This window comes from Sphingomonas sp. 3P27F8, from assembly GCF_005502745.1.
Lineage (GTDB): Bacteria > Pseudomonadota > Alphaproteobacteria > Sphingomonadales > Sphingomonadaceae > Sphingomonas.
In genome coordinates this window covers 1-112,407 of record NZ_SCNL01000012.1, presented here as the reverse complement: position 1 = coordinate 112,407, position 112,407 = coordinate 1, and the positions used below count along the sequence as shown (strand labels likewise).

Annotated in this window: 114 protein-coding genes and 1 pseudogene (1 of these 115 only partly in view); 67 read left to right on the top strand and 48 right to left on the bottom strand. The window is 63.5% G+C overall.

Annotated elements, in window-relative coordinates:
• Positions 1-77 carry the 3' portion of an NAD(P)H-hydrate dehydratase gene (locus FFS35_RS14480; RefSeq protein ID WP_249341669.1) on the top strand. Its footprint begins 775 nt before the window's first position, so the window shows 77 of its 852 coding nt (coding positions 776-852); its start codon lies off the left edge, out of view; its stop codon occupies positions 75-77.
• A gap of 31 nt (positions 78-108) precedes the next feature.
• Here the strand turns inward: FFS35_RS14480 and FFS35_RS14475 are convergent, their stop codons facing one another.
• Positions 109-591, bottom strand: a complete 483-nt coding sequence (locus tag FFS35_RS14475) for a DUF4142 domain-containing protein (protein WP_249341668.1) — start codon at positions 589-591, stop codon at positions 109-111.
• Between the two features lie 255 nt (positions 592-846).
• Between FFS35_RS14475 and FFS35_RS14470 the strand changes: the two genes are divergently transcribed.
• The 4 genes and pseudogenes from FFS35_RS14470 (at position 847) to FFS35_RS14455 (ending at position 4,225) form a co-directional block, all read left to right on the top strand.
• Positions 847-1,386, top strand: coding sequence for an SRPBCC family protein (locus FFS35_RS14470; RefSeq protein ID WP_137787799.1), 540 nt, complete (start codon positions 847-849; stop codon positions 1,384-1,386).
• Positions 1,383-2,570: a zinc-dependent alcohol dehydrogenase gene (locus FFS35_RS14465; protein ID WP_137787798.1), complete on the top strand. Its 1,188-nt coding sequence runs from the start codon at positions 1,383-1,385 to the stop codon at positions 2,568-2,570. The genes FFS35_RS14470 and FFS35_RS14465 overlap by 4 nt, the downstream gene beginning before the upstream one ends.
• 11 nt (positions 2,571-2,581) lie before the next feature.
• Positions 2,582-3,376: pseudogene (locus FFS35_RS14460) on the top strand (SDR family NAD(P)-dependent oxidoreductase).
• A 66-nt stretch (positions 3,377-3,442) separates the two neighbouring features.
• On the top strand, positions 3,443-4,225 hold the full coding sequence (locus tag FFS35_RS14455) for an SDR family NAD(P)-dependent oxidoreductase (protein WP_137787797.1): 783 nt from the start codon (positions 3,443-3,445) through the stop codon (positions 4,223-4,225).
• Between the two features lie 517 nt (positions 4,226-4,742).
• Here the strand turns inward: FFS35_RS14455 and FFS35_RS14450 are convergent.
• Positions 4,743-4,919 (bottom strand): DUF3606 domain-containing protein, encoded by a 177-nt coding sequence (locus tag FFS35_RS14450; protein ID WP_137787796.1) that lies wholly within the window; start codon positions 4,917-4,919, stop codon positions 4,743-4,745.
• 161 nt (positions 4,920-5,080) lie between these two features.
• On the opposite strand from FFS35_RS14450, the gene ligD reads away from it, so the two are divergent.
• Together ligD and xth are read left to right on the top strand one after the other, a co-directional pair.
• Positions 5,081-6,937, top strand: a complete 1,857-nt coding sequence (gene ligD, locus FFS35_RS14445) for a DNA ligase D (protein WP_137787795.1) — start codon at positions 5,081-5,083, stop codon at positions 6,935-6,937.
• Positions 6,934-7,737 (top strand): exodeoxyribonuclease III, encoded by an 804-nt coding sequence (xth, locus tag FFS35_RS14440; protein WP_137787794.1) that lies wholly within the window; start codon positions 6,934-6,936, stop codon positions 7,735-7,737. The genes ligD and xth overlap by 4 nt, the downstream gene beginning before the upstream one ends.
• Here the strand turns inward: xth and FFS35_RS14435 are convergent.
• The 3 genes from FFS35_RS14435 to FFS35_RS14425 all read right to left on the bottom strand — a co-directional run bounded on the left by FFS35_RS14435 (position 7,734) and on the right by FFS35_RS14425 (position 8,796).
• On the bottom strand, positions 7,734-8,057 hold the full coding sequence (locus FFS35_RS14435) for a hypothetical protein (protein ID WP_137787793.1): 324 nt from the start codon (positions 8,055-8,057) through the stop codon (positions 7,734-7,736). The two genes, xth and FFS35_RS14435, sit on opposite strands and share 4 nt — an antisense overlap.
• 1 nt (position 8,058) lies before the next feature.
• The gene (locus tag FFS35_RS14430; protein ID WP_137787838.1) at positions 8,059-8,322 is read right to left on the bottom strand and encodes a DksA/TraR family C4-type zinc finger protein; all 264 of its coding nucleotides are present in this window, start codon (positions 8,320-8,322) and stop codon (positions 8,059-8,061) included.
• Between the two features lie 96 nt (positions 8,323-8,418).
• Entirely contained in the window at positions 8,419-8,796 is a 378-nt protein-coding gene (locus FFS35_RS14425) for a hypothetical protein (protein WP_249341667.1), read from the bottom strand.
• A 132-nt stretch (positions 8,797-8,928) separates the two neighbouring features.
• On the opposite strand from FFS35_RS14425, the gene FFS35_RS14420 reads away from it, so the two are divergent.
• Positions 8,929-9,942 (top strand): ATP-dependent DNA ligase, encoded by a 1,014-nt coding sequence (locus FFS35_RS14420; RefSeq protein WP_212742218.1) that lies wholly within the window; start codon positions 8,929-8,931, stop codon positions 9,940-9,942.
• 15 nt (positions 9,943-9,957) lie between these two features.
• On the opposite strand, the gene FFS35_RS14415 is transcribed toward FFS35_RS14420, so the two are convergent.
• The gene (locus FFS35_RS14415; protein ID WP_137787791.1) at positions 9,958-10,560 is read right to left on the bottom strand and encodes an SOS response-associated peptidase; all 603 of its coding nucleotides are present in this window, start codon (positions 10,558-10,560) and stop codon (positions 9,958-9,960) included.
• 123 nt (positions 10,561-10,683) lie between these two features.
• Between FFS35_RS14415 and FFS35_RS14410 the strand changes: the two genes are divergently transcribed.
• Genes FFS35_RS14410 through FFS35_RS14400 form a run of 3 tightly spaced genes read left to right on the top strand, consistent with a single transcriptional unit; the run spans position 10,684 to position 12,184 of the window.
• Positions 10,684-11,196, top strand: a complete 513-nt coding sequence (locus tag FFS35_RS14410) for an SOS response-associated peptidase family protein (RefSeq protein ID WP_212742217.1) — start codon at positions 10,684-10,686, stop codon at positions 11,194-11,196.
• 14 nt (positions 11,197-11,210) lie between these two features.
• Positions 11,211-11,618 carry a hypothetical protein gene (locus FFS35_RS14405; protein WP_137787790.1) on the top strand — a complete coding sequence of 136 codons (408 nt, stop codon included), beginning with the start codon at positions 11,211-11,213 and terminating at the stop codon, positions 11,616-11,618.
• A gap of 5 nt (positions 11,619-11,623) precedes the next feature.
• Entirely contained in the window at positions 11,624-12,184 is a 561-nt protein-coding gene (locus FFS35_RS14400; protein WP_137787789.1) for an alpha-ketoglutarate-dependent dioxygenase AlkB, read from the top strand.
• Positions 12,185-12,189: 5 nt separating this feature from the next.
• Here the strand turns inward: FFS35_RS14400 and FFS35_RS14395 are convergent, their stop codons facing one another.
• Positions 12,190-12,501 carry a hypothetical protein gene (locus tag FFS35_RS14395; protein ID WP_249341666.1) on the bottom strand — a complete coding sequence of 104 codons (312 nt, stop codon included), beginning with the start codon at positions 12,499-12,501 and terminating at the stop codon, positions 12,190-12,192.
• Positions 12,502-12,666: 165 nt separating this feature from the next.
• Between FFS35_RS14395 and FFS35_RS14390 the strand changes: the two genes are divergently transcribed.
• The 4 genes from FFS35_RS14390 (at position 12,667) to FFS35_RS14375 (ending at position 18,635) form a co-directional block, all read left to right on the top strand.
• A complete protein-coding gene (locus FFS35_RS14390; RefSeq protein ID WP_249341665.1) occupies positions 12,667-13,419 on the top strand; it encodes a protein ImuA in 753 nt (250 codons plus the stop codon).
• On the top strand, positions 13,340-15,094 hold the full coding sequence (locus FFS35_RS14385; protein ID WP_137787788.1) for a DNA polymerase Y family protein: 1,755 nt from the start codon (positions 13,340-13,342) through the stop codon (positions 15,092-15,094). The genes FFS35_RS14390 and FFS35_RS14385 overlap by 80 nt, the downstream gene beginning before the upstream one ends.
• The gene (locus FFS35_RS14380; RefSeq protein ID WP_137787787.1) at positions 15,091-18,348 is read left to right on the top strand and encodes an error-prone DNA polymerase; all 3,258 of its coding nucleotides are present in this window, start codon (positions 15,091-15,093) and stop codon (positions 18,346-18,348) included. Before FFS35_RS14385 ends, FFS35_RS14380 begins: the two co-directional genes overlap by 4 nt.
• A 68-nt stretch (positions 18,349-18,416) precedes the next feature.
• Positions 18,417-18,635 (top strand): hypothetical protein, encoded by a 219-nt coding sequence (locus tag FFS35_RS14375; protein ID WP_249341664.1) that lies wholly within the window; start codon positions 18,417-18,419, stop codon positions 18,633-18,635.
• 17 nt (positions 18,636-18,652) lie between these two features.
• On the opposite strand, the gene FFS35_RS14370 is transcribed toward FFS35_RS14375, so the two are convergent.
• Complete coding sequence (locus FFS35_RS14370; RefSeq protein ID WP_137787785.1) at positions 18,653-19,099, bottom strand: GFA family protein; 447 nt, start codon at positions 19,097-19,099, stop codon at positions 18,653-18,655.
• Positions 19,096-19,368, bottom strand: coding sequence for a UvrB/UvrC motif-containing protein (locus tag FFS35_RS14365; RefSeq protein WP_349290330.1), 273 nt, complete (start codon positions 19,366-19,368; stop codon positions 19,096-19,098). The genes FFS35_RS14370 and FFS35_RS14365 overlap by 4 nt, the downstream gene beginning before the upstream one ends.
• A 190-nt stretch (positions 19,369-19,558) precedes the next feature.
• Here FFS35_RS14365 and FFS35_RS14360 point away from each other — a divergent pair, with 190 nt between their 5' ends.
• The gene (locus FFS35_RS14360; RefSeq protein WP_137787784.1) at positions 19,559-19,798 is read left to right on the top strand and encodes a hypothetical protein; all 240 of its coding nucleotides are present in this window, start codon (positions 19,559-19,561) and stop codon (positions 19,796-19,798) included.
• 433 nt (positions 19,799-20,231) lie between these two features.
• On the opposite strand, the gene FFS35_RS14355 is transcribed toward FFS35_RS14360, so the two are convergent.
• The gene (locus tag FFS35_RS14355; protein WP_137787783.1) at positions 20,232-20,432 is read right to left on the bottom strand and encodes a hypothetical protein; all 201 of its coding nucleotides are present in this window, start codon (positions 20,430-20,432) and stop codon (positions 20,232-20,234) included.
• 204 nt (positions 20,433-20,636) lie between these two features.
• On the opposite strand from FFS35_RS14355, the gene FFS35_RS14350 reads away from it, so the two are divergent.
• Positions 20,637-21,362 carry a Crp/Fnr family transcriptional regulator gene (locus FFS35_RS14350; RefSeq protein ID WP_137787782.1) on the top strand — a complete coding sequence of 242 codons (726 nt, stop codon included), beginning with the start codon at positions 20,637-20,639 and terminating at the stop codon, positions 21,360-21,362.
• A 78-nt stretch (positions 21,363-21,440) separates the two neighbouring features.
• Here the strand turns inward: FFS35_RS14350 and FFS35_RS14345 are convergent, their stop codons facing one another.
• On the bottom strand, positions 21,441-21,740 hold the full coding sequence (locus tag FFS35_RS14345; RefSeq protein ID WP_137787781.1) for a hypothetical protein: 300 nt from the start codon (positions 21,738-21,740) through the stop codon (positions 21,441-21,443).
• Positions 21,741-21,832: 92 nt separating this feature from the next.
• Here FFS35_RS14345 and FFS35_RS14340 point away from each other — a divergent pair, with 92 nt between their 5' ends.
• From FFS35_RS14340 to FFS35_RS14330, 3 genes are all read left to right on the top strand, one after another.
• A complete protein-coding gene (locus FFS35_RS14340; RefSeq protein WP_137787780.1) occupies positions 21,833-22,048 on the top strand; it encodes a hypothetical protein in 216 nt (71 codons plus the stop codon).
• A 144-nt stretch (positions 22,049-22,192) separates the two neighbouring features.
• Positions 22,193-22,603, top strand: a complete 411-nt coding sequence (locus tag FFS35_RS14335; protein WP_137787779.1) for a low affinity iron permease family protein — start codon at positions 22,193-22,195, stop codon at positions 22,601-22,603.
• 136 nt (positions 22,604-22,739) lie between these two features.
• Entirely contained in the window at positions 22,740-23,135 is a 396-nt protein-coding gene (locus FFS35_RS14330; protein ID WP_137787778.1) for a BLUF domain-containing protein, read from the top strand.
• A gap of 211 nt (positions 23,136-23,346) precedes the next feature.
• Here FFS35_RS14330 and FFS35_RS14325 read toward each other — a convergent pair whose 3' ends face one another.
• Complete coding sequence (locus FFS35_RS14325) at positions 23,347-24,639, bottom strand: NAD(P)/FAD-dependent oxidoreductase (protein ID WP_249341662.1); 1,293 nt, start codon at positions 24,637-24,639, stop codon at positions 23,347-23,349.
• Between the two features lie 614 nt (positions 24,640-25,253).
• Between FFS35_RS14325 and FFS35_RS14315 the strand changes: the two genes are divergently transcribed.
• Both FFS35_RS14315 and FFS35_RS14305 read left to right on the top strand, forming a co-directional pair.
• Positions 25,254-25,730, top strand: coding sequence for an Hsp20 family protein (locus tag FFS35_RS14315; RefSeq protein ID WP_137787777.1), 477 nt, complete (start codon positions 25,254-25,256; stop codon positions 25,728-25,730).
• A gap of 473 nt (positions 25,731-26,203) precedes the next feature.
• Positions 26,204-26,425, top strand: a complete 222-nt coding sequence (locus tag FFS35_RS14305) for a hypothetical protein (protein ID WP_137787776.1) — start codon at positions 26,204-26,206, stop codon at positions 26,423-26,425.
• Between the two features lie 88 nt (positions 26,426-26,513).
• On the opposite strand, the gene FFS35_RS14300 is transcribed toward FFS35_RS14305, so the two are convergent.
• The 4 genes from FFS35_RS14300 to FFS35_RS14285 all read right to left on the bottom strand — a co-directional run bounded on the left by FFS35_RS14300 (position 26,514) and on the right by FFS35_RS14285 (position 29,683).
• Positions 26,514-26,699 carry a hypothetical protein gene (locus tag FFS35_RS14300; protein ID WP_137787775.1) on the bottom strand — a complete coding sequence of 62 codons (186 nt, stop codon included), beginning with the start codon at positions 26,697-26,699 and terminating at the stop codon, positions 26,514-26,516.
• 58 nt (positions 26,700-26,757) lie between these two features.
• Positions 26,758-27,387 carry a DUF4142 domain-containing protein gene (locus FFS35_RS14295; protein WP_137787774.1) on the bottom strand — a complete coding sequence of 210 codons (630 nt, stop codon included), beginning with the start codon at positions 27,385-27,387 and terminating at the stop codon, positions 26,758-26,760.
• A gap of 467 nt (positions 27,388-27,854) precedes the next feature.
• Complete coding sequence (locus FFS35_RS14290) at positions 27,855-28,652, bottom strand: alpha/beta hydrolase (RefSeq protein WP_137787773.1); 798 nt, start codon at positions 28,650-28,652, stop codon at positions 27,855-27,857.
• A 311-nt stretch (positions 28,653-28,963) separates the two neighbouring features.
• The gene (locus FFS35_RS14285) at positions 28,964-29,683 is read right to left on the bottom strand and encodes a DUF72 domain-containing protein (protein ID WP_137787772.1); all 720 of its coding nucleotides are present in this window, start codon (positions 29,681-29,683) and stop codon (positions 28,964-28,966) included.
• Between the two features lie 182 nt (positions 29,684-29,865).
• Here FFS35_RS14285 and FFS35_RS14280 point away from each other — a divergent pair, with 182 nt between their 5' ends.
• Together FFS35_RS14280 and FFS35_RS14275 are read left to right on the top strand one after the other, a co-directional pair.
• The gene (locus FFS35_RS14280; RefSeq protein ID WP_137787771.1) at positions 29,866-30,753 is read left to right on the top strand and encodes an SDR family oxidoreductase; all 888 of its coding nucleotides are present in this window, start codon (positions 29,866-29,868) and stop codon (positions 30,751-30,753) included.
• A gap of 8 nt (positions 30,754-30,761) precedes the next feature.
• Complete coding sequence (locus FFS35_RS14275) at positions 30,762-31,295, top strand: hypothetical protein (protein ID WP_137787770.1); 534 nt, start codon at positions 30,762-30,764, stop codon at positions 31,293-31,295.
• Between the two features lie 498 nt (positions 31,296-31,793).
• Here FFS35_RS14275 and FFS35_RS14270 read toward each other — a convergent pair whose 3' ends face one another.
• From FFS35_RS14270 to FFS35_RS14260, 3 genes are read right to left on the bottom strand one after another with little or no spacing between them, the layout of a single operon-like run.
• Positions 31,794-32,243 carry a hypothetical protein gene (locus tag FFS35_RS14270; RefSeq protein WP_137787769.1) on the bottom strand — a complete coding sequence of 150 codons (450 nt, stop codon included), beginning with the start codon at positions 32,241-32,243 and terminating at the stop codon, positions 31,794-31,796.
• The gene (locus tag FFS35_RS14265; protein ID WP_137787768.1) at positions 32,240-32,992 is read right to left on the bottom strand and encodes a hypothetical protein; all 753 of its coding nucleotides are present in this window, start codon (positions 32,990-32,992) and stop codon (positions 32,240-32,242) included. Before FFS35_RS14265 ends, FFS35_RS14270 begins: the two co-directional genes overlap by 4 nt.
• 55 nt (positions 32,993-33,047) lie before the next feature.
• The gene (locus tag FFS35_RS14260; protein WP_137787767.1) at positions 33,048-33,470 is read right to left on the bottom strand and encodes a hypothetical protein; all 423 of its coding nucleotides are present in this window, start codon (positions 33,468-33,470) and stop codon (positions 33,048-33,050) included.
• Positions 33,471-34,404: 934 nt separating this feature from the next.
• On the opposite strand from FFS35_RS14260, the gene FFS35_RS14255 reads away from it, so the two are divergent.
• From FFS35_RS14255 to FFS35_RS14205, 11 genes are all read left to right on the top strand, one after another.
• A complete protein-coding gene (locus FFS35_RS14255; RefSeq protein WP_137787766.1) occupies positions 34,405-35,043 on the top strand; it encodes a hypothetical protein in 639 nt (212 codons plus the stop codon).
• Between the two features lie 66 nt (positions 35,044-35,109).
• The gene (locus FFS35_RS14250; protein WP_137787765.1) at positions 35,110-35,583 is read left to right on the top strand and encodes a hypothetical protein; all 474 of its coding nucleotides are present in this window, start codon (positions 35,110-35,112) and stop codon (positions 35,581-35,583) included.
• A 381-nt stretch (positions 35,584-35,964) separates the two neighbouring features.
• Positions 35,965-36,267 (top strand): hypothetical protein, encoded by a 303-nt coding sequence (locus FFS35_RS14245; protein ID WP_137787764.1) that lies wholly within the window; start codon positions 35,965-35,967, stop codon positions 36,265-36,267.
• A gap of 47 nt (positions 36,268-36,314) precedes the next feature.
• Positions 36,315-39,596, top strand: a complete 3,282-nt coding sequence (locus FFS35_RS14240) for an LPD7 domain-containing protein (protein WP_137787763.1) — start codon at positions 36,315-36,317, stop codon at positions 39,594-39,596.
• A gap of 208 nt (positions 39,597-39,804) precedes the next feature.
• Positions 39,805-40,437, top strand: a complete 633-nt coding sequence (locus FFS35_RS14235) for a tyrosine-type recombinase/integrase (RefSeq protein ID WP_137787762.1) — start codon at positions 39,805-39,807, stop codon at positions 40,435-40,437.
• Positions 40,438-40,615: 178 nt separating this feature from the next.
• On the top strand, positions 40,616-41,908 hold the full coding sequence (locus FFS35_RS14230; RefSeq protein WP_171007642.1) for a LysR substrate-binding domain-containing protein: 1,293 nt from the start codon (positions 40,616-40,618) through the stop codon (positions 41,906-41,908).
• A gap of 253 nt (positions 41,909-42,161) precedes the next feature.
• On the top strand, positions 42,162-43,259 hold the full coding sequence (locus tag FFS35_RS14225) for a peptidyl-alpha-hydroxyglycine alpha-amidating lyase family protein (RefSeq protein WP_137787760.1): 1,098 nt from the start codon (positions 42,162-42,164) through the stop codon (positions 43,257-43,259).
• A 55-nt stretch (positions 43,260-43,314) separates the two neighbouring features.
• Positions 43,315-44,955, top strand: a complete 1,641-nt coding sequence (locus tag FFS35_RS14220; RefSeq protein ID WP_249341661.1) for an MFS transporter — start codon at positions 43,315-43,317, stop codon at positions 44,953-44,955.
• A 19-nt stretch (positions 44,956-44,974) separates the two neighbouring features.
• A complete protein-coding gene (locus FFS35_RS14215) occupies positions 44,975-45,568 on the top strand; it encodes a cytochrome b (protein WP_137787759.1) in 594 nt (197 codons plus the stop codon).
• The gene (locus tag FFS35_RS14210) at positions 45,565-46,503 is read left to right on the top strand and encodes a hypothetical protein (RefSeq protein WP_137787758.1); all 939 of its coding nucleotides are present in this window, start codon (positions 45,565-45,567) and stop codon (positions 46,501-46,503) included. Before FFS35_RS14215 ends, FFS35_RS14210 begins: the two co-directional genes overlap by 4 nt.
• 18 nt (positions 46,504-46,521) lie before the next feature.
• Complete coding sequence (locus FFS35_RS14205) at positions 46,522-47,064, top strand: hypothetical protein (RefSeq protein ID WP_137787757.1); 543 nt, start codon at positions 46,522-46,524, stop codon at positions 47,062-47,064.
• A 29-nt stretch (positions 47,065-47,093) separates the two neighbouring features.
• On the opposite strand, the gene FFS35_RS14200 is transcribed toward FFS35_RS14205, so the two are convergent.
• From FFS35_RS14200 to FFS35_RS14175, 6 genes are all read right to left on the bottom strand, one after another.
• On the bottom strand, positions 47,094-48,392 hold the full coding sequence (locus FFS35_RS14200; RefSeq protein WP_137787756.1) for a cation:dicarboxylase symporter family transporter: 1,299 nt from the start codon (positions 48,390-48,392) through the stop codon (positions 47,094-47,096).
• Positions 48,393-48,464: 72 nt separating this feature from the next.
• Positions 48,465-49,442 carry an ABC transporter substrate-binding protein gene (locus tag FFS35_RS14195; RefSeq protein WP_137787755.1) on the bottom strand — a complete coding sequence of 326 codons (978 nt, stop codon included), beginning with the start codon at positions 49,440-49,442 and terminating at the stop codon, positions 48,465-48,467.
• A gap of 27 nt (positions 49,443-49,469) precedes the next feature.
• The gene (locus FFS35_RS14190; RefSeq protein WP_137787754.1) at positions 49,470-50,351 is read right to left on the bottom strand and encodes a phosphate ABC transporter substrate-binding protein; all 882 of its coding nucleotides are present in this window, start codon (positions 50,349-50,351) and stop codon (positions 49,470-49,472) included.
• A gap of 4 nt (positions 50,352-50,355) precedes the next feature.
• Positions 50,356-51,210, bottom strand: a complete 855-nt coding sequence (locus FFS35_RS14185; protein WP_137787753.1) for an amidohydrolase family protein — start codon at positions 51,208-51,210, stop codon at positions 50,356-50,358.
• A 32-nt stretch (positions 51,211-51,242) separates the two neighbouring features.
• The gene (locus tag FFS35_RS14180; protein WP_137787752.1) at positions 51,243-51,713 is read right to left on the bottom strand and encodes a cupin domain-containing protein; all 471 of its coding nucleotides are present in this window, start codon (positions 51,711-51,713) and stop codon (positions 51,243-51,245) included.
• 57 nt (positions 51,714-51,770) lie between these two features.
• Positions 51,771-54,626, bottom strand: a complete 2,856-nt coding sequence (locus tag FFS35_RS14175) for a TonB-dependent receptor (RefSeq protein WP_137787751.1) — start codon at positions 54,624-54,626, stop codon at positions 51,771-51,773.
• 227 nt (positions 54,627-54,853) lie between these two features.
• Here FFS35_RS14175 and FFS35_RS14170 point away from each other — a divergent pair, with 227 nt between their 5' ends.
• The gene (locus FFS35_RS14170) at positions 54,854-55,876 is read left to right on the top strand and encodes an amidohydrolase family protein (RefSeq protein ID WP_137787750.1); all 1,023 of its coding nucleotides are present in this window, start codon (positions 54,854-54,856) and stop codon (positions 55,874-55,876) included.
• A gap of 2 nt (positions 55,877-55,878) precedes the next feature.
• The gene (locus FFS35_RS14165; RefSeq protein WP_137787749.1) at positions 55,879-56,739 is read left to right on the top strand and encodes an aldolase/citrate lyase family protein; all 861 of its coding nucleotides are present in this window, start codon (positions 55,879-55,881) and stop codon (positions 56,737-56,739) included.
• Positions 56,740-56,847: 108 nt separating this feature from the next.
• Here FFS35_RS14165 and FFS35_RS20035 read toward each other — a convergent pair whose 3' ends face one another.
• Positions 56,848-57,003, bottom strand: coding sequence for a hypothetical protein (locus tag FFS35_RS20035; RefSeq protein WP_171007641.1), 156 nt, complete (start codon positions 57,001-57,003; stop codon positions 56,848-56,850).
• A gap of 176 nt (positions 57,004-57,179) precedes the next feature.
• Positions 57,180-58,031, bottom strand: a complete 852-nt coding sequence (locus FFS35_RS14160; RefSeq protein ID WP_249341660.1) for an SAM-dependent methyltransferase — start codon at positions 58,029-58,031, stop codon at positions 57,180-57,182.
• A gap of 708 nt (positions 58,032-58,739) precedes the next feature.
• On the opposite strand from FFS35_RS14160, the gene FFS35_RS14155 reads away from it, so the two are divergent.
• The 5 genes from FFS35_RS14155 to FFS35_RS14135 all read left to right on the top strand — a co-directional run bounded on the left by FFS35_RS14155 (position 58,740) and on the right by FFS35_RS14135 (position 62,419).
• Positions 58,740-59,501 (top strand): hypothetical protein, encoded by a 762-nt coding sequence (locus tag FFS35_RS14155; protein WP_137787747.1) that lies wholly within the window; start codon positions 58,740-58,742, stop codon positions 59,499-59,501.
• A gap of 71 nt (positions 59,502-59,572) precedes the next feature.
• Positions 59,573-60,451: a 3'-5' exonuclease gene (locus FFS35_RS14150; RefSeq protein ID WP_137787746.1), complete on the top strand. Its 879-nt coding sequence runs from the start codon at positions 59,573-59,575 to the stop codon at positions 60,449-60,451.
• Between the two features lie 97 nt (positions 60,452-60,548).
• On the top strand, positions 60,549-61,175 hold the full coding sequence (locus FFS35_RS14145) for a MobA/MobL family protein (protein ID WP_137787745.1): 627 nt from the start codon (positions 60,549-60,551) through the stop codon (positions 61,173-61,175).
• A gap of 159 nt (positions 61,176-61,334) precedes the next feature.
• Complete coding sequence (locus tag FFS35_RS14140; protein ID WP_137787744.1) at positions 61,335-61,970, top strand: hypothetical protein; 636 nt, start codon at positions 61,335-61,337, stop codon at positions 61,968-61,970.
• 149 nt (positions 61,971-62,119) lie between these two features.
• Complete coding sequence (locus FFS35_RS14135) at positions 62,120-62,419, top strand: hypothetical protein (protein WP_137787743.1); 300 nt, start codon at positions 62,120-62,122, stop codon at positions 62,417-62,419.
• A 27-nt stretch (positions 62,420-62,446) separates the two neighbouring features.
• Here the strand turns inward: FFS35_RS14135 and FFS35_RS14130 are convergent, their stop codons facing one another.
• The 7 genes from FFS35_RS14130 to FFS35_RS20025 form a co-directional block, all read right to left on the bottom strand.
• Complete coding sequence (locus FFS35_RS14130) at positions 62,447-63,124, bottom strand: hypothetical protein (RefSeq protein ID WP_137787742.1); 678 nt, start codon at positions 63,122-63,124, stop codon at positions 62,447-62,449.
• The gene (locus FFS35_RS14125; RefSeq protein ID WP_171007640.1) at positions 63,121-64,938 is read right to left on the bottom strand and encodes a topoisomerase DNA-binding C4 zinc finger domain-containing protein; all 1,818 of its coding nucleotides are present in this window, start codon (positions 64,936-64,938) and stop codon (positions 63,121-63,123) included. Before FFS35_RS14125 ends, FFS35_RS14130 begins: the two co-directional genes overlap by 4 nt.
• 251 nt (positions 64,939-65,189) lie before the next feature.
• On the bottom strand, positions 65,190-65,945 hold the full coding sequence (locus FFS35_RS14120; RefSeq protein ID WP_137787740.1) for a PP2C family serine/threonine-protein phosphatase: 756 nt from the start codon (positions 65,943-65,945) through the stop codon (positions 65,190-65,192).
• Positions 65,946-65,947: 2 nt separating this feature from the next.
• Positions 65,948-66,658 (bottom strand): VWA domain-containing protein, encoded by a 711-nt coding sequence (locus FFS35_RS14115; RefSeq protein ID WP_137787830.1) that lies wholly within the window; start codon positions 66,656-66,658, stop codon positions 65,948-65,950.
• 531 nt (positions 66,659-67,189) lie between these two features.
• Positions 67,190-68,905 carry a recombinase family protein gene (locus tag FFS35_RS14110; protein ID WP_137787739.1) on the bottom strand — a complete coding sequence of 572 codons (1,716 nt, stop codon included), beginning with the start codon at positions 68,903-68,905 and terminating at the stop codon, positions 67,190-67,192.
• Positions 68,902-69,276 (bottom strand): recombinase family protein, encoded by a 375-nt coding sequence (locus FFS35_RS20030; protein WP_171007639.1) that lies wholly within the window; start codon positions 69,274-69,276, stop codon positions 68,902-68,904. Before FFS35_RS20030 ends, FFS35_RS14110 begins: the two co-directional genes overlap by 4 nt.
• A 278-nt stretch (positions 69,277-69,554) precedes the next feature.
• On the bottom strand, positions 69,555-70,061 hold the full coding sequence (locus tag FFS35_RS20025) for a hypothetical protein (RefSeq protein WP_171007638.1): 507 nt from the start codon (positions 70,059-70,061) through the stop codon (positions 69,555-69,557).
• Positions 70,062-70,223: 162 nt separating this feature from the next.
• On the opposite strand from FFS35_RS20025, the gene FFS35_RS14100 reads away from it, so the two are divergent.
• Positions 70,224-70,778 carry a helix-turn-helix transcriptional regulator gene (locus tag FFS35_RS14100; protein WP_137787737.1) on the top strand — a complete coding sequence of 185 codons (555 nt, stop codon included), beginning with the start codon at positions 70,224-70,226 and terminating at the stop codon, positions 70,776-70,778.
• A 46-nt stretch (positions 70,779-70,824) separates the two neighbouring features.
• Here the strand turns inward: FFS35_RS14100 and FFS35_RS14095 are convergent, their stop codons facing one another.
• Positions 70,825-71,442, bottom strand: a complete 618-nt coding sequence (locus FFS35_RS14095; protein ID WP_137787736.1) for a hypothetical protein — start codon at positions 71,440-71,442, stop codon at positions 70,825-70,827.
• A 51-nt stretch (positions 71,443-71,493) separates the two neighbouring features.
• On the bottom strand, positions 71,494-73,281 hold the full coding sequence (locus FFS35_RS14090) for a hypothetical protein (RefSeq protein ID WP_137787735.1): 1,788 nt from the start codon (positions 73,279-73,281) through the stop codon (positions 71,494-71,496).
• A gap of 147 nt (positions 73,282-73,428) precedes the next feature.
• Here FFS35_RS14090 and FFS35_RS14085 point away from each other — a divergent pair, with 147 nt between their 5' ends.
• From FFS35_RS14085 to FFS35_RS14060, 6 genes are all read left to right on the top strand, one after another.
• Positions 73,429-73,986 carry a sensor histidine kinase gene (locus tag FFS35_RS14085; protein WP_212742215.1) on the top strand — a complete coding sequence of 186 codons (558 nt, stop codon included), beginning with the start codon at positions 73,429-73,431 and terminating at the stop codon, positions 73,984-73,986.
• 2 nt (positions 73,987-73,988) lie between these two features.
• Positions 73,989-74,888 carry a 3'-5' exonuclease gene (locus FFS35_RS14080; RefSeq protein ID WP_137787733.1) on the top strand — a complete coding sequence of 300 codons (900 nt, stop codon included), beginning with the start codon at positions 73,989-73,991 and terminating at the stop codon, positions 74,886-74,888.
• Positions 74,881-75,237 carry a hypothetical protein gene (locus FFS35_RS14075; RefSeq protein WP_137787732.1) on the top strand — a complete coding sequence of 119 codons (357 nt, stop codon included), beginning with the start codon at positions 74,881-74,883 and terminating at the stop codon, positions 75,235-75,237. The genes FFS35_RS14080 and FFS35_RS14075 overlap by 8 nt, the downstream gene beginning before the upstream one ends.
• A complete protein-coding gene (locus FFS35_RS14070; protein WP_137787731.1) occupies positions 75,237-76,061 on the top strand; it encodes a hypothetical protein in 825 nt (274 codons plus the stop codon). Before FFS35_RS14075 ends, FFS35_RS14070 begins: the two co-directional genes overlap by 1 nt.
• A gap of 5 nt (positions 76,062-76,066) precedes the next feature.
• Entirely contained in the window at positions 76,067-76,426 is a 360-nt protein-coding gene (locus FFS35_RS14065) for a hypothetical protein (RefSeq protein WP_137787730.1), read from the top strand.
• A 94-nt stretch (positions 76,427-76,520) separates the two neighbouring features.
• On the top strand, positions 76,521-78,320 hold the full coding sequence (locus FFS35_RS14060; protein ID WP_137787729.1) for a hypothetical protein: 1,800 nt from the start codon (positions 76,521-76,523) through the stop codon (positions 78,318-78,320).
• Here FFS35_RS14060 and FFS35_RS14055 read toward each other — a convergent pair.
• On the bottom strand, positions 78,304-78,669 hold the full coding sequence (locus FFS35_RS14055; protein WP_137787728.1) for a hypothetical protein: 366 nt from the start codon (positions 78,667-78,669) through the stop codon (positions 78,304-78,306). The genes FFS35_RS14060 and FFS35_RS14055 overlap by 17 nt on opposite strands.
• A 32-nt stretch (positions 78,670-78,701) precedes the next feature.
• On the opposite strand from FFS35_RS14055, the gene FFS35_RS14050 reads away from it, so the two are divergent.
• Together FFS35_RS14050 and FFS35_RS14045 are read left to right on the top strand one after the other, a co-directional pair.
• Positions 78,702-79,352 carry a hypothetical protein gene (locus FFS35_RS14050; RefSeq protein WP_137787727.1) on the top strand — a complete coding sequence of 217 codons (651 nt, stop codon included), beginning with the start codon at positions 78,702-78,704 and terminating at the stop codon, positions 79,350-79,352.
• Positions 79,249-79,785 carry a hypothetical protein gene (locus FFS35_RS14045; RefSeq protein WP_137787726.1) on the top strand — a complete coding sequence of 179 codons (537 nt, stop codon included), beginning with the start codon at positions 79,249-79,251 and terminating at the stop codon, positions 79,783-79,785. Before FFS35_RS14050 ends, FFS35_RS14045 begins: the two co-directional genes overlap by 104 nt.
• Here FFS35_RS14045 and FFS35_RS14040 read toward each other — a convergent pair.
• The 7 genes from FFS35_RS14040 to FFS35_RS14015 form a co-directional block, all read right to left on the bottom strand.
• The gene (locus FFS35_RS14040; RefSeq protein WP_137787725.1) at positions 79,782-80,132 is read right to left on the bottom strand and encodes a hypothetical protein; all 351 of its coding nucleotides are present in this window, start codon (positions 80,130-80,132) and stop codon (positions 79,782-79,784) included. The two genes, FFS35_RS14045 and FFS35_RS14040, sit on opposite strands and share 4 nt — an antisense overlap.
• Before the next feature lie 603 nt (positions 80,133-80,735).
• Positions 80,736-81,785: a hypothetical protein gene (locus tag FFS35_RS14035; RefSeq protein WP_137787724.1), complete on the bottom strand. Its 1,050-nt coding sequence runs from the start codon at positions 81,783-81,785 to the stop codon at positions 80,736-80,738.
• 95 nt (positions 81,786-81,880) lie between these two features.
• The gene (locus FFS35_RS20020) at positions 81,881-82,057 is read right to left on the bottom strand and encodes a hypothetical protein (RefSeq protein ID WP_171007637.1); all 177 of its coding nucleotides are present in this window, start codon (positions 82,055-82,057) and stop codon (positions 81,881-81,883) included.
• Positions 82,058-82,225: 168 nt separating this feature from the next.
• Positions 82,226-83,281, bottom strand: a complete 1,056-nt coding sequence (locus FFS35_RS14030; protein ID WP_137787723.1) for a hypothetical protein — start codon at positions 83,279-83,281, stop codon at positions 82,226-82,228.
• Positions 83,282-83,359: 78 nt separating this feature from the next.
• Complete coding sequence (locus FFS35_RS14025) at positions 83,360-86,368, bottom strand: hypothetical protein (protein WP_137787722.1); 3,009 nt, start codon at positions 86,366-86,368, stop codon at positions 83,360-83,362.
• A gap of 89 nt (positions 86,369-86,457) precedes the next feature.
• Positions 86,458-86,706 (bottom strand): helix-turn-helix domain-containing protein, encoded by a 249-nt coding sequence (locus tag FFS35_RS14020; protein ID WP_137787721.1) that lies wholly within the window; start codon positions 86,704-86,706, stop codon positions 86,458-86,460.
• A gap of 299 nt (positions 86,707-87,005) precedes the next feature.
• Positions 87,006-87,929 carry a hypothetical protein gene (locus FFS35_RS14015; RefSeq protein WP_137787720.1) on the bottom strand — a complete coding sequence of 308 codons (924 nt, stop codon included), beginning with the start codon at positions 87,927-87,929 and terminating at the stop codon, positions 87,006-87,008.
• 142 nt (positions 87,930-88,071) lie between these two features.
• Here FFS35_RS14015 and FFS35_RS14010 point away from each other — a divergent pair, with 142 nt between their 5' ends.
• Both FFS35_RS14010 and FFS35_RS14005 read left to right on the top strand, forming a co-directional pair.
• On the top strand, positions 88,072-88,434 hold the full coding sequence (locus FFS35_RS14010; RefSeq protein ID WP_137787719.1) for a helix-turn-helix transcriptional regulator: 363 nt from the start codon (positions 88,072-88,074) through the stop codon (positions 88,432-88,434).
• Between the two features lie 473 nt (positions 88,435-88,907).
• The gene (locus FFS35_RS14005; protein WP_137787718.1) at positions 88,908-89,630 is read left to right on the top strand and encodes a hypothetical protein; all 723 of its coding nucleotides are present in this window, start codon (positions 88,908-88,910) and stop codon (positions 89,628-89,630) included.
• 103 nt (positions 89,631-89,733) lie between these two features.
• Here FFS35_RS14005 and FFS35_RS14000 read toward each other — a convergent pair whose 3' ends face one another.
• A complete protein-coding gene (locus tag FFS35_RS14000; RefSeq protein WP_171007636.1) occupies positions 89,734-91,200 on the bottom strand; it encodes an APC family permease in 1,467 nt (488 codons plus the stop codon).
• Between the two features lie 622 nt (positions 91,201-91,822).
• Between FFS35_RS14000 and FFS35_RS13995 the strand changes: the two genes are divergently transcribed.
• The 10 genes from FFS35_RS13995 to FFS35_RS13950 all read left to right on the top strand — a co-directional run bounded on the left by FFS35_RS13995 (position 91,823) and on the right by FFS35_RS13950 (position 102,915).
• A complete protein-coding gene (locus FFS35_RS13995) occupies positions 91,823-94,186 on the top strand; it encodes a TonB-dependent receptor (RefSeq protein ID WP_137787716.1) in 2,364 nt (787 codons plus the stop codon).
• A 654-nt stretch (positions 94,187-94,840) separates the two neighbouring features.
• A complete protein-coding gene (ndpH, locus tag FFS35_RS13990; RefSeq protein WP_137787829.1) occupies positions 94,841-95,569 on the top strand; it encodes a maleate isomerase in 729 nt (242 codons plus the stop codon).
• Positions 95,556-96,335 (top strand): alpha/beta hydrolase, encoded by a 780-nt coding sequence (locus tag FFS35_RS13985; RefSeq protein WP_137787715.1) that lies wholly within the window; start codon positions 95,556-95,558, stop codon positions 96,333-96,335. The genes ndpH and FFS35_RS13985 overlap by 14 nt, the downstream gene beginning before the upstream one ends.
• Positions 96,336-96,354: 19 nt before the next feature.
• Positions 96,355-97,431: a 2,5-dihydroxypyridine 5,6-dioxygenase gene (ndpE, locus tag FFS35_RS13980; RefSeq protein WP_137787714.1), complete on the top strand. Its 1,077-nt coding sequence runs from the start codon at positions 96,355-96,357 to the stop codon at positions 97,429-97,431.
• On the top strand, positions 97,418-98,086 hold the full coding sequence (locus tag FFS35_RS13975) for an isochorismatase family protein (RefSeq protein ID WP_137787713.1): 669 nt from the start codon (positions 97,418-97,420) through the stop codon (positions 98,084-98,086). The genes ndpE and FFS35_RS13975 overlap by 14 nt, the downstream gene beginning before the upstream one ends.
• Entirely contained in the window at positions 98,083-99,246 is a 1,164-nt protein-coding gene (locus FFS35_RS13970; RefSeq protein ID WP_137787712.1) for an NAD(P)/FAD-dependent oxidoreductase, read from the top strand. The genes FFS35_RS13975 and FFS35_RS13970 overlap by 4 nt, the downstream gene beginning before the upstream one ends.
• 7 nt (positions 99,247-99,253) lie before the next feature.
• Positions 99,254-100,174 (top strand): alpha/beta fold hydrolase, encoded by a 921-nt coding sequence (locus FFS35_RS13965; protein ID WP_137787711.1) that lies wholly within the window; start codon positions 99,254-99,256, stop codon positions 100,172-100,174.
• A gap of 69 nt (positions 100,175-100,243) precedes the next feature.
• On the top strand, positions 100,244-100,957 hold the full coding sequence (locus tag FFS35_RS13960; RefSeq protein WP_137787710.1) for a TetR family transcriptional regulator: 714 nt from the start codon (positions 100,244-100,246) through the stop codon (positions 100,955-100,957).
• Positions 100,958-101,584: 627 nt separating this feature from the next.
• A complete protein-coding gene (locus FFS35_RS13955; protein ID WP_137787709.1) occupies positions 101,585-102,448 on the top strand; it encodes an NAD(P)H-binding protein in 864 nt (287 codons plus the stop codon).
• 5 nt (positions 102,449-102,453) lie between these two features.
• Positions 102,454-102,915, top strand: coding sequence for a nuclear transport factor 2 family protein (locus tag FFS35_RS13950; RefSeq protein ID WP_137787708.1), 462 nt, complete (start codon positions 102,454-102,456; stop codon positions 102,913-102,915).
• A gap of 153 nt (positions 102,916-103,068) precedes the next feature.
• On the opposite strand, the gene FFS35_RS13945 is transcribed toward FFS35_RS13950, so the two are convergent.
• Genes FFS35_RS13945 through FFS35_RS13935 form a run of 3 tightly spaced genes read right to left on the bottom strand, consistent with a single transcriptional unit; the run spans position 103,069 to position 106,467 of the window.
• Complete coding sequence (locus FFS35_RS13945) at positions 103,069-103,563, bottom strand: c-type cytochrome (RefSeq protein WP_171007634.1); 495 nt, start codon at positions 103,561-103,563, stop codon at positions 103,069-103,071.
• On the bottom strand, positions 103,556-105,031 hold the full coding sequence (locus tag FFS35_RS13940) for an NAD(P)/FAD-dependent oxidoreductase (protein WP_249341659.1): 1,476 nt from the start codon (positions 105,029-105,031) through the stop codon (positions 103,556-103,558). Before FFS35_RS13940 ends, FFS35_RS13945 begins: the two co-directional genes overlap by 8 nt.
• A gap of 35 nt (positions 105,032-105,066) precedes the next feature.
• Positions 105,067-106,467 (bottom strand): aldehyde dehydrogenase family protein, encoded by a 1,401-nt coding sequence (locus tag FFS35_RS13935; RefSeq protein ID WP_137787706.1) that lies wholly within the window; start codon positions 106,465-106,467, stop codon positions 105,067-105,069.
• A gap of 828 nt (positions 106,468-107,295) precedes the next feature.
• On the opposite strand from FFS35_RS13935, the gene FFS35_RS13930 reads away from it, so the two are divergent.
• The 4 genes from FFS35_RS13930 to FFS35_RS13915 all read left to right on the top strand — a co-directional run.
• Positions 107,296-108,435, top strand: a complete 1,140-nt coding sequence (locus FFS35_RS13930; protein ID WP_137787705.1) for a tyramine oxidase subunit B — start codon at positions 107,296-107,298, stop codon at positions 108,433-108,435.
• Between the two features lie 76 nt (positions 108,436-108,511).
• Entirely contained in the window at positions 108,512-108,916 is a 405-nt protein-coding gene (locus FFS35_RS13925) for a RidA family protein (RefSeq protein WP_249341658.1), read from the top strand.
• A gap of 66 nt (positions 108,917-108,982) precedes the next feature.
• Positions 108,983-110,278 (top strand): FAD-binding oxidoreductase, encoded by a 1,296-nt coding sequence (locus FFS35_RS13920; RefSeq protein ID WP_137787703.1) that lies wholly within the window; start codon positions 108,983-108,985, stop codon positions 110,276-110,278.
• A 73-nt stretch (positions 110,279-110,351) separates the two neighbouring features.
• Positions 110,352-112,407 (top strand): FAD-dependent oxidoreductase (locus FFS35_RS13915; protein ID WP_137787702.1); only part of this gene is annotated, 2,056 nt, incomplete at its 3' end.

Here is a 112,407-nt window from a genome sequence, read left to right as displayed (position 1 = left end):
CCGTGTCGCGGCGGAGCGGACCGCTCGGCTTCCTCGCTCGTGAACTGCTCGCGGAAATTCCTGCGCTGCAAGGGTGACCGGGCGGCGGAGACCGCCGCCCTGCCGACCTTACATTTTCGATAGCATGTCGATGTGCATCTTGACGACGGGCGCGATCTTGGAGGCCGCCATGCGCAACGGCTTCGCCGCGCCGTCCCGGCCATAAGCTTCCATCAGCGCCAGAGCATCGCGGTGTGCCGCCTTTTGCTGGTCGATATAGAGTTGGTCGCGCGCGGGGCCGCTTGCCGCCCGCAATGCGGCGAGGTTGCGCGCCTGGTCGGCGTCGAGTTTCGGCGGCGCCACCGCAACGCGCGCGGCCCGCGCCGCGGCCTTGATGTCTGCCGTACTCTTGGTGTGGTCGCGCACCATCTCCGCGGCGAACTTCTTCACCGCCGGATTGCTTGACGTTATCATCAGACGGCCTTCCTGCCGTTCGAACAAGTCGCTCGCGCCGGCCTTCTTAACGAATTCCTTCGTCGGCGGTGCGGCCATTTGCGCCATCAGCGCGGCCGGTGTCGCAAAAAGCAGCGCAACTCCCAGGATTGTCTTCATGTCATCCTCCCGTTGAGCCATCCGACATGGATGGTGGATCACGGAACAAGTCCTGCGTCCGGCATTGGTTCCGGCTGCTCCGTCGGGCAGCAGACCTGTCATCCGTGGCGCGTCCTGCGATTCCTTCTTGCGGGCGCGAGCAGGAGCCAACCGCCGGAAATAAATCGCATTAACCTCTATCAGCATGCGGGGGCATGGCGGATCGGTCTGGGCGCGAAAGGCGTTCGCGTCGTACAACCAGAAAGAGAGACAGGAATGGCGACCGACCTCGACGACGCCCCCGCGGTGACGCGCAAGGACACCAAGCCCGACCGCGAGCTGACCGCGGCGGCCGTGACCATCAATCGCTCGGCCGACGAGCTGTTTGCCTTCTACCGCGCCTTCACCAACCTGCCGAACTTCATGGAGAATGTCGTGCGCATCGACGCGCTCGGCGGCGACCGGACGCACTGGGTCGTCAAGGCGCCCGGCGGCAAGACCGTCGAATGGGACGCGCGCGTGACCAATGAAGTGCCGGGAAAAGTGATTACTTGGCAATCGGAGGACGGGGCCGACGTCCCTAATTCCGGCCGCGTGACCTTCGCCGAGGCTGGCGCGCGGGGCACCGTCGTGACCGCGACGATCGCCTACGACCCGCCAGCGGGCGCAATCGGCAAGCTGATCGCGAAGATGTTCCAGCGCGAACCCGCGATCCAGGCACGCCGCGACCTACGACGCTTCAAGCAATTGATGGAAACCGGTGAGATCGCGACCCCCGCGATGAATGCCAAGCAATTCGAGGAGATGGGGTTGTGAGAGCACTGGCTTGGCACGGCAAGCACGACGTCCGCGTCGATACGGTCGACGATCCCGGCATCGTCAATCCGCGCGACGCGATCATCAAGGTCACCTCGACCGCGATCTGCGGGTCGGACCTGCATCTTTATGACGGGTACATCCCGACGATGCAGTCGGGCGATATTCTCGGCCACGAATTCATGGGCGAGGTGGTCGAAGTCGGGGCGAAATCGACGCTCAAGAAAGGCCAACGCGTCGTCGTGCCTTTCACGATCGCGTGTGGATCCTGCTACCATTGCGGCAAGCATCAATATTCGGCGTGCGACAATGGCTTGCCCGCGGACAACCAGGACATCGCGCAGGAACTCTACGGCCAACCGATGTCGGGCCTGTTCGGGTATAGCCACATGACCGGCGGCTATGCCGGTGGTCAGGCCGAATATGTCCGCGTGCCGTTCAGCGACGTTGGTCCGATCGTCATTCCTGATGGGATCGAGGACGACAAGGTACTGTTCCTGTCGGACATCCTGCCGACCGGCTGGATGGCGGCGGAGAATGCGCAGATCGAGCCCGGCGACACGGTGGCGGTGTGGGGCTGCGGCCCGGTCGGGCTGTTCGCGGTGCAATCGGCATTCCTGATGGGCGCCGAGCGCGTCATCGCGATCGATCATTTTCCGCACCGGCTCGAGCTCGCCAAGAAGTTCGGCGCGGAGACCATCAATTTCGAGGAAAGCGCGACATACGACGCCCTCATGCTGATGACCGGCGGAATCGGTCCCGATGCGGTGATCGACGCGGTCGGGCTGGAGGCGCACGGCTTCTTCGTCGACAATGTCATCGATCAGATCAAGGCATCGACCTTCCTCGGCACCGATCGCACGCATTCGATCCGCCAGGCGATCATCGCATGTCGCAAGGGCGGGCGGGTTTCGATGCCCGCCGTTTATGGCGGGTTCGTCGACAAGTTCCCGCTCGGCGCGTTCATGGAGAAAGGGCTGACGCTCAAGACCGGCCAGACGCACGTTCAGCATTACCTGCCGGGGCTGCTCCAGGTGATCCTCGACGGGAAGATCGATACCACCTTCCTGATCAGCCACCGCTTGCCGCTCGAGCAGGCCCCCGATGGCTACAAGATGTTCCACGACAACCAGAACGAAGTGACCAAGGTCGTTCTGAAACCCGGCATGACCGTGGCCGCGTGAGGAGACAGACAATGGCCGACAAATTAGCGATTGTAACCGGTGCCTCGACCGGAATCGGGTTCGAACTGGCGACCATCGCCGCCCGGGACGGCTATGATCTGATCGTCGTCGCCGACGAGCCGCTGATCGACGCGGCAGCGCGCGATTTCGAGCAGTTCGGCACTGACGTGCAATCCGTCGAAGCCGATCTCTCGACGATTGACGGCGTCGACACCTTGTTAGCCGCCGTGAATGGACGCCGGATCGACGTATTGTGCGCCAATGCCGGGATCGGCACCGGCGGCGCGTTCCTCAATCAGGACGTGGCGAGTTGGCGCCATTCGGTGGACACCAATATCACCGGCACCGTCTATTTGCTGCAGCGCGTGCTCGGCGACATGGTCGCGCGCGACGACGGCAAGATCCTCGTGACCGGTTCGATCGCCGGCTAAATTCCGGGCGCGTTCAACGCGGTCTACAACGCCACCAAGGCGTTCGTCGACAATTTCACCGAGGCGCTGCGCAACGAGATCAAGGAATCGAAAGACGTGACGCTGACCACGCTGATGCCCGGCGCGACCGACACCGAATTCTTCAACCGGGCGGGCATGGACGATACGTCGGTCGGCCAGGACGACAAGAAAGCCGATCCGGCGAAGGTCGCGAAGGACGGCTGGGATGCGATGATGGCGGGCAAGGGTCACATCACCTCGGGGCTGAAAAACAAGCTGCAGGTTGCCGCGGCCGGGGTCGTGCCGCAAGCCGTGCTCGCCGAGATGCACCGCGGCATGGCGGAACCCGGCTCGGGCAAAACCGATAAGTCGTAAACCCCGACGGCGCTGATCTCTCGCAGTAGCATCACAAGCCCCAGTCTTTTTTGACAGGAATCCAGCATGAGCGATTTAGCCGAGCCTCCCGCACGCGACGTGAGCGATGCGCATACCGACATGCCCTCACTTTCGGGCCGCAAGGCCATCATCAGCGGCGGCACGACCGGGATCGGCCGGGCGATCGCCGTCCTGCTCGCGTCCGACGGCGTGGACGTGTTCGTCTGCGGCCGCGACCAGCAGCATCTCGAGGACGGGCTGGAGCGCATCCGCGAGGTCGGCAAGGGCGGTGGCATGGCGGTCGATCTTGCCGACCCGGACGGCGTCGATCGGTTTGTCGCGGGTGCTAGGGAGTATCTCGGCGAGTTCGATATCGCGATCATCAATGCCGCCATCCCTGCCAAGGGATTGACGACGATGAGCGCCGATGAGCTGCGCTATGCGATCGCCACCGATTTCACCGCCTATCTGACGACGGCCTATGCCGCGGTCGAAGTAATGCAGGATCACGGCGACATCATCTTCATCGGCTCGGTGGCTTCGCATTTGCTCGGGGCGGAGGGCAGCGTTTATGCCGGGATGAAGGCCGGCGTCGCCGGATTTGCCGAGGCGGTGCGCAAGGAGCTGGCGCCGAAGGGAATCAAGGTCTGCAACATTGAGCCGGCCAAGACCGGTGCCGATTTCCAGTATCCCGATTTCACCGCGGCGGAACAGGCCGAGGAGAATCGCAAGGAGACGATGTTGCGCGCCGAGGACATTGCGGTCGGCGTGCATTATGTATTGACGCAGCCGCGACGCGCGGTGGTTCAGCAGGTCGTGATCGCGCCGCGCGCGCGCGGCGACGAATAGTCTTCTGCCGAAGCGTCACTGCTTGAACTCGTCGGTGAAGCTGAGCGTGCCGTCGAACAAGTTGGAAGGCGCCATTGTGCAGATGACTGCGGCAGTAGCGAACTCCACGCAGATAGAATGATCGCTGAAATCACGGAGACGGATCGATCGCGATCGGGGTACCGACCCTCACGTCGTCAGGCCTGGCGAGGTGCACATCTAAGGCTCAAGTACTAAAGTTAAGTCGCCTGGTGACGGCCAATGTCTTATCCCGGACGATCATCGAAGGAATCGCATATTACCATGATGCGCTAACGAGTAATAATAACCTAGCAAGGCAATAGCGTCGTCAAATCGATCTCGCTGATGAATGCTAAGTTCTGATCGAAAGAGCGGATGACTTTACGCTCATACCGTGGAGATCGTCGCTAGAATACGGTCTCGGCAAACTCTTGTTAAGCCGATGCGCGAGCAAGTTGCTAGCTAGATGATCGAATGCGGGCGATGCGGGCCAGCGCTCTAGCCGCCCGCTTCGAGCTCAGCCGCGTAAGTGCTTCTCCACCGCATCCGCACCATTGCCTACCGCTCCCACCGCCTGTTCCAGCCGCTCCCGGGAAACTCCGAACCGCTGGGTCCAATAGTCGACTTCATATTCCTCACCGAGTGCGATCCGCGAGCGGTCCCGCGGTCCGCGCAATGTCTTGTCGTCTGCCATGTCGACCTCCGAATTGTTGACATGGTGACAACGCAGGAGGTGTCCGACGGTTGCCGCAGGCGAGCGACCAAATCGGGCGTGCACGCCGATGCGAGTCTCGAGAGCGCCGGAACGAGTCAGCGCACCACGTATTTGACAGGTATGACGCGGGATCGACCGATATGGCACGCCTAAGAAGCCGCGATGCGGGCGGCGGCGGGAAGACCGGTTTGCCGCCGTTCCAGCCGGTTCAGCTGGCGTCGCTGGTCGACACGGTGCCGACGGGCAGCCGCTGGCTCCACGAAATGAAATATGATGGCTATCGCACGATGCTGGCGGTCGGCGGCGGCGAAGCGCGCGCCTATACGCGCTCCGGACTCGACTGGAGCGATCGCTTCGCAGGGCTCATCGAAGATGCTGTTCGCCTACCGGTCGGAAGCGCGCTGATCGATGGCGAGGCGGTCGTGCTCGATGCAGACGGCCGGTCGAACTTTCAGGCGTTGCAAGGCGCGCTCAAGGGCGCACCGGCAACGATCGTCTATTATGCCTTCGATCTGCTCGAGCTCGATGGCGAGAACCTGACGCAACTTCCGCTCGTCGAACGCAAGGCCCGGCTCGAAACGATTCTCGGAAAGGCGGCAGGACGGTTGCGCTATTCGGAGCACATCGCCGGCAGCGGCGAGAAATTGCTCAACCAATTCTGCGCGGCCGGACTGGAAGGGGTCATCTCGAAGCTTGCTGACGCGCGCTACGTCGGGTCGCGCAACGGCGCATGGGTGAAGACCAAATGCATCAAGCGCCAGGAGTTCGTCATCATTGGCTGGACGCCGTCGGACAAGTCGCGGCTGTTCCGCTCGCTGATCCTCGGCGTCAACGAGGACGGGGCGCTGCGCTATGCCGGCAAGGTCGGCACCGGGTTCGATACCGACGAGAGCTTCGCCTTGATGGAGAAGATGCGACCGCTCGAACAAGACGTGCCGACGGTAAAAGCGCCGCGAGCCGAGGTGCGCGGCGCGCACTGGCTGACGCCGCGCCTGGTCGCTGAAATCGCCTTTACCGAGATGACCAACGAGGGGACCCTGCGGCATCCGAGCTATCTCGGCTTGCGCGAAGACAAGAAGCCGGAAGCGGTGGTGCTCGAAATCGAAGGTTCGGCGGCCGAGGTGTCCGCATCGAAGAGCGCGGTGAAGATCAGCAATTGCGATCGCGTGCTCTATCCCGAAAGCAACGTGACCAAGGGCGCCGTGGCCGACCATTACGAAGCAGTCGCGCCGATCATGCTGCCATGGATCGGCTCGCGCCCGATCAGCCTGGTGCGCTGCCCGCAAGGACGCGCCAAGAAATGTTTCTTTCAAAAGCACGATGCCGGAAGCTTCGGGGATGCGGTCCGGCACGTCGCCATCGCCGAAAAGGACGGCCACGAAGAGCCGTATCTCTATATAGACACGCCTGACGGTCTGATGACGTGCGTTCAGATGGGGACCATCGAGTTTCACGGCTGGGGCGCCCGGATCGAGGACGTCGAGAAGGCCGATCGGCTGGTGTTCGACCTCGATCCCGATGTCGGACTCGATTTCGAGGCGGTGCGCAGTGCGGCGTTCAAGTTCCGCGACATTCTCAAGTCGATCGGACTCGAAACCTTCCCGATGGTGACGGGCGGGAAAGGCGTCCATGTCATCGCGCCGCTGACGCCGCGGGCCGAATGGCCCGAGGTCAAGGATTTCGCGCACCGCCTGGCGATGGCGGTCGCCCAGAGCGATCCTGACAATTTTACGGCGGCCTTGCCCAAGGTGCAGCGTAAGGGCCGCATCTTCGTCGATTATTTGCGCAACCAGCGCGGCGCGACCGCGGTCATGCCCTACAGCGTGCGGTCGCGCGAAGGCGCACCGGTTGCCGCGCCGATTAGTTGGAAGGAAATGGAGACGATCGACACCCCGGCGCACTGGCACGTCGGCGATGCGCCCGAGCTGATCAAGCGCGCCGCATCGAAAGCGCTGGCGGGCTGGGGCCGCGCCAGTCAGGAACTGCCGGACCTGTGAAGATTGCGACCTACAACGTGAACGGCGTCAACGGCCGCCTGCCAGTGCTGCTTCGCTGGCTGGCCGACAGCCAGCCCGACGTGGTCGTTCTGCAGGAATTGAAGGCGCCGCAGGAGAAGTTTCCCGAAAAGGCCATTCGCGACGCTGGCTATGATGCGATTTGGCACGGGCAGAAGAGCTGGAACGGCGTCGCGATGCTGAGCCGGGTTGGCGAGATCCACGAGACGCGCCGTGGGCTGCCGGGCGACCCCGACGCAACGCAAAGCCGCTACATCGAGGCGGCGGTCAACGGTATCCTGATCGGCGGTTTGTATCTGCCCAATGGCAATCCGCGCCCCGGTCCGAAGTTCGACTATAAGCTTGCCTGGTTCGAGCGATTGATCGAGCACGCCGCCGGGCTGCTCGACAGCGGTCTGCCCGTCATGCTCGCCGGCGATTTCAACGTGATGCCGACCGATCTCGATGTCTACAAACCCGAACGCTGGCTGGACGATGCCCTGTTCGCACCTGAGGTACGTAGCGCCTTCGCGCGGCTTGTGGCGCAAGGTTGGACCGACGCGCTGCGCGCGCGCCATCCCGGCGAGACGATCTACACCTTCTGGGACTATTTCCGGAATGCGTTCGCCCGCAACGCCGGGCTGCGAATTGATCACCTGTTGCTGAGCCCGGCGCTCGCCCAGCGCCTCCGCGCCGCCGAGGTCGATCGCGATGTGCGCGGCTGGGAAAAGACCAGCGATCATGCACCGGTCTGGATCGAGCTGACAGACGAAACGCAATCGCGTCGACGCCGCAAGGCCTAGTCGGGCTCGTGCTGTTTCGCATACCAGTCGGCATAGGGTGTCGTTCGGACCATATGCCGATTGAGGTCGGGCGCTCCATCACGCCACCAGACCGGGCCGCGCTCGCCGAGCGCGCGTTTGGCGTCATCCACCGCTGCGTGTGCCGCGTCTTCCGCGACCGTGTCGCCCTGTCGCTTGGCGGCGCCGACCGCGCGCCGCGCGCGCATCAATTCTTCGACGAGCTTTTGCCGGTCGGTCTCGGACAAAGCAGGGTTGACCATTCGCCACAATCGGCCACGGACTACGAAATAGCGGCCATCGGGCGTGACAGGATTGCGCATGTCAGCGCAGCTGGCTATCCTTGCTCCCGCGGCGGTTGATCCCGGCACTGCGGAGCGACGCGTCGCGGATGGCCTGGCAGGAAATACAGGTTCGGGTGCCCGGCAAGGCTTGCCGCCGCCGCTGGGGAATATCGTCGCCGCAATCTTCGCACTCAGCGAGACCGTCGCCGCTCGGCATCATGCCGCGGGCGCGGAGCACGGCGTCGGTTACCGTGTCGTCGATCTGTTCCTGAACCGCGCCGTCGGGCGCCCAGCCATTGGCCATCATGCTCTCTCCTCACCATGAGATGGGGAGAAAGGAATGCCAATCAAGATATTGAACCGAGGCGCCATCACCGCAGGCGATGGCGCGGGATCCAATTTACCTGTGCTTGGTATAGGGCACGAATTCGCCCAATCCGACGGAGCCGCGCGGAAAGTAGGACGTGCGGTCGATTAGTCGGACGATGTCGATGTTGCACAATTGCGTCGACCAGGCCTTGGTCGAGAGAATGTCATCGGAGTCGAGAGACTCCCGCCCGCTTCTTGGTCGGTTGACGTAGAGGCGATTGCCGTCGCGATAGACGATCGCGGTGCCGTCGATAATTTCGGTGGAGTCGATCCGCTGCAGATCGACGCAATCGACGGGCTTACCAGCGATCCTGCCGTCGATGATTTTGGCGAGCTTTGCTTCGCCCCGACCATTGTCGTCCGGGCGGGCCACGGCACTCGCACCGGTTGCGAGCAGGGCGACGCCCAAGAACAGTCTTGCGATCAGCATGTCACGATCCTTTGCTAGACAGGCTCCTTATCGCGCCTTGCCTGAACCAGTGCTGAGCGACGCTCTTGCCGCACCGGTGGAACGGGCGAGCCGCTCTCCAGTTGACCTATCATGGACAAGATCGCGCCCACACCGATGGAAGCCAAGCTGGTCGAGGCTTTGCCCGAAGGGGAAGGTTGGCAGTTCGAGCCCAAATGGGACGGATTCCGCGCGATCGCGACGCGTGAGGGCGCTGACATCGCGATCTGGTCGAAATCGGGCAAGCGCCTCGATCGTTACTTTCCCGAGCTTGCCAGCATGCTGGCGTCGCTTAAGGCGAAGCGTTTCGTGGTCGATGGCGAGATCATCCTGCCGGTCGGCGATATCCTGTCGTTCGATGCGCTGCAGGCGCGGCTGCACCCGGCCGCCAGCCGGATCGCGAAGCTCTCGAAAGAAACGCCGGCGCAATTGATGCTGTTTGATATCCTGGCGCTCGACGGTGCGGCGCTTGGCGACCGGCCGTTATCCCAGCGACGCACAGCGCTCGAGCGCCTTCATCGCGCCAACCGGCAGCCATCGCTCTTGCTGTCGCCAAAGAGCATGGACGTCGCCGATGCGAAGGCATGGCTCGCTACGAGCGGCGGCGCGCTCGACGGTGTTGTCGCCAAGCGGCTCGACGAGCCGTATCGCCATGGCGAGCGCGCAATGCTCAAGGTCAAACAGTTGCGGACCGCCGATTGTGTCGTCGGTGGTTTCCGACGTGCGGCACAAGGGGCCGGCATCGCGTCGCTGCTGCTCGGCCTGTACGATCAAGAGGGCAAGCTAAACCATGTCGGATTTACCAGCGCGATTGCCGCCGACGAGCGCGTTGCGCTGGCAGCACGCTTGGCTCCGCTGATCGCGCCGCCAGGATTCACCGGTAAGGCGCCCGGCGGTCCGAGCCGATGGAATGCGGGCAAAGAGAGCCCGTGGGAACCGCTGCGCCCCGAGCTGGTGATCGAAGTGATCTACGATCAGGTGACCGGTGAGCGATTTCGCCACGGCACCCGCCTGCTGCGCTGGCGGCCCGACAAGGCGCCGGGACAGTGTACGATGGATCAACTGCAGTACGAGCTTCGACCCGGAGAGCTGTCGACCGTCGTTTGACCGCGCACAGAGCGTTTATCGCTGGACCTGCACGACCTCGAGACTGCCCGCTGGCAGCAGACGTAACACGTCGCGCGCGGGCGTGGCGGGGTCGAGCCAGCGTACCCAGTCGTCGCGTCGTAACACGACGACTTGGCGGTTGTGATATGGAGCAATATCGGGACCCGGTTCGGTCGTGAGCATGGTGAAGGCTTCACCGACCTTGGGGTCTGTGCGCCAGATGCCGGCGATACAGAACCAGCGATGGCCCTTCAGCGTGAAGAGCCACTTGTCCTTAAGTCGCTTCTTAGGTGCGCCATCTAGCGGCCCTGGGTCGGTGAACTCGTAGAAACCGTCGGTGATGATGAGGCAGCGGTTGCTGCCGAAGTCGCGGCCGTCCGAGCGGAAATTGTAGACGGGTTTGCCGTGTGTGCCGGGCCAGCTCCAGCGCCGCTGGACGAGTTCTCCCGTGCCGGGTTCCGTGCCCGCGCGCACGATTGGCGCCACCTCGGTAATGCGGATATCCGCGCGCGCCTCGATATTGGGCGCGCCGTCGGGGTAGGTGATCTTGATCTTGATGTCGCTAAAATCGCTCGCGATCGTGTCGAGGTCGACGTTGTTGCGATAGTCGTTGCACATCGTCTGACGCTTGCTCCTGCCCGCCTTTGATCGTCGGGCGCGTTCCTGCTATGTTCTAATCAATCGAGTCGGGACGATGGATGCTAGTGCGAGAACGTATCGACGGAAAGGACGTGCCGCTCCATGACCAACAAGACGACGCATGCCGATCGGATCGGCGCACCGGGCGCGATCATTCGCTATGGCCGGGATGATACGCGCGAGATGGTCAATCTAATTTGGGGGTTGGAGCCGGCCTGGCCCGACGAGCGGCCGTTCGAGGTCGTGCGTGCCGAAGGCCGGACTTTTCCGCACAATCGTTGTCTTATTCCGGCGTCGGAGTTTTTTCACAGCCGGAAGAACCGGCGGTATCGCTTCACGCGGATCGACGGCGAGCATTTCTATCTTGCCGGAATCTGGCGGCCGGCAACGCCGCGTTGGGCGAGCGCCTATGCCGCGCTGACGGTCGCCGCCAACCCGGATGTGGCGCCCTATTCCGAGCGGCAGATGGTGGTGATTCCTCGAAGCGATCGAATGGCGTGGCTTGATCGGGAGGTGCCGGAAACCGATATCCTGACAGCGCTTCCCGCGCACACGTTCAAGGTCGAATTGTGGGAAGATGACGGCGCGCCGCGGCAAAGCGAGCTCGCGCTCTAGATTAAGGATTTTCGATGGCGATGATGGAAACGATTCGCGTGGCGGAGGATGGTGTGCCGACAGCGGCTGGTGACGGGGAGCGGTCGGCACTCAACGCGGTCGGGGTGACGGTCGGCGACTTGGCGGCAGCGCGGCGCGCGCTGGGGAACCTTGCGCACGAGCTCCGCTGGGACGGTGTTGCCCGTCGTGACGCACTGACGACCCATCTCGACGTCGAAGCGATCAAGGCCGCGGCGATCGATGCCCGGCTTGTTGCCTTGCGCAAATGGCAGGATTTACACGATCCCGAGCGGCATCTGGCGGAGGATCACGTGATGGACGCTGCGGCGATCGCCCCCCTCGTCGATACCGACCATGGGCTCGGGTTCGACGATGCGGCGTTTGGCGAGCTCGTTGAGTTCATCGGGTCGCTACCCTGGTGAATGTGGTGAGCGGCGATCTGTTCGGGACGCCCGTCGTGCCCGGGTTCGCCTGGGCGCGCGACATCATCTCGTCCGGTGAAGAGCGCGAACTCATCGCCCGGATTGACGCGAGCCCGCTCGAACCGTTCAAGTTCCAGGGCTGGCTCGGCAAGCGGCTGACCGCGTCGTTCGGGTCCCGCTACGATTTCGAGCGCGGCCGGATGGCGCCGGCCGATTCGATCCCGGAATGGCTGCTGCCGGTGCGCGACCGCGCGGCTGCATTCGCTGGAATGGCGGCGGGCGATCTCGTCCAGGCGCTGGTCATTCGCTACGATCCAGGCGCGGGGATCGGTTGGCATCGCGATCGACCGGTTTACGAGCATGTCGTGGGCATTTCCCTTGGCGTGCCGGCCGTGCTGCGACTGCGACGCCGCCTGGAGCGAGGGTTCGAGCGGGCCTCGGCGCCGCTTGCGCCACGGTCGATCTATCATCTGGCGGGCGAGGTGCGCGACGGCTGGGAGCATAGCATCGCCGAGATGGAACAGACGCGCTGGTCGATCACGTTCCGGTCGCTGCGCGCGCGTTGAACTGGTCAGGGGCCTTCGTGCAGCGGGTCGGTACCGGGTTCGGGTGCCTCGGCCAGTGCGGCCCGGTCGCCGGCCGGATCGCCGAGCGCTGCTGCGATCATTCGGCCCCAGACAGCGATGTCCCCGGCGCGCTCCATCTCGGCATCGGGCTCGCGCAATGTCTTGAGTACGGATATCGCGTCATCGCGAAAGTCGGCCCACTGAGTGTCGACCGTTTCGGCGGCATGCGCGTCATTGCCGTCTGCATTGCGACTGAAATGCTGTCCGGCGAGCACGCGGGCAATGCGCTCGAACGCTGGCGTGGTGGCCACATCCATCGCTATTCTCCACTGATAGTGCGCGAATCTGTCTCCGGTCTCTCAACCGTCCGAAGCGTGCCGCGTTCCTCCATGGCCGTGTCCTCCACTAAAAATGAGGGAGGCGGTTGACGAATCTTCCAGACGAGCGGAACATAATAAGAACATATGATTCTATGAGTTCTAATGGAAGTTGCTTGCCTCGACCCTATCGCCGATTTGCGCCGGCGCATCGCGGCCCTCGACGCGCCCGCGCGCGGCGGCGGGGCGGTTGCGTTCGGAATCGAGGAGGTTGACGGTCGGCTCGCCGATGGCGGTTTGGCCACGGGCGGCCTGCACGAGGTGGCGGCAGCCGCGCCGACGCTGGCGGAGGACGCGGCCACGACCTTGTTTCTTGCGGGCATCGCGGCGCGAGCGTTGCCCAGCGCTCCCGTGCTCTGGGCCCTGACGCGCTTCGACCTTTACGCGCCCGGGCTCGAACAGGCCGGGCTGGTGCCCGATCGGCTGGTGCTGGCGCAAGCGCGCGACGAGCGCGAATTGCTCGCGGTAATGGAGGATGCGCTGCGTCACGGTGGCTTGTCCGCCGTCGTCGGCGATGTGCGGCGCATCGACATGACCGCGTCGCGCCGCCTGCAGCTGGCGGCCGCCGATGGACGGACGCCCGCACTCTTGTTGCGACGTTGGCGCAAGCTCGGGACATGTCCGCTGGCCGAGCCGTCGGCGGCGACCACGCGCTGGCGGATCGGCTGCGCACCCTCGGCGCCGCTCGGGATCCCGGGGGTCGGCCGGGCCCGGTGGACGGTCGAACTTGTCCGCCAGCGCAACGGCAATCCCTTCACTCTGACGCTGGAGGGCTGTGATGCGCAGGGTCGCCTCGGTCTTCCTGCCCCATTTGCCGATCGAGCGGCTGGGGCAGGACACCACGCACGCGCCGCCTGAGGCGATCGCACCGGTCGCGCTGCCGATCGAAGACGATCCCGGCGACTGCTCGGTACCGCGGGGCGGACATTGGCGGCCAGGCGCGCGCTGGGCGCAAGGCGGCGTGGCGCCGCACCGTCAGCCGCTGCATCGTGAGATGGGACGCCGCTCGGAGGCCGCGAGCCATCCGTTCCGCGCCATGCCGGTCGATGACGGCGGCTGCAGCGGGGCAATGCCCCTGCAAGCGACGATCGCGGCGGCGCGGCCGCTGGTGCTCGCGATCCAGCACGGTCAGCACAATGTGATCCATGCCGCCAATGCCGATGCCCTCGCACTGGGATTGCTGCCCGGTATGGCGGTGACGCAAGCCAAGGCCCTGGTCGCCGATCTTGCGGTGCAGCCGGCGGACGGCGACCGCGACCGCGCCGCGCTCCATCGTCTCGCCCTTCATGCCGTCAGGCACTGGACACCTATTGCGGCCGTGTCGGCGCCGGACGGCCTGATCCTCGACATGACCGGCGTCGCGCATCTGTTCGGCGGAGAGACGGCGTTCGCGCGACGGCTGGTCCGGTTTTTCGCCCGACTGCGGCTGACCGCGCATGTCGCGTTCGCCGATACGCTCGGTGCTGCCCACGCTGTCGCGCGCCATGCCGCGGCGCACGTGACCGTCGTGCCGCCGGGCGCGACTATCGACGCGCTGGCGCCGCTCCCGGTTGCTGCCTTGCGGCTCGACCAAGGCGCGCTGACCGCCGCGCAGCGCTTCGGTATCGAGCGGATCGCCGATCTGTTGCCGATGCCGCGTGGACCGCTGGCGCGGCGGCTGGGGCGCGGCACGATCGAGCGGCTCGATCAGGCGATCGGGCGCATCGCCGAGCCGATCGAGGGCGTCGTGCCGTTCGAGGCACCGGGGGCCGAGCGACGCTTGCTTGAACCGATCGGGACGGCCGAGGCAATCGGGCAGGTCCTGACCGACCTTGTCGGCGACCTTGTCGCGCTCTTGCGCGAGGGCGGGCTTGGCGCGCGGCAGATGACGCTCGCGCTGGTGCGTATCGACGGCAGCGAGCAACTCATGGCGATCGGCCTCGCGCGTGCCAGTCGCGATCCGCGTCATCTCGGCCGGTTGCTCCACTTGCGGATCGAGACAATCGATCCGGGCATGGGGATCGAGACCGCCCGGCTCGTTGCCGGGCATGTCGAACCGCTTGATGCCGAAGCGCTTGGCAGCGTCCTGGGACGCGAGGGCCATGATGGCGACATTGCCTTGCTCGTCGACCAGCTTGCCGGGCGGATCGGTCATCGCGCGCTGTTCAAGGCAAGCGCGGTCGAGAGCGATGTCCCGGAGCGGGCGGTGGTGCAGGTGCCGGCGCTGGCGCAGCCGACCGGCTGGCCGGCCTGGAAGCGACCGGCACGGCTGCTGCCGCGCCCCGAGCCGCTCGCGAATGTCATCGCGCTGTTGCCCGACCATCCGCCGCGCCGCTTCGCGTGGCGCGGCCAGATGCACGACGTGGTGGCGGGCGACGGCCCCGAGCGCATCCATGGTGAATGGTGGGTGCGAAGCGGCGAGGTCTGGGCGGTGCGCGACTATTTCCGCGTGGAGGATCGCGAGGGACGACGGTTCTGGCTGTTCCGGCGCGGCGACGGCGTCGAGCCGGCGACGGGTGATCTCAGCTGGTGGATGCACGGCGCATTCGGATGACCTATGTGGAGCTCCAGGTCACCAGCCATTTCTCGTTCCTGCGCGGCGCGTCGGCCCCGGAGGAACTGTTCGCGGCGGCCGCCTTGCTCGGCCATTCGGCGCTCGGGCTGACCGATCTTGGTACGGTCGCCGGTATGGTGCGGGGCTGGGAAGGACAAAAGGCGACCAAGGTCCGATTGATCCCTGGCGCACGCGTCCTACTCGACGATGGCCGCAGCCTGCTGCTCTATCCGACCGATCGCACCGCCTGGTCGCACCTGACGCGACTGTTGACGGTGGGCAAGACGCGGGCGGGGAAGGGCGGGTGCGACCTGCGTTGGTCGGACGTGGCCGACTGGTCCGACGGGTTGATCGCGATCCTGCTGCCCGACCTCCTGGGCGCTGCATTGGCGCATGACCTTATCGATCTGCGCGACGTATTCGGACCGCGCGGGCATTGCGCACTGACCTTCCGCCGCCGCCCCGACGACATGGTGCGCCTGCACGGCGTTGCCGATCAGGCACGGCGCGCGGGCGTTCGCGCGGTCGCGACCGGCGACGTGCTGTACCACGCACCCGAAGCGCGGTTGCTGCAGGACGTCGTCACCGCGATCCGCGAAGGGACGACGATCGACCGGCTGGGGTTCCGCCGCGAGCGGCATGGCGACCGGCACCTGAAGTCGCCGGACGAGATGGAGCGCCGGTTCGCCGACTTTCCAGACGCGATCCACGCGACCTCGGATATTGCGGCCGCGTGCACGTTCGATCTGGGTGAACTCAGTTATCAATATCCGCACGAGCGGGTGCTTGAGGGGCTGAGCGCGCAGGAAGCGCTGGAACGGCTATCGCGTGAAGCGGCCGAGCGGATGTTTCCGGACGGTGTTCCCCAAGCCCACACCGCCCAGATCGACCACGAACTCGCGCTGATCGGAAAGCTTAAGTATGCGCCTTACTTTCTGACCGTGAATGCAATCGTACAGGAAGCGCGGCGGCGCGGGATCCTGTGCCAGGGGCGCGGCTCGGCGGCCAATAGCTGTGTTTGCTTCGTGCTGGGGATTACCTCCATTGATCCGATCAAGCACGAATTGCTGTTTGAACGGTTCGTCTCGGGAGAGCGTCCCGAGCCGCCCGACATCGACGTGGATTTCGAGCATGAGCGGCGCGAGGAAATCATTCAGTGGATCTACCAAACCTATGGGCGCGACCGCTCCGCGCTCACTGCCGTCGTCAGCCGCTTCCGCGCGCGCGGTGCGATCCGCGAGGTTGGGAAGGCGCTGGGGTTGCCCGAGGATCTGACCGCATCGCTGTCCGGGCTGGTCTGGGGATGGTCGGTCGAGGGGGTCGGCGAGAAACAGGCGAGGGAGCTCAACCTCAACCTCGGGGACCGCAGGCTGCGCCTCGCGCTCGATCTTGCCAGCAAGTTGATCGGCACGCCGCGCCATCTGTCGCAACATCCCGGCGGATTTGTCCTGACCCATGACCGCCTCGACGATCTGGTGCCGATCGAACCCGCTGCGATGGCGGACCGCCAGGTCATCGAATGGGACAAGGACGACATCGACGCCTTGAAGTTCATGAAGGTCGACGTGCTCGGCCTCGGCATGCTCGGCTGCATGAACCGTGCCTTCAACATGCTCGAGGCAGACAAGGGGGTCCGCGTCACGATGGCGGATCTCCAGGACGACGACCCGGACGTCTACAGGATGATCCAGAAGGCCGACACGCTCGGCGTCTTTCAGATCGAGAGCCGCGCGCAGATGTCGATGCTGCCGCGCATGAAGCCCAAGCAATTCTACGATCTCGTGATCGAGGTCGCGATCGTCCGGCCCGGCCCGATCCAGGGCGACATGGTCCATCCCTATCTTCGCCGTCGCGAAGGCAAGGAGCGCCCCGAATATCCCAAGCCCGAGCTTCGCGCGGTGCTCGAGAAGACGCTCGGCGTCCCGCTGTTCCAGGAACAGGCGATGAAGGTCGCGATCGTAGGCGCCGGGTTCACGGCCGCAGAGGCGGACCAGCTCCGACGCGCCATGTCGACCTTCAAGCTCACGGGCGGCGTCGGCCATTTCTACGACAAATTGGTCGGCGGCATGGTCGCGCGCGGGTATCCTCAGGACTTCGCCGAACGCACGTTCAAGCAGATCGAGGGGTTCGGCAGCTACGGTTTCCCCGAGAGCCACGCTGCTTCGTTCGCCAAGATCGCCTACGCTTCATCCTGGATGAAGCACCATCACCCAGATGTCTTCTGTGCGGCGCTTCTCAATGCCCAGCCGATGGGGTTCTACGCACCCGCGCAGATTGTCCAGGATGCGCAAGCGCACGGTGTCGAGGTTCTGCCGGTGTGCATCAACGCCAGCCGCTGGGACTGCACGCTCGAACCGGCGGGCAATCGTCTCGCGGTCCGGCTCGGGTTCCGTCAGGTCCGCAGCCTCGCCAACGTCCATGGCGCGGCGATCGTCTCGGCGCGGGGCGATGCTGATTACGGTTCGATCGAGGAAGTGTGGCGGCGTGCCGGCGTGCCGCGCGCGGCCATCGAACGGCTGGCGGAGGCGGATGCCTTTCATTCGTTGGCGCATGATCGCCGGCAAGGGCTCTGGAAGGTGCGCGGACTCGGCGAGGCACCGCTACCTTTGTTCGCTGCCGCCGACGAACGCGAGCTTGCCTTTAGTGCGGAGGGGCTGGAACCGTCGGTCGCGCTCGCACCGATGACCGATGGCCGCGAGGTCGTGGAGGATTATCGCACGACGCAACTGTCGCTTCGCGCGCACCCGGTGTCGTTCCTGCGCGACGCGCTGACGGCCCGGAAGATCGTGCGGTGCGGCGATCTGCTGTCGACCAAGGATGGACGGCATGTCGAGGTCGCCGGCGTCATCCTCGTCCGCCAGAAGCCGGGCAGCGCCAAAGGCGTTCTGTTCATCACGATCGAAGACGAGACCGGGGTCGCGCAGGGCATCATCTGGCCCGACCGGTTCGAGAAATACCGCCGCATTGTCATGTCCTCCTCGATGGTCAGTCTGAAGGGCCGTCTGCAAAAGGAAGGCGAGGTGATCCACGTCATCGTCGACCGCATCACCGACCTGACGCCGATGCTGCGGCAGATCGGGGCGATGGCGTTCCCGCACCGCCCGGGCCGTGGCGACGGCGCGACGCACGGAGGCTCGCCCGATCGCGGCGAGGGTGGCTGGGTGCCGCGGCCGGCGGCGCATTACCATCCGCCTTTTGCAGGCGGCGCGGACCCGGAAGACCTGATCAAGGTCCGCAGCCATGATTTTCATTGATGGATCGATCACTGTCGCATCATCAGCACGTTATCGTCGACCTTGCCCTGCGGATCCTTCGCGCTGCCATGGTTCGCTCAACCACGGATCGCGTCGACACGATCGAGGTACGTCTCGCCCTGCGCTGCCTGCTCCAGCATTGTCCCGACCGCTGGCCGCTCGAAATGTTCTGGGATGCGGCGGCGACGGAAAATGCCATTGGGCGAGCGCAGGGGTGCACCGCCGGATTCAACGGGATCGTCCGCCAATTGCGGCTGGCGGGCGCGTTGCGCGACCCGTCAGCGTGACCGTCGCTCCGTGCTGACTAGAGCTCGGTCTGTCCTTGCCTCAGGCCACGCGTCTCGGGACGAAGCCCATCGTAGCGAGGCAGGCCATCGTCCGGCAGCATCCAGGGGCGAGCCTGTTTGGCAAACAGATGAAAGCCCGGTGCCACCAGGGCAGGATCGTCAAGCGATCCGACGGCGATGTCGATCTCGTTCGCTTGATGGCTGACGTGAATGGTGAGCGGGCTGCCGCAGTCGATGCAGAAGCACCGTTCGCCGAACGGTGTCGAGGCATGGCGACCGAGGCGGCCTGCACCGTGCTCGATCACAAACTGGTCGAACGCGACTGTCGTGAACGCCATTCCGCCCGACCCCGAGAGATGCTGGCAAATCCGGCAATGGCACCAACCCGTGTCGTAGGGGTCCCCGCGCAAGTGATATCGCACCGCGCCGCATAAGCAGCCACCATCGAGCGCCCGCCCTTTCATTTGTCTGTGGGACCCTTTCTCGATGCCGGTCGGCGCCGATTACGCCCGAGAGTCATCGGGTCCGGCTTGGGTGGTGGTCGCCATCCCTTCGGGGATGCGATGCGTGGTTGGTTCGTGCCGAGTCCCATTGCGCCGGGTCGCAAGCGGGCCAAGCCGACGATGTCCGCTTGCTCGACAGCGTCGGGTGCCGCGCCGCCACGCAGCAGACTGATCCGGTCACGGCATCGTTGCGCCTCCTCGAAATCGAGGGCGCGCGAAGCATCTTCCATCCGTCTCATCCAGTGCTCGATGGGAGCGTCCATCTTGCCCAAACGCGCGCGGCACGCGTTGGTCGCAGGACTTCTACCCAAACTAATGCGAGACGTTGTCAGCGCGACCTCGCCACGTCGAAAATGACTAACCCAAGTCAGGATTGCCACATACCGCGCAACCATTTCGTGGCAGACGAATTAGCCTGATATGCCGAGATACTTTTTCCACCTCTACAACGACGAAGTCACCAGCGACGAAGAGGGAACCGAGTGCGCCGATGACAGTGCCGCAACCGCTCTCGCGGAAGAAGAGGTGGCGATACAGGCGGCAGATTCCGTTCGTAAGCATCGCCACCTCGTGCGCTCTCATCGTATCGTCGTCGCCAACGAAGCTGGCGACACGGTGACGACGGTTACCTTCGGCGACGTCGTCGCTACCCTGGACTGAGGGTCGCGTCGGTCCGCATGGGCGCACCGAAACGATCATCGCGATCGAGCTAAATGGAGATCATGATGTCCAACCGTGGAGAGTTCGAAGAAGTTGGCGCACTGGCCGGGCAGGGCCCGATCGCGGCGAGGCCTTTGATCATTCTCGGTGCGGCAGCCTCGGCAGGGCTTGTCGCTGCTAGCGCCTTGCCGCTGATCGGGGCGGAACGACGTTGGCTGAGGCCGCTTGGCCTCCTGCTCAGCGATGGGTTGCGTAGCGCGGGATCAGCGGCCGGTCGAGCGGCGAAACGAGAACTGGCCTCCCTACCGCTAACTGGGGAGGCCGCCGCCACAAGCGTCGAGCGCATCGTCGGCGAAGCAGTAGCAAGCTGACAGTCGGGTCGGGCTCAACATGGCTTCTTACGATCTACGACATGGAAAGCAGCGAAGCCTCCCTAACGTTTGTTCTTTCCGCGAAGCGAACCCGCCAGCAATAGGCCCGCTACCCCGACAAGTAAGCCGCTCGCCCATGGGCGGGCTTTGGCAAAGCTTTGTACCTTTTCCAGCAGAGACGCATCGCCCGAGAAATGTTCGCGCAGTGAATCGGCAAGGCCGGTTTTGTCGTTGCTGGCGGGGACGTCGTTCGTTTCGACCATTGAAGAGGCTCGGGTATGAAGAATCGCCGCCAAGGGCTTCGATGTTTCCAACTCGCATGGTGCCATCCGGTTACCTCGAAAATACCTTCACGTATGCAATCACGCGCCAGCCTCCGCGAAGGTGGCAGCCCAGTTAACCGGGCGGGACGCGCGGTCTCTCGCAACTGGATCGCCGACCGCTGACAATACAGGCAGCATTGCAACATGATCAGTGAGCATTTTCTGCAGGGTCGCCGTCGCTCTCAACTGAGCGACCAGGAAAAGCTGGCCATTGAGGAAATGCTGAGTCCGCCCGTCACCATTCCACGCCGAACAACGATAATCCGACGAGGGGAGGAGGTTTCGCGGAGCACCTTCCTCATTTCGGGATTCATGTGCCGCTACATCGACGATCGCAATGGATTTCGCCAGTTTCTGAGCCTTCAAACCCCCGGCGATTTCGTCGATTTGCACGGATACCCGCTTCAAAGGCTCGATCACGAAATTACAACCCTGAGTGAGTGTCGGGTGGCTTACGCCCCGCATCACAAGATCACTGCGGTGCTCGAACGTTTCCCTCACCTCGGGCGTATGTTGTGGTTCGCCACCGTGGTCGATGCCGCCTTGCATCGCGAGTGGATCTTCCGGTTGGGCAGATTGGATGCCGCCGGTCGTGTAGCGCATTTTCTTTGTGAAACATGCACACGGCTCGCTGCTGTCGGCTGTGTGACAGATGGGGCGTTTGATTGGCCGTTGATCCAGCAAGATCTGGCCGAAGCAACAGGACTTACGTCCGTCCACGTAAATCGCGTGCTGCGTCAATTGCGGCAGTCGGGATGGCTCGACGTTTCAGGTAGAAGGATCGCCATCCTTGATTTCGAGCGATTGGCGGCCCTCGGAGAATTTTCCGACGATTATCTGTATCTGGGCGATACTCCTCAAACGCCATGAGTTCGCTCGCAAGCAGCGATCTCGCCCTTCACGACGTCTCAACTCTAAAGCGTCCGAAGGATGTGTCACGAAGCCGTTTCAAGTGCACACACCGCTCCGTAACTGTCGCCGGATCACTTTTCGCAACTTCGCTGCTAGGCGAGCGGATGCCGGTAAAAGAACTGCTCCAACTAGACCTGCCATGACAAGGTCGGCGTCGATGTGATCCGGCGAATAGCCACTTTCGAGTAAGGCGGGGCCAGCGCCAACGCCGGCCAGAATTGCGCCAAGAATGCCAAGTTGAGCATCGACCAACAGGCGCCGCCGTTCCATCGGCAGCAAGTTGTCCACTGCGACCCCGGCCAGGGTCCCGATGCAGAAAAAAAGCATGAACGTCATATGCAATTTTCCGATTAGCACTTGGCGCTGACGCCACTTGCGGGACCGCCACCCGTCTATTTTTAACGACGTTCTTTTGAGACGGGTTCCTCGTGAAAACCGGCATTCTAATCTGTGTTGAAACGATTCTTCCGCGCTGCTCGGCGGCGGCCAAACAGGCGCTTAGCCCCGGATCAAAAGAAGATGCGAGCCAGGAGGGGTCCGGCACGTTTGCCGGCCTGATCGCTGTCTCCTCAGCTGTTCATTGGAGTGCGTACCTGTCGAACCAGCTGGTCGATGCCCGGACGAATGTTGAACACCGGCGCTGAATTGCTGGGCGTGCAGGAGAGGGTTTGCTTGGACCCATCGCACCAGGTCAGCGTTTGGTGCTGCTCAGGGCCGATCGTAATGCTCGTCGCGTTTCATAAGCCCGCGAGGTCCCTTGGCCAAGCGTCACATTTCTTGAGGGCAGGATGGAAAAGTTCTTTACGGCTATCGCGACAAAAAGTGCGACCCTGATGGGCCAGCCGGCAGCGTTTATGATTGCGACGGGATGCTGCATCGTTTGGGCCGTTACCGGACCGGTCTTCCACTATTCGGATACATGGCAGCTGGTGATCAACACAGGGACGACGGTCCTGACATTTCTCGCCGTGTTCTTGATCCAGAATAGTCAGAACCGGGATGGAGCGGCGATTCAGGCGAAGCTCGATGAATTAATGCGCGCAGTGCCCAAGGCACGGCCCGAGTTCATTGGAATCGAACATCTGACGGACGCTGAAATCTGTGCGATCCGCCGTGCGCTGGAGAACGAAGCGGGACACGGCGATAAGGATGCAGCGTCGGCGGACGCGTCGGTCGACGAACTTCTGGAACGTCGCTGACAATCGCGGGTCGTGCGAGCAAATAAACGGATCGCGATTCGTTCTACAAGGGGGCAGGGTCTAATCTGGATTAATCGCCCATTTATAGTTTCTTACATCTCGAGGGTTACCGGTGTCGGCGTTCGCGGGAGTTATCGTGGAACGCCTTTTATATATCAGCACCGCGCGGCAAGTCCTCGACCCTCAAGAGCTCAACGATATATTGCGACGCGCCCGGCGCAGTAATGCGGCGCTCGATGTCACGGGTCTCTTGGCCGTAGGAGGCCGGCGCTTTCTGCAGCTGCTCGAAGGTCCTGCCGAAGGCGTCGCCCAAATATATGACAGGATACGTCAAGACCCCCGTCATTTCGCAATAGTGAAATTGTCCCACAAGGTCGTCGATAGTCGCCAGACTGCCGGGTGGGCGATGGCATATCACGAGCCTCATTCCGGCAAGCTCTTGCAAGACATTGTGGCTGAATTGATCAGCGAGATCAAAGACCCCACACTGGGAGCTGAGTTTGCCCACTTTGCACGCCGCCATGCCGCATAAATTCTAATTCTCGCGACGCACACGACGTGCGCATCCTGCCAGTGGAAGACTTCAGGACTCCATGGGCCTACTACGGTAAAGATCGTTGCCAATCGCCGGAGCGTCTTTTCGCGGGCAATCCGTCGCAATCCCAAACGTTGCCAACACGCCGCGGAAGTGAACATTCGCCAACCGCACGCTTTGTAGAGACCGTCATCGGCGTGATGATACTTCAGTCGAGCGGAGTTTCGCCAATAGGCGTCGTGATAAGACGGGCGGCCCGCTGGTTGCCAGTGTAGATCCATAGCCAGTTGAGGACGACGCTGAGCCGTGCCCGCACGCCCACAAGAAAATAGATATGAGCAATTCCCCAAAGCCACCACGCGGACGACCCACGAAGGCTGATCCAGCCGAAATCGGCGACCGCCTTTCGCTTTCCGATTTGGGCAAGACTACCTTGATGCCTGTAGCGAAAACACGTTTGCGTCTCGTCGCCGGCGAGCCGCCGTCGGATCGTATGACCGACGAATATTCCTTCCTGTTTCGCGGCGGGCGCAATGCCAGGCACAGCTGAGCCATCGGGCGCGCCGACCGAAACGGTATCGCCGATACCAAAGATGTCCGGATAGCCAGGAACGCTCAGGTCCGGCTCCACCAGCATTCTGCCGTTGCGATCCGCCGCAACTTTCAACCATTCTGCGGCGGGCGATGCGCGTACGCCTGCGGCCCAGATGATCGTCTTCGCCGCCACGCGCTGATTTCCGAACGTGATGGCACCATCTTCGATGTTCGTTACCGGCTTCCCGAGGCTTATTTCGACGCCAAGTTTTTCCAGCGCCCGTTTTGCGTAGCTTGAGAGCCGGTCGGTGTATCCATTGAGAACCTTCTGACCAGCTTCCACCAAAAGTACCCTCGTGCGGTGGGTGTTGATCACACGGAAGTCCCGCGGAAGAGTGTCATGAGCTAGGTCGGCGATGGTGCCCGCAAGTTCGACGCCTGTTGGACCAGCACCTACGATCGCGAAGGTGAGCAGAGCTTGTTGCCGGTTTGGATCAGTTTCACGCTCCGCCTCCTCAAAGGCCGCAAGCATACGGCCCCGGATCGCCGTCGCGTCCTCGATCGTCTTGAGCCCCGGCGCCCAGGCTTCCCACTCGTCATGGCCGAAGTAGCCATGCCGCGCGCCGGTTGCGAGGATCAACGAGCCATAGGGCACCTGTTCGCCGTCCGCCAACAGCACGGTACGTGCTGTGGTGTCGACGCCCCTGACCGCGGCGAGGATTGTCGTGACGTCCCGGCGGTGCCGCACCATCGATCGGATTGGCCATGCGATTTCGGACGGAGCGAGTGATGCAGTAGCCACCTGGTAAAGTAGGGGCTGGAAGAGATGATGGTTTCGCTGGTCGATTAAAGTGATGTCGACGTCGGCGCCTCTTAGACTCTTAACCACGGACAGGCCGCCGAAGCCCGCGCCGACGATCACGACGCGATGCCGTTTTGATTTGTCCGAAACAACAGACATGATCATCTCCGCTTCGCCCTATCGTCCAATAGCGGACAGGCGCGGTTTCAAGGTCAACTTTTTATTGGTCCCCATGTCCGATATGGCATCAGACCAAAATCACAATGCGCAGGATCAATTCGGGCATCCATGACCAAGCGAAGGCGGCGGCCGATTCTCGCTCTCTCGCGCATGACCGGTATTATGATTATGCAAAGCCATGATCGATCTGAACACCGCGACTGCCGAGCAACTCGATGCAGTACCAGCGTTGCAGGGCCCGGCTTCGAGATCGCCAGATATCGCGAGGAGCGGGGGCGGTTTGACGCGCTTCGTCAACTTGACGAAGTGCCCGGTCTTTCCGGAAAATGGGAAGGCGCCGAAGCATTCGTTAGCGTTGGGAAAGCGCGCTGAAACAGCTGCTTGATCACCCTGTGGATTCCTGACGAAGCCCTTCCGTCGAAGGCCTTTCAAGATATCGAGCAGCGCCGAAAAATTTTTTTCGCCACCCCTCTTGAACCGGGTTCTTCCAAAAATATCTGACGGGCGTCGGACGCGAATCTCGGTCCGGCATTAGACTGAGGGCACCGGCTCTCTCCCGGTGCTCCTTGTGCTCAGATTGCTCAATGGAGGATTTGGATATGAGGACCAATTTCGACTTCGCACCGTACCGGCGCTCCACCGTTGGATTCGATCGACTGTTCGACCTGCTCGAGACGAGCGCTCGGGCAGACACGGACAGCTACCCGCCCTTCGATATCGAGCAGCAGGGCGAAGACCAGTACCGCATCACCCTGGCCGTGGCAGGGTTTCGGCCCGACGAGATCGAGATTGTTGCACAGAACAATCAGCTGACCGTCAAGGGCAGCCGCGCGGACGACGGCGACGCCGGTCGCTACCTTCATCGCGGCATCGCGACCCGCGCGTTTGAACGCCGGTTTCAGCTCGCCGATTTCGTTGTCGTGCAGGAAGCCAGCTTCGACAGCGGGTTGCTGCGTATCGCGCTCAAGCGGGAAATTCCCGAAGCGATGAAGCCGCGCAAGATCGAGATCGGGACGACGGCGACCGCCGCAAATGACCGGCTCGAAGCTCCGCGGGAAGATCGCGAAGCAGCGTAACGATGCCGCCCGCCCGGCAGCTGTCGGGCGGGCTGCACTGCGCATGACGGCTGTAGCGCTGACTGGCCGCGCCAGGAACGCTTATTTCGGAGAGGAGAGAATGTCGGTTCATTTTTGCGGACCACTCGGCGGTCCGAACGATCTCGTCCATCACCCGCAGCTCGAGCCCGAAGTGAAACGCTCGATACTCGCGTCCTGGGCTTCGGATGCTTTTGCGGTCCGGTCTGAGCCAACCCTTCGCAAGCCGCCTGAGCTACTGCGACCGGTCCCGGTCAGTGAGGTACTCGATGCACTCAAACGCTTGGATGCGCGCTAAGCGCGACGGGCGGCGCGACGATGGCACAAAAGCAAAGTGAGAACAGGCCCCGGTCAATGATACCGCGCCCGGTCGTCGATTGCATCGCGGCGGCTCGCGAACCAAGTTGGCGCGAACTGCGCGCGGTCGCGGATTACATCCGGACAGACCTGAGCACATGGAAGCGATCGACGCTGAGCGACAAGACGGCCCAATTGTTAAGCCTGCGGGCTGCAAAAGCGGCTATGACGGGCAGTCCCTAAGATGGATTTGCGAGAGAAGGGGCGCGTATCGATCAACTGCGGTGGTGAGGCGCGCATCCGAGCGCCATGACCATTTTCACGGCCTGACGAGCGCGCTGCATCAGCAGATCGAAAGCGTGACGCTTGCTCTTCGCTGAACCTAGCCATGACGCAGGATGCGACCGAATGGGATCGCCGTAATTACGCTGACGGCCCCGTATCTGGGCGACTGACTTATCGACACATCTATCGATGACGTGTCGGCTGGTCCGTCGGTGGAGCAGCCTTCAGGCTGCCGTCCTTGACATCCAATCCCTCATGCTTGGCCCCGTTTTTGAACTTTGCGATCAGCACGGCAATGGCTAGCAACAATGGTCCGCCTATAATCACCGCCGCCCACGCATAAGTCGGAAAATTATTGAAGTCTGTCACGTTGACCTCCTGCCAGCTGATGCGAAGTTTTATCCTTGATGCTCCACGGTTTGCGGCGCTATCCCGGGCGGATTGTCGTGTTCTGACGCATGATGTTTCTGAGCATCGTCAGATGCCCGCTGACGATAGTGATCAGATCATAGGCATATTGGTTGAGCGCCGAGCCCGGGCCTTTTTTGGCATAGGTCTTGAGGGTCGCGAGCGTCCCGAGGTGGGCATTCTCCTGGCTTGTCAGGTACGCGCTATCAAAGTCCGATCCCCGCTTTGCGCTTAATTGCTTCAAGATCTGCAACTGCTCCGCCGTGAGCGTCGGCGTCGGCGGTTTCAAACCGTCCCTCCGCAGGGCGGCCTGCAATCGGATTGTTGACGCTTGGTGGTCCGCGACCATTCTTTGGGCAAAGTCTTTAATCGCGGGGGACGCGCCGTTCGACACCGCGAGTTGGGATACCTTGATCTCAAAAGCGTCGGCGGTGGCGAGGATTGCGGCAAAATCCGGCGCCGTCGGAGCGGGAACGGTGACGTTTTGTAGGTCGCCCGTGACGTCGCCCGATTTGATCGACGGCGACGTTGGCGAAAACGATTGCGTGCCGGAATCAGTTCGTTGGACGCTGGGGTCACGGCAAGCCGACAGGCTCAATGCGATCAGCACGCTGCTGAACATTGATTTCTTGACGGTAAGAGCAATCACGTCGGCCTCGAATTTTTTGGCGTATTGCTCGACAACAGCACGACCGAGGCTACGTTCCGTGCGTAGAGACCAAACTAACCTGCTATAATACGAATGTTTTCGATTAGGCGCGGCCAACGCGTGGCGGGCGCGATGTGCGGGTGAAACGTTGGTTAAGTCGCCAACTGGGTACGTTCGCTATTATGATTATTTCCCGCTGTAGAGGAGGGCGCGGAAGTCGGGCAAGCTATTCGCCACACGAGCTTTTCTGCCGCTTTTGAGGACGCCTAACGCCCTCGAAAACGATTGAGACCTATCCTTCGTTCTCGTCATTTGGGTCGAAATCGGCTCGGCCGGCCTTGGCGATTTTCTCGACCTTATGCGGATCATCTGACGACACCCGAGCCGACGCCGACGGCTTGGCGGTATCCTGCGGTCTTGATCCGCTGGTTATGTCGTCAGCTTTGGTTCGTTGCCGGTTGGCCATATCAACTCGCCACTTCATCAGCTGAGGCGGGATACACCCAGGCACGAAGACCAGACCGCTCGAAGGGTCGCCAGTCGTCTGCCTTCTGCGCCAACCGATCGGCTACAGCATAAAGCACCGCGGGATTGACGCCGAGACCACAATGGCTGCCGCGCACTTCGATATTATCTGTTTCGGCGCTGGCCGGCTCGATGCAATTTTGCCAGGCAACGACACCGTCGTCGCGGGTGTAGATGGCGGTCGATGGGACGGGCGGCGCCAATCTGCTTTCACGCAGCTGGCGCCTCACACTCGGATCGCTCAATCGCTGGCCGCTAAGAAATTGATAGCTTCGCCACACGGTCGAGGCGCGCGGATCGCCGGTGAACGGCGAACCGAGCGTAATCACCTGGCGCACCAGATGTGGCGCTGTGCGAGCGATCTGCCGGGCCATCACGCCACCGAGGCTCCAGCCGACGACACTGACCTTTGCGCCCGTTTCGTCGTAAATCGTCTTGAGCCGATCGACCAGTTTCGCACCATTGCGACCCGTGGCCTTTGGTCCGAGATTGGGACCGAGATCCCAGGTGCGGCTGTCGTAGCCGAGACTTTCGAGATAGTGCCGGAGAATGGTTGTCGACATATCCCCGGCGGTAAATCCGGGGATCACGAGGACGGCGTGGCCGTCGCCGCTCGGCGCGGCTGCAAGTATCGGCGCAGCCAATGCGAATGCGCTGATGTCGCCTATGGTCCGTGGCAGTTCGGTCAGCGCGAGAAAAGCTGAAGGCGGCTCGATTGCTCGAGCAGCGGCGGTGTTCATATCAGTATCCTTGAGGCTTCACGCTTCGAACGTGCCGATGTTCTGGATGGGTCCAAACCGCGCATCTATATTGATCTAAGTTGACACGATTGTCGGACCACCCACCGCCATCCCAGTGGATCTTCACCCGCGTTCGGTGTCACGAATCAAAGCTGCTGTAGGTGCGCACGCGCACGGCTTAGACCTGTCCAGCTATCACCCACGGTCGAGCGCATCGCCGTCGACGTCGGGGAAACGCTCGCAGCGTCTGCGTCCGATGCGCCTAGGATTTTGATCGCCACGTCGCTTGGCAGGCATGCAGCCAGCACTTTTCAAACTCTTTCGATCAGCGAGAGGGCGTTGTGCAGGGCGGCCGAACGAGCCGTGTTGTCGAACATGCACCAGCTGTCGGTCCCTTTGTTCGAGGCTGACTTGATCTTCCGCGCGTACTTGCTGATGTCTTCGTCGGCGTATGACGAGCGATACATCACCGGCGACCCGTGCAAACGCCAATATTCGATCTCTCGCCAACCCCCTGGAACCGCGGCCACTTCACTGAGCGCTGGGTCGGCTGCTGCGCGCGCAACGCGCAGTCGTATGAGCATGTCGTCGGCTGCTTCTTCGAACCAGGTGGCGTTGCGCGGTTCGCAAACGACGTGTGCGGCGATTGAATTGCGAAGCTTTTCGAAGAATCTGCGGGCCATAGGCGGGTCAAAGACCAGCGTTGGCGGCAGCTGCACCAGAACAATCGCTAGCTTCGACCCGAGCGCGCCGACCTCGGTGGCAAACTCCTCGATCAGCGCATCGACATCGACCAGTCTACTCTGATGCGTGATCGTCTTGGGGATTTTAACAGCAAAGCGAAAGTCATCGGAGACGCTGGACGCCCATTTGGCCCAGGTGGATGCCCGGTGAGGTCGGTGAAACGACGAATTTACTTCAACCCCATGAAAAACCTTGGCGTACCGCTCAAGCGAGGACCCTTCTCGAGGAAAGGCCGCGGCTAGATCACGCGCGATGCTCCAGCCTGCAGTTCCGACTACCGCTTTCATAAGCGCTCAACGCGGCAAGTGATCGTCCAGATGCGACGGCTCGCGAGATTGCGCCCCAAGTTTGGTCATCGATGACCAGTTCCTCGGCCTGAAATGCGCTCGTCGTGCGCTCATACTTCCTTGCCGGCCACCCTGATGAACAAAATCGCGCTTGCGCGGTTGGCGACGCGAAGGAGTTTCGCATGACCGACGCGCTGATCGACCCACAGGACAAGTTCCACAGCAACGGCTTTGCCGAACAGCCGCAGGAGTGGCCCGGCCTGCAACGCGACATGGACCCGGTGCCGGACAGCGGCGAGGAAAGTTATGTCGGGACCGGCCGGCTGACCGGGCGCAAGGCGCTGGTGACTGGCGGCGATTCGGGGATCGGCCGCGCCGCGGCGATCGCCTTTGCGCGCGAAGGCGCCGCGGTCGCGATCAACTATCACCCGCGCGAACAGGCGGATGCGGACGATCTGAAGACCGTGTTCGAAACGGACGGCGCGACGCTGGTGCAATTGCCCGGCGACCTGACCGACGAATCGTTCTGCGTGTCGCTTGTCGCCGCTGCGCAGGACGAACTCGGCGGGCTCGACATCTTGGTCAACAATGCCGGCTATCAACAGGCGCGGGAATCGATCGCGGACATCAGTCACGAGCAGTTCGACCGCACGATGAAGACCAACGTCTATGCGATGTTCTGGCTGTCGAAGGCAGCGGCGGCGGTGATGAAACCAGGGTCGACGATCATCAACACGGCCAGCGTCAATTCCTTCAACCCGGTCGAGGAATTGCTCGACTATGCGACGACCAAGGGCGCGATCGAGATCTTCACCAAGGGGCTTGCGAAGCAACTCGCGAGCAAGGGGATCCGAGTCAATGCAGTCGCGCCGGGACCGGTCTGGACGCCGCTGCAAGTGTCGGGCGGGCAACTCGAGGGCAAGTTGAAAGGCTTCGGCCAGGACACGCCTATCGGGCGCGCAGGACAGCCTGTCGAATTGGGCGGACTGTACGTCACGCTGGCGGAGGAGAGGAACAGCTTCACCACCGGAAGTGTGATTGGTGCGAACGGCGGTACCGGCGTGGTCTAGCCACGCGCATGGCTCGTGCCCTCAAAGTTTTTTGCACGCCGATCGGGTTCCACGACGCTTATGTCGCGGCGCCGAGTCAGAAGGCTGCTCTTGAGGCCTGGGGCACGGACGCCAACCTTTTCGCGCGCGGCATGGCGGAAGTCGTTACCGATCCAAAGCTGACCAAAGAGCCGCTCGCCAGTCCAGGCCAAGTGATCAAACGCGCGCGAGGCACCGCTGCGCAACACCTCGCCGCGCTACCTAAAAATTCGAAACTCACGACGACGCGAGCGCCTTCTGACGCGATGTCAGAAGTGAAGCCGGTCAAGCAGAGACCGAGGCCTTCCCGCCGGGAGCTCGACGCAGCAGAACATGCGCTCGAACGCGCTGACGACATATACAACAGGGCAAACGAAACAATACGAGATCGCGAGGAAGCCTTACGACGCGAACGGCACGAACTTGCCGTTGAACGCGAAACCGAAATTGCCAAGCTGCAGCGCAAGCTGGACCAAATCCGTGAAGATTACGACCGCGCTCTAAGCGAATGGCGCGGCGACTGAACTGTGCATGATCAGCGCATAGATCGGCGCGAGATGTGTGACCTGCAAACCCGCGGGTTGTTATTTCGCACACTCATTTCAGTCATTTACCGCAGCAGGCCCTTTCCTGAACCAGCAACACGATTAAAGTATATCACCCACGCCATCGCGCTGTGAAGACGACGCGGCGAAATGGGTTGGTCGACCGATCGGCGATGGCGCGCAAAGGCTTTGACCGCAAAATTCTGTATCAAATGACGTCCAGCGCCAAACGGAGATCGCGAGCCTCTTCCTCTCCGATATACCAATCTAATTTGCAAATTCAGCCGCCGCGACATCCCGGCCCGTAAGGCTAACCATCCTTGAAGTTCGCAACGGCCAGCTTCTAGTTAAAAGCGCGGACGGAACGGCCTCGTAATCAGGAGGGTATCGCGAATGGATCCGGAGCCCAAGCCGCGCGATCGAAAACAATCGGAGCGATACTTTCGCTTACATGCCGGGCTAGCATGCTCGGCGCGATCAAACGTTATTGAAACTAAGCGTAACCAGAGTGGCAAGAATCAGAGCCATCATCGCCGCTGCGGCAATGCACAATATTTTCGCACGCTGATACCCTTGCTCCGCGACCTTGAGCGCTAGCAGTTCGCGGCGCAATCTGCCGTTGTCCGCCATCATCTCGACCATCGCTGCTCGTAGCTGCCCGATGATGAGGGCGTCATTCGACCGAAGTGCGTTCACCTCGCTTTCCAGAAGAAGTCGTGCGTCGTGCATCTGTCGTGTTGCAGAAGTGGTTGCCTGGACATGCAGGTCCAACGGTCGAACCAAGATGCACAGCATCAGGGCGGTCGATTGAGTGGCGTTGCCGAGTAGATAGCGCTCAATGCGGCCAAGGACGGCGCCGACCACCGTGCCGGGCGGTTCGCCAAACACTGCGGCGTAGACGAGGTCGAGGGGTGGCGTGTCCCTCACCAGCGTGCTCCCACCGCCTCGGCGACCGTGTGCAACCAGAGATCGATCTGCATGCGCTCTACGAAGTCCCCTTTCTCATAGGTCGTGCGCGGCGCGCGACGATCTGCCTTGAAGGCATGGTAGAATTGGGGGTCCAATTCCGGCATCGCGAATACCCTGCCGCCGATCGCTGCAATCTTGGCGGCGAGGTCCGGCGCGATGCGGGGTGCACCGTTCCAATGCGGCCAATTGACCAGAAGCGACCCGGGCAGAGGGCTGTCCATCGTGGCCGAAAGGACGTCGCTCGAGTTCTGGTCGCTATCCATTGTCCAGATGATCGCGGTATCGACCGGGAGTTCCGCGCGCGACTGGGCGTGAAGGAGCAGGCGGTGCACGCGTTCTATACGCGCGATCGACGAACCGGGAAATTGAGCGATCACGACCTCGCCCGGCTTCGCGGCAGTGATCGCCCTCAGAACGCAACCTTCCTCCGCCCCCGGTTCCCGGTCAGGTCGATGGACCATGACGCCATCCATTTTGCTATACGGCACTTCGAGATCGAGCTGGGTGTCGGCGAAGTCCACGATGTGGATGACGAGGTTGAGCGACAGAAACAGTTCGACCAGCGACATGGCGGTCCCGGTGCTACCGGAACCTCCCTTGTCCTTCTCGAGCAGCAGGAGGGTGATGCGATCCTGGCAGTATGGGATGAGATCGAAGGCGAGCTTAGCCTTGTCGACGTTCCGGCGAGCGAGTTCGAGATTGATCATCAGGGATTCCTTTGAGGTTTTTAGATGTTGGATCGGTGTGTTCGATGTGGCGCGATCAGAGCGGGCGGGCGAGGTTGCGCGCCCGATCGAAGAGGGTTTGGGACTTTCTCGGGGGAGGGTGGGCGTTGCCGACATTTTCGGTGATCGAGAAAGTGCCAGGATCCTCGGCCAAGATGCGGCCCGCCAGCTGCCGTAGCTGCAGCGCCAAGTCCCCGTCGTCGACAAGTGCCGCGAGCAAGAGAGAAATCCGGCCGTTTGCGTCGACGCCGGGCAAACAACTGTGTGCGCGCAACGTCGCGACGCTGGCCGCATCCTGATTGAACGCCGACCGCACGATTGCGCGGCGGATAGCCGGATCGGGATAATCGCCGGGATCAAATTCGCGCGTTGCGGTCGGACGGCGCCTTTCGGCACCCTTGATGGGCAGGCCCAGCACGCCGATCGCGTGCACCGTCGCGATCAGGATCGTCTGCGCCATCAGCAGGCGCAATGGATCGCGATTGTCCCCGCGGGCATAGTCAGCCATTGCGCGATGAAACAGGACACACGCTTGGTCATGGACCGCGTCCAGCCATGTGCGGCGTCCTGCTGGCGCCGTCAGGGCGTCGCGCGAAATTCGCACGGCAGCCGCGAGCTTGTCGCCGGTCTTCTGGCCAATGAGGCGCTGGTAACGGGCTAGCTCTTCGGCCGTAAGACCCTCTATCGAGCGAACCCCGGAGATCGCTTCGTTCACGCGCTGCTCGTGAGCAATCTCAGCAATCGCGTCGGTGGTGGCGATCAGCCCGGCGCAGAGTTGTTCGGCGACTGCCTCGCAGATCGTGCTCGCTATGGATGGGTGCGTTTCGTGTTTCATCGACGAGTTTTAGGGTGAAGGCCCGAAATCGACAGGTAGAATCTTCTCGCCAACCGGGCTCAACGTAGCCCAATCCGGCTGAAACCCGCGGAAATCCTCGATATTTCCGGTAGCGGAAATATGGCTCAGGCAGCTTCGTTGGGCGCCAAAATGCGCTCAAAATGCCCGATCGAGACGACCGCAATTTCAAACGCGCGATAAATTGCGGTGCTGGATCCCGCACATGGTCACGATGTCGGATCGCAATTTGCACGCGCCTAAGAATTGAATCCCTGCCGATCGTCGCGTCACCTTGACGATCCGCAACATTTCGTGTCCCTCCCGCGCATAGGCCGCCTTCGGGCGGACGCGTGGAGCCCGCCACCGATGTGTGCGCTCATCGGCATGGCACGCCGGTGAGAAAGGGTCGCGAGCTCCATTGGGCGGCAACGATGCTGCCTGCGGCCGACCGGGGGGTCGGGACCGGCGGGACGAGCGCCACGCGTTTTGACAGCCAGGAGGATCCGCCTCCGCTTTCCATAATCCCGAAAGCACGCCGCGCACGCGGTGAGGAGGCTGTATGGCTGACGATAATTTTGACGACTTCGACATGGACGGCATCGACCGCGACGCCAGGGGGTTTCAGCAACCACTACGGTCGTCGCAGCGACGGGAGGCTCGCCGACTGACTCCGTTGGTGGACCATGTTCTGGCGATCGAGCCCACGATGAAGACGGCGGCGGTCCGTGAGATTCTCGAGAACAACCATCGGTCCGGGCCGCTCCCCGATGGGGTGACGTTCAAACGCGAGTTCGCGCGCATTTGCCGTGAAACGCGCGATCGTCTTCAAGGTGTTCGCGGTGCCAAGCGGCCCGGGTCGTCGGGCAAATGCGACAAGAAGGTCACGCCGATTCCGGTCAATGCTGCACGGGCAACGACCACCGCAGCGCCCGACGTCGCTGTGGCGCCCCCGCCGGCCGGCGCGACCGCCGCCGGCAAACATCCGCTCGAGATCTACGCCGGAAATTTTGGCGGGTTGGTGTACAAGTACGGGCCCGTCATCCGTGAGTTCTTCACTGCCATCAAGGACCAGCGGGACGACCAGACGTTGCGGGCGCTGGCCCTCAAGGTCGAACGCGACAGCGCTGCTCGCGCCCAACTCGCCAATCTCACGCCGAAGGACCGGTCGATCTTCGAGGCGGCGCTCGCGCTGGCGTGACGCCGCGTCCGCGCGCCGCGGACACCCGAACACCATCAAACCCCATTCAAGAATAGGACAGGTCCTTTGCCAAATTTTTTCTTTGCCGGCTTCAACGTTACCGGCGATCCGGCGGAACTCAAACGCTTCACCGACCGCATGTTCCGGCCAGTCGTCGAAGCGGACAATGCGCTGCCGCGTACCGAGCTCATGTTCGACTTCAACCATATCATCCACATGCCCGCCACCGCTGCCGCTACGAACTTTCGCGACTGGGCCATCGACAATTGGGGCGTCGTTTGGAGCGCGATCGATCTCGATTACCGGTTCGAGGAGCACAATGTCTGGTTCCAGTTTACGACGGCATGGGATTTTCCGACCCCGATTTTCCAGGCGCTGGCGGCCGAGTTCCCGAGCCTCGTAATCGCGGGCTCGGCCTATGAGGAGGGCCACGAGGTCGAAATGATCGGAGAGTTCGGCGGCGCTAACGATTGGGGGCCGGGCAAGATCGAATGGATCCTCGGTGGCCCCGATGACGACGACGATGATGCCGAGGATTAATCGACGCGCGGTCGCGCGAACCGTGCCTGCTTCTGTCGTTGCAATTGTCGCTGCATTTTCGGGCTCGACTGCCGCGAGCTGGTTGATGGTGAGCGTTGGCAACGGCGTCCGTCGCACGACGGCCGGTAAGGGCGTCAGCGCGGCCGCCACCAGGGCTGACAGCCGAACCTATGCCTTTGGCGTCGACACTCCCGTTGGTCGTGTCGATGGCATATTCTCCTGTAGCGCCGGCGGTAGCGCGGACGGCGCTGTCGCCGACACCGCTGCCGGAACTGCCGCTACCCAGAGGGTAGCCTTCATTTTTTACAGGATGTGCTCGGTATACCGAGCGGAGGGCGGATTTGCGTCGCAGGGCTCCTTAAATCCGGTGCGGCCATGGCCGTGAAGGGGACTCGACCGCGGCAATATACCTTGTCGTTGAAGGTCGACGAAGAGCGGAAAAAAGCCTTTGCCGAACGGTGTGCGGCAGCTGGCGTGACACAGAGCGAGATGCTCGAGCGCTGCGTGTTCGGGCGGCTGCCCGATGAAGTGCCTGTTACCGCTATCCTGCGCGATCATCTTGCTCTGGTTCACCATCTGCGCGCGGCGCTCGCCGACGGTGTGCCGATCGACAACGTTGAGTTGCAGGGCTTGGTCGATGTCACCCGCGAGTTGATCGCTGCGGTTCGTCACAGTCTCGCGTGATCATCTCATGGATCTCGTACGATAACCGCAAAAAGCGCCGCGCGGCGATGAAAAGGGCGCGGCAGGCGGGGATCGAGTTGGCCATCCACCGCGTGACCAGCGAAGCGGTCGGCGGGCACATCGTCGCGCTGACGATGTATCTCATTTCCCCGACCAAAGCCCGTCTCGACGAACTAGCGGCGATCGAAGCGGCCAAGAACCATGTCGTTCGCTACATTGGGAGCATCAAGCCGAGCGACGAGGTGACGGCGGCGGATATCGAAGCAGCCCGCGAGATCGCCCAAGGCGAGCGGGTCGTCCAGATCGTCTCGCGTAACCTGCTCTCGACCGATATCGCTGACGTCCAGTTCGAAATGGCGGTCGTCGCCGGCATAGCGCCCGGCAGCGAGGATCCGATCGAGCATATCGTCGTGTCGTGGCCCGAAGGCGAGCACCCGACGCCCGACCAGATCGAGGAGGTGCTCGACATCGTTCTCGCGGTCACGGGGATGTCGCGTCATCAGGCTTATGCTGTGCTGCACGGCGATACTCAAAATGACCACCTGCACATCGCCCTCAATCGCGTCGATCCGGTCACCGGCGAGCGCGTCGCTATCGGTCGCGATATCGAGCGGTCGATCGAAACGCTGCACCAGGCGATCGCGATCATCGAACATCGACAGGGCTGGGTGCCGCAGGACAATGCCTTGTATCGGGCCGACGATACCGGCTGCTATGATCGCGAAACCGGCACCAAAGTGCGCGATGCCGATATGATGCCGTGTGCGTCGAACGCCGACCGGAGCAAGATCCGGCAATGGCGCGCCGAGCAGAAGATCGAGCGCAAGATATCGGCGGCCGCGCGAGATTTCGAGCGGCGCACCGGTATCGAGAGTCTGCAACGACGGGTTATCAAGATGGCGGCGCCGATCTTCCGTGAAGCCCGGGACTGGACTTCCGTGCATCGGGACCTTGCGACGGAAGGCATGCGCTATGAGATGCTCAATTCGGGCGCCGTCATCGTCTGTGGTGATCGCAGAATTGCTGCCAGCACCGCCTGGGGTGGCGCGTCCGCCGCCAAGATGCTGGCGCGGCTGGGCGAGTTCGAAGAAGCGGCGCCTGCTATTGCTTTCGCGCCGTTCGAGGATCGCCTCATTCCGAAGTTACATGAGGCCGCGGAAAAGCGGCGGGCGCTTGCAGCGCTACGACACTCGAAAGCTGTGCTGGACGCCAGCGCCGCACACGCGCGAACGATCGTCGGCGATCGATACCGCGATCTCGTCGCGGACGATCCGCTCGCCGATACTGAGGCGCTCAACGAGGTGCGGCAGCGCGCAAGCGCAGAAGTCACTTCGCTCAAGCAGTCGATCGAGCTGTTGGAGTTGCAGCAGCGCGTAAACCTGCGCCGCAAGCGCGCGGCGCTGAACGCTCGGCGTCGGACAGAAGCGGACGAAGTTGCCGACGAGCCGGTCGGCATGTTGATCAGCACGATCTTGCCGGCCAAGCCGCCAGCGGTTTCGCCGGATCTGGAAGGCTACGACATCGTCGAGTCCGATGGTCGCCGCGATTATTATGCCGGGCGGACGCTGGCGTTCAGCGAGCACCGCGACCGCATCAATATCCATACCAAGGACGATGCGGCGCTCCGCCAGGCCCTACGCCTCGCCCAGTCAAAATGGGGATCGGTTGCCGCGATCGGTGACGATCGTTTTCTCGATCGGGTCGCGCGCCTTGCGGTCGAGGAAGGCATCACGATCACCAACCCGGAACTCCAGGAGCGTATGCTCCGCTTGCAGAATAATCGCGATCTGGCCGGGCAATTAGACGCGATCGAAGCGCATCAGGCATCGCCCGCTATCGATCAGGCGCCATCCGCGGAAATGCCGGCGGTTTCCACGCATGATGTGTTGAAAGACTATGCGCCAGAGTTCGCCGCCTGGTTGGCCCTGCGCGACGACCCGTCTGTTCCTCGCGGGAAGGTGGATGCCAGCGCCTACACAATTTACGTCTCGCCCGAACTCAAGCGGGAACTGGCCGAGCTCGAAAGCCAGCAATTTGCCTTCGCCATCGAATTGCGTCGCGCCGCGCGGCGGTATGTGTCCCTACTTCAGGAAATTGCGGCCCCATTCGAGCCTGCGATCGAAACACGAGAACTCGCCGACCTCGAACGGCTGCCGTTGTGGCCCGGCCAACGACTGAGCGATCCGAAGTTGGCGGAAATGGTGCAGTTCGCGCCGTTGCCGAAGCAGGTTCCGACCCAGGCTGTCGACGATCCCGATCGAGTAACCGCGCGCGATGTCGACCGGCGTTATCGCGAATGGGCCGACCGCCAGCAGGCGAAGTTGGCGAAGCAGGCTCGTGATGATCGAGCCGCGGCGTTACGCGCAAGGGCAGGGGATCCGCTGTCGCCGCCACGACACATCGCGCGACTGCTGTTGCGTGAAGCAGCGCGCGCGGGCGCCGCCCGGTCGCCCTATGCGCGCGATACCGATTGGCGCGACCGCCAGGAAACAGCGGCCCTGCGCTACGACCCGGAATTTGCGCGGATGCTGGAGCAGGCGAGGCATCAGGATGCCGCGTTGCTGGCGATGCTGCGCAGCGCCGAGCCAGATGGCGACCCGCTGGGCAGGGTCATCCAATCGCGAGGCCATCTGGATTTTACGCATGCGAGTTCGGTCGGGCATGATCCGGGCGCTATGGCGCCGCTGGAGTGGATCGAAGACGACCTGCGCCGTATCGACTTTACGCGGGTCAGGCTTACGCGTGATGCTGACGGGTTCATCGGACTTGCCGATCCCGACGTTCTGGACGCGACGCACCATAATCATGTCGCGTTACTATATCCCGATGTCCAAGTGCGCCTCGAGGTCGAATGGCGGCTGCAATGCGAACGCGATGTTGCCGTGCTCGGGAAAATCCATCGCGGTGAGATCGCGATCGAGGTCAGCGTTGACTTGACCAACAGGGCACATGTCAGCGCTGGTATACCGCGCAGGGCGACCGATGACGAACGCCACCACATTGCCGCGATGATGCGCGATCCGGACGCAGTTGTTGCGGTTCGGGAAGCGACACGGGGCGCGCCGCCCGCAGAGACGCCGCTGCATCCGTTGCCGATGGTCGCGGCTTACCTGCGGGCCGCTCGCGAAGATGATGCTGGTGCTACCGTCCTCGCCATGCTCATGAAGCAGGTCGAAACAAAGGCGCCGGAGTTTGCACGCTCGCTCCCGCGTAAGCCACCGGCCGAGCGATCTAGAGCGACCTCTTCGAAGCCTGCCCGTGGTCGTGGACGCGGGACGCCCCGCGGCCAAGGGGCGGGTTCGTCGTCTCGTGACGGCCAGAAACGATGATCCCCCGGGGTACGCGCCAATCGATGTCGTCAATGCGCCCCAATAGCTGTCGTTCGGGGCAGCCAACCGTAACTCCAAAAGCCGTCGTTCGCTCAGGTAAACCGCGAACGGCAGTAAATGGGTCGGAAGCGGTCGTTGCCAGCTAGTCCAAGTTTCAAAGACATTCGCGCGACCTTCTCTGCGGCCATCTTGGCTGAGGAGAACGACGATGGGATATTCAAGGTACGATCCTGCGATGCTGGCGCGACCGGCGTGGAACGCCGGAAAGACGGTCGGCACCAAACGACCGCTGACACAGAAGCAGATTTGGGCCGTTCGCTTCTTTCTTGAGCGTGAAGGACGGCTTCGCGACCGAGCACTGTTTGACCTCGCGATCGACAGCAAGTTGCGGGGCTGCGACTTAGTCAAAATCAGGATCGGCGAACTGGTTTCAGGCGCTGAAATCCGAACTCGCGCGATTGTCATCCAACAGAAGACAGGGCGGCCTGTCCAATTTGAACTTACTGCGGATGTTCGGTCGAGCCTCCTAACCTGGTTTGAGCGCCGCGGCGGCACGGTTGACGACTATGCGTTTCCCAGCCGGGTCGATCACTCTGGCCATTTGAGCACGAGGCAATATGCTCGATTGGTCGACGAGTGGGTAACTGCCATTGGGCTGAGGCGTGCCGAGTACGGCACGCATTCGATGCGCCGCACGAAAGCCTCTATGATCTACAAGGCCACTGGCAATCTCAGGGCAATTCAGATCTTGCTCGGGCACACCAAGATCGAAAATACGGTTAGGTATCTCGGCGTCGATATTGAGGACGCACTGCTCTTAGCTGAGCGAACGGAAATCTGACTGGGGACGGTCCGTCCGTAAGCGGATGGGCCGCCCTCGTCACAGGCGGCATTGCGCCCAATGCGGCAATTAACCCCGACAAATATCTTACCAAGACCAGACAGGGGAAGCGGGACCGATCAGTCTTGACTTAGTTCGCATCTGAACCGACGCCGGCGCCTTGGAGGTAGCGCACGCCGTGGACGAAGCACTTCGAGCGTTGAGCTGGGCGAGCGATCAAGGATTCCCCTACGCGGGCGTGCCGAGCGCGTCGCAATTGCGTGCCTTTTCCTCCGCCGCGGAATCGCGGAGCATCTCTCGCGGCGCCGCCGATCTCGCCCGATCACAACCAGCAGTGACGCAGGCGATTGCCAATCTTGAGGCCTCGTTTGGCGTGCCGTTATTCATTCGGCAGCGCTCGGGCCTGACGCTGACCGATGCCGGGCTCATCGTCCACAATCGGGTGCGCCGATACTTCGCCGAAGTCCGTGGAGCAGTGCTCGAGTGCGGTGCCGATCACGGCTGGACCGGACCACAGGTCGTTGTGATCGTTCATCGCCTGTCGCGACCGCTAACCACCGCGTTGCTCGTTATCGACGAACTCGGATCTATCCCGCGCGCCGCCAAGCTGTTGCACCAACGCGAAGCGACCTTGCGCAAGACAGTGGCGACGCTCGAGGCGGAGCTCGAGGTCAAGCTCTTCGACCGCGACCCGTACGGGATCAGTACAAACGTCCAGGGCAAGATTTTGGCCGCGCGGCTGAGGCTCGCGATGCGCGAACTCGAATCCGCGCGCGAGGAGGTCAATGCCGGGTTCGGCATCGAGAACGGGCGAATCCTCGCCGGGGCGATGATGCTGGCGGGCAATCAATTGCTGACCACCGTGCTCCAGCGCTTCACACAGACGCACCCTCAGGCCAGCGTTTCGGTGATGAACGCAAGTTACGACGTGCTGCTCGATCGCCTGAAGCGTGGCGCGATCGACTTCGTGGTGGGGCTGCAAAACCGCCCGTCGCCCACGGACAATGTCGTCGAACAGGTGATCACGTCAGATCCGTTCCTGCTCGCGGTGCGCCGGGGACATCCGCTCACCGCGCGGCCCGTCGTGCGCAAGGCCGACCTGGCGCAATATGACTGGGTCCTGTCCTCGCCCGGCGCGGTCCGCCGCGAGGCGTTCGACCAGCTCTTTGCCAATATGCCCAAGCCGATCGGCCGGGTCGAAACGCATTCGATCGTCACGATCCTGACGCTGCTGGCGAACAGCGACGCGATCGCGATCCTAACTCGATCAGAACTGCTGCTCGATCAGCAGCTCGGCGGGCGGTTGGAGGGTCTCGACTTCGGGCCGCTGCAAGTCGATTCGAGCATCGCCATCACCACCCGGCGCGGATGGCTCCCCACCAAGTTGCAGACGGCCTTCGCCCGCTGCGTGATGGAATCGTCCGAAATCGAAGGCGCGGCCATGCCCGACAGCGTGAGGGCGCGCATCTAAACCGATGCGAATCCGCGCCCGAACTTATGCTGGCGCGGTGAGTTCGAATTTTGCTTCGCGGGCCCGGCCCGAATAGAGGACGTAGCGTCGTCGCAGGTCGTCCGGTGCAGGATAGCTGACAGGAGGTCTTCTCCCCGACGAGCGCAAAGCGGGCAACACGACCCGCCAACCGAGAGGATGAGCCGACCGTGTCCGTTGCCCCCGAGCACAAGAGTCTTTCCGGCGCCAAATCGCTCGTCACGAGCCACGCCCGATGATCGACATCCGGAAAGCCTTGCTGGCCGTCGTCGCCTTGCCGCTGATCGCGACGGCCACCGCCGCACGGCCCTCGCCCGATCAACCCGTCCCCGAAATCAAGTTCGACTCGGTCGATTTCCTGCAGATGCCGTCGGGGATGAACCTGGGCGAAGTTGCCGGCGTCGCGGTCAACAAGGCCGGGCATGTCTTCGTCTTCCATCGCGGCAATACATCGGGACCGGCTTATAGCGCCGCCGCCGCGCAACTGCTGGAATTCGACGCCAGCGGCAAATTCATCCGCGAAATCGGCAAGAACCTCTATGCTTGGTCGTTCGCCCATGCCGTACGGATCGATCCGTTCGGCAATATCTGGACCGCCGACAAGGGCTCCGACACGGTCGTCAAGTTCGATCCCAGCGGCAAGGTCAAGATGGTGATCGGGCGCAAGATCGAAGCGACCTCGGTCCAGTCCAAGACGTACGAACGCGCCGACCCGCCGCTGCCCCCGATCGACGGATATTTCCGCCAGGTCACCGACATGGCGTGGGACAGTAAGGGCAACACCTATATCTCCGACGGCTATGTCAATTCGCGCGTCGCCAAGGTGGCGCCGGACGGGCGCTGGCTCAAATCATGGGGCTCGTTCGGGTCGCAGCCGGGCCAGTTCAATCAGCCGCACTCGATCGCGGTCGATGCGCAGGACCGTGTTTACGTCGCCGACCGCGGCAATCGCCGGATTCAGGTGTTCGACACCGAGGGCAAGCTGCTCAACATCATCACGATCCGCGTGCCCTTCCCCGACGACGCGCCGGTCGCGATCGGCAATCGCCCCACCGATGCCAGTCCGGGCTATATGCTGCCCGGCGCGCCGTGGGCGATCTGCATCACGCCCAAAAGCGCGGGTCCCCAGACATTGTTTGTCGCCGACGCCTGGCCGGGGCGGATCTATAAACTGAGCCTCGACGGCAAGGTGCTGGGCTGGCTCGGCGGCGCGGGCAAGCAATTGAAGCAGTTTGGCTGGGCGCACGAACTCGCCTGCCCGACCGAAAATCAACTGTTCGTCGCCGAGGTGCTGAACTGGCGCGTGCAAAAACTGACCCTGCGTACCCGGTGATTTGAGCCGCCCAAGGGCAGGGGAAGGATTGTAATTGGTACAGGGGATCGACGCGGTGGCTGAGCCCAAAGGTTCGAGCATGGGATTGGTGGTCGGCGCGTCGGCCGCCGCCAGCGCCTTCGAATGGTATGATTTCTACATCTTCGGAACGCTGGCGCCGGTCATTTCGGCGCAGTTCTTCGCAGGCCTTCCGCCCACCGCGGGATATATTGCGGCGCTGGCGTTGTTCGGCACGGGGTTCGCGTTCCGGCCGCTGGGCGCGCTCATCTTTGGCCGGCTGGGCGATCAGGTCGGGCGCAAGAGCGCGTTCCTGATCACGGTGTTGATGATGGGTGCGGCGACCTTCGCGATAGGCCTGCTGCCGACCTATAAGCAGTTGGGCGTGACCGCATCGGTGCTGGTCGTTCTGGCGCGCATCGTTCAGGGAACCGCGCTGGGTGGAGTGTATGGCGGCGCGGCGATCTCGGTCGCCGAGCATGCGCCGGCCAAATCGCGCGGCTATCTGGGCGCGTTCGTGCAGACATCGGCGCCGATCGGTTTGCTGGTGGCGCTGTTGATGGTACTGTTTCTGCGCACGTTGCTGGGCAGCGCCGCGTTCGAGGAATGGGGCTGGCGACTGTGCTTCCTGGCGTCGGCCGGGTTGCTGGCGATCTCGGTCTTCATGCGCCTGAAGATGACCGAAAGCCCGTTGTTCGCTAAGCTGGAAGGTGAGGAGAAGGGCCCCGCCAAGTCGGTCTATGCCGAGACGTTCGGCAGCTGGAAAAACCTGAAGCTCGTTTTCCTCGCGTTCTTCAGCATGATGTGCGCGCAAGGCGCCGTCTTCTACACCGCGTTCTTCTACGTGCAGGTTTTCCTCGAAAAATCGCTCAAGCTCGATCCGGCGATCACCGTCGGACTGCTGATGGCGGTCGTTGCGCTCAGCGCGCCGGTCTTCGTGGTTGCCGGCTGCCTGTCCGATCGCATCGGGCGCAAGCCGGTGATGCTGGCCGGAATGCTGATCTCGCTCGTCGCCTATTTCCCGGCGTTCCACGCGATGCAAAGCGTCGCCAACCCCGCGCTGGCCGCCGCTGCGAAGGCCAGCCCGGTCGTGGTGTCTGCGGATCCGCTGGATTGCGCAACGCAGTTCGATCCGATCGGCAAGGGCCAGTTCCGCTCGTCGTGCAACATCGCCACCGGATTCTTGGCCAATGCCGGCGTCCCCTATACGCGCCGCGACGCGCCGGCGGGTGCGGTCGCGCATGTGGCGATCGGATCGACTATTGTACCATCGGTTGACGCGATCGGGCTGTCCGCGCCCGATGCGAAAGCCGTCGCAGCGGCGTTCGGGGCTCGTGCCAAAGTCGCGCTGGCGAGTGCGGGCTATCCCGACAGAGCCGACTCGGCGGCGGTCGATCGCCTCGCTCTGTTCGGCCTGATGCTGATCTTCGGTGTCAGCGCGGCGCTGCTCTACGGCCCGCTATCGACCGCAGCGATCGAGCTGTTTCCCACGCGCATCCGCTACACTGCGCTGTCGGTGCCGTATCACGTCGGCGTCGGCTGGGTCGGCGGCTTCCTGCCGTTCACCGTGTTCGCGATCGTGGCCAGCACCGGGGATATGTTCGCGGGACTTTGGTACCCGTTCGTGTTCACCGCGATCAGCTTTGTAGCGACATTGCTGTTTCTGCCCGAAACGCGCGGGCGTTCGCTCGACTTCTGACGCCGACAAGGATTGAGACATGCGCCTGACCACCGACCAGCGCTATTCCACCGTTGCAGTCCTGCTGCACTGGGCGATCGCTTTGTGCATCCTGTCCAATCTGGCGATCGGCTGGGTGATGGAGGAGTTGCCCAAGGGCGAGCTCAAGCATGTCGTGGTCAGCGTTCACGCCACGATCGGCCTGACCGTGCTGACGTTGACGCTGGTGCGGATCGGCTGGCGGCTCACGCACCGGCCGCCGCCGCTGGACGACACGTTGACGCGATTGGAACGGGGATTGGCGACGGCGGTCCATGGCGGGCTCTATTTCATGATGATCGCGATGCCGCTTGTCGGGTGGGCGATCAGCTCCGCCAGCACGCGCAAGGTCGCGGGCGCATCGTTGTTCCTGCTCACGCCGCTTCCCAAATTATGGTTCGTTTCCGCGTTGCCGCTGCCCGACAAGATCGTCGCGCATGACCGGGCAGTCGATTTGCATTGGCTGGGCGCGTGGATTTTCGTCGTCTTGCTGGTCGCGCATTTCGCAGGGGCGCTGAAGCATCAGTTCGTCGATCGCCATTCGCAATTCGCGCGCATGTGGTTCGCTCGCGACAAGCCCGAGGCCGAGATATGAACAGCAAGCCGAAAATCCTGATCGCGCTCGCGGCTATCGCCTGCGCGACGGCGCTCAGCGGCTCGCTGGCGCAGACCTTACCGGCGGGCGAAGGGTACAAGCCGGTCGCCGGTCCGCGCACGCTGAACCCTGGGGAGTGGCCTGCCGGCTACCCGTTCGCTGACGAAACTGAAGCTGCGGTGGCTGCGCCGGAAGTGCATCACGTCCGCTACGTCGATGCGCATGTGCGGCTGGTCGAAGTCGCCTATTTCCCCGGTGTCAAAGGCAATATGCACGGGCACCCCTATCCGTCGGTGTTCGCAGTCGATGCGCCGGTGCCCAAGAGCACCAACACCCCGATGGATCCCAAGCGCAACATGATCTCGGTGCTGAGCAAGCCGCCCGAGGGCGCAGTCTATCCGATCTGCCGCGCGGCCGGCCCACAATATCCGCACCATGAAAGCAATCTCGACAGCTTTCCGCACCATTTCCTAAGGCTCGAATTCCTGCGCATCGACGGAGCGGGCCTACGGGCAAACTGGAAGGACTGGTATCGCTACACAATCACCGGCCCCGACCGCACGCGGCTGTTGTTCGAGGACGACCATGTGCGGCTGGTGGAAGTGCTGATCCGGCCGGGCGAAACTCAACGCAGTGCCGCGAGCCCCTATCCCGCGGTGTTCGCCTTCGACGCGGCCGACACGCGCGTCCCGCTGGGCAAGGGCAGCAATGTCAGCCCGCCATTGCCCGGGTTCGACACGCTGAAATGCGCGACAACCGGTTCGCGCACGGCCACCGTCACGCGCAACACCGGCAGCGTGCCGATCCATTATTACCGGATCGAGTTCAAACGCGTCGATGGCGACGGGCTGAAGGATCACTGGCGCGAATGGTATCCCTGGATGGCGACGCTGAAGGACGCCTACGACCGCTCGCCTAACACTCCCAATTTCTGACACGAAGGACGCGACGCCATGAAGAAGACAGTAGCTGCCTTGGCCCTCGCCGCGGGCCTGATCGCGATCCCCAGCGCAGCGCCGACCCAGAGCAAGGCGCTCGAGGCTCAGCGCGACGCGGTGTTCATCGGCAAGGGCGATTTCGCGAAGGTGCTGGCGGCACGCGCTGGCGGCAGCGGGATGGGCGCAGTCGGCGCGGTGCGCGCGGGCGACGACCGCGTCAACGTCGATGTCTTGCGCCGCGACACGCCCGACGAGGGGCCGGTGCTCCACAAGAAGGTCACCGAAATCTATTATATTCTGGAAGGCGGCGGCGACTTCGCGACGGGCGGGACGCTGGTCAAACCGCAGCCGATGATGAAGGACGGCAAGCCGAGCAACCCGGCGAGCATCGGCCCGAGCCTGAAGGGCGTCAGCGTTGCTGGCGGCACCACTCGTCGCGTCGAGGCCGGGGACGTCGTGATGATCCCACCCAACGTGGTGCATGGCTTCGTCAAGCTCGACGGGCACGTCACCTACATGGTCGTCCGCGTGAACCCCGGGTATGAAAAAGGGAAATAAGACCCGGCGGCGAAAGGCCGTGGCTAGGGCTAACCCAGTTCGGCCCGCATCTTCTCGGTATCCAGCGCCTTGTCCCACCTGGCGATGCCCATCGCCGCGATCGTGTTGGTGATGACGAAGGTCGGGGTGAAGCCTTGCGACATCAGGCGGTGGATGCCGAGCATCATCGCCACGCTGCTGAGCGGGATCGAGTGATCCATCTCGATCGTCGCAGCGAGCACGACGAAGGCTGCGCCCGGAATACCCGCAGCGCCCTTCGACGTGACGGTCATCAGCAATAGCAGCCCGAGCTGGTGCACGAAGGTGAGGTGGGTGTTGGTCGCCTGTGCCAGGAAGATCGTCGTCATGCCGAGATAGAGGCAGGCCCCCGTTAGGTTGAACGAATAGCCCGCCGGCACGACGAAGCCGACCAGCCCCTTTTCGCAGCCGAGCGCGTTCAGTTTGGTCATGATGCGCGGCAGGACCGTTTCGGACGAGGTGGTCGCAATGCTGATCAGCAATTCGTCGCGAAAGTAGCGGACAAACTTGAGCAGATTGAATCCGCACCACCACGCGATCGGGGCGGCAGCCAGCAAAATGAAGATAATGCAGACGAGGTAAAACTCGCCGATCAGCGTTCCCAGCGAGGCGAGCGAGCCGACCCCGAACTTGCCGACGGTAAAGGCGATCGCCCCGAATGCGCCAATCGGTGCGACCCACATGATCATCGCGACGATGCGAAAGATCATCTGCAGCCCGGTATCGAGCACGTCGAGCAATGGCTGCGCGCGCTTGCCGAGCCAGATCAGCGCGAACCCCGACAGCACGGCGAGGAACAGCACCTGAAGCACGTTGCCCTCGACAAACGCGCCGACGAACGTCTTGGGGATGATGTTGAGCAGGAAGCCGGCGGGCGTCACCTGCTCGGCCTTTTGCAGATAGTCGCCCAGCTCCGCGCCGCTCTTCAGCGCCGCGGGATTGATGTTCATCCCCACGCCGGGCTGAAGCAGATTGGCCGACACCAACGCCACGGTGATCGCCAACAGCGTCATCAGGTAGAAGATGACCAGTGCCTTGCCCGCGATCCGCCCGACCCGCGCCATGTCCGCCATGTTGGCGATGCCGCTGACGATCGTGCAGAAGATCAGCGGCGCGATCACCATAGAGATGAGCTTGATGAACGCCTGACCCAGCGGCTGCATCGCGACCGCGGTCTGAGGCGCGGCAATGCCGAGCACGACGCCGATGATCATCGCGGCAAGCACCCACAGCCACAGCTGCTTCCAGATCGGGCGTGCAGGGCGCGGATGCGCGTCGAACGGTTCGGTCGCCTGCGGCAGATCAGTCATCGTTCGTCCCCACCTGAAATCTGTTTTATGGCCGCGGCCCGGTGCCAGTCGGGCGCGTTTTTCGACGGCCGGTCAAGCCTGTGGATCGACGAACAGCTCGTCGATCGACATCCGCCGCGGGGTCAGTTGCTGCTTGAATGCGGTTTCCTCCAGGGCGCGGATCGTCGGCAGATTCGCCACCAAACCGTACGGCAGCGGATCGGGGCCGATAATCGACCGGACCGCGCTGTAGCGCTTGTCGGTCGCCACGCTGAGGTCACTGGTATCGAGCGCCGCCAGCCAGTCGTCCTTGGCCTGCGAGAACGCCTCGAACAACGATCGCGCGACCCACGGGTGTTCCTTGAGCACCGAATCCTTGACGACGATTGTTCCGTGCATCGGCCAGATGCCGGTGCGCTTGAACCAGTCAGCCTCGAGTTCCTGAAAGTCTGGGAACAGTTCTGGATAACTGGCCTCTTCGACCTTCCACTCGCCGCCGGTGGGCGCGCCCGAACGACCGACGCCGGCATTGGCGGCAAACCCCGCGGCAAGTTCGCCCGCCGCCATCATGTCCGCCAGCGAGCGGCCGGCCGGGGCGTGGATCACATTCGCGGGAAGCGGCATCTGCGTGACATGCTCCTCGTCATCCACAACCCAGGTGATATTCGAGGCATCGACGCCATAGTCATCGATCAGGATTTGCCGGGTCCATACGCCCGTCGTCACCGAGTAGGCGCGGACGCCGACCTTCTTGCCTTCCAGATCCTTCGGCGTGCGGATTCCCGCATCGGGTCGCACCAGCAGCCCGCGATGATGGAAATTACGCATCACGAAAATCGGCAGCGCGGTGATCGGAATGCCATAAGCGCGGGCGATGATGTAGGTGGTCGGCGCGAGTTCGCAGACGTCGAACTCCAGATTGCGCACCATCCGCCGGAACGCGCCGATCTGCGGCTTGACCGTGACAATCTCGGCGTCGACCCCCTCGATCGGGATCGATCCGTCTCGCACCGCCGCGGTGTGCGGATAATCGGCGACGGCAATGGTCAGCTTTACGCCCGTATCGGCCATGGTATTTCCTTCGAAGCTCGCGTTCGTTCAGGCCAGCAGGTCGTCGGGCACACCCTCGAACAGTTCGTCGACGCTCAGGCGCCGCGGAATGATCTTCTGTTCGAGCGCCAGATCGATCGCCGCTTGGATGCCCTTGCGGTTCGCTTCGAGGCCGACTGGCGGCAGTTTCGCAAGCACGCTGTCGGGCGCGGCGGCGCGCGAGTCGCTCAGCATGCGGAAAATCTCGCGCACGACATCCGGATTGGCGGCGACGTCCTTGTGGACGACGAACATGTGATTGATCGGAATATAGCCTTCGCGCTTCGCCCAGCGCGCGCCTTCCTCCATCGCGTCGGGGATCAGCGTCGCGATCCGCGGATCCTCCTTGGGCATTTCATTGCCCATCAGCGCCGCGGCGATCTCGCCGTCGAACAGCATTTGCGCCAGGTTCGCACCGTCGGGTAGCCGCGTGCAGTTCGCGGGATCGTGATATTCGGGCAAATGCCCGTCGGCGACCGTCAGCCATTCGACCGTGTCCAGATCGACGCCGTAATCGTGCTGCAGAATGCCGCGCACCCACAGCCCGGTGGTCTGGGCATAGGTCCGCACGCCGACCTTTTTGCCCTCGATATCCTTGGGACCGATGACGCCGCGATCGCGGTTATACGCGATGCAGTGATGCTGCGTGCGGCCGGACACCGCGAACGGCAGCATCACATAGGGCTTGTCGTAGATTTTGGCCTGCAGGAAGGTGACGATCGCCAGTTCGCCCACCTGATATTTGTCGCGGCGGATCATGTCCTTGAAGCCGCTCGACGCGGCCTTGGGCCCCTGAAAATCGAGTGCGACCAAGTCCGACGATACACGCCCTTCCTTGAGCGCCAGCGTGCTGGGATAATCGGCCAGGTTGGTGGCGAGCGTGAGCGTCATCGCCTCAGTCCTTGAGCGCGGGGTATAGCGATTGCGCGGTCTTCGCGAAGATCCAGTCCTGATCCTCCGCCGACAGCACGCTCAGGCACTGCTTAGCGCGATCCAGATTGTCGCCGAGCGAGCCGGTCGAGGCCGGGAAGTTCGATCCCCATGCCAGCCGCTGCGCGCCGAATTCGGCGACGAGGCGCGGGAACAGCGTTTCGGCGCTGGCTGCGCCCTTCAGGTCGTCGATGAAGGTGCGCGGGGTCAGCTTGAAATAGATGTTCTCGTATGGCGCGAGCGCGAAATGCGCCGCCGCCTTTTCATACGGCGGGCCGTCGCTGAGGTCGGGGCGGCCGAAATGGTCGATCAGAATCTTTGCCGTAGGGAATCGCTTCGCCAGCCCGGCGACTTGCGCCAGACCGCTCGCGTCGGTCTGCAGGCAAACCGACACGCCGAGCTCTGCCGCCAGTTCCCATGCCGGGTAGGATCGCTCGTCGTCGATCCAGCTCGGGTCGAAGGCCGCGGTCGATCCGCCCGTAAACAGGCGCAGCCCGGTAAGGCCGCGCGTCATCCAGTAGCGGATTTTCTCCGGCGCGTCGGGGGACAGGAAGTCGACCGATCCCACCACGGTGAAGCGCCCCGGATGTTGCGCGGCGGCATCGCACACATATGACATGTCATAACCATAGCAGGTCGAGGCCTGGACGATCGCCGCCTTGTCGACCCCCGCTTCGTCCATCGCCGCGATGAACTGCTCGATCGACAGCGGGCGATCCTTCGACCAGCCCGACTGCTTTCCGAACAGTGGCGCGAGCGGATATTTCTCGAAATCGGTCGAGACGACGTGTGGATGGATATCGACGAACTTGGAGGTCATTTTACTCTTTCACGAAATGTCTTGGGCGACGGTCAGTTGGCGGGAGCTGCGGCGGGGCGCGGCAACATAACCGAGATCATCACGAGATGGCCGTCGACCTGGCTGAACCAGTGCGGCAAGCCTTCGGGCACGATGAAGAAATCGCCGGCGCCGACATGGCGCGCCGTGCCGCCGACGATCGTCGAGCCCGCTGCGGTCTTCACGATCGTGCCGCCGGTGATCAGCGTCCCGCTGCCTTCGCGCACTTCGAACAGCTCTGCTTGCTGGCCGTGCGCGTTGGCGATGTTCGGGCCGACATGATATTCCAGCTTGGCGGTATAGCTGCCCAGCGCCATCAGCGGCTTGCTCGACGTGCCATGCCCCGGCAGGACGGCCGCCGCCGCCTTTGCCTGCACCAACTCTATATCGGCCCTGGTGGCATAGACCGGTGCGGTATCCGGCGCGGAGGCGGGGGCACCCTCTGCGGCGACGATGAGGCCAGCGGCCAGAACAGACTTGAGCATCATCTTATCCTTCAGAAGGACGCGTCGCCGACGGGAGTTGTCCGCAACAGGATCGGGCTAGAATTTGACCCTGAACCCGGCGGTATAGTACCGGCCCACCACGTCGTCCGACGAGGCGAAACCGTTGCGCTGACCCGGCGTTCCGCTCGATCCGGTGAGGTTGCCCGCCGGCGGATCGGCATCGAACAAATTCTGCACGTTGAGGAAGAACTCGGCCCTTTTGTTGACGTTGAACGACAGGTTGATCGAGGTCTGGCTATAGGGTTTGATCGTGCCGCTGCCCGGCGCGAAGGTCACCGTGGGGTCTCCCGACAGCGCCAGCGTGTTGCGCCAGCGTTCGAGAATGTCGACGCGCAGGAAATCGGTGAACTGATAGCTGATCGATCCGGTGATGCGCCACGACGGGCTGGCGGTGATGCCATTGGCCCCGAACGCCACGCCGCCCTGATCGATTGTCGGCACCGAGGGCTGGATGTAACGGATGTGCGGCTGATAGGCGGCAAGGACACGGATCGACAGCGGACGCCCGAACAGCCTGTTGGCATAGTTGACCTCGAAATCGACGCCGGCGGTCTTGATCTGCGCGATGTTGATCGGCTTCTGGACGTAGTTGACCACCACACCCGCACTGTTGCGCACGATCAGGCTGCAATACAAAGCGACGCCAGAATTGTTGCAGCCGTTCTGGATTTGAGCGGACGTGCCCTGAAGCGTGATGATCGCGTTGGTGATGTTGATATTGTAATAATCGACCGCGAAGCTCAGCCCCGGAATGAAGTGCGGCTTGTAAACCACGCCGAATGTCTTGGTATGCCCGATTTCTGCGGTGAGGCTGCTGTTCGAGCTGTTGAACTGCGGCACGAAGCTCGAGGTGCCAAGCTTGGTGTCGGTGTAATTGCTGTAGCTGGCCGTAGTCGGCGCAAAGAGGTCGTACAGCGTCGGCGCGCGGATATCGCGCGAGATCGTGCCGCGGAAGCGCAGGTCGTCGTCGAGCGCCCAGTTGATCCCGGCCTTCCACGTCGCATAGCCACCGACGGTGTTATACTTGGTGTAGCGCGCGGCGCCGGTTAGTTCGAGGTTGCGGAAGAAGGACACGTCCTTGAGCAGCGGCACGGTCACTTCGCCCGCGACTTCCCAGACGTTGCCGGAAATCTGCGCGGTCGGCGCGAAGGTGTTGAGCAGCAGCGGCTGGCCCGCCCCGGTGGTCGTGCAATTGTAGCGCAAGCTCGTGCAATCGGCGGTCATGCTCGGCGTGCCGTCGCTGGTCTGGCTGAAGGTCTGGCGACGGAATTCGCCCGACAGCGCCACGTTGACCGGACCCGCCCAGGTGGAAAAGAGCGACCCGCTGACGCTGGCGTTGAAGTCATCCTGATGCGTGGTCGACACCGAGCGAGTTGTATCGAAGATATAGCCAACCGCAGCCGGGTTGGCAGCGCTCGGCCCGAACAGGTTGAGCGGAATGCAATTGGCATAGGCCGCTGCGGTCGCTGCCTGAGTCGAGGCATAACAGACCGTCTGCCCCGCGCCATTGACGACCGCGTCGAGCGCCGCCGACAGTTTCTGGTAGTTGAGATTGTTCTTCAGCACAGTGGTTAGGCGCGATTCGCCGCGTGTGTAATTGACGTTCCACGATGCGCCGCCCAGCTTCCCGTTGAAACCGATCGACCCCATCAGCTGACGCGAATCCGCCTTTTCGTCCAACCGCGCATTCTGGTTGAAGAACTGACCATAAGTGAAGGTCGCGGCCGGGATCTGTGCCTGATAGGTCGGCGACAGGAAGGCGTTGGTCTTGCTCAGCGTCAGGCCCGAGAACAGCAGATCTTCGCCATAGAAATGGTTGGTCTTGAAGGTGCCGCTGGCGAGGGCGTAGAAATGCACATTGTCGCTCAGGTCGCTGTCGAACCGGCCATAGACTTGATGCATGTTGAGCGCCGATTTCAGCGACGTATCGTAATAGCCGCCGGGGCCGCCGCTTTGCGTCGTGGTCCCGGTGTAGGTCGTGCCGTTGACGAACGGCGACAGCACGCCGTTGGCAGCGAAATACTGGCCGTTCAGCGCGCACGCGGCGCCACAGGTAATCCGCCCGCCAAAGGGATTGGCCGGCAGCGTCGAATTGGGGATCAGGAAATAAGGGACCGTCGTGCCGTTGCCGCCGACAGTCGAACGATTGAACCATTCGCGGTCCGAACGGCGGCCGATGCCGTCGTCGTCGCGGAATTCGTAGCTGATTTCGAAGTGGCTGTTGCTGCCGATCTTGACGCCCCACGCCAGCCCGAATTCGTGGCTGCCGTCGTCGCTGCGGCTGGACACGCCGCCCTGCGCTTGCGCCTTGAAACCAGTGAAGGTGGTGTCGGTGATGAAGTTGACGACCCCACTGACTGCGTCCGAACCGTAAACCGCCGACACGCCGCCGGTGACCAGATCGACTCGCTTGACCAGCAACTGCGGAATGACGTCCGCGTCGACGATGTTGGTGAACGAGGTCGGCGGCACGCGGCGGCCGTCCATCAGCACCAGATTGCGCTGCGCCCCGATGTTGCGCAGGTTGAGTTGCGCCGCCGAACCGTTGCCGCCGCCGGTCGTCCCGGTTGCGGTGGGATTGGACGACAGGCCGCGCGACCCGGCAAAGACGGGGAGGACAAGAAGCGAGTCCGTCAGGCTCGCCGGGCGCACATTCTGCAGAGAGTCAGTGGTGACGACAGTGACCGGGGTCGGGCTGTTGTTACCATTGGTAATCGTGCGCGATCCGGTGACGACGATCTCGGGCGGGGCATCCTGAGGATCGGTCGCGTCGGGCGCCGGTGCGCTCGCATCGGGCGCGGGTTTTGTCATCTGCGCAGCAGCAGGAGTCGACAGGGCAAGCGCACTGCCGCTCGCAAGAAGAGCATAAAATGCGAAATTTCGATTGGTCACCACGGCATCCCCTCATCTCCGGTTTAGTCCCGGCTGCGGCCAGATGCGCTCGATTGCGTTGATCCGTACAATTCGATCTGTTCGAACAAATATTCAAAAGCATGCCAGCGGGTCCCAAAACCTTGATTGCCGCGGCGCGCGCATGCAATCCCGACCACGCCTTTCGCCGACGCGCAACGCGGCATTCTTCCTCTGGCTCGATGCCTCAACCTTTACTTGGAAACGACATGATCATCGATTGTCATGGCCATTTCACGACCGTTCCCCAGTCGTTCAAGAACTGGCGCGCGGAGCAGGTCGCGCACGCCGACGATCTCGTCAACGCACCGAACCCGGACGATGCACAGTTGAGCGACGACCAGCTGCGCGAGGCGATCGAGGGCGGTCAGTTGCGCCTCCAGCGCGAACGCGGGGGCGACCTCACGCTCTTCTCGCCGATCGCCAGCCTGATGTCGCATCATCTGGGCAACGAGCGCACCAGCCTGGAATGGGCGCGAGTGTCGAACGACACGGTGAAGCGCGTGACAGAGCTATTCCCGCGCAACTTCGCGCCGGTGTGCCAATTGCCGCAATCGCCGCATGCGCCGCCGGCGAACAGCGTCCCCGAATTGCGGCGGTGCGTCGAACAGCTTGGCTTCGTGGGCTGCAACATCAACCCGGACCCGAGCGGCGGCTATTGGACCGGCAAGCCCTTCACTGACCGCGACTGGTATCCGCTGTTTGAGGCGCTGTGCGACCTCGACGTGCCCGGCATGGTGCACGTCGCGGCGTCGTGCAATCCAAATTTCCATTCGACCGGCGCGCATTATCTGAACGCGGATACCTCGGTGTTCATGCAAATCCTTCAGTCTGATCTGTTCAAGGATTTTCCCACCTTGCGCTTGATCATCCCGCACGGGGGCGGCGCGGTGCCATATCACTGGGGACGCTATCGTGGCATGTCGCTGGAAATGATGCAGCGCCCGCTCGAAGGATTGCTCAACAACATCTTCTTCGACACGTGCGTGTATCACCTGCCCGGCGTCGAGTTGCTTACCAAGGTCGTGCCCGTCGACAATGTGCTGTTCGGGTCTGAGATGATCGGAGCGGTCAAGGGCAAGGACCCCGACACTGGCGAGTATTTCGACGACACCAAGCGCTATGTCGACGCGCTGCCGCTGGGCGACGGCGACAAGCATAAGATTTTCGAAGCCAATGCGCGCCGGGTTTTCCCGAGGCTCGACGCCCTCCTCACTTCGCAAGGACGCTGACGATGCCGGACACGGGGCGACTGAACGGAATCATCCGCGCATGGGAGGCCGGTAAGCCCGCCTATACCTGCTTCGCCAAGCTCGACAAGCTGAGCGCGCAGGAACTCAGCGACGCGCCCTACGATGGCGTGGTGTTCGAGATGGAGCACAATCCATACGATGTCGGCGCACTCGGCGACTCCCTGCAATATATGCTAAGCCGTCAGGCGATCGCCGAGTCCGCCTCGGTCGCGCCGGCGGTCACGCCACTCGCGCGCATCCCGTCCAACGGGATCGAGATGAACCAGTCGCAGGCCAAGCAAGTGCTCGACCGCGGCGTCTATGGCGTAATTACGCCACACGTCTGGACGGTCGAACAGGCCTATAACGCCGTGGCTTCATGCCGGTACGCCAAGCCCAAGGGCGCGGCGCTCTACGAGCCCAAGGGCGTCCGGGGCGACGGTCCAGCGGCGGCCGCACGCTACTGGGGGCTGAGCCAGGCCGATTATTATGCGCGAGCTGACGTCTGGCCGCTCGCACCGCACGGCGAGATCCTTTGCGGTCTGATGATCGAGAGCCCCGAGGCGATCCAGAATCTCGACGACATGCTCGCCAACGTGCCTGGCATCGGCTTCTGCCTGATCGGCGAAGGGGACCTCAGCCAGGCGCTGGGCTATCCGCGGCAATACGACCATCCCGAGGTGATCGACGCGACGCGAAGAATCGCCGAGACTTGCCACAAGCACAAGGTGGTGGTGGGCAATCCGCACACCAGCGCCAAGAACATCGAACGCTTGGTGGAGGAGGGGTATCGTTTCCTGATGTCGGCGCCGACACGCAGCTACGGCGTTGTCGGGCAAGGCCGTGAACTCGCAGGATACTGACGGGACCTGGCAGCCTGCAAGTTGCTCACATTTTGTGTTAACGTCCGCTTCTCATATATTTCCTGCTAGAAGCGGCCTGACCGCAACCGGCCCAACATCCGCCAGACCTTAGGTGTGCTTTGCTGCCAAGGCGTTCGCAATCATCGCGCTGAGCGCTTCCTCGGCCGCAGCCTTGGCGACGTGATCGTCGGATAGCAGGTCACGCCGCATCCAATCGGGCGCGCGTCTGACGACGTCGGCGATGATTTGCTCGGAGTCGGGCATTGATTAGCTACGAGCAGGTTTCGTGGTTGTCGGCAACGGATATAGATTTCGGCGTCGACAGCTTGCCGATTGGGCCGGCCACCAACATTCAAAGGTTTCTGGTATTTTGGAGGACAGTGGCGGCCGGCACTCCTTCGAGGCCGGCCGCATCGCTCGTTATGGAGAAGCGAGACGCATTAAACGCCCGGCACCTTCTGGCGGTACAGGGCGACAATTTCCGATCTGGACAGGCTCGGGTTGCCGGCGACATTGCCGACAACGCTGGCAAAATCGAGAGTTTCCATGATGGCTTCGACATTGCCTCGGATGAAGTAGTGCGAGTTGGGGCTGCGCGTGAAATCGCGATGCACTCGACCGGCGCGCGCACCGACCCGCTGGATCGCGAAGTCAGCGAGCGCCGGGACCGTGAACTCGAAATCCGGGTGCCGCGTTTCGACGGGCCGCAACTGGCGCGGCTCGCTGCGGCGTTGCCAGATCTGAAAGACGGCCGGCACATTGTATGGCTTGCCGCGGAACAAGAATGCATTGTCCGGCACTACTTCTTCTCGAACCAGGTGGATCGAAGGATCGAGGCGATTTTCGATCGAAGCCTTTCGAAACGACCGAGGTACGATCAGCGCGATGACATCTGCCTGCCGAGCCGCGTGATTGAAGAACTTTACGGCCATGCTGGCGTTTTTGCCGAACGGTGGGTTTCCGATGATGGCGCGGGGGCGATTGCTCTTGATCATGACCGTCAGGAAGTCGGCTTTGATGATGCCGGGATATTTCGGGTCGATATCATAAGCGAGACTGCCGAGCGGCAGCAGCTTGTAGAACGATCCCGTGCCGGCGGAGGGTTCCACCATCAGGTACGACGCGGGATCGAAATGCTGCTTGAAGATTCGGTAGAAACGTTTCGCGACCCCTGCACGGGTATAATATTGATCGAACCGGGCATCGCTTGCGCGCTTGTCGGGTTTCGAAGCTGGCTTGCCGCGTTTACCGAAGAAAGCGACGACGCCACTCTTGGCGACGTGGGGTCGCACCTTGACAAGCGTGTCCGCGAGCGCGGGCGCGTTGGTATGCGGCAGCTCACTGTGAACGAGCGGGACATGGCAATAGACGTCGAACGAGCCGACGGGCAGTTTGGTTAACGAGATCATGTGGAGACTTACCTATGACGGAACGGCTGCCCGGGGGCCGTTTCAGGAATCCCACTGATCACATCAGTGGAACTCGAGACGGTTCTCCTCCCGTCTCGATGGCGCATGCGGGCGCCTAGCGGCACTCAACGATGGAATTCGACAGCCGCCTCACCCTTCGCGACGCTGCGCGCGGATCGGGATTTGGGCCGGACGCCGCTACCGACGCCTGTGTGCCTCGTTGGTATCGGCTATCCTATGACGACCCGCAAGATCTGAAACTGGTTAACAATTGTACCGTATCGATACAATGATTTAGCTTCGTTCTTCGGCGTTTGAAGCGGGGCAAAGCCGGACTGGCTCGGGTTGCCCGACAAAGAACATAATCGTCGCCGCGGTGTGGAAAATGCCCGCGGCCCATGTTCATTGGACGACTTTCTCTGAGCGAATCGTGGAAAAGCCTCCACGATCATGACGGCAGTATGGCCGCAACCAGCGAGGCGCAGTGAAAGAGTAGGACAGATTGAAGATTGCAGTGAGGACTGGGAAGTAGAGGAAAAGAGTTGATATTCAGCTCTTGGCTTCCTGGTCCTCCTTGCAAGGAGGTCTGTGATGAAATCACCATTTATACCATCCATCGTTCAGGCGGTCGGGCTGGCGTGTGTGCCAGTCGATGACATGCCCCCGAATTCGTCGCTTGCGCGCAAGCCGGTCGCAGCGGCGATCGTCACCGTTGCCGAGCGCGGCGACGGTCATCGCGACGCGGTCATCAAATCCCTATCCGACGCGCGCGATATGGAATGGCCGCTGCCGGTGCTGATCGATGACGCGCTGATCGCGGGCGCACCGACGATCATCGCAGATAGCGATCGTGACGTGCTCACGGTGGAGGCGGCGTCGCGACGCTTCTTTGCCGAGCCCACGCTCGGCGCGCTCGCGACAGGGCAGGGGGTGATCGATCCCGCCGCCATGTTGGGCGAGCGTCACGACGAAGCGGCGCTTTGCCGCCGGATCGGCATCCCGGCGAACCTCGTTCCAGACACCGATGTCGGTCGATGGTGGAATCGCAACGCACCCGTCGCCGTCGAGGACGTGGCACTGACCGCTGCCGTGTCGCGGCTCGTTCTGTGGGCCCACTTCACCTCATTCCGCAGCGCCGAGCCCGACGCGTTTTTCGAAACTCTATTACCGTTGCGGGAACGGCTGATGGAGCTGGAAGCGGATCATCCCGCGCTCAAACCGTTCCTTGCCTCGCGACCGTTCCACCGCGCTGCATCGTTCGCAAGTTTCTATCGTGAATATCGCGTCAAACGCGACGGTGGTGACACTGAAGCACGATGGGTGACGTTCGAGGATGGCCAGTCCTACGTCTAACTCCATCCCAGTCTTAAACCTCGATAAGGCCCCGCTTCGGCGGGGCCTTGTCGTTTCATGGAGACGACATCATGCCGCATTGGCTGTCGCCCGACACGGAAAGTGCTGCCGCCCTGCTCGAGGCGCACCCCGATTATCGCGTGTTGCGGTCGTTACCGCCGCTGGATCTGCTCCCGCTGCCGGCCCCCGAGGCCCGATTGCGCACCGCTGCAATTATCGACACCGAGACCACGTCGCTCGATCCAACAACGGGTAGCATCATCGAGCTAGCCATCTGCCAGGTCACGTTCGATGGTCGCGGGCGGATCGTCGCGATCGGTCAGGTGCACGATTGGCTGGAGGATCCCGGTCATCCGCTGCCGCCCGAGATCATTCGGCTGACAGGTCTGCATGATCACGACCTCGCCGAGCAACGGATCGACGACGCTACGGCGATCGACCTACTATCTGGCGCCGATCTGCTTATTGCCCATAACGCAAAGTTCGATGCCGCCTGGATCGAGAAGCGCTATCCAATGCTCGCCGGCGAAGCCTGGTGCTGTTCGCTGGCCGACATCGATTGGCGGGGCTTCGGCTATGAGAGCCGTCAACTGGGCGCTTTGCTCGGGGAAGTCGCCGGATTCTTCAATGCCCGGCACCGCGCCGATGCGGATGTCGCAGCGTTGGTCGCGCTGCTGGCCACCGTCCTGTCGTCGGGACGAACCGCGTGCAGCGAAATGATCCTGTCAGCCCAACGCCCGACAATCCGCGTTACGGCCGACGGCGCCCCTTTCGAGGTCAAGGACCGGCTGAGGGCGAGGGGTTACAAATGGGATCAGAAATGCCGCCGGTGGTCAAAAGAAGTCACCAGCAATTCGGTCGATGACGAGCGCGACTGGCTCGCCGAGCACGCCGATTGCCGGTACCCGACCTTGCGCGACATCACCTGGTTCCAGCGCCACCGCGCCTGACGCCGCCCCAAACTACTCCCTTCATTTCACGAAATCCCGCGGTCACTGCTGCGTGGATCGCCGCCGCGCGCGGCATCATCCCCAAAGGAGAATGTCTATGTTCAGCCTGTACCACGATCGCCCGTTCCACACCCGTTATGCGGTCCAGCAGCACAATGGGCGTTACACGCCTGAACTGCTTCGTACGCACCGCACGGCGCGGGCCTCCTGGTTGTATATCCACCGTAAGCACGGGACCGATCTCGTCGGCCCGACCCCCGACTGGTCGGTGCGCGACGACTTGGTAGCGACCGGTCGTTGCGCCCCCGCGCGCGCCAACAATCCCTCTCTGGACGGCCTCGGGCTATGGGATCAGGCCGATACCCACGCCGCCCGAATTCGTCCGGACGAGCCGGCGTGCGCGCACAGCGTCGGGTCGCTACCGATTGGCGGTAGCGTGACGGAGTGGCAAAATCTGGTCGAAGGCTTTTGCGAAGATTTTCTGACGAGCCAGGGCATGGTGGCCGACTGGGCGATCCATCAGCGCGTCGCCGATGGCGACCGCCCGGCAATCCTGCCGCATTGCCATCTGCTCATCACGATGCGGTCGTACGATCCCGCGAATGCCGATGTCGGCCGCATTCGGCAGAACTGGTTGCGCAGCGAGAAAGCGCGCAAGGCGCTCGCCGAGAAGTGGTGGGCCTATAGCGGCATCGCGCCGCGCAGCTACGCCCTGGCCGCCTAAATCCGCGGTCGACTTCGTTATCCGAGGCCATCCGCCTATAAGCTGGAAGTTCGGTCTCGTTTCATCGTTGCTGAACATCGCGTCCCGACGTGGCGGCGCGATTTAACGCGCGTGGTCGTCAGGTTGGCGACCACGCGCCAGCGCGGGTCAGAAAGAATGATGAATAGAGAATTTCAGGAGATGGATGCCGGCACATTCCGTGCCGTTGTCCGCGCGAGGGGTTTTCGCACAGGCGATGCCATACATGTCACAGAAAATCTGCGAGTGTGCGACCCCGCCATCACCCGTCTTTGCGACCATCTCAAGGTGAGCGGCGACCTCAATCTGTCGGGGTGCGGTAGCCTGCAGTCCCTGCCAGATTGGCTTTCCGTTTCGGGAGATCTGATCGTGGACGATTGCAAGAAGCTCCAAAGGCTGCCGGAAAATCTGCGCAAGGTAAACGAATTCAGGGCGAGGAATTGCACTGCGCTGACGTCCATCGAACCGCTGCGCCTGTGCCGGGGGCCAACAACCGTGACCGGATGCGCTATGCTTCAACCTCTTCCATCCGATTTTCGTAGCATGTGTTGGGTATCGCTCGATGGATGCACCATCCACCATCACGCCATTTGCCTCGAGGGAGCGGTGCCGGACACCGTCATGATCGCAGCGGTAGGACGGCGGGTTGGCGACCTAATCGACCACCGATTGCTGTCAGGCCATTCAATAAAAGACGAGTTTATAACTGAGGTAGAATTCGACGAAGAGCTGAATGAAACCTGTTTCTACATCGATGCCTCCTCGCTCGTGATATAACTCCGTGTCCCAGGACCGGCATCCGGAGTGCTTGGTAAGACTGGGATGGACACGCGGTGACGTATCTTTCAGCGGCGCTCTGAGGACGGCGATGCTCCAAGAATGGGAGGTAGGAGGAGAGGGCAAGGAAGCTGGTGAGGAGAAAAAAGATGGTGATGGCCGTAGTCGGGATTGGGGTGCTTTACATCGGTGCAATCTTGCTACCGCGGGTTCTCGTCGCATGTGCGGCTGCGCTCGTCGCCGCCATCCTCGCGGTGAAAGCGCGCGGCTTGACCCGGTTGATACTCGTCCATTCGCCGCGCGACCTCGACTATGACCGCAAGCCCAGTCGCGCCCAACGTCGTGTGATGCGCGCAAGCCTGCAGGTAGCGCTCGACCAGACCGAGCTGAGGAGTTTGTTTCCAACATTGGTGGGCCGCGCGGATAGATGCGTCCGTCCAACGCGATAATCAGATCGACACGCTACAATACCGACATCATCGCGCCCACGGCATGCGATAGGCGACTGATCCGGTTTTCACGATCAGCGTGGCGCCGTTCTCCGATGTTTCGATGTCGGTAATGAGCCAGCCGGACCCGCGCAAAGAAGCGTGGTCTACCACCTCCTCCACCAGCCGACCGACACAACCGATCGCTAGAGTATCCGGCAAACAGCGCCCCAACGCGATTCGCAGCACGCCAAAGCGCGTACTGAACGTCACCGTTTTCAGGCGGGCACGAACTTCTATCGAATGTGCGACGATGTGCACCTTAGCGGATGTGTAGCTCGACAGATCGACGCTGGCGCCGTGCATGGAAAGGATTTCAAACGGATCATCGGCGCGCAAGGCCGCACGTACATGCCGGAAGGCATGCTTCCTCATTTTCCACGACCGATTGCCCGACGGGATTCGCGGGCGTTGTGGCCAGCCATAGCCTGGCACGATCTGCCCAACGACGTCATCGAGCGTGAGCCCATCGCTTGCGAGCAACGCGATCAGGAACGGCGACGCAGATCGAACTGTGGCTCCGATCTCTTCCAAAAACAGCTCTCGAGAACGCTTGGCAAAGCGCTTTTCGGCTATGGCCATCTCGCGCCGCGCCTTGGCACGCGCAGCTCGCATACGGTGAGCGTCCGCTGCAGATGGCGCATCGGGATGGCCTTGATCGGTCATGGCGTGCCACCCTTCGCACGCACTGGTCGCGTGCCTTTGCATTTGGGGTACGCGCGACATCCAAGAAACAGAGTAGCCACGCCCTGCGTTGATTGGCCCCAACGTTTCACCATCGCTGAGCCACAGCGCGGACATGTCTTGGCTGGCCGTTTCTTGCCACCTTTTGATTTGGCTTTCACGGGCGGCTGCTTGAGCGAGTTGGTGGCGAAGATATCGCGCGGAACATGGTCGGCGAGCCCGAGATACGCCACATCCGCTGCTGCCTGGTCCTGCACGGCCAGAGCTGCTTCGACATTGCGATCGACCAGCCATACCGCTTTCCTCACGCGCGCGACCTTGGCTTCGAGGTCGGCGAGCATGATCTTGATGCGATGTTCCAGCTGTTGTTCACGGTGCGCGACTGCAGCTTCGGCGCTGGCCAGCGCGTTCGCCTGGCCTGACGATCGCGCCGATTGTTCAGCCCGGACGGCCACCGCCTCGCGCCAAAACAGCAACAAGACGATCCGTGCTTCGCCAATGCCGCCGACGGCGGCCAACGCGGGGCGGGACACCGCTGCCGCGTTCGTTATCCCGTTAGTGACGAGATGGGCACGTAGCGCAGCACCAATCCCCGGGATCCTGGCGACGTCGAGCGTCGCGTGCGCCATGATGCCAATCGCTGTTTCTTGTACGAAATGCGCCGTGGCGCGCGCGACCACGGCCGATCTATTCACATGGAGTCGATCGAGCTGCTCCGCATCGCCGCGCAGCTGGCCGATCAGCTTCGCGATATCCCAGACGCCGAGCCGCGATCGCCACTCATCCAGGATTCGGCTTGCCACTCGCTGGGCGGCGTCGTTACGCGACATGAACTTGTCGACAACCCCTGCCCCCAGCTGCAGCGCGCGGAGGGAAGGGGGCAGCTGGCCGATCCTGCCGTCGATCGTCGCGAGCGCTTTCCTGGCCGACATGCCCGGGGAGGCGGGCGGTCGGGACCACATCGGCATGACGGCCTCACCAGCGTGGCGCTTGGCATGCTGAATGGCTTCAGCCGCATCGCTACAAAGCGAAAAGGGCCGCGCCACACGACGACCGTCCGATGTGTTCATTCCGCAAACGAAGATCGGTCGACCGGTCTCGCGTTCGATCCGGCACCACGGGCACGGTCCGCGCTCGGCGACGACGTGATGATCTGACCTGTTTGGGCAGGGCGTCAGGCTCTTGGCCAATGCTCCAAGTGCTTCCACCCATTCCGCTGCCGTCGGCCTTGCGTAACCGCGACCTGCAAATGCCCGCTCTAAAAGCAGCCGGATCGCGCGGGGCAGGTCATCCAGGCGAAGTGCCGCCGGAGGCGGCGTCGCCCTAACGGTTCGGAGCAGAGAATAAGCGAACAGGCCTTTGACGATGGCCTGGTCGATCTGGATCGCTTTACCCCGGGCGACACCCGCAAACGGGTGGCGACCCAGTGCCAGGATCTGAAAGAGGATGATGGCGAGCCCGAAAGCATCGTGATCGGGCGTGCGATCGATCGTGCCGAACGCGACACCCTGGAGTTCGGGCGGCGTAAATTCGGCCATGCCGACCGGGCAGCGGTGCGCGCCGACCTGAAAACTGTCAGCATCGATGAGCGTGACGGTGCCGCGCTGCGATACGAGAAACCCGCTGCCGTTGATGTCGCCGATCACCACCCCCGCAGCGTGGGCGCTTGCCACGATCCGCGCCACATTCAGCGCGACATGCACCAGAAACCTGTAGTCGGCCTTCGGAAAGTGCTCCCGCCGCGATGCTGTGGTGATCAGTTCGTGGATCGGCTGGTGACCTGCGACCTGCCGCATCGTGAACCCGGCGAAACGACCGTCGGGATGGCGCACGATCTCGAGTGGGAACGTCACGTTCGAACAGGCATTTGCGAGATCGCCAGCGATGATTGCGCGGACCTTGGTTTCGCGCGCGGCGTCCGGTTTGAGATAGATTTTGACCGCGCGTCCCGATCCATCGGCCACGGCATAGACTTCGCCCTCGCCACCACGGCCGATGCGGTCTGCAAGCGGAAGATGCACACCGCCGCACATCACCACGGGCGTCGTCATCCGAAGGCTGCGAGGATGAACGTTTTATCGTCGTCGGTGCGCGCGTTCACGCTGTCAGAATCGAGCCATGCCGCCAGCTTGCGCGATAGCGAGCGATCGGCGCCAACGTTGTTCGAGGCGGCCACTGCGCTGAACAGCCCGTCGAAAAACGGGCGGTGAGACACGCGGGCGGCAAATCCCAGCGCGAGCCGTTCCAGCCCGTCGGTCAGCAGCGCAAGGCGATCGATCGGGCAACGGCTGATCACGCCGATCCGCAGCCGCGGATTGGTGTCGGTCAGAAAGTAGGTGGTCGACGCATAGTCGCCGCTGTCGGGCCAGCTCAGATCAACCAGCGCCGTGCCGCCGGCGATCCTCGCGACGATCGCCCCGTCGCCGATGTGCGCGGTGATGGCGTTGGTTCCCTCGCTGATGACGAGCACCAACGTGGCCGCGAACTGGCTGGGTGCGCAACCGAGCCGGTCGGCCGAGACAATGATCATCAGCCGGACCTCCGCCACCCAAAGCTCGATCTCGGAAGGGGTCGGCATGCGGCTGTTGGCTGCGATCCAGTCGGCCGCTCGATTGGTCAGGACTCGGGCGGCGATTGCCGCACCGAGCCCGCCATGCCGTGTGCTGCCGGCACCGTCGCAGGCGACCGCGATCAGATAGCCGGGCTCAACCGCCAGGACGCGGTACGCGTCCTGGCGGCGCTCGCCTGCCTGCGCATGCGCGGTGCCGCGCTGCGAGGCCCCCGCCCAGGTCCAGCCCGGCATGTTCAGACGATGGTGGCCCAGCCGGCGGGGCCGGCCGGATTGGTCAGGGTAACCGCTTGACCCGTCGTCGAGCGCGATACCGCTGAGAGCGAACTCGACAGCCAGCGGAACATCGTGCCGAACGCGAGCCCGCGCAGCATGACCGGTGCGCTGACCGCGATCTGTCCGAGCGTATCGGTATCCGCACCGTCGACCCCGACCGCGAAGAACGAGAAGCTCTTGCGCCGCTCGCCTTCTTCAACGCGGCGCGCGGCACGGTCCCAGCTGTCGGTGGGCGCGCCGTCGCTGACCATGAAGATCCACGGCCGGTAGGGCGTAATGCCGGCACTGCGATACTGGGTCTGGCGCGCGCCCACGAGATCAATCGCGACGTTGATCGCCTCGCCCATCGGGGTGCTCCCCTTGGCCTTGAGCGGCTGCGGGTAAAAGGCCTTGGCCGAACCGAACTCGGCGACGACATCGACCGTGTCGCCGAACGTGACCACAGCGATCTCAAGGCGCTTGGAAGCCAAACTGTCCTCGCGGACATCCGCCGCAAACTGCTGCAGCCCGGCATTCAATGCAGCGATCGCTTCGCCCTTCATCGAGCCGGACACGTCGAGCAACAGTACGCAAGCGCACCTCGGCTCGGGATTGTCGGCGAACTCGATCAGATCGAACCCGGCGGGGGTGACATCGTCGCCGAACGGCACCTGTACAAAGTCATCCATCATGGTCACACCTTTCCAAGGCGGGGGCGTTGCGGATAGCAACGACCATCCCGCAAACAGCGGATTGCAGAGTGTGCGAAAGCCACAGGCGGGACGCCGATGACGTTCACTCAGCTATTTTGAAGGTCGTTCACCGATGTCGATCTCGGCGAACGTAAGCGCGTCGCGTCAGGCGCGTTTGTTGTCGACTCGGCCAACCAGGCGCTGCTGGATCGACAGGCGTCTCGACGCAGCGGAAAACGTCCGCAGCAATCGTGTTGCGTACCGACGGACTGATTACAAGTACTTATTGTGGGGTCCGGCGCCGATCCCTTGACCATCCAACACGCCATTAATCGCCAACTTAATGACGGTGCTTTGCGCTCCGAGCCCGCGCGATACCATCAGCTGTTTAAGCGGCCCGCGCGAGCAAACGATGATAATCAATTTCGCCGCATGTTGCCCACGCGCGCGCCGCGCAGATTTCACACCATGTTGTTCAAATGAAACCTAATTCTACAGCGGTTGAACTTGGCCCCTGATCTACACTCATGGCTAGATGTCGATAATTGGCGAAGTGTGACACCGTTCAGTGCGGGTCCCCGCAACCAACTCAAACATACAATCGGCGCCATTCGGCCCGGTTGTATGTTTTCCAGCGCCGCGGGCTCCCGCAACCAGCCGAATCATACGACCGCCCTGACGCAAGTCAGGGCGGTCGTTTGCTATGTGGAGTATCTGCGCGAGGCGTCCGTGCACGAGCAGGTCGACGCCGCGACCCTCCTCGCGGGGGACTGCGGTGATCAACTCGATGAGGTTGCGCAACGCGAGCCGTGCCTCTCCCGCCTCCAGCTCCGGCGCGTTCAGCGCGTCGCTCAGCTTCTCGACGTTGCGCCGGTAGGCGTCCGCCAGGTTCGGGTGGAGCGAGACGGCCGGCGCGACCTCGATGTCCTCGAGCTGCCGCTCAATCGCCGCTCGATCGGAGAGCGCCGCCGCCAGGCGCGACTTCATCTCCGCGTAGTCGCCGATGCCGTCCGCCATCATGTCGGTCAGCCTCTCGATCCGGCCGGTCAGCTTCGCGCGGTTGCGCTCCACCTTCGTGCGGTCGGCGAACGCCGCCTTCCGTGCGTCCTCGCTGGCATTTCGGTATTCCTCGATGAACGCGGCCACGAGGTCGGGTTGGAGCATTCTGTTGCGCAACGCGTCCAGTACGCGGGATTCGAGCTGCGCGGTGCTGATCGTCCGGCCATTCCCGCAAGTGCCAGTCGCGCGGGCCGTGCTGCAGCCCCAGCGTTCCGCCCCGACCACCGTGAAGTTGCCTCCGCATGCGCCGCATTTGATCAGGCCTGACAGCAGTCGCTTGGTCGGCGTCGGCCTTACGCCGGCGATCCGCTCCGGCGCTCCCTCGATCGCCGCCACCGCGTCCCACAACGCCTCGTCCACGATCCGCAGTTCCGGCACGTCCTGCCGCTTCCATTCGCTTTCGGGGTTCGGGCGCGACACGCGCTTGCGGGTCACGGGATCGCGCACGAAGCGCTGCCTGTTGAACACGATCCGTCCCGCATAGAGTTCGTTGTGCAGGATGCCGTTGCGGCGCTGCCTGCTGCCGCAAACGGTGGATAGGCGCCACGGGCCACCAGTCGGCCCGGGTACGCCTTCACGATTGAGCTGCCGGACGATGAAGTTGGCGCTCCGCCCCTCGGCGCGCCACGCGAAGATGCGGCGGACGACCTCGGCTTGCTCCGGGACGATGCGGCGGCGCCCCCTGTCGACGGCGCCGCCCGCCAGGATCTGGGGATCGGCGGCATACCCGTAGCTCAGACCTCCGGGGATGCGGCCGGCTGCGACGCGGCCGACCTGCCCGCGCCTCGTCTTTTCAGCGAGCCCCTTCAAGAACATGGCGGACATCGTGCCGGTGAAGCCGACCTGCAGCTCGCCGATCCGTCCTTCCGAGACGGTGACCAGCTTGCAGTCGGAGAACTCGATGCGCTTCCAGATCGCGGCGATGTCCTCCTGGTCGCGGCTGATGCGGTCCAGGGCCTCCGCCAGGACGATGTCGATTTCGCCCACCCGGGCGAGGAGGGCGTTCAGGCCCGGACGGTCTCGGGTCGCGCCCGATAGCGCGAAGTCGGGGAACACCTCGACGACGGTCCAACCCTCGCGCTCCGCGCGTTCGCGACACAGGCGCACCTGGTCCTCGATGGAGCGTTCCGACTGCTTGTCGGAGCTGTAGCGCGCGTAGATGGCGACCTTGGCTTTTTCCGACGTCACGGCACGGCTGCGACGTTAGCCGATATTACGAGTTCGCATCCGGAAGTCTCGATCCTGTCGCGGAACGCATTGGCGACTGCCGGATCGCGTCCGAGGCGGTCCAGCGTCTCAATGACGATCACGTCGAATTCATCGGCTCGGGCGAGCATAGCCTCTAGACCGCCACTTCCGGTCACGGCGCCCGATGCCGCAATGTCCGAGAACGCCTCCACGACCTCGAGGCCATCCCGTCCAGCCCGCACGCGGCAATTGCGCCATTGATCCTCGATCGAGCGAAGCGATTGCCGGACGGCGCCGCATCTGGCGTATATCGCGGCGCGGAGGTGCGGCGTTCCGATGGTTCCGGACGAGGGGCCGTCGATCAGCTGCATTCTTCCTCCGATGTCCTGTCGAGTGCGTTTTCGGTCGCTGATCGGATAGCATCGGCGCGCGCGAGGTCCCGTGCAAGCGCCTTCACGAACGAGATCAGCTCGGCCGGAGCGGGTGTGGCTGTAGACTGCTCGACCCGTGCGACCGGGCCGACGCGACCGCGCCTGCTGTGTCTCGGAGGGGTGAGTTTCCCGGCCATGCGACGGTTCTAGCGTCGCCGTATCTCGGGTAATGCAAACTCGGACCACCCATGTCGATCGCGAGCGATTCAGCAGTCGGATCATGGCGATGGCGGTCCGATCGCGACGAGGTCGGGCTCGAAGGCGAACGTCGTGATCGGGCTCGGGTGTCCACGACCTCCGGCGGTTGCCGACGTGATGGTCCGGCCGTCGATAGCCGGTATGCCGGTGCGGATCACATCGCCGAGCCTTCGGCCGACGGCCGCGTCGCAGATCGTCTGTGGGAGGAGTTGCCAGACCGCCAGCTCGTCTCCGTGGTAGAGCCCTTGCCCGATGAGGGCGCATGTCGAAAGTACGGCGGGTTTCTGACCCGTCTGGTAGATCTCGAAGAAGTATTCTCCGACTTGCAGCACCATCTGCTTCAACTGGGAGTTCGCTGGGTCGTAGAAGTAGTCCAAGGCGATGATGTCCGTCGCGATCCGGTAAAGGTTGATGCCTTCACGCTCCAGGAGCCATCGGAGCTCCCGGTCGATTAGGACATCCTTCGGAAGGCAGTCGTTCGCACGGCTGTCGCCGAACTTCGGTTTTGGCGGGCGGAATTTTCTCATCGCTCGTTCTTGGGGTCGCTTGCCGGCCTAGCGGCCCGATGATCGTCGCGACGTTTCGCGCGAGACACTCCAGATCGCGGTTGTGGCGTCCTTGCCGCCCGGATACTGCAAACGCGGACCATCGGGCGCGTTGCTTGCGTATCAGGGAGGCCGATCGAGACGATGTCCCATGATCCCCGACTTCCATTCCAGCGGCGGACCCTTCCAGCCGGGGTCGGTACCGCGCTCCGGTCCGCGCGAGAGGCGAGGGGCGAGACGCGGGCCGCGGTTGCGGACGCGGTCGGCATCCGGCCCCGGACGTTGGCGCGCATCGAGCGGGAGGCCCAGAAGCCGTCATGGCAGACGCTCGACGGGCTGTGCGACCATCTCGGCGTGAGCGTCGTGGCGCTCGCCCGCCGCTGGATGCGGGATTCGCTGGATGTGCCTTCCAACCCGTCCTCGTCGCCGGGTCTGGGGCTCAGGGCGCTTCGACGCTCCCGAGGCATGACCCTGGTCGAGCTCGCCTCGCTGAGCGGGGTCAGCGCCGCCACGATATCCCGCTTCGAGCGGGGGCTCACCGCGTCCCGCCTGCTGGGCCGCAGGGTAAGGGGCGAGGGCCTGGACCTCGATGCTCGCGACGTGGAACTCGATGGCGATCGGCTCGCCGACGCCTTCGGCTTCACCGACGCCGGCTCGCTTTGGAAGGCGTGTCTCACGGCCTTCGATGCGCAGGAGTGAGAGGTCGGCCATTGGCTGGTTGTGGGAGTGCTCGACATCGGTATCATCACTCGTCGACGAGCCGCATCGCGGGCCGCGTGGGCACGTCTACCCAATCCATGTCCAGGTGGACGCTGAGCGCCGCATTCGCGCCGTAGAAGACGATGCTCGCATCGGCGATGACCGGATCCACGGTTCGCAGCGCCTCGAAGGGCAGCGCTCCCAGACACGAGACGCGGCGTCCGCCGAGCGCGGCCACGGCGGCGGGGGTCAGCTTCGGCTCCGTGATCTGCACGAATGGGAACGTGTCGGCCTCGCAGTAATGGCATGTCCATTCGCCGCTCCCGACTGAGAAGGCGAGGTCCAACGTCTGCCGGTAGGCGGAGATCATTGCACCTTGCGGAAGAGACCCTAGCAACCGGCGGCCGGTGTATGTCGAAGGCGAGACGACGGCGTGTCCATGCCAGGCGACGACGAACTCCACGAGATCGTCGATCGATACGCCGGCGCTGCGGGTGGCCTCGAGGAGGATGGGCGAGGCGCTGACATGTGTCGTCCGCAACAGCCCCGAGGCGTTGCGCGAATGGTTCGGCGATCTCTTCACCATGTGCGTCATCTCCTCCCTTCCGTCGTCGGTGGGCTGGACGGCCCCCGGTTCGCGCCGACCACTCGGCGGCCCGGTCATTGTACGAGCCTGCCGTATCCGCTCTGCAAACGCGGACCATGGCCATGGCCGTCACGCCGCGAAGCGGTCGCCGTCCAGGAACACGTGCTGCCGTGTCCCGTCGTCGTGGCAGACCACGTGGGCGATCGCCCAGCTGCTGGGTCCCCGGTTGTAGCCTAGGTCGAGCTGGCAGACGCCGGCGACGTGCAGACCCCCGCGCGCCACCGGGCGGTGGAAGTGGCCGAGCACCATGTCGATGCCCAGCCGCTCGAACACGCCGATCGCGCCGCGCGTGCCGTCCGGACCGGCATGGCCGTGGATCCCGCACTCCACGCCGCCGACCGTGTAGCCCTCGCCGTCACCCAGAAAGCGGACGCGGTCCAGTCCGTCGGCCGATAGGAACCGCATCGTCTCGGCGAAGAACATCGAGGTGCCGCCGCCTGCGCGGATGCGGGCGAGGAGCGCCCGTTCGCGATCGAGCTGGAACTCCGCGTTCAGCGGATCGGATCGGTGGTCGGCCTCGCGGAGCCAGCGGAGGAAGTGCTGGTCGTGGTTCGACTGGACGACGACGGTCTCACCGTCCGCTATGCGGATCCGCTCGATAAACGCCGCCGTCCCGGCCAGCTCGGCGCGCACGTCGCCCGTGCCGCGCACGTGGTGCTCGAACCTTGCGTGGGCATCGCGCCGCTGGTGGTGGCTCCGCCCGCGCATGTCGCACACGTCGTGCAGTACCTGGACGCGCGGGCGGAGACGGCCGAACAGGCCGTCGCGTCCGCCACTCCCCCAGGTGGCGGCTACCGCATCCCCGTCGCAGTGCGGGTGGTGGAGGTCGCCGACGACGATGCCCGCGACGCGCCTCCCGGTGGTGACGCGCCCACCGGCGACATGCTCGTCCAGGTCGTGGAAGGACCCGTCGCCATGCGCTGCGCTGGAGACCATGCGCGCGAACACTCTACCATCCGGGAGCATCTCGACGATGAGCGCGCCCACGAGTGCCGGGGTCCGCCGGGCAGGGTCCCGGTGGATGCTCGCAGCGCCGGTCGTGAGCTGGACGCGGGTTGGCGCCGACCCGATCCTGGGCAGGCTCTCGAGCTGCTGGACGGAATGCGGGAACGCTGCCCAGCGTTGCGGCGAGATGTGTTGCATCCCGTCGAGGGGCATCCGTGACACCGTCGGCGGAAGCTCGTCGGAGCGCAGGTGAAGTCGGCCGGCGAAGTCGATGGGCACACGGCTCAGCCCCGCCTCGTGCCGCGATCGCGGTCCGAGCGGCGCCACCACGAGCTCGGCGCCATGGTGCTCGGCGTAGGCGGTCAGGTTTTGCATGAACCCGCGATGCCGTTCCCCGTCCGGATTCACCGAAGTCACCACGAACCGGCGGATGCCACGGGTCGGGGGGCGGACCTGCCGCCAGCCGCCCGTGCGCGCGCCCGCCGCCGCCGTGGCCGGCACTGCGATCGAGACCGCGCGCGGATGCGCCGCTGGGCGGCCATTGCGGACGTCGCGCGAGATTTGGAAGCGGGTCGAGATGTCTCCCTTCAACATAGCCTTTAGGGGTGGCGGGCGGAGTCCAGCATCCCGCAGGAGGTTGCGTTCGTATTGGACGAGCGCTTCGCGCACCCTGATTTGAGTGATCCGCAACTCGCGCGCGGTCTCCGATTCCGAGTGGGTGCGCATGTAGGAGTGGAACACGGCGGCCTGCGCGGGGGTCACGTACGTACCGGTGGCCGGCATCGGCTTCGCCGGCGCGACCGCGGTCCACGTACGCGCGGACTGTGGCGTGTCGCGTGGAGCGTCCGACGCCTGCCGTCGCCGCTCCGTCGCGCGGCTGCCGCCGCGCCAGTCACCATCATCTTCGTCCATCGCCGGTCCAATGCCTTGACGTCTCGCTGAAGGTGTATATATACATCATCAACAAGGACGCAACCGCTAGGGAGAACGGCGTTGGAAGGTGCATGGGAAGGTCTGTTGCTCAGCGAGCATGCGCACAGGGCCGCTAACGATATGGCGGTGGCGACCGCGGCTCTGCACTTCGCGCAGCGCCGCCATGGCGCGGATCCCCAGGTGGCCTCGGTGATCGCCAGACTGGAGGCGTCCGCGCAGGTTCAGCGGCTGCTCTGCGCGCGCCCGACTGGCGAGCCCGTCGACCTGGACGCGACCCTGCGGCGCCTCTGCGCGGCGATGGCCTCCGCGCACGGGGGCGCGGAGCTGGCGGTCACCGTCGGCCTCTCGTCCCGACCGCTCATGGTGGCCGACGGGACCGTGATGGCGTTGGCCATGTGCGTGCACGAGCTGGTGAGGAACGCCATCGTGCATGCGCCGTCCATCGGCGCACGGATTCGCGTCGAGGTGCGGGACGACGGCGTATCGACGCGGGTCGCGGTCATCGACCGCGGACCTCCGCGCACCTGGGGCCGTGCCGGGGGTCAGGGAGCGGCGATCGTCGACCAGCTCGTCGCCCGCATCGGCGGCGTGGTCGGACGCCGCGTCTGCGCTGCCGGGGGGCGCGTGGAGATGGTGTTCAAGTGCCTGGCGGTGAACACTGCCGGGATCCTCGAGGAGGCCTGACGATGGAGGCGCTCTCGATCGATCGCGGCGGCTGTCCTGCCGCATCCACTGACGCCGTTCCCTCGGACGACGTCAGGATCCTCCGCCGCCTCCGTTTGGTCGAGGGTCCGACTGGACTCGGCGATCCGGACGCGGGGACCGTCGCCGCCGCCATCGACGTCGAGACGACCGGTTTCGATGCGGAGGAGGACGGCGTAATCGAATTGGCGCTCCGTCGCTTCCGGTACGACGCTGACGGTGTGGTCACCAGGATCGGTCGCCTCTACACGTGGCGCGAGGACCCCGGCCGCCCCATCCCAGCGGACGTCTCGCGCCTGACCGGCCTCACCGACCAGAGCGTGGCCGGTCAGAGGATCGACACCGGGCTGGCGACCAGGCTGCTGTCCGACGCCGCTCTCGTGATCGCGCACAACGCGCCCTTCGACTTGAAGTTCGTTGAAAAGCGGCTGCCGGGGATCGGGCGGCCCGACTGGGCCTGTTCGATGCAGGACATCGACTGGCCCGCCAATGGGTATGATGGCCGCAAGCTCGGCCATCTCCTGTCGCAGGCGGGGTGGTACCACGACGCCCATTCCGCCGGGGCGGACGTCGACGCCGTCATCGCTCTGCTGGGCCAGCGGCTGGCGGACGGCCGCTCTGCGATGGGCCACCTGCTGGAGGCTCATGCCGAGGAGGCCTGGAGCGTCAGCGCGGTCGGCGCCCACATCTCGCTCAAGGACGTGCTTAAGCGGCGGCGCTACCGGTGGGATCCCGAGCGCAAGGTCTGGCACCGCCGCCTGCCGGACCGCGATCGCGACGAGGAGCGGGCCTGGCTGGCGGAGCGCATCTATGCCGCCGACGTCAACCCGTTCGGCAACGAGCCGCAGTGGGACCGGCTGGACAGGGGGCGCCGCCATGCGTGATCGGAACCTGGAGGGTTTGACGATCCTGCCGATCGCGGGCGTCGTGGAGGTCGGGGCGTCCCGGCTGTTCACGGCGACGCTCGCCATCACCGATGGCGAAGGCGTCCTCGAACTCGTCCACGCATGCCGAGCCGGCGGTGTCGGGGAGGTCAGGTCCAGGTTGTCTGCGAGGATCGGTCCGTCGCTCGCCGCGATGGCGACGGTCCGCCCGGGCATCGATCCCTCCGACCCCATCGTCAGCGCCCTGCTCGGCGCTGGCATCGTTCGGACCCTCTCCGCCACGGGCGATCTCTACGGACACGCGCTCTCCGGCGGCGGTGACCTGGTCGTCATGCAGAGGAGGAGCTGATGGCCGGTTTCCCGACGCCGCGCTCCTGCGCCGCCGATCATCACGCGAGGCTCATCGAGCTGTCCGGGATGCTCGGCCACGTGGGTACCGACCTCGTCGCGCGTGCCTATGCGGCGTTGGCCGACCGTGCTGATCATGGCGAGCGCCGTCGCGCGCGCGACGACCTGTCGCTTGCTCTGGCGGGTTTGCGCAGGGACGCCGACGAGCGGCTGTCCGAGCTGTTCCGGAACTACGTCGGGGCGACCGTCTGCGCCGTGTCGCCGCTCGTGGTGGCCGCCTGCCGGATCGAGGGCCTGGACTTGGACGCGACGGTTGGGCTGCTCCGTTACGAAGACGGCCGGCGGCATTGGCTGGGCGGCCCGGCTCCTCTTCCGGCGTCCATCCTGCGGCGGCTGCCGGATCCCGGCACGGACCTCCTGCGCCCCCACGAGGTGGTGCGTCGCTTCCAGCGCTGCGGCGTTGTGATCAGGGAGGACGGGGAGGGTGCCGGCGCCTTGGGATTCCGCGTCGGCGCGACCTGCCTGGAGATCGGCATGCGGACGGCAGCGATGGGACTGTCCACTCGCGAGGGGCGGGCGGTTCTGACCCTGCGCGATCCGCTGCCGGAGACGATCCGCATCGCCATCCGCGGCCGTCGCCTGGACGAGGTTGTGGACTTCCCGCTCGTCAACGGTCGTGGCAACGTCATCACCGGCGCCTTCCAGCGCCCCGGCATCGGCACGGCGCTCGCCTTCCGCGCCGAGCCGCTGCCGTGGCGCATGCCTTGGGCGCGGCGATGGGTTCGCGACGACACGGACGAGAACGCCGGACGCGGTGGCGGTTGAGCCCGGTGGGCAACCTGCGCGCGGACCTGGAGGAATTCGAACGGGTGGTTGGCGAGCGCGTCGAGGCGGTGGCCATCGGGCGTCGCCGCATGTGCGACGACTTCGACCACGACCCCGCCATCGTCCCGATCGGGCGCGACGAGGCCATGGCTATTCTGGACTACGGGTTCGACGGCAGCCTGGGTGGCAACGACAGCCCGCATCCGGTCTACGCCTGGACGGCCAGCTGGTGCGTGTTCCTGGCGGGCGAGGACGGCGTGACGCGGTTGGCGTGGGTACCCCGCGCCCCTCGCCGCTGCGTCCCCGAGCATGGCGGCAGCTGGTGGCTGTGCGGCCCCCACGACTGGCGAAACCTGGCGGAGTGAAAGGGTCGCTAGGCTTGTGAAAATTCCTGTGAAAGCCCTTGCGAACACCATAAAAAGATGTATATAAACACCAACGCAAATTGTGGGCAGTATGATGGCGACCAACCGTAAACCGCGATCCACCGATTTCAATCTGCGCCGGTTGCGGTCGAACCTGCTGCGCAACGCCACCGCGCTGGATCGTCTCGCGGACCTGGGTCTCGGTCCGGACGGTATCGAGGCGTTGGGCCTGGGTATCAAGGAGCCCTATGTCCGCAGTGACGGCACCGAGGTCGACGGCGTGGTGGCATACCCGCTCCAGGTCGCGGGCAGGCGTCGGCGCTATGGCTATCTCAACCTGGATGGCGTGACGGTGAACGGCGAGCACGCCGTGGCGTGGGGGCCGGGCGCGGCGGCGACGGTTCGCGCCGGGCGGGGCGGGACCGCGCTGGTCATGGGTTCCCCGATGGAGGCCTGGCAGATCGGCGCCGCGGCCGGCCGGCTCGGGCTGGAGGTGACGGCGCTTGCGAGTTCCCAGCCCGACGCCTTGCCGGAGGAATGGGAGCGTCCTGCGTTTTGGGCGTCCTGGGACAGGCTCATCCTGGTGGAGGGCCTCTCGTCGGCCGTCGCCGCGCGGGTGGTCGAGGTCGCTCGGCGGCCCGTGGAGACGGCGGCGGGCATCGAGGCGGGCGTCGCCACCGAGCATGCGACGGTGCAGCGCCGCCACGAGGAATGGCTGGAGGAGATCCTGGAGTTCGCCCGTGTCGGTCGCCGCAGCGGCGTGCGCGTGGTCGACGACGGGGACGACGCGGCGGGGGACTTCGCTGCGGCCCCGATTTCGGTCCACGGTGGCTTCGCGCGTGGCTACCTCTTCTACCCGTTCCTGGTCGAGCGTCGGCGCGCCGGCGTATCCGGGGCCGAAGGCGACCTCCTGCACAGCTACGAGACGCTCATACTTCGCTCGGACGGGGCGATCCTCGAGCCGCAGGTCCTGACCGCGCCGCCCGGGACGCCGGCGGGCCGCAGGGTCCACGCTCTGACCGATGGCACCCGCATCGAAGCGCCGCCGCAGGCCAGCCGGCATGCGAGTTGGTCGCTCTCCTCGATCCAGGCATTCGCGGCCGCGCGGGCGAGCGGTGACGATCCCTGTGGCCGTCCGCCCGAGGAGATCCTGAGCGACGTCCATCGCTTCCTGCAGTCCCGCGTCCATTTGCCCGACGCGGACGATGTCTGGGTCGCCACCGCGTTTGTGTTCATGACCCACCTGTTCCGCGTCTTCGACTCGCTGCCGCTGCTGCTGCTTACCGGACCCCGTGGCTCCGGTAAGTCCGAACTGGCCTCGGCCGCAGTGTCGCTCGGGTTCAACGCAGTCATGATGGGTCCGGGATCGGCCGCCGCTCTGGTCCGACTGACGCGGGAATGCGGGGGACTGATTGCCCTCGACGACGCGGAGGGTCTCGCCACCCAGTCTTCCGGCTTCGGGGAGCTCGGACAGTGCCTCAAGGTCGGCTACAAGGCGACCAGCGCCAGGAAGCCGATCGCGCTGGGAAGCGGTCGGATCGACACCATAGACTTCTACGGTCCGCGCCTCTTGACCAGCATCCGGGGCGTCGACCCCGTGCTGGGGTCGAGGTGCATCTCGCTCGCGACCGTCCCGGCGACCGTCGCGCTCCCGTCGGTCGCCCCGCCTGATGCCGTTGCGTTGAGGGACGAGCTGCACTGCCTGGCCATGTCCAGGTCGGTTGAGGTCGAGCGCGCGTATTCCCTCCTGCGCGACGCCTCGCTGGACCGGCGGGACGAGATCTGGGCGCCGTTGCTGGCGGTGGCCGGCGCGCTAGGCGGCGCGGGGATGGTCGCCGCCGTCGGGCGGCGCCGCGATGCCGAGCGGGAAAGGGCAGTCACGGCTGCAGCGTGACGGGCATGCCGACTGCCTTGGCGAGCAGGGCGACGAGCTCGATGGAGGCGGCAAGTCCAATGGTGTGAGGCCGCTGGCCGAAGAACATGTTCCGCCCGCTGCTAGCGACGGTGACGAGGTGGTTGCGCCCGCCGGGGGCGGCGAACTCGCAGCACACCAGTTCCCCGTCGGCCATCGGCTTGGTGATGTACACGTAGCAGCGGAGCCGCTCGCGCGCGCCTAGTTCGCGGATCGATCGAGCCTCCCCCTCGGCCCAGGCGCGCAGCTGCGGCGCGATCTGCGCCTGTCTCGTCCTGTCCTTCGGCGCGAAGACTGCGGCGGCCTCGAGATACAGTTCAGACTTCTTCATGCTTTTTCGCCTTTCAGGTTTTGGACACAGCCGTGGTGCTGGAGGTGTCTTCGCCGCGGCGGGCGTCACGACGCGCCGCGCGGTCCGGTGACGGGGCGGCGGCGATCGGATCGGAGCTGCGGCCGTCCCGCACAGCGCTCGGGCCGAGCGGCTGCGCTGGGATCGCGGCCGGTGTTCGCGCCGCGTTCACGATGCTGTATCTTATCGCGCAGGAGGTCGCGATGGATCGGGCAGTGGACGGCAGCGGAGAGGATGTCCGGTCGTGGGACTTCACGCACGCCGAGGCGAAGGCGCAGTGCTTCTTCTGTTATGATTGCAAGGTGCCGCTCGACGTCGTGAGGATGCCCAACTACTCGCCGCCGCCCGGAGGCGGCCGGCCCAGCGAGATGGCTTCCGAGATCTACTTCAGGAAGCGGCGGACCGACCCTCACCTCGACGACTGCTGGATAAGGCAGGAGGAGGTGGCCGCGATCATCGAGAAGCGGGTCGTGAGGTCGAAGAGTGGCCGGTCGGGCGCGCCGCCCAGCGCGATCGTCTTCGACCGGGAGGAGATCCGCGCGGCCCAATCCGGTTCCAATGGTGAGGACGCCGACCCGGGCCTGGTCAAGCGTTACCGCCACGTGCCGGGGCGGCGACGAACCGCCCCGGCGCGGCGATCGCAAGTCGGTCTCAAGCAGGATTGAGAGGGCGTGCCTTCTGCACCTGGGCGATCTCGTCGAACTCGAGCATCCGCTGAACGTCCAGTATCTGCCCCCCGGCGTCTCCACCTATGGCGACGTCTTCCAGCGCGCGGCGCGCGCCCAACCGGATACGAAGCGCATATGGTTCGCCAAGCTGCGCTACACGATCGCCCCCGTCGTTAGCGGGACGACAATGCGCCTGGCGACGTTCGACCGCGAGTTCCTCGTGGACCGGTCGGGGTGGCGGCCCTCCGTCATTTCGGAATTCGACGACGAACTCGCCGTGTGCCTGGACCACGTCGGCAAGGAGTGGCCGTCCGCCAACGGAATGATCGACCCGTTCGTCTACGCCCTGGGCGAGATGGAGCGCCCGGCCGGTCCCGTGGTTGTCCGCGACCACCGCTTGATCTGCATCGCCGTGCGGGAACGGCGCTAGTCGATCGGTATCGCGGTCAGGCCGAGCTCGTCCAACACCAGGGCGATCAGTGCCTCGGCATGCTCCGGCCTCTCGGCCTCCGACCTTGTGCTGCCGAGAAACGTTCTGCCGCTGCACGCGACGCGGAAGTCGTAGCTGTCGCCGCTTGGGACGTCGAAGAAGCAGTCGATCATCGCGATGCCGTCGATCTCCAGCCTCCTCACGCGGCACAGGACCGGTCCGTCACCCTCCAGGCGTTCGACCCAGTAGGCGTGTTCGGCCGTCCAGTCCCTGAGCTGGGCCTGCGACATCCCGGCGCGTGCCAGGAGGGCCTGCGGTGCGTATGCGTCGTCGTCGCGCCGGCTCATCGTCCCTGGCTCCGCTTCGGACGGGCTGCGGCCGCGCACAAGCCGTTGCCCGCGCCGTCGCTCGCCGGGACTTGCGGCGGGTGGCGGTCGTGGCCACGCCTTCGGCCGCGCCGACCGGGCTGCTGGCTCTCGATGCGGGACCGCTGCGAGGCCTCGGCCGCTGAGATCAGACCGTGGTGATTGCCGCGGTGGCCGACACCGCGCCACCATCCTGAAATCGCATTATTCGGAGTTGTGACACGCTCGGGGGTCCGATTTGGACGATCTATGGAAGTGACGAAAATGCCAACACATTGATTATAGGCGATATTTGATGCTGACGGACAAACTACGCACTTATAGAAGTCGACCTTCTATCAGATGCTGAAGGGAAAAACTGAGGGTGGAAAATCAATTACTTAGCCGCAAATCGCAACACGCTTTCCAGAATCGGTGTGATAATCTTGCGAATTGTAGCCTGACGTCGCCGAGCTAGCGGCCGGATAGGGTGCGGCGCTAGGTCGCTCGCCGGGGGCGGCGGACGGCCGTTGTGGCGGCGTTTCGGCGCGCCCATGGTCCGAGCTTGACCGGTTGGGCGAGGGGGCTGCCCTCGCCCTATGTGTGTCAGTCGATCGCCGGAACGACGTGCTCGATGAGCGACCTGCCGATCTCCAGGTCGATGTAGAGCCATTCGCCCGATTCCTCGACTGCCAGGATCAGCGCGCTCGGCGGAATGGCGTCGATGTCTACGACTTCGCGGAGCCTGCGTCCGACGAGGTCGGCGATGATCGTCGACGGAAGGCCCTTGGATGGGATCAGGAGCTGGTTCGCCTCCAGGCGGTAGGTGCCGTTGCGGTCGCGGTTCTCGATGTAGCCGCGCATGGTGCCGTCCTCCCAATGGACGCCGCCCATCAGATCGTATCCCTCTTCGCCACCGAACATGAACTCGACCTGCCGCTCATCTTCCATCATCGCGAGGATATCCGCGCGGGGAAGGCCGGCTGCGTCGATGATGCGGACCGCAGCGTCGTCGATCCAACCCGTGCCGCCGGCGACCATGGTCTGTGCGAGCACCTTGCTGCGTTCGGCGTGCATCGCAGCGAGCTTCTCTAGGCGCTTCTCCACCCGTTCGACGGAGTGCTCCGCGGCGCGGTCGATGCCGCGCTTGAGGTTGCAGCCGAGCATCTCGACATCGACCGTCATGAGGACATTGTCTTCAACGGGCGACGGGGTGATGCCGATGGCGACGATGCGCATCGGCGAGATGCCTCCGCTCGCAGGCGCGATCGCCTCGTTGGCGGCCTCCCGCATGAGCTCGACGTATTTCTTCAGTTGCGTCGCCATCTGAGCGACCCGGGTGGCACCATCGACGACGTTCTGGATGGTGTCCTCGAGATCGCGCGAACCGGTGTTCCGGGCCGGCATCGGATAGCGGAACTCGATGCCGGACTTGCCGACGGGCTCTGAGCGGATCTGGCCGAAGTAGGAATGGTCGTCGTCGTCCATAGCCTCGGCAATTGACAGCTTGCCCAGCTTCTTCATCGTGGCCTTGGGGATGGCAAGGGTGGCGGCGGCGATCACCAGCTCCAGCTCGGCGCGGCGCTCGACGGGATCAACCCGCGACGGCGTGATGTGCGGACCCTTGGTGGCTGCGGCCACGATGTCGTTCTGCATGTACACTTCAATTTTCCTCTCTGCTGGCTATCACAGCCAGAACATCAACATTCTGCATCTTCGTGGCGCGGGGCCGCCCCATCTCGTCGTCGGCCTCAAGCGGCGAGGCGCTGCGGGGCGACCACGATCTCGTCGGTCGTCATGGACCACCGCCTGGAATCTATCGAGGTCCGGCGGCGTGACGGCGCCGTCGCCGAACGGGGCAGCCGGTCGCCGACCATCGCGGCGAGGCGCCGAAGGTCGGTCCGGTCCAAGGTCTTGATTTCGAACATGTCATCTCCTTGAGCGCGGCCCCGAGGGAATCTATTTTCCCCACGCCTGCACTGCTCACCCGACCCTTAAGAAATCACCACCTGGCCAGCCTTTGATGGCCCAGGCCCTCGATGGCCCTGAACCCGTGGACCGCTGCCGTGGGCAGTCGGATTCGGCCTTTCGACTGCTCAGTCCTCAGAACCTCCGCCCTTTCCGGTTTCTGGCGACCGCGCCTGATCCGGCAACGGCGTCGTCGGCACGACGATCCGCGCGAACCGGACGCCGCCGCGTTCGTATGAGTCGGTGATCACCGCCTCTGGCGACAGGAAGGGGTGCTGCACGACCGCAACATCGCCGAGCCGACGTCCGGGAAGGGAGTCGAACAGCGTATCGGGCAACCCGGCGCCGAACTGCAGTTCCCCGTCATAAAGGCCTAGGTTGGTGGAGCGGTCGTGGATATCGGCGGTGATGACCCCTTCCTTCCACATGAGGGTCGCGGTCCACCGTCCGTTACCGAAGCGGATGGCGAACTGGTTCAGCGGCAGGAGCTGCCGAATGGCCGTGCCGGTTTCCACGCCCGCCTCGGCCAGGACGAGCCGGGCCGTCTCGTCGATCCAGCCGGCCCACCCATTCGCCCGCAGCCGGGCGAGGCTCGCCACCCGGCGCTCGTGGACGGTCAGCGCGGTGGTCAGCCCCGAATGCTCCTTCGAGCCGACCATGCGCCGCAGCGGCAGCACACGGCGTGTCAGGTCGTGACCGAGGATCTCGACGTCGAGCCCGACACGGACGTCGCCGGGGCCGCCGGTCGAGAACGTCATGGCGGTCAGCCGCGACGGAGAGAATGTGTCGTCGCACTCGCCGATGGCCTCGAGCGCCCGTTTCCTCGCGGCGTCGACGGCCGCCGTTGCGGCGCGGCGGTGCAACTCGATGCCGTCGAGGACGTCCTGCACCTCCCGCGCGACGATATGCGGGTTGAGCACACCCATGTCCCCGGAGCCGAGGTTGTGGTGCAGCTGGGCGCCTCCAAAGCCGGGAGCCGGGTCCGAACGCAGCGCAGGCCAGTTCGACGGATGCCCGTCGTGGTTCAGCGGCCCGGGATGGAGCGGGCCGAGTTCGGCCGCGGCCGGTCCGGAGAGCAGCTCGGACACTTCGTTCGCGAGCGTCGCGGCGGATCGCGCCCGCGCTCCGGGGTCGCCGAACCGATGGTGCGTCTCGATGTGGGTGTTCGCGTCATGCTCGATCATCGTCGTGGTCCTTGTAGAGAGTTGGGCGGCGCCCGCGCCCGGTCGCAGCTGGCGGCGGCCGGACGCGGGCGACCGTGGTCACTCCGCCAGGGGCAGCGGCTCGGGCGCCGCGCGGGACTTGCGCAGGTGCACCACCGCGAGCATCGCCTTGTTCCTGGGCAGGAAGTCGACGTAGTGCTGCTCGACAGTGCGCGCGGTGTCCTGGATCGCCCAGGCCGCGATGTAGATGTCGCCGGTCGTTCGCAGCAGCGACGTGGCGATGATGTGGCGTACGGCGTGCAGCCCGTGCGGCAGGACGTTCTCGGTGCCGGTCTCCGCGTCGGCGTCGTGCGCGAGGAAACGGCCGGTTAGGGAGCGGTAGACGTTGCTCAGCCCCGCCGCGGAGAGGGCCTTGCCCTTGTTGCCGATGAACAGGGCGTCGGAGGTTCGTCCGTTGAGGAGGTACGGCCGGCCGCGCGCCATGTAGTCGTCGAGCAGGGCATAGAGACCGTCCTCGTCGTCCAGCGTGAAGTCGTAGTCCTGCGCGTTGGCGAAGAAGGGACTGCTGAAGTTCTTGAACCGGCTGGAGGGGATGACGATCCTCCAGCGCACCGACTTGTCCTTGGCCTCCTCGCGCCGGAGCGTCGGCTCGTCACCCGCCACGGTGAACATCAGCGTTGCGGCGCGCAGCCCGGTCTGCAGGACGACGAGCGTGAGAATGCAGTTGCGGGTGTGCCGGTGGCGGTCCACCATCCCGAGCGGTCTGGAGGCGAGCATCTTCCGCACGTCGGCCATGTAGGGCACCATGGGGTCGTGCTCTGCGAGATAGCCCTTGAGCGGCTTGAACGGCAAGCGCAGCTTCTTCCGCTTGGGGTCGCCGGGGCGCATCTCCTCGATGTCCTCGAGCAGGTAGGCGTGGGTCTCGCCGACCGCGACCTGCCAGTTCTCCACGAAGGCGTCGAGGTCGAGGAAGACGTCGCCCTGGGCGAGAGCGCCTTCCTTGTCCCACCACTCCTGGAAGCGCACGAGGTACTCCTGGTATTCGGTCTTCCAGACCAACCCCGTTTCCGGCTTCAGGAAGTCTGCGGCGTGCTGCAGCGTCTGCGCGATGGTCGGCGCGAAGCGGCCGCCCGACCGCCGTTTCCGCCAGTGGGCGAAGGCGGTGAGGAGGTCGATCACCAGGAAGAGCGCCGGGTGGATGAGCTCGATGGGCATGCCCAGCCCGGGTTCGGCGATAAAGTCCGCTTCTTCCTGCGCCGTCGGTCCCGTCGCGTCTGCGTTCGGACCGCCCGGGACGTCGCCCTCGTCCTTCGGCTTCGCACGCTCTCTCACGAGGAAGCCGAAATAGTAGCCGAGCATGCGTTCCGCCATCCGCTCCGTCAGGGGCCGCCAGCTGCGGTCCTCCTCGCGCTTGGCGTTCGAGCGTTCCGCCTTCGACGGCCGCTTGCCGGGCAGGCGGAGATCCGCCTCGCGATACGGGCGGACCTCGTTGAGTTCCGGGGTGTGCTCGATCCAGGCGTCCTGCATCACCTTCGGCCACTTTGCGAACGGCAGCCGGTAGCGATCGCGGATCTGGCTGGAGAGGCGATTGGCGAACTCCGTTTCCTGCCGGACGTGGTGGGACCACTTCGCCCGCGCGATGGCGAGCTGCTCGTCGGGCGACTTGGTCGCGAAGTCGTCGGGCAGGTTCTTGCTCACTCCCTTGAGGCCGTGATCGCTGAGCTTGAGCTCGAAGCGGCGCGACTGCCACTCCTTGGTCAGGAGCCGCGTGAGCGTCCCGGGCAGCACCCTCAGCAGTTTCTCGAGAGCGAGGATGTGGGACGCCGATTCGACGGTCGGGAAGGCCAGACCGTGGAGCCAGTTGTGGGCGCGGGCCCCGACGGTCCTGATGATCTGGTAGGCGCTGATGCCGACCTCGGCGGCGAGGATCCTGATCGCGGTGGCGAACGTGTTGGGGAGCGGCTTCTCGGACCGCACGGCGTCATAGTATCCGATCCACCGCTGGATCTGGCTCGCCCAGCCCGACCCGAAGCCCTTGGGCCGCGAGGCGATGGCGCGCCTGATGCGGTCGGGCAGGTCGAGCGGCACGAGATCGCTGGTCTTGCCCCCCAGCTTGGGCAGGCCCAGGAACTGGGTGAGCGCGCGGACTGTGATGCGGGCCGTGTTCGCGGGGTCGGCGTGCTCCAATGCCTTAGCCTCCGCCTCCCTGGCTTTGCGCCCGAACTCCTTTAGGTCCTTGATAGTGAACCGCCGCCCCGCGACCATCGGGTGGGGGACGAGCGCCTTCCCGTTGCGGGCGTCCTCCATCGCCTGCAGGTTCTCGGCGGCCAGCGAACCGCCGACGATGTCCCGGACCGTCACGCCGGCGCCTTCGGCGACCTGCACCGCGTCGATCATCGTCGGGTGGAGGGGATCGGCGGGCATCTTGCCCTTGAGCCGCTTCAGCTCGAGCGCCAGGAGGGCAGGCACCGCGGCGTTCCGCAGGGTCGGGTCCCAGTGGGTGGTCGGCGCGACGACCGCTTCGCCGGGCACGCCGATCGCGCGGTCGATGGAGCGCAGGAACGCCTTGCGCCGCTCGTTGAGGTCCTTCGGCTTGCAGCCGATCTCTTCGCACGCGCGACGCCAGCAGTAGCGGCCGCTCGGTCCGTTGAGCGGCAGGCCGAAACCACGCTCCTTCATCGCGATCGCGTAGAACCCGATGAGCACGTCGACGGGCTCGCCGTCGGGCTTGCTGAACGCCTCCCCGTCGTCCGGCAGCAGGTCCTCCAGGCCGACCAGGGCGACGCGGATCGCGTCGGTCAGTTTCGCACCGGCGTGGCCGATGTGCTCGAGGATGGAAATGGAGGCGACGCCGTGGTTGCTGACCGGCGGCCGCAGTCCGTGCTGTACGATCCATGCGCGATACGCGTCGATCTTGCGCAGGATGCGGGCCTCCAGGTGCTTCGTCGGCGACCCGGCGAACTCTTTCTCGGCGTCGATCCCGGCACAGGCGGCCACCAACGCGGGCTTGGCGGCTCGCATGAGCCTGCCGAGCTGCGCGCCACGGAGGATGGTGGGTTTGTCGGACGCGTTACCGGCGAAGTTCTCGCTCTTGCTGACCATGTTCATCTCAACTTCTCCTTGAACGGATCGTGGTGGCCCCGCGTCGCTTGGGGGCGGCGCGGGGCGTGTGGGTTCGTCGGTGTGGTGGTTGCCGCTCATTCCTCTTCGCGGCGGCGGAGCGGGCAGTCCGCGCAGCGGGTCTCGGGGCGCCCGGTCACGCGGGCGGCGAGCCATTCGTCCAGGTCGCTGACCCGGTAGCGTATCGCGCCCTTCAGGATGACGACCCAAGGCGGGCCACCTCCCACCACCCTGGCTTTCTCAAGCGTGCTGGCGGCCAGCCCGACGTGGTGTGCCGCCTCGGGTGTCTTCAGGACCGCGGAGGGCGGCCATCTCTTTCTCGGCATGGTGTGCTCCCTTGTTGCCGGGAGCCGGATCGACAGGATCGCCTATCGTTTGCAGATGCGGGGATTGGCCGCGTCCTGAGGTCGTGGGGCACGAGGGTGCGGGGAGGCCCGTGCGACCTTGCCGCACCCGCTTTCATCTGGTGGTGGGGAGATTGTTTGGCGCGACTCGGGAGGTGCCACGGTCCGCTGATGCCGGCTGCCCGACGAGGTCGTTCGCGCGGGACGGCAAGCGACGTCGCGGCCGCACGATGGAGCAGGTGTCGTGCACGGGATCGCAGGCGAGCGGCTGCCGCCGTCTGCTAGGCCGCCTTAAATTCGGCCTTCGTCTTCCCTCGGCGGCCGGCGCGGGAGCGATCCGCGTGGTCGCCCTTCGGTGGCATCGACGCGAGGTTAGGGATGGAGACCGAGGTTTTGACGGCTGAGGGCATCGTCGGGTTTGCGGCCGTCGCCACTTTTTCGTCGTCCGACGCCCTGAATTGCAGCGCTTTTTCCCATACCTTTTCGAAGATGCGCTTGGTCATGAAGGGGCCGAACTCGGCGATCGCTTCGTCTTGGAAATCCTTCTTCACCATGTTCCCGTCCTTGTCCTCGTTGAACCTCCCGATGAGCCAGGGGACGACCGCGGCGACGAACTTGTTCGTATCGTCGATGTTCAGCGTCGGATGCAGGCTTGGCATCAGCAGTTTCAGCACGCGCTGCGCGCTTCCTTCCGGATCGAGCGCCAGCTTGTTGCCGGCAATCGCGCTGAGGTTGGCGAGCACGATCTCGCCGAGTTCCTCAGCCGGTCCGCGTTCCTCGGTCGGCGCGATCATGTCCGCGATCGCATGGACGCGCTCCATCAGGGCGGCCTCGGTCTTGCCGACGAAGACCCAGTGTGGATGGAGGCGGCGCGACCGGTAGCGCCGCTGCATGGTGCCGGTCGCAACGGCCGTGCGCACGACGGCGTTGGTCCATTCGGCGCTTCCGATCGGCAAGAGAGCGCCGCCGCCGACCGGCATGGCGCTAGCCACGACGCCGCCGCTCATGAGCGCCTGGGCGATGTCCGCGACGACGATGTCGCGGAAGGTCGAGCAGAAGTCGGGGGACAGGTGCAGGTCCAGCGCGGTCACCTCGTAGCGCCGCTCCATGAGCGTCGCGGCGAGATCGACGATGAATCGCTGTCCTTCTGCCGCAGGCCACGTCGCGTTCTCGACGTAGATTTCCCATGGATCCAGCGTGCCCACATCTATCGGTTCACCCATTCCGTCCGCCTCGTGTTCGATCTCCGCGGCGACGCTATCGGACGTGGGTTAATGGTGTCTCAAGCGCGGCGCGTCGGTCAGGTCGGTAGCGTGCCAGGGGGTCAGGCCCTGATGCCAGACGGACTTGGCGTCGCTGCGGCCGTTTCCGCTCGCGCCGATCCCGCGCTGCCGCCATAGTGCCGCTGTGCAGATCGGGGCGATTCGAGAGGTTGGCGAGCGGATAAGGCGGCGGCGGACTGACCGCGGCCTTTCCCAGGCCGAGCTCGCCGACCTGGCCGATCTCGACCGCCTCTACCTTTCTAGATTGGAGCGGGGCCTGCAGAACCCATCCCTGCTGGTGCTGTTCCGCCTTGGTCTTGAGCTCGGCATCGGGTTGTCCGAGCTCGTGGACGGCGTCGTTCTGGACGCTGAGGAGATCCGGGCTGTGAAGCGGCTGTCACGCGGGCCCGGAAGTCGCGCTACCGACGCGGGGGCCGCCGAAGACTGACGCTGCGCTGGGTGCAAAGTAGGTAAGCGACGGAGCGACGGCCCTATCAAGTATGGACGTCCGCCGGGGTACTGCGGCGATGGCGTGGAAGTAAACTGCGAGAACAAGTCTTTTTCTCCCTCATCCGGTGCATTCGCACCGCACAGTTCCTGAACTCTTCCACTGCTTGCAACGCCGCTGTCGGCCTAGCCGACGCTCCGGGGGCGTGCCCGATGATCAGCGCCTGGCTATGGGTATCCGGAAGGCGTCGATCGGGTGTCGGAGTGTCATCCAGGCGGACGCTCGCGTCGTCAGGGGTAGGAATGATCGGGACGGAAGGTAGTGGACCAGGTTTCAGGTGAAGCTGTCGTAATTGTCGATGACCAATAGCATATGCGCTCCATAGCGGATCGCAGCCGCGGCGGGACAGCGTTGCGCTCGTTTGAGCCCGACACCGCGGTTGAAACCCTGGCGGCAACCATGGAGCAGGCAGAATGGAGGGAGCGGAGCGGATGACCGAGCACGGGAGATGGTTCACCGGTTCGGCCGACGGCCTGATCCCTTTGATCTTCACGGAACTCGAGCAGGGCACGCTCGCCGAGATAATCACCTTCGCGAGGGATCCCGCGAACCGCGATCGGGAGTTGCTCCATTGCATCGACGGTGCCGGAACCGCCCTCATCGGTTCATCGACCGGATACAGGAGCGCGCCCGTGACCGACGAGATGAATGATGCTGCGACCGGTGGGCCGGTCCGGTACTGGCACAACCATCCGTCACAGGATTCCATAAGCCAGAGCGACTGGATCCTGGCTGCCACCAGGTCGACGATCGAGATCTTCGCCGTGAACGAGGTCGGTTCCTCGTTCGCGGGCCGCATACTTTCGTGGCGCGACGGGATGTCGGACGTCATCGCGAACTTCGCCGACATCAGTGAGACGGTTGAGCGAGGTGCCGCGGACGCCATGAAGGTCGCAAGGATCGACTTCGCGGACATCGTCGCCTTCTCCCACCGCACCGTGCACGTTGTGAACCTGGCGATGGCGCGAGCCGGGCTGGTGGAATACTCCTACCGCTTCATGAGGGAAGACGCTGCGCTCATGGCGCGCGCTGAGGCGGGTGGCTTCGTCGCGACGGGGATCGCGTCGGCTAGCGCCGAGATCAGACGCGTATGCGCTGCGGAGGTCCACACCCCACCTTCCACATCGGCTCCCTGATCCCTACCGCAGGAACTTGACGGGTCGTCGGCCGTCGACGGGGTGCGGTGCATGCGACCGGACACTCTGTCGGCGAACCGCAAATGGACAGAGCGCCGTCGAATCAGGATTCGTCGAGCTGGATCGCGGCGAAGCGGTCCGGGCGATATCGGCGGAGCCACAGCGCGAACCCGATTCCGGCCACCATCGCGACCAGGATGCCGATCGGAAGCCGATTGACCACCGGGTTATGGCTGCCGCTGAGGAATTCGAAGTTCTTGATCGCGAAGTACAGCGCCACCAGCAGCCCGAGAAAAGCCAGGATCGGCGCGATCACGTGCTGCCACAAGTGCCGCTCGGGGTGTTTGCGGAAATAGGAGACGACCGCCAGGCTGGTGAGGGCCTGCATGAACATCACACCGACCGCAGCGAAGCCCAGGGCGATCAGGCCGAGTCCGAGCATCGGGTGCAGCCCGAGATAAGCGGCGCTCGTGAACACGACGAGCGCAACGACCGAGACCGTGGCGCTGGCCGCGGTCGGTGATCCATGGACAGGATGCGCGCGACCGAGGACACGGGGCAGGCAGCCTTGGCGGCCGAGGACGAAAAGATAGCGCGCAGCCACGTTGTGCATCGATAGGACGGTGGCGAACATGCTGGTAACCAGTGCGGTCTGGATGATCGTCGTGAACGCGCCGCTCACATATCGGTCGCTGAGCTTGAAGTAGATGAGCCCGACGTCCGCTTCCGGTATGCCTTTGATCTTGTCGGGCCCGATCCCGCCCACCGTGATCCACGACGTGACGAAGTAGAAGATGCCTATGATGAGGATCGCGATATAGGTCGCCCGGGCCACCGATTTCTGCGGTGACTTGGCCTCCTCCGAGAACAGCGCAGCCGACTCGATGCCGAAATAGCACGTGAACGCGAGCAGGATGGCGACGCCGGGCGCGCCACCTGTAAGGCCGGTGATGTCCAGTGATTGGATGGGGAACGCCGCGCTGCCAAGCCGTCCGACGAGGACCGCGTCGAAGAAGAGCAGCAGCAAGAATTCGATGACGATGACGACTAGCACCACCCGGGCACTGAAGTCGATCTGGCGAAGGCCGAAGAAACCGATGATGATCCAGGCGATCAGCGAGTAGATCACCCAATGCAGGTGGACCCCCAGCAAGTCGCTGAACGTGGTCTGCATCATGTAGCCGAGATAGCCGAATCCCCCCGGCACGAACATGGTGTAAGACACCACCGCGACGCCGGCCGCTCCCAAGCCCATGACCGGACCAAGTCCGCGCGCGATGTAGGTGTAGAATGCGCCGCCGGTCACAACTTCCCGGCTGAACGCGGAATAGCCCACCGCAAACAGTGCCGTGACGACCGTGGCGACCACGAAGGCAAGTGGAAGCGCCGTTCCGCTACCGAACACCAGCGCTACCGGAAGCACACCGATGACGCAGGCAAGCGGCGCGACGGCTGCGATGACGAAGACCGCGAGCCGAAACGTGCTCAGGGACCGTGGCAGCGCAACGGGTTGGCCCTCGGACAAGGATCTGCCCGACCCGGACGAGGCGGCCTCATTTGCTTGCGTCATTCGGAACTCCATAAAGCGGCCAATGTTACGTCGGATGCCGATCCTGGCGGCCGTCTCCGGTTTCGCGAGCTCTCCGATGCGGACGCGCTCAGCGCGTCGCCGCATCGCCCCGGCCGGCCGGAAGTGTCTTTCGAGATCCTCGCCAGATCAAAGTCTCGCATCCGCCCCGCCCGTTGTGTCCACGCTCGACTTCGCACGTGAGATCTAGATCGGCGCTGGGCAGGCTTTTACTCTCAACCTCGCCACCGGACCCGACCAGCGTCACCGTCGCGGTTGTGTAACAATTTCATCACGCCCTGCAAGAAATTTATTCAGATGCTCATTTCATGCAGATCTACAGCGTGGTTGCCGAAGCCGGATCAGGACTGGGATATATTGCATTAACTAGCTGATAATACGGTAATATTTATATGACGGAGCCACGAGATGACGCAGCGGCGCGACAAGCTCCGTCCTCTTTCCCGCAAGTTGACAGTCTTCTAAATTATGCATTAGAACAATTAAATCAGGGGTGATCGAGCTGATCTGCATCTGGGGCAGACAGTGGGATTTTATGTGGCGTTCGTGGGGATCGCGCTGGGGTAACGAACAGCGGGCGCGAGGAGCGCTCTGACCGAGCGGTGTGCGACCTGCGAAGCGGGTCCGCGCTCAAGGTCGGCGAGACGAGAAGTGCGCAAAGAGGGAAAAAGGGAGAGGTACAATGATCGCTCGAATTACACGCGGCTCGGCCCGAACCGCACTCGCGGTTTCGCTCGCTTCGCTTTCACTCGGATTCTCGACGGCGGCTTACGCGCAGGACGCTGCTCCGCCCAAGGCCGACAACGCGCAAACTTCAGGTGATGGCGATATCGTCGTCACCGCACAACGGCGCGAGCAACGTCTCCAGGACGTCCCGGTAGCCATCTCCGCGTTCGGCGGTGAGTCGATCGAGAAGCGCCAGGCGGTCCAGGTCGGCGATTTGATGAGGCTATCGCCTAATACTCAGGTCGCCACTCCATTCGGTGAGGGCGGCCCGCCCAACTTCGTCATTAGGGGCATCTCTTCAACCGACTATTCCGCCAACCAGAGCAAGCCGATCGCGATCTATGTCGACGAGGGCATCCGCGGACTATCCACCTTCGAGACGATGCCGCTTTTTGACATTGAGCGCGTGGAGGTGCTTCGCGGTCCACAGGGCACGCTCTACGGAAAAAACGCGACCGGCGGCGCCGTGAACATCGTGACGAAGAAGCCGGGCTTCGACACCGAAGGGTACATGACCGGTGCCTACGGTAACTTCAATCGCGTTCGGTTGCAGGGCGCGGTGCAAACGCCGTTGATCCGCGATATTTTGTCGGTCCGCTTCGCCGCACTGTATGTCCACGACACCGGCGTTCTCGAAAACGTAACCCCTGGGCTAGGCAACCTGGATCAGACGGACGTCTTCGCCTTCCGCGGCTCGCTGCAGTTCGAGCCCTCGAGCACCTTCAAGGCGACGCTGCGGTTTAACCATGTCAGGAGCGGTGGCCGCAATTATGCGCCATTCGCCGCGAACATCAACTTCAACGATCCGGCGATCCTTTTCCCTGGCAATAACCTGTCCGGCCTTCCCGGTGCGAACCGAAACGGCCTGGGCTTCTTCCAGACGGCGACGACAGACACGCCTAAGCGGACAATTCAAAGCGACGGGCTGAACCTGATCATGAACTGGGACGTGGCCGACCACCTCAGGCTGACTTCAGTGACGACCTACGACTGGGGCACTTGGGTCGATGTCGGAGACGATGACGGGCTTCCCATCAAGGCTGACGACCCGATCTTCACCTTCGGTCGGAATATCAAGCAATTCGTTCAGGAGTTGAGGCTCGCGACGTCCTTTAGCGGGCCCTTAAACGTTCAGGCGGGTCTTTTCTATTCGAAGGACTCCGTCAACGCAGGGTTTGACTACTCGCTTCTCACGGATCCCGGTTGCGGCCCGGCATGTAGCTTTGGATTCACACCGACCGGTACGGGCTTCGTTCAGTCGAACAGCTTCAGGCAGGATCGCAAGAGCTATGCAGCCTATCTCCGCGGCGACCTCGAGATAACCAAAACGGTTTCGATATATGGCGGCGTGCGCTTCAGTCGCGACAAGGTGGCCGTATCAAACTTCAATGCCTTTCTAGGCGACAATGTGGATCGCGCTGCGGTCCAGACCATAAGCGACTATGCCGATCGCCGCACCTTCAACAACACCAGCTTCGAAGTCGGCGCCAATTGGAAGCCCTCGAAAGATGTTCTGGTCTACGCTTCCATGCGCGAAGGCTACCGTAGCGGCGCTGTGAATGCGCAGGCGTTCAGTGACCCGTCCGAAATCACCTTCGCGCCCCCCGAAACCGCGCGGACCTATGAACTCGGCTTCAAGACCACATTGCTGGATCGCGCGCTGACGATCAACGGCTCGGTTTTCCAGACGGATTACAACAACCAGCAGGTCGTCGTGACCGAGGCGGGTGGGCTGTTTCCGCTGCGTTCGATCAGCGGCGCACGTGTTCGGGGTTTCGAAGGCGAGATAACCGCGCGGCCAGTTGATCGGGTGACGCTTGGCGTCGGCGTCGGTGTGCTGGATCCCAAGTATAACGACAATGCAACCGTATCGGGTTCGAGCGGCACGAATGTCGCCGGGAATCAGATATCTAATTCCGCGAAGTTCAACCTCAACCTCACGGGCGCGGTCGTGCTCGCGAAGCTGGACAAAGGCACGGTCGATTTCAACATCGACGCCTCCTACAGTTCGCGCATCTATTTCGATATCGCGCAGACTGAATCGATTTCCCAGAAGGGCTACTGGGTATCCAACGCCCGTTTGGCCTATAACGGCGATCGCTTCTCCGTCGGCGCAGGTGTCAAGAACCTCTTCAACGAGAAGTATTACGCCTACGGTTTGGCGCTCAGGTTCGCAGGGTTTGACTACCTCATCCGAGGGACGCCGCGCACATACAGCGTCGACGCCACCATCCGGTTCTGATCGGGCAGAGGTCGAGAAATACTCTGCCGACCTCGCCTCCCCGCTGCGTCTTCGCAGTGGGGAGGACGCGGATCGAACGGGACGACCTAGTGTTCGGCTCGGACAAGGCTCAGTGGCCTGGTCCCGCTAGGGCCCCTTCGCTCCACTCCTGCAGTACAACCTTTCGCCGCACATGTTCGACACGATCGATCCCCGGGGCGATTTCGGCGCGAAATGGAACTGAACGGCGGGATGATTGATGCAAAGGTCGTTGTGGGCGGCCGGTGCGGAAGGGAGTGAAGGATCGTCATCGCGCAGCCAGAAATAGGGCGGTCGCAGAATTTTCCCGACATCGCTGTGACTTGTCGGGCGCGGACACTGCCGATCCGGATACGCCGACGCGGGAAGTGTGTCGAGGAGGCGAGTCCGCATCAATTACGGGGGATCAGCAGTATACCGTGCCATAGCGATGATTCTATTGAGGTATTTGCGACTGCTCGGGTTGCGGAGCCGGGTCGTCGAGGCGCGGTTCTGCCCGACGCGCGACCGAGCGACGCAGGCGGCCAATTTCCCTTGTATTTATACGTCTGACGAAATACCAAGAGGGCCGAGGAAATGGAGACCCAAATGAGGACCTTTCGCATCGGCCAGATCGTGCCGAGCTCCAACGTCACTATGGAAACGGAGATCCCGGCGCTGCTGCGCGCGCGCGAGGCGATTTCACCCGAGCGGTTCACGTTCCATTCTTCGCGCATGCGGATGAAGCATGTGACGAAAGAGGAACTGGCTGCGATGGATGGGGCGAGCGACCGCTGCGCCCTCGAGCTGTCCGACGCCGCGGTCGACGTGATGGGCTATGCCTGCCTCGTGGCGATCATGTCGATGGGGCACGGTTATCACCGCGAGTCTCAGGCGCGCCTCCATCAGGTCACGGTCGAGAACGGTAAGCCAGCACCCGTCGTCTCTTCAGCCGGGGCGCTCGTCGATGGCATCAAGGCCATTGGCGCGAAGAAGGTCGCCATCGTCGCCCCCTACATGAAGCCGCTGACGGAGATGGTCGTGAACTACATCCGCAGCGAAGGCGTCGAGGTGGCCCAATGGCGCGCGCTTGAGATTTCCGACAATCTGGCGGTCGCCGCGCACGATCCCGCGCGTCTTCCGGGAATTGTCGCCGGCATGGACCGGATCGGGGAGGTTGATGCGGTCGTCCTGTCAGCATGCGTCCAGATGCCATCATTGCCGGCCGTCTCCATCGTCGAGGCGCAGGTCGGCAAGCCGGTGCTGACGGCGGCGATCGCCACGACCTGGGCAATGCTCAGGTCGCTCGATCTCGACACGCGGGTTCCCGGCGGCGGCACCCTCCTCTCCGGCGCCTATCGGGGGGATGCCGATGCGCGGCTATAACGTCCACGCGAACGGCATCCGCCATCACCTGATCAAGCATGGCGACGGGGGTCCGCAGATGCTGCTGATCCCGGGGATCACGTCGCCTGCGGTCACCTGGGACTTCGTTGCCGGACCCCTTTCGGCGGACTTCGAGGTCCATGTCCTCGACGTGAGGGGGCGCGGGCTCAGTCAGGGTGGAGATCTCGATTACTCGCTCAACGCGATGGCGGACGATGCCGTCGCTCTTGTCGAGGCGCTCGGAATGGACGCGCCGGTCGTGCTCGGCCATTCGATGGGCGCGCGCACCGCGATCCGTGCGGCACGCAAGGCGCCAAAGGCATTCGGAGGATTGATCCTCGCCGACCCGCCGGTGAGCGGACCCGGCCGGCGCGCCTATCCGTCGGCCTGGCCTTGGTACGAGGAATCGATACTGCTGGCGCAGCGCGGGTGTTCGGCTGAGGACATGAAGGCCTTCTGTCCCAGTTGGACCGAAGAGCAGCGCGCGTTGCGGGCGGAATGGCTTCATACCTGTGAGCTTCGTGCGATCGACGTCGCCTATAAGGGTTTTCACACCGACAACATTCACGGCGATCTGCCGCATCTCGATGTGCCGATGCGTCTTGTGGTGGCCGGGGCCTCTCCGGTGATCGAAGATGGCGACATCGCTGAGATTAGAGGTCTCGCACCCGGAATAGAGGTCACGACGGTCGAGGGTGCGGGACACATGATCCCCTGGGACGACCTCGACGGCTTTTTGAGCGCCGTCAGCGATTTCAGAATCTGATAGGATTGGAACGCCCGCAATGGATCCCGCGAGCTTCATCGAAATTTGCCTGCATCAGCTCAAGATGTCCGGAGTACGTGCGGACGAGCGGCTGGTCGTGCTCACGCAGGGCGACGAGCGCCTCGACTATGCCGACGCCTTCCTCGCCGCCGGCAGGACGCTGGGCGCGAACATCTTTCACATGCGACTTCCCGCGCCTTCGCTGAAGTCGGGGTGGGCGGTCGGGCAGACGCCGCTTGCAAGCATGCCGGAGGCTGTCGAGGCCCTCAAGAACGCCGACATGCTGATCGATTGCATATTTCTGCTGTTCTCGCCCGAACAGATGGCGATCCAGGCGGCCGGCACCCGCGTCCTGACCGTGGTCGAGCCGCCAGCGCTGCTTGCGCGCATGTTGCCGAGTCTTGAACTGCGCGAGAAGGTCGAGCTGGCGGGCGCATTGCTGTCGCAGGCGACATCGATGCACATCACATCACCCCATGGGACAGACGTGGTGTATACGCTCGGCACATATCCAACCGTCACGGAATATGCCTGTACCGATCAGCCGGGCCGATGGGACCATTGGCCTTCGGGTTTCGTGTTCACCGGTGGCAACGATGATGGCGTGGACGGTCAGATCGTCGTCGGACCGGGTGACGTGCTCCTGCCGCAGAACATCTACGTTCGCGAACCCATCGTCTACACGATCGAGCGGGGTTGGATCACGGACATCCGCGGCGGGCTGGAGGCTGAACTGGTCAAGTCCTACATGGCCGACTTCGAGGACAGTCGCGGATTTGCGATGAGCCATATCGGCTGGGGGATGAATCCGGACGCCAAGTGGCACCGGATGACACCGGGCGAATTCCCAGGCGGGATGGGAATGGAGCCGCGCAGCTACCTCGGCAACGTCCTGTTCTCCACTGGGCCCAACAACGAACTCGGCGGGTCGAACGACACGGCGTGCCATCTTGATATTCCCATGCGCGGCTGCTCGCTCTTCCTCGACGACGAACCGGTACTGATCGATGGCGAAATCGTGGTCAGGGACCTTCGATCCGACCGTAACGGCAGTTCGGAAACACGGGGAGGCAAGGTTTTCGATGTCGCAGGATGAGGTCTACGACAAGGCTGGGTTCGGTCGCAGTGCACCCAGGGGGACGCGTCCGGCGGTGATCGTTGTCGATTTCTCCTACGGCTTCACCGACACACGTTATCCTACTGCTGCAGATATGCAGGCCGAGATTGCCGCGACGCGGCGGCTGACCGATCTCGCCCGCGAACGGGGCTTCCCCGTCATCTACACCACGATCTCGTATCAACCATGGGAGGCCCAGGTGCTTCCCTGGCTTCGCAAGGCGACCGGGATGCAAGCGTTGATGGCGGGCACGAGGCTAGTCGAAATCGATAGCTCGACCGGCATCACCGATATCGATCCCGTCATCGTCAAGCATGGCGCGTCGGCATTCCATGGCACCAACCTCGCCGGCCTGCTCGCCGCGGCCGGCGTGGACACGCTCATCGTTACCGGTGCGACCACGTCCGGATGCGTCCGCGCCACGGTCGTCGATGCCGTGCAATCGGGCTTCATCGTTCTTGTGCCGCGCGACTGCTGCGCCGATCGGGCGGCCGCGCCGCACGAGGCCAATCTTTACGACATCGACCAGAAATATGGCGACGTCATCAGCGTCGATGACGCCTTGGACTGGCTGGGCCAGACTAAGGTGTCGGACGGGCATGGCTTGTATAATGAAGGAGAGGGAGTTCGATGACCCAGCATGTGATTGTCGCCGGCTCGGGCCCTACCGGCCTGCTTACCGCCATCGGCCTCGCGAAGGCGGGCACGCGGGTCACGATCCTGGAGGCCGAGGCAAAGCTCAACGACAGTCCGCGGGCGCTGGTCTACCATTACCCGGTGCTGCCGTTTCTCGAGAAGATGGGACTGCTGCAGGACTGCGTGAAGGAAGGCTTTCTCCGCCAGACCTTCGGCTGGCACATCCACAGCACGGGCGAGATGATCGAGTGGGCAGGTTCGCCGGCCTACGAGGATGGTCAGGCCCTGCATTTGCACCAAGGCCTGCTCTCGCAGATTCTGGCCCGGCACGTCGCGACGCTTCCCAATATCGAGATCCGCTACGAGGCGCGCCTTCAGGGATGCAGCCAGCATGCTGACGGCGTGATCGTCTCATTGGATGGACCGGGTGGACCCGAGACCTTGGAAGGCGACTTCCTTGTCGGTGCCGACGGTGCGAACAGCGAGGTCCGCAAGACGGTTCTCGGCGTGCAATTCTATGGTGTGACGTGGCCAAACCGTTACATCGCGACGAACACCAAAATCGACCTATCGTCGGCGGGATACGCACCGACGGTTATGCAGATCGACCAGAAGCATGGTGCGGTCATCTGCAAGATCGATCAGTCGGACGTCTGGCGCGTCACCTTCGTGGAGGATCCGGACCTGCCCATCGAGGGGCTGTCCGAGCGCATCGACGACATGTTCGCCGATCATTTGCCTGACCTGCCGTACGAGGTCATCGCCGCGTCGCCCTACCGCATGCATCAGCGCGTCGCGGACAAGATGCGCGTAGGCCGCGTCATCCTCGTGGGCGATGCCGCGCATGTGACCAATCCGACCGGAGGTCTCGGTCTCACGGGCGGGATGTTCGATGCCTTCGCTTTGATCGAAGCGCTGAATCGGATCATCCACGACGGTGCCGATCACGACATCCTGGAATTCTACGAACAGGATCGCCGCCGCATATTCACCGAGATCACGTCGCCGCGCGCATCGCAGAACCTGCGCAACCTCTATTATCTCAAGGAGGGTCAGGAGAAGGAAGACCGTATCCGGTTCCTTCGCGATGTCGCTGGGGATCGGGAACTCATCAAGAGGGAGCTCAGCTTTACCGAGCAGTTGATCACCCGTTTCTGAATCCATCGTGGAACACTATCGGCTCACGGACTTCGGCGGGCGTTTCCTGACCAGCGAACCCGTCCACGCGGACGGCAAGGTCTGGCCGGGCGTCAGCGCATATGTCGAATGGTTCGTACCGGTAGGCGCGCGATCGGTATCCGTCCTTTTTGTCCATGGCGGGGGCGGGCAGGGGTCTGAGTTCCTGCGGACGCCCGATGGTCGGCCAGGCTGGGCGCACGACTTTCTGCGCGCGGGCTATCCGGTCTACATCCTCGATCGGCCTGGTCACGGTCGCTGCGCCTGGAACGAAAGGGCGCTTGGTCCGGCCTTACCGCTTCCCGACTATGGAACGCTCTACCCTCGTTTCGTCGAACCGGCCCGGCATGATCTGTGGCCCGAAGCGGCGAAGCATGCTCGCTGGCCCCAGGACCCGTCGGCCGGCGACCGGTTCATGGCCAGCCAAGGGCCGATGGCGACCACGCTTGCCGCGAGCCAGCGTCATGTCGAGGCCATCGCCGACCCGCTGTTCGAGCTGACCGGATCCACCATCATCGTCAGCCATTCGGCGGGCGGCCCGTGCGGCTGGGCCCTTGCAGCCAAGGGCGGCGACCAGGTCGCGGCGATCGTCGCGATCGAGCCGCTCGGGTTTCCCGGGATGGTCCATCCGCTCGGCACGTTCGACAACGGGCTCTGTGCATTGCCCTATGCGGGCGTGGCGGATCCGTTCGACCGACCCGTGGCAATCGTCACGGGTGAGGCGACTTGGATGCGCGACGCGAATGCGCGAGCCGCGGCCTTCATCCGCGGGCTAGGGAATGTTTTCGAGCATATTCAGCTTGAGGACCATGGCGTTGGCGGCAATGGACACATGTTGATGAGTGAGTTAAACAGCGCGTCTATCGCGGATCTGCTTGTCGCGTGGATCGGGCGGAACGTCCGCGGATAGGCTCCCCTCCTGGCAGCGACCCGTTCCTGGCTGGAAAAGGGTTCGAACCCGAATGCCGAAAGAGTAGAGATGGATTCGAATGCCACTGTGCCCGCCAGCGTCGCCAAGGCGGTGCGGGGAGAGAAGGGAAAGCCGGGAAGGAAGCCTGGGCGCCCTCGTAACAACGGAAAGCTGAAGGAAAAGATTCTGGATGCCGCCGAGATCGCCTTTTCGGAGGGCGGTTACACGGGTGTGAGCGTTCGCGACATCGCGGAACGCGCCGGGGTCAACCAAGGGCTGATCCGCTATTATTTCGATACCAAGGAAGCGCTTTTCGATGAGGTCTACAAGCGGCGAGGAGGGCTGCTTTCCGGACATCGTCACGTTCTGCTGGACCGCTTGCTGGAAGCCGGCGGAATTCCGCAGGTCAAGGACATCATCCGCGCCTATCTCCAGCCGCAGTGGGACCTGAAGCATAGCGGAGAGGCCGGCGCAGCGTTCGCGCGCCTGCAGTCCCGCCTGCACTCGGAGTCCGAAGAGCATGCCATGCGCCTTCGCAAGGAGGTCTACGATGCGTCGGTGAAGCGGTATGTCGATGTCCTGGTGCAGGCACTTCCGCAGATACCCCGTCGCACGATCGGCTTGCGGATGTCCTTCCTGGTCGGGACATACATGTTCATGCTGAATGACCTCGGTCGTATCGAGGACCTGACGGAAGGCGGCATCCATCATTTGTCGAAGGAGGAGATGCTCGATAACATGGTGGTATTCCTGTCTGCCGGGATGCAGTCCGAGCTGCCCTGACCCCACGTGATCGCGGCTCTGGGCAGGGCGCAGGCTGGCTAGGGGGGCGGCCGCTGGGGTCGTCGGCCAGGACCGGCGCGGAGTCTTTCCCGACCTGATCCCATCCATCCGCGGCGGCCCGCAACCGTCTCGCAGAGATCGGCGACCCGGACCAACGCCGTCGCGTCAGGTCGGACGGGACGGCGTCAGTCCGAAGATCCGGAACCCTCCTTTGAACGCTGCTTGAAGAGACCATGCAGACCTGATGCTTGGGGTTCTCATCTGATGTGTTCGGATGTCGCGAGACCGGTTTTTCAGACAATCCAGAGGGCCTCAGATCCGGCGCAGCAATATTATCCAGAAATATAATACATTCGCCGGAATTGCTCATCGTCCGAATTGGGAACGGCGCTCGGCGCCGAGCGCGAATACATAGAGCTGTCTCGCGAACGCACGGCTCCTCGCCAAGTAAAAAGAGGCACTGGGTGGGCTCCACCCCTCGTCGGCTAGACCTCGACGCAGCGTGGTTCCGGAGACGACATTGACAGTCGTAAAATTATCCGGATAGATAATAAAAGTCCCGGTAGGTCGCTGAAATCGATCCAATTAAGCCGTTGTTCTGAAATCGCCGGAGAGCAGGGAGTGGTAATGGGCAGTATCCTAGTAACTAAGGCGACCGGAACGACGGGGCGTCACGTAGCCAGCGGCCTCGCGACGCGCGGCATCGCGGTCAAGGCTGCATCGAGAAACCCCGCGATCCCGGTTGAGGGCGGCGCCGTCCCCGTGGTGTTCGACTGGGATGACCGCTCGACTTGGGCCGCCGCTCTGGACGGCGTCGAGGCCGTCTATGTCGTGAAGCCCGAATCCGAGGATGTCACCGGGATCATTCGCGACTTCGTGGGTCTGGCTGAGGAATCCGGGGCGGCGAGGATCGTACTCCTGTCGGAAATCGCGGCAGAAACCCGCGCCGACGACGCGCACGAGCTACAGGTCGAGCGCGTCGTCGAGCAGAGCAAACTTGACTATGCCATATTGCGGCCGAACTGGTTCATGCAGGACCTCGTCGACGAGCGCTTCTTCGGAAACCTGATCCGCGAGGACGGGATCATCGTGATGACGACCGGGGGTGCCGCAATGTCTTGGATCGACGCCAGGGATATCGCGGCCGTCGCCGTTGAACTGCTGGCCGGCGGGAGCTGCGGACGGCAGGCGCTCACGTTGACCGGCCCGGACGCGTTCACCCTCGACCAGCTTGCTACCCGGGTATCGGCATTCGCCGGCACGGCGGTGCAGCCGGTGGAGGAGACGACCGGAGCGGCGGAGGACCGGCTTAAAGCGGGCGGCGCGCCGGCTGGGTTTATCGAGTATTTCTCGAATATCGGCCGCAGCATCATCAACGGGGATACGGCTTTCGTCACCGATGCGGTCGCGCGTGTGACCGGGCAATCTCCACGAACTCTCGACGCGTTCCTTTCCGAGCACGCCGCATCTCTCCAGCGATCAAAGGGATAGGTACGATGAACGACTTCAACGAAATTCAGCTCATGCGCCAGAACGAGGAGTTGCTGCGAAAGCAGGTTGACGCTTGGGCGCGCAATGATCTCGATGCGCTGCTGTCGCTCTACAATGATGAGATGGAATACGTCGACATTCCATTCTCCGATAATCCTATTCGGGGGAAGCAGGATTTTCGGGAATATCTCCAGAGCTACAACGCGCAGTTTGTCACCGGAAGCGTTCGGGCCGAGTTCGTCAACATTATCGCCAGTGGCAAGGCGGTCGTGGGCGAATTGTCGTGCACGGCACGCTATGTCGGCGCGGGGGCGCCGGACGGTGGTGTGGAAATAACGTGGCCCGTCGTGCTGATCGATACCATCGTTAACGGCAGGGTGAGCACCGAGCACGCCCACTTCGACTCACAGGGCTTTGCAAAAGCCATCGAGCGGAGCACTGGCTCAGCGCCGATCGCAGTCGGGTGAATATCGAGGCGCAGCGCCATCCTGGTCGCAGGGCCGGGTTGGCGCGACCGTCGGCTTTGGGAACCTGACCGGATCGTGCAGCTTCGGGACGGAGCGTCCGACCGCCTCCAAGAAGGCGTTCGTCACGACTGACCCGGACATCGGGTACGGCGGTTACTTTGCTTTGGTGCTTGCAAGATAGGCGATTATCGCCTTGCGGTCCGCATCCTTCGCGAGCCCGCCGAACGCCATTGCGGTACCGGGATAGGTCGCCATTGGATTCTTGAGAAATGCGTCGAGCCTTTCCGGAGTCCACGCGCCGCCGGCACTCTTCAGCGCCTGCGAATAAGGGTAGCCCTCCACGCCGCCGATCAGGCGACCGACAACGGCCGCGAGTTGCGGTCCGGCCGGTGACGGAGTGGCGGGATCGGCCGAATGACACACCGCGCAGTTGCTGAACAACTTCTTGCCGGCGGCGACTTGTCGCGCGTCCGAAGCCAACTGCGTGTAGTCGGCCGATCCAGTAGTAGGAGTTGACGAGCCGGTCGCGCCGCCAACACTGGAGTTGTCGGAACCGTCCCCGTTTGACTTAGAACAGGCCGCCATCCCCACAAGACACAGCGCCGACACGAGAGGCAACGCATATTTGCCCAGAGGAACCTTACCCATTTGCCCCATCCTCACGCGCGAGTTTCTCAGTCACTTCCCGGCAAGCGCGTATTCCGCTTTCCACGGCACCGTCGATGTATTCGTGCCAGCCGCCGGCCGTAGCGGCGCCTGCGAAGAACAGGCGTCCTTCTGCCGTCGCCATGTCCTTGTATCGCTTGAACCATCCAACCTTGTATGCTGGCCACGCCTGTTTGGAGAATGGATCCTTGACCCAATTGTAGGGCGCGATGTCTGTGATTTCCGCATCGGGATGAATCTTACGAAGTGCGGCGCCGATCGCGTCCTGATCATTGATATCTAGCAGCGATTGGCGCCCAAGCGTCGCCTTCAGGATCGTACCGTCATTACCGAATTCCTCAGTCTGAATCGCGTTCAGCGGGTTCGGATCATCACAGAAGGTAAAGGTGTTGCCGAGGTTCTTCCTGACCTTCATGTACAGATCGGCCCCGTCGGTGCTATCGCCGTGGGCGATGAACTCGCGTTTTGCGGTCGACAGTCCCGGCTTGAAGTTGATGTCCGGATAGACGGATGTCGGCAACGTGAAGACGGCGGCTCGTGCCTCGACAGTTTGGCCGTCGGCGGTCCTGAGGGTCACACCCTTGTCGCCCTGTTCGACTTCCTTGACCACGGTGCCGAGCCGCACATCGGCCTTGCTGTCGTCAAGGATTGCCTTGGCTAGTGCAGCGGTCCCGCCATTGGCGATATGCCAATGCTTTTCTGAGTCGGTGAAAGTGTATGGATCCCACCCCGCGAGCGCGAAGAGCTTGACGAAGCTCGGATAGCTGAACGTCGCTAGCTGGCCACCCGCATATAGCACGAGCTCTGCGCTTAGCGCCGCTTTCGCCAAGGGATCTAGCCCTAGCGACGCCAGGTGCTGCGCCGCCGATATGTCGTCGAGCTTTAGCACCTCCGGGTTGGTGAAGGGCTTGTAGGGCTGAGGGAACAATGTGCGCGCGCCGGCGCAGAATTTGTTGAAGGCGTCGTTGTAAAGCGCGTCGAACTTCGCCGGTGGCACGTTGTGCACGGTGCCATCCGACGTCACGATGTACGAAGCATCGAGATCGTAGAGGGGCACTTCCCTGAAACCGAAACCGTAACGTTGCATTTCGGCGAAGATGTGCGGCTGCACCCAATGGACGGACGATCCTCCTAATTCCACTTCCCGGCCGAGGAACCGGCTGGTGAACGTGCGTCCGCCGATGCGCGGACGTGCCTCGAGCACGACTACACGCCAGCCCTTGGCGGCAAGGTCGCGCGCAGCGGTGATGCCGGCATAGCCGGCGCCGATGACGGCGACGTCGTAGCGACCGCCTTTACCGCCGCCATCGCGCACCTTTCGGTCGGGATTTTCCTTCGCGCAGCTCGCCAGCGCGACGGAGCCCACTGCGGCAGCGCCGAACCGAATCAGGGATCGCCGATCGACAGTCCGGTTCGCCTTTGCCGGTTCTTTGTCCGAATATTCGATCACAGCATCTCCCTTCCCATAACCCGGTCCCTGAGCCGTCATTTCGCCGCGTTGGTCACTTGGAGTCGGGTGAATTCGCAAACGCCTTCGACCCCGCCCTCTGTCCCAACTCCGGATTGCTTCGCGCCCGAGAACGGTATGTCGGGGAAAATGGCGACATGCTGATTGATCCATACCGTTCCGGCTTCAAGGTCGCGAGCGAGGGCGCGTGCCCGACCGACGTCGCGCGACCAGATGGAAGCGCCCAGGCCGTAAGGACCGGCATTGGCCCGCGAGATCGCGTCCCGCTCGTCGGAGAAGCGCAGGATCGGCACGACGGGGCCGAACTGCTCTTCCGCGACCAGCCGGGCCTCGTCGTCCAGATCGGCGATCACGGTGGGTTCGATGAAGAAGCCGGGTCGGTTCGCGGCATGGCCACCCGTCAGCACCTTGCCTTTGGATGCCGCCTCCCCGATGATCTCTCGCACTTTCTCGAACTGCATGCTGTTCTGGACAGGTCCCAATGTCACGCCGTCCTCGTCCCCCGCGCCGAGCTTCAGCCCTTTGGCCTCCGCGACTAGCCGCGCCGAGAAAGCGTCGTAGATCTCGTCGGCGACGTAGAGTCGCTTGGGCGCCGCGCAGATTTGGCCCGCGTTGAGGAACGCCGTGGCGGCAAGGCCCCGGGCGGCGCTGTCCACGTCGGCGTCCTTCAGGACGATCGCCGGGTCGTTGCCACCCAGTTCCAGAGTTACCCGCTTCAAGGTCTCTGCCGCGCTCTGCATGACGCGCTTGCCGGTTCCGGTCGATCCGGTGAAGGAGATCTTGGCGATGTCGGGGTGGCCGGTGATGAGGGGACCGAGATCGTTGTCGTCCGCGATGACGTTGAAGACTCCTCGGGGGAAAATCCCACAAGCCAGTCGGCCCAGTTCAAGGGTCGTCAGCGGCGTGGTCGGTGCAGGCTTCAATATCACGGTGTTCCCAGTAAGTAGGGCCGGGCTGAATTTGTTGCTCGCCAGGATCAACGGGTAGTTCCACGGCGTGATCGCGGCGACGACGCCGAGCGGGCGTCGCTCGATCTCGTAGTCGCCATTGGCATGGCTTCGCGTCTCGGCAGGCAACTCGATGCCGGCGTAATAGCGTATCCCCTGCACCGTGGCGCCGATCTCGAACCGTGCCTCCGCCAAGGGCTTGCCCTGTTCGCTGACGAGCAGGCGGGAAAAGTGCTCGGCTTCGTCCTCGAGCCGTTGCGCAAGCTGCCTGAGGCAATCCTGACGCGTGCTCCAGGATGTTGCCGCCCAGGCGGGGAAAGCGCCTAGCGCCGCCGCCACGGCGGCGTCGAGCTGGTCTTTGTCCGCCACCGGAGCGGTCGTGAAGGGCTCGCCCGTCGCGGGATTGATGACGTCGATCGTCTTCGCTCCGGCGACGAGTTGTCCATCTATGAGCATCTTGTAAGCGAGCATGGTTCACCTGCCTCTTGAATCAGTTGCCCAAATCGCGCGTGACGAGCCGTCGTGCATCTATCGCCCGCTCCAGGACCGATGTCCTTGCAGGGCGAATAATCCCCCAGGACCCGGGCCGCATGGCGGACGGCCTGAAAGTTGATGCTGGCTTATGCCCCGAGCTCCTCACGTGGTGCGTCAGATCCGGTCGCGCCCAGACAATCTCCGTCAAAACCGAATCTGTGACAACGTGATCTTGCTACGACGGTTTGGTCGACCACCGCAACTCAATTATTCAACTGAAGATTTATTACGCTGGTTAGGAGCGATATTAGCGGCGGATTGCCGGCTTGCGATACTTGCCGTTATACGGCTGTTTTTAGGTCACTCTGTTGACCGATCGGGCCTTCTTAGCGTCTCTTCGCGGGGCGGACACTCAAGTCGGAGGCTTGGCGCGGAGTCCCGGTAATTGAGGTAGGAAGCAATTATGCGACGCTGCTATGCCGATCGTAGCTCCAAAAAAGGCACGCTGCCCTACGTGCGCCGCCGGGACGTGCTCGTAGAGATGGGTCTGCCGACCGGCTCCAACGCTCATTTTCCCATTGACGCGGTTCAGAATTCGTCTTCTGTATAATAAATCGGTTCGGTTGATCCGGACCCGGTCCGTCTCGCTTGTGCGATGACGGCATCGGGAGCCTGGGTTTGCCGGGTCGTATTCGCGGAGCGAGGAAAACGGCTCGGCCCCTGATCGCAGACGCCTGGTCTGGGGTCGGTTGCCGACGCCGTGGGCAGCGTTCCGCTTCTGACCGAAGTCGGGATGAAGGCGGGGGCTAAGTGGGAAGTGGAATGATGACCGAGACGGCGAGAATCGATTTCCTGTACCTGTCGGAGCAGGACATGATCAAAGCGGGCGTGACCGACATGGCGCTGTGCGTCGACACCATGGAGGAGATGTTCGGCCTGTTGTGGCACGGCGATTACCGCATGGCGGGGGCGAACAACGATTCCCACGGGGCGATGATCCTGTTTCCCGAGACGTCCCCGTTCCCTGAAATGCCTAGGGGGACTGCCGACCGCCGTTTCATGGCGATGCCTGCCTATCTCGGTGGCCGCTTCCGGACCGCCGGTGTGAAATGGTATGGGTCGAACCTGGAGAACCGGGAAAAGGGCCTGCCGCGCTCGATTCTGACCTTCGTCCTCAACGACGCCGATACGGGCGCGCCGCTCGCCTACATGTCAGCGAACCTTCTGTCCGCTTACCGGACGGGGGCGATCCCCGGTGTTGGGGCGCGGTATCTTGCGCGGAAGGACTCCAGGGTCTTCGGGCTCATGGGGCCGGGAGTCATGGGCAAGACGACACTCATGGCACTGAGTGCGGTCTGTCCGGACCTCGACACGATCAAGATCAAGGCCCGGGGCAAGGCGAGTCTCGATAGCTTCCTCGAATGGTTGAAGGCGGACATGCCGCAGATCGTGAACGTGGAGCTCGTCGACTCGATCGAGGAACTCGTTCGCGGTTCCGATATCGTCAGCTATTGCGGTTCTGGCGCCGCCGGCGATCCCGCGACCTATCCTCTGGTCAAGCGCGAATGGGTGAAGCCGGGTGCCTTCCTGGCCATGCCGTCGACTTGTGAGATCGACGAGGAGATGGAAGCAAAGGGCGTCCGCAAGGTGCTCGACAACACCGGGCTCTACGAAGCCTGGTTCCATGAACTGCCCAAGCCCGCCCACAACATCATCCCGATCATCGGCGTGAAGTTCCTGGACATGATCGCGGAGGGACGGATGGCCAGGGAAGACCTCGAGGATCTCGGCCGGATCGTCGCCGGCGACGCTCCGGGCCGGCGGAACGACGAGGAGATCATCATCCTGTCCGTCGGCGGAATGCCGGTCGAGGACGTTGCCTGGGGCACCGTCGTGTACCGCAACGCCGTCGCGCGCGGCATCGGTCAGTCGCTCAACCTTTGGGATGAGCCGGTTCTGAAATGATGCGCAGTGCCGATGCGGCTGCGGGGGTCCGCACGTCGTGTCCACGCGCAGGGCAGGAGGCTAAATGGTTGAGATTGTGAAGCTGAAGACGGGTTCCCGCTACGAGGACATGGCGAGCTACTCGCGGCTGGTTTGCGTGGACGGCCTGATCTTCGTGTCGAACACCGCAGGTCGAAATCCCGCGACCCAGGAAATACCGGAGGACGCCGCGGAGCAGACGGACCAGGTCCTGGCCAACATCGAACGCGCCTTGCAGGCGGTCGACGCGAGCCTCGGCGATGTCGTCGCCGCGCGTGTCTACATCCAGGATCCTTCCGACACGCCCGCCGTCATGGCCAGGTTCGGCGACCGTTTCCGCGGAATCGATCCCGCAATGACCCTGACCTGTCCACCGCTGAGTTCCCCGGCCTACAAGGTCGAGATCGAGGTGACGGCCTATCGCGGGGCGTCGAGAGGCAATGTGGAATTGAAGGCGATCTGACCGTGGTCGGGCTCTCCGGCCTTCGGCGGGTGCAAGCCGGCTTCAACTTATCGGAAGGGTAGCCGCGTGGCGCCACACATCACCCCTGTGCGAACATCCGAGACCGTTCCGGCTTCCGCTGCGGTCGTCGTCATCGGTGGCGGGATTGTCGGCCTGACGGCTGCACTGACCCTGAGCGAGCGGGGCATCTCGGTCATCGTGCTCGAGAAGGGCGTCGTCGCTGGCGAGCAGTCCTCGCGCAACCAGGGCTGGATCCGCAAGACCAGTCGGGCCGCGGCCGATGTACCTCTTGCCGCAGCGGCCGATCGTCTCTGGAGCCGCATGCGGCAGCGGACGGGATCGGATGTCGGGTATCAGGAAGCGGGCATCCTGTTCCTGGCAAGGAACGAGGCGGACATGGCGCCATACGAGGCCTGGATGCGCTCCGTGGCTTCCCTCGATCTCGACTCTCGCCTGGTAGACCAGAACGAGATCGACCGACTGGTCCCGGGCGGAAGGGGCTCCTGGGCTGGCGGCCTGTACACGCCGTCCGACGGACGCGCGGAACCGTCACTGGCGGCATCGGCCATCGCCCGAGCGGCGGTCGACAAGGGCGCGGTCATAGTCGAGAACTGCGCCGTGCGCTCGCTCGTCCGCACGGCCGGGCGGGTTTCCGGGGTCGTGACGGAGCGCGGGGAGATCAGCTGCGACACGGTGCTGCTGGCGGGCGGCCTGTGGTCACGGCGCTTTCTCGGCAACCTCGGCGTCGGGTTGCCCGTCCTTCCGCTCACGGTTTCGGTGGCCCGCACCGCACCCATGGAGGGTCCTACCGAGATCGCGGTAGGCGGTCCGGATTTCTCCTTTCGCAAACGCGCCGACGGCGGCTTTATCGTGACCCACCGCAGCGCGGTAAAGGCGCCCATTACGTTGGATCATCTGCTCATCGGGCGCAGATACGCATCGTCGCTCAGGACTCAGGGCCGGTATCTGCGTGTCGCATTCGGTCGGGATTTCATCGACGACTTGCGATTGCCGCGCCGGTGGAAGCCGCAAGGTCCGTCTCCCTTCGAACGGGTGAGGGCGAAGGATCCCTCGGTGGACTTGGGCGCGATCGACGAAGCGTTCATCGCGCTTCGCGCGGCATGGCCTGTATTCGATGCTGCCGAGGTTGCGGAGGTGTGGGCTGGCACGGTGGACGTAACGCCCGATTCCCTGCCGGTCATCGATCACGTGTCCGAGATACCTGGCTTGGTCATCTGCACCGGTTTTTCGGGGCACGGTTTCGGAACCGCACCGGCGGCCGGAGAGCTCGCTGCCGACATTCTCACGGGGTCCGATCCGATTATCGATCCGGCACCCTATCGCTTCGCAAGGTTCGAATGATTGGCGGCTGACCGGCACGTTGCCTGAGATAGGCGTGACCGCGCGCGAGCAAGGGAGAGGGACAGTATCCAGCATGACACGTGACCCGCGATACGACATCCTCTTCGAGCCCGTGAAGATCGGCCCCAAGACGACAAAGAACCGCTTTTACCAAGTCCCGCATTGCACAGCGCTCGGCACATTCTCGCCGCATGCCACCGCAAAGTTCCGGGAGATCAAGGCCGAGGGCGGATGGGGCGTTGTCAATACCGAGCTCTGCATGATCCACCCGTCATCGGATTCCTCCCCAAGCGGCGGAGAACGGCTCTGGTCGGACGATGACAAACCCGGACTCCGGCTCATGGTCGAGGCGGTTCAGAAACACGGCGCACTTGCAGGCTGCGAACTGACCCATCAGGGCGCCCTCGCGGGAAACCGCATGTCCCGAGAGCGTCCGATGTCCGCTTCTCCCCGGCCTGCGATGGATATACCCGCTGTTGTCCGGCAGATGGACAAGCAGGACATCGCCGATGTCAGGAAGTGGCACCGCGCCGCCGCCCGGCGCGCACGCGATATCGGATTCGACATCGTCTATGTTTACGCCAGCCACATGATGGGTCTACCCGGCGACTTCATCACGGAACGGGTCAACCGCCGGTCTGATGACTATGGCGGCGTCATCGAAAACCGCGCTCGGCTGCTGCGCGAGTTGATCGAGGATACCAAGGAGGAAGTCGGCTCCGACTGTGCCGTCGCCGTCCGCTTTGGGGTCGATGAAGGTCTTGGCGATGCTGGCTACACCTGCAGTGGCGATGGTCGGCGCGTGGTCGAACTGCTCGCCGAATTGCCTGATTTGTGGGACGTAAATGTGCAGAACATCCACCTGGATGTAATGACCGCCCGTTTCGCCGACGAAGGTTGGCAGGAGCCATTCACTGCCTTTGTGAAACAGGTGACGACCAAGCCTGTAGTCGCTGTCGGTAGATATACGTCGCCGGACCGCATGGTGTCCCTGATCAGGAATGGCTTGGTCGACCTGATCGGCGCCGCGCGTCCGTCGATCGCTGACCCCTTTCTGCCAAGAAAGATAGAAGAAGGACGCATCGACGATATTCGCGAATGCATTGGCTGCAACACGTGCCTCTCCATGCAGTACACGGGTGGCGCGATCCGCTGCACGCAGAACCCTACGACCGGTGAGGAGTGGCGGCGCGGCTGGCATCCGGAGCGCATTCCACCGAGGAGGTCCGACGAGCGCATTCTGGTGATCGGGGGCGGCCCGGCAGGGCTCGAGGCGGCCTTGACGCTTGGAAGGCGGGGCTATTCTGTCGCTCTTTCGGAACGGAGCGGTTTTCTGGGCGGGCGGTCCGTACTTGAATCGACGCTACCAGGTCTGTCAACATACAGGCGCGTCGCGGATTATCGAATTGGCCAGCTTCACAAACTGACGAATGTCGATGTCTATCTTGGTAGCGAAATTCAGGCTTCCGACACAGCAATTTTCGACTTCACAAAAATCGTCGTTGCGACGGGCTCGACATGGGACCGAGATGGCATCGGCAAAGCGAACCGGTTCCCCGTCAAGGGTTGGGATCACCCTCATGTCATTACGCCCGACGAAGTCATCGCGGGGCGAACGGTCGACGGGCCGATCATCATAAACGATGATGAAGGCTATTATCTTGGTGGGGTTATCGCCGAGAAACTGGCCAAGCAAGGTCTGGATGTCACGCTCCTTACCCCTGATCCAGAACCGTCACCACTACTGAGATACACGTCAGAGCGGGAGGCCGTGCACCAACGCCTGCTCCACCTCGGCGTGAAGCTCGTCACGGCCAATCGTCTGGTTGAGATCAGCGACGACGACGTGGAGGCTCACTGCATTTATACCGGAAAAGCAACCCGCCTGCCTGCCGAAACAGTCGTAATGGTGTGTATGCGTTCACCAAACGATGCCTTGCTGCGAGACTTGCGTGCAGGATCACAGAATTCATCGACGTTCACCGTCCACGCGATAGGCGACTGCTATGCGCCGGGTGTCCGTCGTCAGAACATTCGGCACAACTCGCGGCGTAGATTAGCGGAGTGCGGACCTCGTCAGGGGGTTGATGTTAGGCGGCGAACTTGCGGTGCTGCAAGCGCCGATGTTC

What these genes read in the sequence shown, in the direction of transcription:
- FFS35_RS14475 (WP_249341668.1), bottom strand. Translation starts at nt 591, where the DNA reads ATGAAGACAATCCTGGGAGTTGCGCTGCTTTTTGCGACACCGGCCGCG.
- FFS35_RS14470 (WP_137787799.1), top strand. Translation starts at nt 847, where the DNA reads ATGGCGACCGACCTCGACGACGCCCCCGCGGTGACGCGCAAGGACACC.
- FFS35_RS14455 (WP_137787797.1), top strand. Translation starts at nt 3,443, where the DNA reads ATGAGCGATTTAGCCGAGCCTCCCGCACGCGACGTGAGCGATGCGCAT.
- FFS35_RS14450 (WP_137787796.1), bottom strand. Translation starts at nt 4,919, where the DNA reads ATGGCAGACGACAAGACATTGCGCGGACCGCGGGACCGCTCGCGGATC.
- ligD (WP_137787795.1), top strand. Translation starts at nt 5,081, where the DNA reads ATGGCACGCCTAAGAAGCCGCGATGCGGGCGGCGGCGGGAAGACCGGT.
- FFS35_RS14435 (WP_137787793.1), bottom strand. Translation starts at nt 8,057, where the DNA reads ATGCGCAATCCTGTCACGCCCGATGGCCGCTATTTCGTAGTCCGTGGC.
- FFS35_RS14430 (WP_137787838.1), bottom strand. Translation starts at nt 8,322, where the DNA reads ATGGCCAATGGCTGGGCGCCCGACGGCGCGGTTCAGGAACAGATCGAC.
- FFS35_RS14420 (WP_212742218.1), top strand. Translation starts at nt 8,929, where the DNA reads ATGGACAAGATCGCGCCCACACCGATGGAAGCCAAGCTGGTCGAGGCT.
- FFS35_RS14415 (WP_137787791.1), bottom strand. Translation starts at nt 10,560, where the DNA reads ATGTGCAACGACTATCGCAACAACGTCGACCTCGACACGATCGCGAGC.
- FFS35_RS14410 (WP_212742217.1), top strand. Translation starts at nt 10,684, where the DNA reads ATGACCAACAAGACGACGCATGCCGATCGGATCGGCGCACCGGGCGCG.
- FFS35_RS14405 (WP_137787790.1), top strand. Translation starts at nt 11,211, where the DNA reads ATGGCGATGATGGAAACGATTCGCGTGGCGGAGGATGGTGTGCCGACA.
- FFS35_RS14395 (WP_249341666.1), bottom strand. Translation starts at nt 12,501, where the DNA reads ATGGATGTGGCCACCACGCCAGCGTTCGAGCGCATTGCCCGCGTGCTC.
- FFS35_RS14390 (WP_249341665.1), top strand. Translation starts at nt 12,667, where the DNA reads ATGGAAGTTGCTTGCCTCGACCCTATCGCCGATTTGCGCCGGCGCATC.
- FFS35_RS14385 (WP_137787788.1), top strand. Translation starts at nt 13,340, where the DNA reads ATGCGCAGGGTCGCCTCGGTCTTCCTGCCCCATTTGCCGATCGAGCGG.
- FFS35_RS14380 (WP_137787787.1), top strand. Translation starts at nt 15,091, where the DNA reads ATGACCTATGTGGAGCTCCAGGTCACCAGCCATTTCTCGTTCCTGCGC.
- FFS35_RS14375 (WP_249341664.1), top strand. Translation starts at nt 18,417, where the DNA reads ATGGTTCGCTCAACCACGGATCGCGTCGACACGATCGAGGTACGTCTC.
- FFS35_RS14370 (WP_137787785.1), bottom strand. Translation starts at nt 19,099, where the DNA reads ATGAAAGGGCGGGCGCTCGATGGTGGCTGCTTATGCGGCGCGGTGCGA.
- FFS35_RS14365 (WP_349290330.1), bottom strand. Translation starts at nt 19,368, where the DNA reads ATGGAAGATGCTTCGCGCGCCCTCGATTTCGAGGAGGCGCAACGATGC.
- FFS35_RS14360 (WP_137787784.1), top strand. Translation starts at nt 19,559, where the DNA reads ATGCCGAGATACTTTTTCCACCTCTACAACGACGAAGTCACCAGCGAC.
- FFS35_RS14355 (WP_137787783.1), bottom strand. Translation starts at nt 20,432, where the DNA reads ATGGTCGAAACGAACGACGTCCCCGCCAGCAACGACAAAACCGGCCTT.
- FFS35_RS14350 (WP_137787782.1), top strand. Translation starts at nt 20,637, where the DNA reads ATGATCAGTGAGCATTTTCTGCAGGGTCGCCGTCGCTCTCAACTGAGC.
- FFS35_RS14345 (WP_137787781.1), bottom strand. Translation starts at nt 21,740, where the DNA reads ATGACGTTCATGCTTTTTTTCTGCATCGGGACCCTGGCCGGGGTCGCA.
- FFS35_RS14335 (WP_137787779.1), top strand. Translation starts at nt 22,193, where the DNA reads ATGGAAAAGTTCTTTACGGCTATCGCGACAAAAAGTGCGACCCTGATG.
- FFS35_RS14325 (WP_249341662.1), bottom strand. Translation starts at nt 24,639, where the DNA reads ATGATCATGTCTGTTGTTTCGGACAAATCAAAACGGCATCGCGTCGTG.
- FFS35_RS14315 (WP_137787777.1), top strand. Translation starts at nt 25,254, where the DNA reads ATGAGGACCAATTTCGACTTCGCACCGTACCGGCGCTCCACCGTTGGA.
- FFS35_RS14305 (WP_137787776.1), top strand. Translation starts at nt 26,204, where the DNA reads ATGGAAGCGATCGACGCTGAGCGACAAGACGGCCCAATTGTTAAGCCT.
- FFS35_RS14290 (WP_137787773.1), bottom strand. Translation starts at nt 28,652, where the DNA reads ATGAACACCGCCGCTGCTCGAGCAATCGAGCCGCCTTCAGCTTTTCTC.
- FFS35_RS14285 (WP_137787772.1), bottom strand. Translation starts at nt 29,683, where the DNA reads ATGAAAGCGGTAGTCGGAACTGCAGGCTGGAGCATCGCGCGTGATCTA.
- FFS35_RS14280 (WP_137787771.1), top strand. Translation starts at nt 29,866, where the DNA reads ATGACCGACGCGCTGATCGACCCACAGGACAAGTTCCACAGCAACGGC.
- FFS35_RS14275 (WP_137787770.1), top strand. Translation starts at nt 30,762, where the DNA reads ATGGCTCGTGCCCTCAAAGTTTTTTGCACGCCGATCGGGTTCCACGAC.
- FFS35_RS14265 (WP_137787768.1), bottom strand. Translation starts at nt 32,992, where the DNA reads ATGATCAATCTCGAACTCGCTCGCCGGAACGTCGACAAGGCTAAGCTC.
- FFS35_RS14260 (WP_137787767.1), bottom strand. Translation starts at nt 33,470, where the DNA reads ATGGCGCAGACGATCCTGATCGCGACGGTGCACGCGATCGGCGTGCTG.
- FFS35_RS14255 (WP_137787766.1), top strand. Translation starts at nt 34,405, where the DNA reads ATGGCTGACGATAATTTTGACGACTTCGACATGGACGGCATCGACCGC.
- FFS35_RS14240 (WP_137787763.1), top strand. Translation starts at nt 36,315, where the DNA reads ATGAAAAGGGCGCGGCAGGCGGGGATCGAGTTGGCCATCCACCGCGTG.
- FFS35_RS14235 (WP_137787762.1), top strand. Translation starts at nt 39,805, where the DNA reads ATGGGATATTCAAGGTACGATCCTGCGATGCTGGCGCGACCGGCGTGG.
- FFS35_RS14225 (WP_137787760.1), top strand. Translation starts at nt 42,162, where the DNA reads ATGATCGACATCCGGAAAGCCTTGCTGGCCGTCGTCGCCTTGCCGCTG.
- FFS35_RS14215 (WP_137787759.1), top strand. Translation starts at nt 44,975, where the DNA reads ATGCGCCTGACCACCGACCAGCGCTATTCCACCGTTGCAGTCCTGCTG.
- FFS35_RS14210 (WP_137787758.1), top strand. Translation starts at nt 45,565, where the DNA reads ATGAACAGCAAGCCGAAAATCCTGATCGCGCTCGCGGCTATCGCCTGC.
- FFS35_RS14205 (WP_137787757.1), top strand. Translation starts at nt 46,522, where the DNA reads ATGAAGAAGACAGTAGCTGCCTTGGCCCTCGCCGCGGGCCTGATCGCG.
- FFS35_RS14200 (WP_137787756.1), bottom strand. Translation starts at nt 48,392, where the DNA reads ATGACTGATCTGCCGCAGGCGACCGAACCGTTCGACGCGCATCCGCGC.
- FFS35_RS14195 (WP_137787755.1), bottom strand. Translation starts at nt 49,442, where the DNA reads ATGGCCGATACGGGCGTAAAGCTGACCATTGCCGTCGCCGATTATCCG.
- FFS35_RS14190 (WP_137787754.1), bottom strand. Translation starts at nt 50,351, where the DNA reads ATGACGCTCACGCTCGCCACCAACCTGGCCGATTATCCCAGCACGCTG.
- FFS35_RS14185 (WP_137787753.1), bottom strand. Translation starts at nt 51,210, where the DNA reads ATGACCTCCAAGTTCGTCGATATCCATCCACACGTCGTCTCGACCGAT.
- FFS35_RS14180 (WP_137787752.1), bottom strand. Translation starts at nt 51,713, where the DNA reads ATGCTCAAGTCTGTTCTGGCCGCTGGCCTCATCGTCGCCGCAGAGGGT.
- FFS35_RS14170 (WP_137787750.1), top strand. Translation starts at nt 54,854, where the DNA reads ATGATCATCGATTGTCATGGCCATTTCACGACCGTTCCCCAGTCGTTC.
- FFS35_RS14165 (WP_137787749.1), top strand. Translation starts at nt 55,879, where the DNA reads ATGCCGGACACGGGGCGACTGAACGGAATCATCCGCGCATGGGAGGCC.
- FFS35_RS20035 (WP_171007641.1), bottom strand. Translation starts at nt 57,003, where the DNA reads ATGCCCGACTCCGAGCAAATCATCGCCGACGTCGTCAGACGCGCGCCC.
- FFS35_RS14155 (WP_137787747.1), top strand. Translation starts at nt 58,740, where the DNA reads ATGAAATCACCATTTATACCATCCATCGTTCAGGCGGTCGGGCTGGCG.
- FFS35_RS14150 (WP_137787746.1), top strand. Translation starts at nt 59,573, where the DNA reads ATGCCGCATTGGCTGTCGCCCGACACGGAAAGTGCTGCCGCCCTGCTC.
- FFS35_RS14145 (WP_137787745.1), top strand. Translation starts at nt 60,549, where the DNA reads ATGTTCAGCCTGTACCACGATCGCCCGTTCCACACCCGTTATGCGGTC.
- FFS35_RS14140 (WP_137787744.1), top strand. Translation starts at nt 61,335, where the DNA reads ATGAATAGAGAATTTCAGGAGATGGATGCCGGCACATTCCGTGCCGTT.
- FFS35_RS14135 (WP_137787743.1), top strand. Translation starts at nt 62,120, where the DNA reads ATGGTGATGGCCGTAGTCGGGATTGGGGTGCTTTACATCGGTGCAATC.
- FFS35_RS14130 (WP_137787742.1), bottom strand. Translation starts at nt 63,124, where the DNA reads ATGACCGATCAAGGCCATCCCGATGCGCCATCTGCAGCGGACGCTCAC.
- FFS35_RS14125 (WP_171007640.1), bottom strand. Translation starts at nt 64,938, where the DNA reads ATGCGGCAGGTCGCAGGTCACCAGCCGATCCACGAACTGATCACCACA.
- FFS35_RS14120 (WP_137787740.1), bottom strand. Translation starts at nt 65,945, where the DNA reads ATGCCGGGCTGGACCTGGGCGGGGGCCTCGCAGCGCGGCACCGCGCAT.
- FFS35_RS14115 (WP_137787830.1), bottom strand. Translation starts at nt 66,658, where the DNA reads ATGATGGATGACTTTGTACAGGTGCCGTTCGGCGACGATGTCACCCCC.
- FFS35_RS20030 (WP_171007639.1), bottom strand. Translation starts at nt 69,276, where the DNA reads ATGCAGCTGATCGACGGCCCCTCGTCCGGAACCATCGGAACGCCGCAC.
- FFS35_RS20025 (WP_171007638.1), bottom strand. Translation starts at nt 70,061, where the DNA reads ATGAGAAAATTCCGCCCGCCAAAACCGAAGTTCGGCGACAGCCGTGCG.
- FFS35_RS14100 (WP_137787737.1), top strand. Translation starts at nt 70,224, where the DNA reads ATGTCCCATGATCCCCGACTTCCATTCCAGCGGCGGACCCTTCCAGCC.
- FFS35_RS14095 (WP_137787736.1), bottom strand. Translation starts at nt 71,442, where the DNA reads ATGACCGGGCCGCCGAGTGGTCGGCGCGAACCGGGGGCCGTCCAGCCC.
- FFS35_RS14090 (WP_137787735.1), bottom strand. Translation starts at nt 73,281, where the DNA reads ATGGACGAAGATGATGGTGACTGGCGCGGCGGCAGCCGCGCGACGGAG.
- FFS35_RS14080 (WP_137787733.1), top strand. Translation starts at nt 73,989, where the DNA reads ATGGAGGCGCTCTCGATCGATCGCGGCGGCTGTCCTGCCGCATCCACT.
- FFS35_RS14075 (WP_137787732.1), top strand. Translation starts at nt 74,881, where the DNA reads ATGCGTGATCGGAACCTGGAGGGTTTGACGATCCTGCCGATCGCGGGC.
- FFS35_RS14070 (WP_137787731.1), top strand. Translation starts at nt 75,237, where the DNA reads ATGGCCGGTTTCCCGACGCCGCGCTCCTGCGCCGCCGATCATCACGCG.
- FFS35_RS14060 (WP_137787729.1), top strand. Translation starts at nt 76,521, where the DNA reads ATGGCGACCAACCGTAAACCGCGATCCACCGATTTCAATCTGCGCCGG.
- FFS35_RS14055 (WP_137787728.1), bottom strand. Translation starts at nt 78,669, where the DNA reads ATGAAGAAGTCTGAACTGTATCTCGAGGCCGCCGCAGTCTTCGCGCCG.
- FFS35_RS14040 (WP_137787725.1), bottom strand. Translation starts at nt 80,132, where the DNA reads ATGAGCCGGCGCGACGACGACGCATACGCACCGCAGGCCCTCCTGGCA.
- FFS35_RS14035 (WP_137787724.1), bottom strand. Translation starts at nt 81,785, where the DNA reads ATGCAGAACGACATCGTGGCCGCAGCCACCAAGGGTCCGCACATCACG.
- FFS35_RS20020 (WP_171007637.1), bottom strand. Translation starts at nt 82,057, where the DNA reads ATGTTCGAAATCAAGACCTTGGACCGGACCGACCTTCGGCGCCTCGCC.
- FFS35_RS14030 (WP_137787723.1), bottom strand. Translation starts at nt 83,281, where the DNA reads ATGATCGAGCATGACGCGAACACCCACATCGAGACGCACCATCGGTTC.
- FFS35_RS14025 (WP_137787722.1), bottom strand. Translation starts at nt 86,368, where the DNA reads ATGAACATGGTCAGCAAGAGCGAGAACTTCGCCGGTAACGCGTCCGAC.
- FFS35_RS14020 (WP_137787721.1), bottom strand. Translation starts at nt 86,706, where the DNA reads ATGCCGAGAAAGAGATGGCCGCCCTCCGCGGTCCTGAAGACACCCGAG.
- FFS35_RS14005 (WP_137787718.1), top strand. Translation starts at nt 88,908, where the DNA reads ATGGAGGGAGCGGAGCGGATGACCGAGCACGGGAGATGGTTCACCGGT.
- FFS35_RS14000 (WP_171007636.1), bottom strand. Translation starts at nt 91,200, where the DNA reads ATGACGCAAGCAAATGAGGCCGCCTCGTCCGGGTCGGGCAGATCCTTG.
- ndpH (WP_137787829.1), top strand. Translation starts at nt 94,841, where the DNA reads ATGGAAACGGAGATCCCGGCGCTGCTGCGCGCGCGCGAGGCGATTTCA.
- FFS35_RS13985 (WP_137787715.1), top strand. Translation starts at nt 95,556, where the DNA reads ATGCGCGGCTATAACGTCCACGCGAACGGCATCCGCCATCACCTGATC.
- ndpE (WP_137787714.1), top strand. Translation starts at nt 96,355, where the DNA reads ATGGATCCCGCGAGCTTCATCGAAATTTGCCTGCATCAGCTCAAGATG.
- FFS35_RS13975 (WP_137787713.1), top strand. Translation starts at nt 97,418, where the DNA reads ATGTCGCAGGATGAGGTCTACGACAAGGCTGGGTTCGGTCGCAGTGCA.
- FFS35_RS13970 (WP_137787712.1), top strand. Translation starts at nt 98,083, where the DNA reads ATGACCCAGCATGTGATTGTCGCCGGCTCGGGCCCTACCGGCCTGCTT.
- FFS35_RS13960 (WP_137787710.1), top strand. Translation starts at nt 100,244, where the DNA reads ATGGATTCGAATGCCACTGTGCCCGCCAGCGTCGCCAAGGCGGTGCGG.
- FFS35_RS13955 (WP_137787709.1), top strand. Translation starts at nt 101,585, where the DNA reads ATGGGCAGTATCCTAGTAACTAAGGCGACCGGAACGACGGGGCGTCAC.
- FFS35_RS13950 (WP_137787708.1), top strand. Translation starts at nt 102,454, where the DNA reads ATGAACGACTTCAACGAAATTCAGCTCATGCGCCAGAACGAGGAGTTG.
- FFS35_RS13945 (WP_171007634.1), bottom strand. Translation starts at nt 103,563, where the DNA reads ATGGGTAAGGTTCCTCTGGGCAAATATGCGTTGCCTCTCGTGTCGGCG.
- FFS35_RS13935 (WP_137787706.1), bottom strand. Translation starts at nt 106,467, where the DNA reads ATGCTCGCTTACAAGATGCTCATAGATGGACAACTCGTCGCCGGAGCG.
- FFS35_RS13930 (WP_137787705.1), top strand. Translation starts at nt 107,296, where the DNA reads ATGACCGAGACGGCGAGAATCGATTTCCTGTACCTGTCGGAGCAGGAC.